Here is a 115055-nt window from a genome sequence, read left to right as displayed (position 1 = left end):
TTAGCAAATGGAAGGTTACGTCTTTGACATGGCGCATCTCCACATCCCTCCTTGGGTGCAGTGCAGGGGTAAGCTCATGGCGGGGCATAAATCACTGACATTCCCTAGCGTGATATTGCTATGCTTGCCAGCCTCTTGATTCGGTAGGCATGGGAGCCATACGTTCGTGAAGACAGAATCCAGTACCTTGGCCTTTTCCGCCTTCATGGCACTGCTGATTGGCTGTGCCGGTATTGTGGCCACCTTGGCCTCGAACTCCCAAGCCATCCTATTGGACGGCTTGTTCAATCTTATCTACTTTAGCGTAGCGCTGGTGACCATCAAGGTCAGCAAGCTGGCCAGTCGCCCAGATAGCGAGTCGTACCCCTTTGGTTACAGCTACTTCGAGTCGCTGGTTAATTTATGCAAAGGTTTGCTGATTTTGGGGGTATCCATCTTCGCGCTGGTAGATGCCGTGGCCGCTTTGCTGACGGGTGGGCGGGAGATTTCTGCAGGGCTTGCGGTAATGTATGCGCTGTTTGCGACCGCCGCTTGCTCGCTCACTGCCTGGGTCATGCAGCGTAGTCAACGCCATGTGAGTAGCCCCTTGGTGGCCGCCGACAAACTAAACTGGCTGGTCAATAGTGTGATTTCAGGAGCCGTACTGGCGGCTTTTTGCCTAGTGATGCTGTTTGATCGCCTCGGCTGGCGGGCTGTTCTTCCCTACATCGATTCGGTCTTGGTCATTGCGGTCGTCGTCCTCTGCCTGGGGGTCCCCGTGCGCATGGCATCGCAAGCGCTAAGAGAGCTGCTCAACAAAACTCCAGAAGAAGCCGTCGCCGAACCGGTGCGCCAAGCCGTTGCCCGTGGCCTTGCCGATATCGACACCCTGGAAGTGCGCGTGCGTATGGTGCGCCCCGGCCGCCTGCTCTACGTCATCGTCCATGTGGTGCTGCCCAAGGACCTCCCCGAAGCGACACTGGCGAAACAGGACGCGCTGCGTCAGCGCATCGACGAAGAAGTGCGCCGCGACTATTCGCCCGTGGTGTGCGACGTGGTCTTTACTGCCGACAACCGCTGGGCGGCGCCCTCTTGTGGGCTATTGGTAGAGAAACCTGCTAGCTAACCCCTAACACGTCAAGAGCGGCTCGAAGGCCGCTCTTGACGCTTACCGGTCGACCGGCTTTTCATCTTTTACCGGCCACACATCCTCATCCACCAGCTCTGGATTTTTGAGTATGGTGGGGTCGAACAGCGGTTCCTCGATGCCCTGTCGCCGCTGGCGTTCATAATCCTTCAACACCGAGACCGCAATCGGCGCCATCAGTAGAATGGCAAACAGGTTGGTCGTGGCCATCAGGCCCATGGCGAGGTCGGCAAAATCCCAGACCACGCTGAGTTCAGCGACAGAACCCAGCAGCACCATGGCGATGATAACGATCTTGAATACGCCCACCGCTTTTTTGGCGTGGCGGCGGAACAGGTATTCGATGTTTACCGAAGAGAAGGAGAAGTTGGCCAAAATCGAGGTAAAGGCAAAAAACAGTATGGCAATGGCAATAAAGATCTCACCAAAGCCTCCTAGATGATCCACCATGGCGTCTTGGGTGAGCTGGATGCCCTCGATGCTCTCCCCCGGCGACTCGGATAGCAGCCGTTCATAAACACCGGAAAGCAGAATCACCACCGCCGTGCAGCTACAAATCACGATGGTATCGACAAACACCCCAAAGGATTGCACTAACCCCTGGGCTGCTGGATGCTTCACAGTGGCCTGGGCCGCCGCATTGGGGGTCGAGCCCATACCGGCCTCGTTAGAAAAGAGGCCGCGCTTGATGCCGTTTTCCATGGCAGCCTTGATGGCGTAACCCGCCGCGCCACCGACCGCCGGGCCTAACCCAAAGGCACTCATCACGATCAACGACAGCATGTCGGGCACGGCGGAGAGGTTGGCAAACAGAATCCATAGCGCCACCAGCAGGTAGGCAATGGCCATGACCGGTACGATTTTCTCAGCCGTGCGTGCCACCGACTTTAACCCGCCATAGATCACGACACCTGCCAGTGCCGCAATAACCACGCCGGTCAGCCAGTTAGGAATGCCAAAGGCACCGCTCATGCCCTGGGCAATGGTGTTGGATTGCGCCGCATTGAATGCCAGTCCGTAGGCAATGATCAAGAACACCGCAAACAGCGACCCCAGCCAGCGCCAACCCAGACAGCGCTCGATATAGAACGCAGGGCCGCCGCGAAAGACCCCATCTTCGTTGCGGTGCTTGTACACCTGCGCCAACGTCGACTCGATAAACGAGGTCGCAAACCCCACCAGAGCCGTCACCCACATCCAAAAAATCGCTCCCGGCCCGCCAATCCATAGTGCCAGAGCGACACCCGCCAAATTACCGGTTCCGACCCGCGCCGCCATGGAGGTCGCGAATGCCTGAAAACCACTGATGCCATCTCCCGCTCCGCGCGCGGTAAAGGTCACGTGGGCCATGTGCCGAAACATGCGAAACTGCATCCCGCGCGTCATGATCGTGAACAGCAGGCCTGCTCCCAGTAGCAGGTATACCAGGATATAGCTCCAGATAAAGTTGCTGATGGGCATCATGACGGCATAAAGGCCGTCGCGAAGTGGCCCTAGCACCGTTTCTAATAATTCCATGGCCTTTCACTCCCTGTGGTTATATGAGCAACTGTCATCGTCACAAGTAGGAGTGTAGCTAGGTTATAGAGCAGCGCGTCATTTCAGCCCTTATTCACCTACCGTGACCACCCAATCAGGCCGAAACAGCGGCGGCGAAAACTCCTCTGGATAACCGCCCGGGTTGGCGATAACGCGGGTGCCATCGCACCACGTATCCACCGGCTCGTGAACGTGACCATGGATCCAGAGATCCATCTTGCCCATTAAGTGCGGCAAGTGGGAGGCAAAGGCTGGGGACAACGAATCGCCTAAGTACTGCTCTGGAATACAGCGATGTAAGGGCGCATGGTGTGTAATCACCACGCGGGGGCCATCAAAAGCTTGTTGGAGTTCATCTTGCAGCCACGTCAGTGCTTCCCGGTGCATGTATTGGCTGGCTTGAGGCGTGAACACTTGGCCGGGGGCCGTGGTAATGATGCGAAAATCAGGCATGTAACGCAGCGCTTTAGACTCGGTATCGGCAGGGTTGCGTGTGGGGTCATCGGCATAAAGCGCGAAATCCGTCCATAGCGTGGTGCCATAAAAGCGCACGCCTCTTAGGGTCACGCAGCGATTATCCAGCAGTTCGATATCATACCGAGCGGCTTCCAGCGCTAACTCTTGGCGCAGCAGCGGCATGCAGGTGCCATAGAACTCATGGTTGCCGGGCACGTAGAGAATCGGCAGGTCGGGAAACTGCTGGCGTGCCCACGCCAGCCCTTCTGCTCTTCGATGAATATCCCCTGCCAGCACCACCACATCCGCGTCGGCAGGGGGCAGCTCGCGGTGACCATCAAAATGCTCTAAATGAAGATCGGATAAGACTCTTAAACGCATAGAACGTCTCACGTGGTGCCTACATGGGCTTGGTATCGGGTCGTCAATCGTCAAGGCGAAAAATAAACTGACGGATGAACTCCACCACGACGGCTTCGGCCTCCCGGTGTGGCACATGACCGATGCCGGGCAACATTTCGCAGTGGGCGGGGCCTTGGGTGTAGCGGGCAATGCGTTCAGGCTGACGGTGAGAGCCGTATTCATCCTTCTCGCCATGCAGCACGAGCGTAGGGCACCGCACACGTTCAAGCGCAGGAGTGAGGGACCACGCCGCAAATTCGGGGCTTAGCCAAGTATCCGTCCAGGCATCGAACACCCAACGGGCTTTGTTGCCGTGGTACTTGACCAGCTTTGCGAACTGTTCCGGCGTCTGAAACGTCGCTTTTGCCTCTTCGATCCCTTGTCGCGTGCGATTTTCATTGAACGCTTGGGCGGCGATGGTGACGAGCCCCTGGCACTGCGAAAAATAATATCCGGCGCAGTGCACGGCCATACAGCCACCCACGCTATGGCCTAACGCAATAAAGCGAGTCACCTGTAGCGCATGACAGATGGCCGCAAAGTTGCCCCTCGCTTCATCGTCGATAAAACTGAGCGGCAATGGTGTTGAAGATGCATCGGAGCGGCCAAAGCCGAGCCGGTCATAGGCAATGACCCGTTGCCGCGTTGCTGCGCATAATGCTTCGGGGAAGTTGCGCCACAAATCCACGCATCCGAGAGAGTCGTGAAACAGTAGGATAGGAACCTCTGACCGTATGCGATCTGGTTCCCAAGTGCGCGTAAATAAACGACCGTTGGGGGTACTCACCCAACGGTCATAGTGATGAATAGCTGGCGTTAGCGTCATAGCATTGCTCTTGATATTGTCAGTGTGTCATGCGCCACTGCCAACATAGCATGCGATAACCCACTAGCGTTTCAAGAAGTTGCTTTTGACTAAGTGAACGACCTCATCCATGCGCCCGCTCAACACGGCTTTAGCGGAGTAGAGGGCGGTCGAGGCGACCTGCCCGGCCTCGACCTTGGGGGGCATCACCAGCTCCATGGGATTCACCACCACATCCAACAAGGCAGGCCCCGGCTGGGCGAGCCACTGGCTAATCGCGACGTCCAGCTCGTCTTCTTGCTCGACTCGGCGGCCCCATAATCCCATGGCAGCGGCAACCTCGCCAAAGTTGGGGTTTTCGAGCTCGGTGTAGGCATCGAGCATTCCCTCTACTTTTTGTTCTAACTCCACAAAGCTCAAGGAACTGTTGTTATACACCACGATTTTTAGCGGAATTTGCTGCTGTACCAGGGTCAATAAATCCCCCATCAGCATGGTTAACCCGCCATCCCCGCACATGGCAATGACTTGGCGGTGGGGATGCGCGAGCTGAATACCCAATGCCTGAGGATACGCATTGGCCATGGTGCCATGCTGCAAGCTCGCGAGGGTGCGGCGCTGCTGGGAGGCGTGAATATGGCGCAGCATCCATACGTTGACACTGCCAGTGTCTGCCGTAAACAGTGCGTTCTCTGCCGCGTGACGGTCAATCGCCAATGTCAGCTCTTGTGGGTGGATCACTTGGCTATCATGACTTCCATGGGCAGACTTTTCCAACGACTTGGCGTAGCGCTTGCGGCACTTCTCTAGCCAGTGACTGCGCGTATTTTCCTTGACGACTTGAACGAGCGCCTCGCAAGTATCCCGCGTACTGCCGACGATGCCCACGTCCACCGGATAGCGCTTGCCAATTTGTGCGGGATCTCGATCTACCTGAATGATCGTAGCGCGCTCCGGATAGAACTGAGTGAACGCAAAATTACAGCCGAGTAGCAGCAGCGTGTCGCACTCGGCCACTGCATGGTAGCCGCCTTCAAGTCCATAAACGCCCGTCATTCCCACGTGATAGGGATTGTCGTGCTCCATGAAATCTTTTGCCCGGGATGTCCAGGCAATCGGTGCTTGCAGCTTTTCGGCAAGTGCGATCACCTGCTCCCGCGCATCGTCGCAGCCAGCGCCTGCAAAAATAGTGATGTTGCCGCCTTTATTGAGCTGCTCGACGGCGGGCACTAGCGACTCTGCCGTCGGGCGTATCGAGTAGCTAAACCGGTGCGTGCGATAGCCCAGCTGATTCTCCGGGGTTTGTGTCATCACATCACCCGGCACGATAAGGACCGCAACGCCACCTCTGGCAAGCGCCGCTTGGGCGGCTAAAGCGGCCATGCGCCGCGCCTGCTCGGCGGAGACGACGGTTTCGCAAAACACGCTGTACTGCTTGAAAATAGCGCTTTGATCGACTTCCTGCGGGAACTGACTGCCCGTTTCGCCTAGCGCGATTTGCGAGGCGATAAGCACGACAGGTGAACCATTGCGATGCGCATCGAACAAGCCGTTCACGAAGTGCAGGCTACCAGGGCCACAGGAGCCTGCGCAGAGCGCTAGCTCCTGTGTCATATAGGCTTCGCCACCGGCGGCAAAACCACCGACTTCCTCGTGGCGAACGCCCACCCACTGGATATCACTTTGCCGTAGGGCGTCCGTAAAGTGGTTCAACGTATCGCCCACCACACCATAGCAGCGCTTGGCGCCGGCGCTTTGCAGGGTTTCGACGATGATCTCAGCAACGTTTGCGCTCATGTGCGACTCCTTTCGCGGGGGAAATGGCACGTCCACCACCAAGCCTAGACCGAGACGATGAGTTTTGCCGGGCGGTCAGAGAGTAGCGCACCATGCTGCGTCGCAGCATAAATGGGTCTACACTGAAAAGGGTGCCCTATAGGAGGACCCTGCGATGACCAACTCGAGCGTCATCACACCCGTGAGCGATGAGGTGCTAGCGTTTTGGCAATGTCAGGCGTATTGGCTGCGCGCCGCCAACGATGCCATCGCCGATTTTTACGGATAGCCAGCGCTTATGCGCCTGTATTTGCCTACTTAGACGAAAAGATAACCTGCAAAGCCGACACAGCGTGTCGGCTTTTTTATATTATGAAAACCTTTTCCATTCAATGATCTAACAAGCATCTTCGTATTGACGCCCCTTTTTGTAAGCTATTTCTTACGCGACATGGCAAATCACTTACATCTTTTGGACTAGAAACGCTCTGCAAAAGCGCCTAATATTCATATCACAGCTATCTTACTGCACTGCACAAAGCAAGCTGCGTATAACAAAAACGATTCCTCTACCTCTGCACCAGGAGTGTTCGCCATGAAGGATGCCATTACTCATAATGCGGCCATGGAAGTCGACGTCATGGAAGTCTGGGCAAAACGCGCGCAGCAGCAACGCGCCGCGTTCGACGCCCTCGCTGCCTATATGCGCCAGCAGTAAGGCACTGACTACGTCTTGGTCAGCGCCTTTGGCAAACGACCAAGACGTGGGGTGTCATGACTCCCAACCGCCCTCGTCAATGGGCTGCTGATCCAACTGCGCCAGATACGTCTCCTGCAAGATATACATACGTTTGACGTCACGGTATTGGCCGTTGATGAAGAATTCCTGTACCAAGTGGCCCTCTTCGATGAACCCGCTCTCCTCGTAGAGATGGATCGCTTTGACGTTCTGTACCGCTACGATCAAGTAGACCTTGTGCAGATTCAAAATCGTGAAGGAGTAGTGCAGCGCTTGGCGAATCAGTGAGCGTGCGAACCCTTTGCCCTGGTGCTCTGGGGTAATGATGATCTGAAACTCGGCGCTGCGGTGGATGTAGTCGATTTCGATCAGTTCCACCAAACCAATCGCGTTACCGGCGCTGTCTTCGGCTACGAAACGCCGTTCGGCGTTGTCGTGTATGTGCTTGTTGTACAGCTCTTCGAGTTCATCGAAAGATTCGTAAGGCTCCTCGAACCAGTACGACATGATGCTCTGGTTGTTATTGAGTTCATGGACGAAGCGCAAATCATTGCGCTCCAGGGCACGAAGGAACAAAGCGGGACTCATGGTCGACACTCTCTTAATTCATCAAACGAGACAATGCCATCACACGGGCAATGTGGCAGGTCAGTCATTTTAACGACGGGGTTGACGCAACTGGGTGTGTTAGCCCTCGTAGTGTAGCGTTTTATTAACGGCGCGTTGACGCCATCGAAGGCTCTCGCTGAAAGGAGAACAACGCCCCAAGGGGGTGCTCGCGACCTTCGATCAGTGCACGCAGCAGTTGGGCACCTATCATGCTATACGTGATGCCGTTACCGCCGTAGGCCATGGCGAAATGCACTCGGGGACCTAGCGACTCGTGAGGTCCGAAATAGGGCAAACCGTCGTCGGTTTCCGCGAACGTGCCACCCCAGCAAAACGTCGGATTGATCTCAAGGTCAGGCCACAGTGCTTCTACCTTGGCCGCCAGCGTTCGCGCTTTTTCCATCACCCGTGCGTCCCGACGCTCGGCAATGTCTTCATCGTCATCCTCTCCGCCGATCAATAACCGCCCTTCTTGCGTGGAACGCAGATAGAGATACGGTCGTGCGGACTCCCACACCAGCGTGTGTCCCAGCTTGCCCAATACCTCGCTAGGCAAGGGGTCGGTCACAAACGCATAGCTACTACGATTGGCAGCCACTGGCGCTGGCAACCACGTTTGGCTTTCGTACCCAGAAGCGATAATGACCTGTTGGCAACGCAGCGTAGCCCCATTACGAAGCCGAACGGTGACGCCGTCGTCATCAGTTATCAGCTGCTCCACCTGGGTGCGATCGAACACTTGGCTGCCCCGACGGACGACGTTTTCCAGTAAGTGATATGCCATGCGGTATGGGTCGATACGGGCGGCCAACGAGGACAGGATCGCCCCTGGCGCTGAAAAGCCGTAGTCAGCCTCAATCGCACGCTGTTCCAGCCAAGCGACATCGAAGCCGAAGCGCTTGCGCATCGCAAGCTCAGCCTTCAACGCGTCGACATCCGCTTCTTGGCTCGCGAAGTAGAGGCTCTTCTGGCGACTGAAAGCGACATTACCCAGCTCGGCAGCCAAGCGCTCTAGCGAGACAATCGCCTCGGCGCAGCTTCGATAGGCCATCACGGCATTGGCCTCACCGTACTGCTCGGCCAAATGCACCATATGGGTGTCGATTTCATACTGCAGTAGCGCCGTACTGGCCGCAGAGCTTCCCCACCCTACATCACGCCTCTCGAGCACTACGAAGCGATGGCCGTGGCGGCTTAGCTCATCGGCGATCAAAGCACCGGTAATACCGCCGCCAATAATCACTGTTTCCGCTTGCAAATCCTGGTTAAGCTGCGGAAAAGGGGTCAATAATCCATTTTTTACCGTCCAGAACGGATAACCACTTTTAAGATCCATCTTATTGCCTATGCTGGATTGCCATACGGTCAGACCGGGCAGATAAACGTTGGGTGTCGCACCCATTAACCATAGTGGATGATTGGCAGCGTGCCCTGTCTCTGCCTCAACCAGGAGTCGTTCCATGAAGATTGATTTAAGAAGCGATACGGTGACACGCCCTACCGCCGCCATGCGAGACGCCATGATGGCGGCCCCGCTGGGCGACGACGTATGGGGCGACGACCCGACGGTGAACGCCTTTCAAGCCACGCTGGCCGAGCGTGCGGGTAAAGAAGCGGCGCTGCTGTTCCCCAGCGGCACCCAGAGCAACCTGGTGGCTTTGATGGCCCACTGCGAGCGGGGTGATGAGTACATCGTCGGCCAGAACGCCCACACCTATCGCTACGAAGGGGGCGGTGCCGCGGTATTGGGCAGCATTCAACCCCAGCCGATCGAAAACGCACCAGACGGTAGCCTGCCCCTCGACAAAATCGCCGCCGCCGTCAAGGCCGATGACTTCCACTTTGCCCGTACTCGGCTCTTGGCGCTGGAGAACACCATAGGTGGCAAGGTACTGCCTGCCGAGTACGTGCAGCAGGCCACCGCGCTGGCCCGAGAACACGGCCTGGCTACCCACCTAGACGGTGCCCGGCTATTCAATGCCGCCGTGGCCACGGACACCTCTCTCAAACAGCTTTGTCAGCCTTTCGACAGCGTGTCGCTATGCTTCTCGAAGGGGTTAGGCACGCCCATGGGCTCGGCACTGGTGGGCTCTCAGGCATTGATCGACCGGGCTCGACGTTGGCGAAAGGTCGTGGGTGGCGGTATGCGCCAAGCAGGCCTCATCGCCGCCGCCTGCCAGCACGCCCTGGAACACCACGTGGCAGATTTGGCTCACGACCACCGTCGTGCGGCACGCTTGGCCGAAGGTTTGGCAGCCTTTTCCGCCATCGAGGTGACCTCCCAGGCCACCAATATGGTATTCGTGCGCATCGACCCAGCGCATGTCGCGCCGTTAGCTAAGTGGCTCAAGACGAATGGCGTGCTGATAGAACTTCTTTACGCTACGCGCATGGTCGTGCATCGAGACATTAGCGACGACGATATCGAACAAGTGCTGACCATCGTCCAGCGCTACTTCGATCAGGCGTAGCCGGAGGATGCGTTTCTTGCACGTTGCTTAAACACGTTGCTTAAAACAGTACCGAGTCGAACGCAAGGTGCACTGCGATGGCCGCCATCATCAGGCCGATCAGCCCATCGATGGTGCGCCATGCGCCGGGACGGGAGAGCCATGGCGATAGCGCCGCCCCGCCCCAGGCCAACAGGCTGAACCAGAGAATCGACGCTGTCGACGCCCCCGCGACGAACACGCCAGCACTCTCCTGCTGGGCACCAATAGCGGGAATCAGCAGCAGCGTATCGAGGTAGACCTGCGGGTTGAGCACCGTCACCGCTAGTGTCGCCAGCAGCACACTGCGCAGGCTGCGGGCTTTGACGCCGTTGACTTTCAAGCCTTCACGGCCGCTGACTGCACGCCATAGCGCTTGTGCCGCCAGCCAACTCAAGAACAGCACGCCCACCCAGCGCATGGCTTCCATGGCGCTCGGCATGGTGAGCAAAAATGCGCTGGCACCAAACATGCCGGCCGTCAGTAGCACGACATCCGCACTCATGCACAGCCCCGCCGACCACCAGTGGTATTCGCGGCGAACGGCCAGCCCCAGCACGTAAGCGTTCTGCGCCCCAATCGCCATGATGATGCCGCCACACACCACTAACCCCGTTAGGTAGCTTTCCCACATTGCCGTTCGCCTTATGCTTGAGTAAAGATGGCGCTATGGTAAGGGAGGGCTCATATAAACAAAAATCATCTTGCTAATGATGCATTAGTAAAATTCATACATACCGAGACTACGTGCTCATAACCGCCGCAGCCCCCACATGAAGTAGGCACCGCCCAGCAACGATGCTACTAAGCCTGCCGGAATCTCATAAGGGAACATGATCTGGCGGCCCACCCAGTCGGCCAATACCATCAACAACATACCGATCAAGGCAGCGCCTACTAAGTGCTGGCGGGCGCGGGAGAAGCCCAGTAGCCGAGCCATGTGCGGGGCTAATAAGCCAATGAAGGAGAGCGGCCCCACCACCAGGGTGGCGCAGGCGGTGAGCAGAGCGACCAGCAGCAGTAGCGCTAGGCGCGCATGGTTTAAGCCAATGCCCAGTGAACGCGCGGTAGCGGCGCCCATCGGCATGATGTCTAACCAGCGAGTGAACGGCAGCGATATCAGCGCTAGTGCCGCTGCGATTCCTCCCACGAGCAGCGCACTACCCACCTCCACGTAATAGGTAGAGCCTGCCAGCCAGGCGATGACTTGCTGTCCGCGCGGATCACCACCTGCCAGTAGCACACTGCGCACCGCATCGAACAGCGCGCTAATCGCCACACCGCTGAGCAGGAGCCGCTCCGGTACGAAACCACTTTTACGATTGAGCACTACCAATACTAGTAGCGTCGCCAGTGCCCCTAGCGTTCCTATCGCCACTAATAGTGCATGACTGGGGGCAGGGAGTAGATAAATACCCAAGATCAGCGCAATAGCACAGCCACCGCTAATACCCAACACTTCGGGGCTCGCCATGGGGTTGGCCGAAAGGCGTTGAAGAATGGTCCCCGCTATTGCCAGCATCAAACCGCTAGCCGCTGCCGCCATTACCCGCGGAAAGCGCCACTCAATCACCCCCCAATTCGTCGGGGCAATGATGCTCCAGCCGTTGGCCCCTTGCCCCACTAAATGGCCCACCACCATGGCCCCCACCAGCGTTAGCAGTAGCCCTGTGATTAAACGGTGGGGTGCAGCGTGACGCGTGATCACCACGCCAGATGCCTGGGGCGGACGGTCCCCCTGCAGCTTAAGGCGGGGAATCAACCACATGAGTAGTGGCGCGCCTAACGCTCCGGTCACGGCCCCGGTGGGAATTAGCGTCGCTACCATGCCGGAAAAGCGCTGCAGCAAGAGATCCGTGGTGGCCAGCAGCACAGCGCCTAATAACGTCGACCAGAGTAAGCGCGCGCGCAGCGTGCGCGCTCCCGCCATACGGACGATATTGGGAGCCGCTAACCCTATGAAGCCGATGATCCCGACCACGCTCACCACGCTACCGGTGAGGAAGACCGCCAGCCCTAACCCGGCAAAACGCAAATGCTTGAGCGAAATCCCCAGGCTTTTGGCGCTGGCGTCGTCAAGCTCTAACACGGCTAAAGGGCGAAGCAACAGCCACGCGGCCAAACCGCAAAGAGCCAGTCGTGGCGCCAGTGACGCCACGCCATCCCAGCCATTCTGCGCCAGAGAGCCTGCCCCCCAAATCAGCAGCCCCGCCAGGGTTTCATGATTGAACAACAGCAAGGCTGTAGAGAGCGCGCCCAGATACAGATTGACCACCAACCCCGCCAGCACCACCGCGATGGGCGCCAATCCACGCCGCCACGAGAGTGCAAACACCAGCCCCATAGCGGCAGCGCCACCTAGCAGCGCAATCCACTCACTGCCTATCGAAAGCATGCCGGGGGCCAATAGCGTCACCGCCATCAGCGCCAAGTTGGCGCCCGACGCCACGCCCAAGGTGGTGGGCGATGCCAGCGGGTTACGGAGCACCTGTTGCATCAGCACCCCAGCCAGCGCTAGACCGCCACCGGCTAATAGCGCAATGGTAAAGCGCGGCCACCAAGCGAAGTGCAGCAGCAGCTCATCGACGTTATCGAACGTGGGAGACAGCAGCGCCTGTGCGCTCTGCGCGATACCGCCCTGCTGCTGCAAGCTCAGCCACAGTAATACCATCAACGGCAAGCTCAGCAGTAAGCAGATAGGAGCGGGAGAACGGCGACGCATCAGGTGCATGACAATATCCCGTCAACGAGGACAGCGGAAGCACGGGCAGGCATTGTCATGGGCGTGACCTTGGCAATCGAGAAAGCAGAAAATAAATCAAAGGGCGAGATTCTAAATGATAAGTATTAACACTACAATCTTGTCCAACGCACAGACTCATGAGCCTCATTATGTTGAAAGCAGTGTCAAACTCTGCCGCCTTGCCCAACACATGGCGAGATACGCCCTTTCGCTACGGCCTGGTCAGCCGCTCGTTTCACTGGCTCACGGCGCTGTTGGTACTCACCCAGTTTTTCGTCGTGGCCATGTGGCGTGTGTTGGGCGAAACGAGCGTGACGTTAATGCTGTCACGGCTAGCGCCACACGGTGCGATCGGACTACTGCTAATGGTCATCACTTTAGGGCGATTACTTTGGTGGTATAGCCAGCGTCATCAGCGGCCGCAGCCACCGAAAACGCTACGTGGCCAACTGGCGCGCATCGTGCATGGGGCGTTTTATGCCCTGTTAATGCTGATTGCCAGCCTTGGCTTAATCAGACACTACGCTGGCGGCTGGCCACTCAAGGCGTATGGCTGGGAGCTGATTCCTGGTGCAGAGAACGATATTCCGGCGCTCATGCTCCCTGCCGACCTGCTGCACAGTCCGCTCTCTTGGCTACTGCTTCTGCTGGTGGCCGGGCATATCGTCATGGCCATTATAGGCGGCCGGTCACGGAAAAATTTCTAAATGATAACTATTAGCGATACAATATATCTTTCATTTGCTCGATGCCCGCTTGGTCAGGAGTGACGCATGTTTAACGTTCAGGGTGCCACCTTCGCCATCAACGGCAAGCCCCTTCTTCAACCGATTCACCACACCTTTGAAGAAGGCAAGGTGTATGGTCTGATTGGCCATAATGGCTCTGGAAAATCGACGCTGATCAAGCTGCTGGCCCAGCAGCAGCCCGTCAGTGAAGGCGACATTCATTTTGATGAACGCCCTTTGCAGGCGTGGGGGCATCGTGAGTTTGCCCGTCAAGTTGCCTACCTGCCCCAGCATCTACCCAGTGCCGAAAATCTCACCGGACGCGAGCTGGTGGCGTTTGGGCGTTACCCCTGGCACGGTCTACTGGGTCGCCATAATCAAAAAGACAAAGAGGCGATCGAGCGGGCGATTGCCCTCACCCACACGGAAGCCTTCGCTGACCGCTTAGTGGATACGCTCTCGGGCGGAGAGCGCCAGCGGGTATGGCTGGCCATGCTGATTGCCCAGGGCAGCCGCTTTCTACTGTTGGATGAGCCGCTCGCGGCGCTGGATATCGCCCACCAAATGGAAGTATTGGCGCTGATTCGTAAGCTCTGCGACGAGCTGAACCTGGGCGTGATCATCGTTCTTCACGACATTAACATGGCCTCGCGCTATTGCGATGAACTCATGGCGCTTCACAGTGGCCGCCTGCTGGCCCACGGCACGCCCGATGCCCTGATGCAAAATACCACGTTAGAAGCCATTTACGGCCTACCCATGCAGGTCATGCAGCACCCCAATGGCGGACACCGCATAGCCGTGGCGCAATGAACGCCACGGCTGGAAGAAGAGTCGTTCTCAATTAACTCTTCAACTGATAAGCATTATCGCTTATGCTGAGACTCTACTCACGTGCGCTTATCACGTCTTGGAGTTCGGTTATGCCTCTCGCTTTGCGCCAACCCGACACCGTCTTGCCACTGTCTCTCGCTGATTGCTATCAAGGGCCACTTGAGCATTTTACGCCGCCATTGATCGAAGGAGCGGTGCCACAGGGGGCTATCAAGGCGTCTCGCTGGCGCAATGCTGCGCTGCTCGAAGAGGACATGGCGCGCTACGCCAGCCGCTACCCGAATGGAGACAAGCGCGCCATCGCCTCGCTTTGGTCGAAATGGCACTTCAGCACCCTCACCGTTCCCACGCTGACCGCTCATCTGCTGCTGAATCGCGACCTACCCGTCGGGCTGGATGATCTCTATGTGATTCAAAATGAGGAAGGCTGTACTCAAGGGCTTTGGCTACCCCATGAAGGCGAGCGTTTTACTACGCTGGACACCGCTGCTCGCTTTGCCACGCTCATCGAGCAGCACTGGGCCCCGCTCATCGAGCGCCTCTCGGCCATTTCCGGGGCCGCACCACGGGTATTTTGGAGCAACGCAGGCGGCTACGTGGATTACTACGTCAATGCCCTGGCAGCACACCCGCTGGTCAACCAAGACGCCCTGGCCGCCACGCGTGCACTGCTGGAGTCGCGCACCCTCAACGGACAGCGCAACCCGTTGTATGAGCCAGTACGTACGTACCAACCCAGCGGCAGCGAAGAGGTCAAGCGGGTGCGCAAGCTCTGCTGCCTGCGCTACCTGCTCGATGAGTTTGACGTATGCGGTAATTGCCCGCTAGAAGGGTGCGACCGCCAAGCGCGTCGCAAAGGATAAGCCGCTCGTTACGAGCTGATCTGCGCCACCGCATCTTCACTGGCCTGTGCCCGCTGCTCTCCCGTCAGCTCACTCAGCTGCCCCTTGGACATTTCCAGTAAACGATCCGCATGGACGAAGTAGCTGTCGTCATGGCTAATGGCAAACACGGTTTTGCCCATCGCTTTCAAATGGGGTAACAGCTCGCGGTAAAACAGCCGCCTGAACTGCGGGTCTTGGTCGGCCGCCCACTCGTCCAGCAGCAGAATATCCCGCTCCTCGGCAATCGCCAGCAGCAGTGCCAAACGCTTGCGTTGCCCTTGCGAGAGCTGTGTATTCACCACGCGATCAGCCTGCCACTCCAGCTTCTGGTGCATTTGCAGCCGCTCGAGCCAGGTCGTGACCAGCGCTGGGTCGGCCACGCGGCCACTCGGCCCCATGGCTTGGTCGAACTGGTGGAAATCGGTAAAGACGCTGGCAAAGCGCGCCCGAAACGCCGCCCACTCTGGTGCGCCAAGCTCCTTGCCATCCACGCTGATTTGGCCACTTTGCGGGCGGTACAACCCTGACAGCAGGCGCGCCAGCGTCGACTTTCCGCTGCCGTTGCCGCCAATCAGAAACACCTGCTCGCCACGCGCCAGCGTAAGATTGAGCGGCCCCACCTGGAAGCCTTCACCCCCGGAGGATGGCGTGTAGCGATACACCACGTTGGTGAGCGTCAAGCGCTGCCAATCGTGGAAGCGGTCCTCCACCTCGAAACCCGGCTGGTACTCGGCCAACGCCAGGCTGGCCAGTTTATCGAACGCCACCTGGGCGCTGATCAGTGTAGGCCATGCCCCCACGGCCTGAATCAAGGGCGTGCGTAAAAACAGCAGGGTCAAAGCAAAAGTGGCCGCCACCGCAGGGCTTGCCCACCCCAGCACGTTGGCCATGAAAAACACCACGCCAATGGCGCCCAGCATCATGATGTTGGACCAGTTATTGGCGCTGAGGTGGTAGGTGTCTGCGCGAATAATATGATGACGGTACGCTTTGGCGTTCTCCGTGTAGGATTCATCAAAAAAGCGCCGTGCGCGGTCACGGTTAAGCGCCAGCTCTTTGCGGCCTTCTATCGCCGATTGATAATCCTTATACAGCCGATCCTCGCTTTCGCGCACCTGATGAAAGTGGCGATACACCTTCGACACCAGCACCCAGCCAACGCCCATGGTGAAGGCCATCCAGAGCACGGTAATCACCACCATCTGCGGTGAGAGCCACGCAAGGTACGCCACCGAGGCCAGCGTGAGTACCACGCCCTGCACCAGTTCCGGCAGGCGAACGAAACCGATGGTGATATTGCGAACATCGCTGGAAAGACTTGCCAGCAGGGTGGCGTTACCTAGCTGCTCTAACCGTTCGATATCGGTATCCAGAATCCGTTTCACCAGCCGGGAGCGCAGGTCGAAGACGAAATGGTGGCCCAACAAGGTGAGCGCTAGCTGTGTGCCCAGCGTGACCGTCAGCAGCAGCGCCAATAGCCCTAAAAATTGAGGCAGCGCAGAGAGGGCACTACCCGCTTCGATCAGCCGCTGGTTGATGAACGCAATCACCCCCACGCCCAGTCCGGCGCTCATCAGGCTCAGCGCCAGCGCGCCCAAAAACGGCCAGCGGTAATGGCGAAACACCACTCGCAATAATTCCATACCCCATCCCCTTTACGCACAGGCGGCGAATTGTGACGCACTTCTCTGCCAAGTCAAACAAAGAGACTGATTTTCATTTACGCAGCTTGGCTCACGCGCCTTTACTCATCGCGGCAGTGTTGCTTAACTGCCCTAGCCAACCACTGAGAGAACGCCATGGTGGATTACAAATTACTGAATGCCCTAGCCACCGTGGTGGAGTGCGGCGGCTTCGAGCGGGCAGGCGACATGATGGGCCTCTCGCAGTCGGCCATTTCACAGCGGATAAAGGCGCTGGAAGTCCGCTTGGGCCAGCCGGTGCTGGTGCGCCACCCCTCGCTTGCACCCACGCCCGCAGGCCAGCGGTTGCTTGCCCATTATCAGCAAGTGCAGCTGCTAGAACGGGACTTACACGAGGCGCTTCCGACCTTGGAAAAAGCCGCGCCGCGACTGCGCATCGCCATCAATGCCGACAGCGTCGTGACTTGGTGGGCCGATGCCGTGGCGGATATTTGTCAGTCGGAAGGGGTGCTGATGGACTTGGTCATCGAAGACCAGGACGTTGGACTGAAGCGACTGCGCGATGGCGACGTGGCAGCCTGCCTGTGCGCCACTCCCCAGCCCATCGCCGGCGCTCGCTGCCTGCACGTCGGTGACATGCACTATCAGCCGTTGGCATCGCCCTCCTACGTGGCACGCTATTTCCCGGACGGCCCAAGCCTGAATGCGTTTCAACACGCACCGGCCATCGTATTTGGCCCACACGACCAGCTACAGCATCAGTTTTTAGCGCAGTGGGGCTATCAGGGATATTTCCCCTACCATTTATGCCCCTCATCAGAGGGCTTCGTTCGGCTGGCAGCCGCCGGCATTGGCTATGGCATGATTCCCCAGCGGCAGGCCGCCGAGTCGCTACAGTCAGGTCAGTTGGTGAGCATTGCACCAGGGCATGGATTGACCGTCCCCCTATATTGGCACTTTTGGCGACACAGTGGGCAGTTGATACAACGGCTGACCGAAAGGCTGAGCCATCTCACGCTTTAGCATCATTCTCATCTACTTGGGGACAAACGCGTCTACAATCAAAATGTTTTTAGAACGTTGTCATGCTGTTTGATAGGACGGGGCGTCATTATCTCGCCTTTTCGTTAGCGATCAGGGTTGCCTGAGCGGAGTAACAACAAACATCAAGAAAGCGAACGCTATGGATGCTAACGGTTGTTTGAAGCGCCTATTTGCCACTTTTCTTACGCTCTTACTCATTGCAGGCAGTCAGGTCAACGCTGCTGATACGCTGTCGGCATCTCCCGAACACGACCGTTACTCGCTTAATGACGTGACCCGCTATTGGCATACCGATACCCCCCTGACGCTGCGTGATGTGCTAGCCCGCACGGACGATTTTCAACCCGTTACAAGTGAATCTGATTTGCACTTTGGCTATACGCAAGGCGACACTTGGCTAACCACGCGCTTGCATAATCCCTCCCCACGCCCTGCCACGTGGCTGGTCACGTTCGAATACCCTTTTTTGGATCACGTCACGCTCTATACGCTGAGGGCGCACTTTACCGACGTGCAGCAAAGCGGCAGTGCCCTGCCGCTATCAGAGCGCGCCCTCGCTCATCGTCAGGCCATTTTTCCTGTGACCTTAGCAGGCGACGAAACCGTCACGCTGTATAGTCAAGTCTCGGCTGCCGGTAGCAAGGTATTGAATTACAGCGTCATGACGCCCGAAGCGTTCTACGCCCAAAACGACCGCCACAATTTTTGGCTCGCCACGTACTTCGGCATGTTGCTTGCGTTGGGGCTGTATAACTTTTTGCTTTTCTTTGGCCTCAAAGAACGCGTCTTTCTCTACTACTCGCTGTTTGCCTTCGGCTTCACGTTGGCGATTTTGACCTTCAACGGTTTAGGGACGCTGATTTTCTGGAGCTTTCTTGGTGAGCAGACTGCCCGGCTCGTAGCCATTGGGTTTACGTTTGCTTCGGCTATGGCCACGCTGTTTACCCAAAGTTTTCTGAATACGTGGCGTTATAGCCCACGTTGGCACCGGACGCTCACGCGATTTCGCTTTGTGTGCTGGGGGGTGCTCATCACGGTATTCGTCATCCCTATCCAACCGGCGCTGATATTGATGGATATCGCAGGCTTTACGGCTGCCCTACTACTACTGGTTTGCGGACTCTATTGCTCATGGCGACGCGTCCCCAGTGCTCGCCTATTCGTTGTGGCATGGTCGATCTTTTTACTCGGCGCAGCCGTGTTTGCACTGCGTAATATGAGTATATTGCCCGCCAACTTCGTCACGCTCCACGGCATTCAGATTGGCTCCGCCATCGAAATGTTGCTACTCTCCTTTGCCTTGGCGGCACGTTTCAATAAATTGAAGAGGCAAAAAGAGCAAGCGCAAGCCGATACCGTGGCGATGCTGAAAAAACAAGAGGCCATTTTAGAAGCCAAAGTGGCGACTCGGACCGAAGCACTAGAGAAGCTCGCCAATTACGACATGCTGACAGGGCTACTCAACCGACACGGTTTAGTTCGGCATGCCGATGCTGCCCTGGCGCGTAGCCATACTCACGGGGAACCGCTCGCGCTCATCATGTGCGACTTGGATCGCTTCAAACCGATCAATGACCAGTATGGGCATGAGGCAGGGGATTTCGTGCTTCAGCAAGTAGCCAAACGGTTAGAACATATTGCACGCGAGGGAGATCACTGTGCTCGCTTTGGTGGCGACGAATTCATTTTGCTGCTGGAGAAAATTCAACACCCCAGCCTGCTGGAGGACATCTGCAGCCGCATCACTCAAGCCCTGAGCGACCCCATCAAACTACCCTGCGGAGCGATGGTCCATGTAGGCATCAGCATCGGCGTCAGTCTTAGCCATGCCGACAACGCCACTCTCGCCCAACTGCTCAAAGATGCCGATCGCCAGATGTATGCTGATAAATCAAAGCGCTGCTCTCCTTACCGGTACTTCTCAACAGGCTGTTGACCGACCGCCGCTTCACGCAAACGTTAACAGCAGCGTGCACGCAAAAGCCCCCGCTGCAAACGGCCAAAAACGACTACAGCGCTGTTCGGGTAGTTCCTCTTTCAATACGTTGAGAATCAAACCGCCTGCAACGAACGCATACACCAAGCTTGTGACGGCCTCAGCCACTTCGACCAGGACGCCCACGGCCCACCCGACAACGATCGCCGCTGCCAAGATCCAGCGACCCTGAGTGGCATAGAGCGTGCGGTGATGCGAGGCTAGACCGTAGTCATTCACTAAAAAGTGGAACCCCATCGCCAAAAAAAAGAAAAGCTCACTGGGCAACTGGGTATTGCGATAAACGAGCAAATAGCCAAACAGCGCGTTGTAAATGGCAAAGGCCACCACATGCACCCAGAAAACGCTTTTTTGATTCTCAACTCTCTTCGTGCCGGTCGACGCGATGGTTGGTTTCCGCGAGCGCCGCTTGACCCAGTGTTCCAATCCATAAAAATAAGCTAAACCGAGTAACGCCACGATATACGCGTTGTGCTCGAGTAAGCCAAGCACGCCATGATCAGAGATGGCTCGATGAGCGGCATTGAGCTCTGGAAATATGTGAATGAAGACATACCCGACCGAAAATCCGCCGGCAAACGAGAGCCAAGCGCTTCGTGGCAGGGTGTCCAATCGATGAAGTTTACCTGCGAATAAATGAATCGCTGCCAATGCCATGGCAAAGGCCAGCTGCAACACCTCCATACTTGACGCTCCTTGTCATTATCGCTTCCTTACGCACGACCGTTAATCAAACAGGCTCATGCGCTTCATGACGTTATCGCGCTTGATTCGCCAATGAAATAGCGCGCCCGCCACGTGCAGTGTGATCAATACGACCAGTGCCCAGCCCAAACGCTCGTGCCACATGAAGAGGGTGTCTGAGAGTGCTTCGTTCTTGCCTAGCAGTCCCGGCAAATGCCAGTGAAAGAACTCCACGGGAAAACCGCCCGTTGCCGTGGCGGCCCAGCCGATCAACGGCATCGCTACCAGCCCCGCGTAAAGCAAGTGATGAACGCTGGTACTGAGGACACGCTCGAAAACGTTCAAAGGCGGGTCATGGTCCGGCACCACGAAAGCGACCCGCGTGATGATGCGAAGCGTCATCAGCAGCAGAATCGCTACTCCCAGCGTCTTATGGCTGGTATAGAGCATGTTGGTCAGCGTATTCCCGACCAGCGCCAAGGTGCGTTCATAGCCCAAAAACCCCAGTGTCAGGCCGCTCGCCAGCGAGAGCAGCACCGCCAGTGCCACCAGCCAGTGCAGCACCCGGTGTGGATAGATGTAGTGATCTAACTCGTGCATTCAAGACTCCCTGCCCAGCCATGTCGTCACCGTCAGCATAGTGCAACGTCGACCCGTTAGAAAAATAATGATTAGCCAGCGGTTTACCTTATAACGCTTCGCTGGGAGCCGCTAGCTGTTCGCGGATCAATTCTCCAAGCCGACGAGCGGGCTCGGTAGGCCGATGAGGTGCCCGGTGGAGCGCCAGCTCGATCATCGGCAGTGCAGGCAACCCGCTGCTCTCATCCAGCGGGCGCAGCATAGGCGTGAGCATGCTGCGCGTGACCACCACTACCGCTAGTCCTGCCGTGACAATCGGCGCTAGCCCCGCCATGGATTGGCTCGTATAGGCCACTCGCCAATCTCGCCCGGCGGCTTGCAGCGCCTGCTCGGCCACTTCGCGAAATACATCCGCGCCTGGGGTGTAAAGCGCCAGTGGAATAGGGTCACTCATAGAGGGCTGTTGATGCACCCCCACCGCCCAGACCAGCGGCTCACGGCGAATCACATCGCCCCCGGGCGAGTGCCGCTGGCGCGTCACCAGCGCCAAATCCAGCGCCGAGGCTTTCACCTGTTCGACCAAATGCGCGCTGGTCCCACACTGAACCGTCAGCCCCACGGCCGGGTAGAGCTGATGAAAATACGCGAATACCGAAGGCAGCAGCGAGGCGTAATCCTCAGGAATGCCCAGCGTAAGATCGCCGGTAATCTGGCGGGCCTGCATATCGCTCCAGGCGTCATCATTGAGGGCGAGCAGTTTTCGCGCATGGGCTAGCAGACGCTCTCCTTCTGCGGTAAAGCGTAGTCGCCGCCCTTCTCGTTCATGCATGCTGACGGTGGACTGCGTATACGCCAGCCGTTTGGCCGCAGCAGTAACGCTGCCGGTATCTGCAATGGCCACCAGCGTTCTCAACAGCGTTAGGTCAAAGGTAGGCGCCCTCATATATCACCATTGTCGATGTTATCGATCAAAAAAGATCGTTATCTTGATGTGTTTGTGATGAGTATGCTGCGAGTCATGAAGGTATTTCAAGGCTCGCTGCCACCAGGGTGAGTCAACACACAAGGAGACGCGCGATGCAGACCCGTCACTCATCGATTTTGCAATCCCCGTCCTACAGTATCGGTGCGGCCCTGGTGGCCGTCACATTATGGAGCATGGCACCCCTGATGGCGGAGCTTGCCCGTGCCACCGCACCCCTTCAGCTAACCGCGCTGACACTGTTGGCAGGCGCACTGGCGACCCTCCCGCTGAGTCGCCGCGTGCCGATGGCCCGCTGCGCGCTGAGCTGGACGCTGGGCGTTTGGCTAGGTATTCCGCTGCTGATCGTAGGCGCCGTCAGTAGCTACTTCATTGGTATGCGTCTTGCTCCCGCCGCGGAGGCGGCGCTGATCACCTATACATGGCCTGTACTGTTCGTCTTGTTGAGCCAGTGGAGCCGCTGGGGCCGGTTGCATTGGGCCAGTGTGGCCGGGGCGCTGATTGCTTTTTCGGGCGCGGCTATATTGCTGCTGCCCCAAGCGCTCAACGGCGGCTTCGGTGGTGTGGCCTCGGGCTATGGGTTGGCCTTGCTTGCGGCGTGCTGCTGGGCACTCTACTCATGGCTGGGTCAAGCGGCTCCCATCGCATTGACGCCGCTACTACCGAGGTTGCTGCTAATAGCCTGCGCCTTCACCTGTCTTGGGAGTGTCTGGCTCGAGGGCGGCGTTGCGCTTCCTCGTGGTGAAGCGTTGGTGGCCGGTATCGCGTTGGGCTTGGGGCCCTACGGCATCGCCATGGTGGCGTGGGACAAAGCGCTGCGATTTGGTCAGGCTAGCCTCGTGGGGAGCTTGGCTTACGGCGTGCCCATTCTGGCAGCGCTCCTGCTGGTGCTGGCCGGTATGAGCGCATTTGACTGGCGGCTTCCCACCGCCGCACTTTTGGTGGTAGTGGGCTGCTTAAAGGCGGGCCGCTGAGGTGGGCATCATCATCTCGCTAAACAGTACGCTGGCCAGTAGCTCGGGCAACCAGGAGGGCGAAAAGGCCTCCTGTTCGGCGCTCTGCATCTGCGCGAGCGACCACCATGCAAAACGAGGCGCAGTGCCGCCGCCGTGGGCCAATAACCGCGTGCCTTGAAGGCTTCTGTGGGGGGGCGGCTGAGTGTCGGGGCAGCGCACCAGGAAAAAGCGCTCCTCGAAGGGCTGGCCTGCGCTATCGGTTTGTCGGCGCTGACGAAGTAATGGCCCCAAAGGACAGACAAGCCCGACATCTGCATAAAGCAGGCGTATCGCTGCAGCTGGATAATCATCATCGTGTGCTAATGCGCTGCCCAATGGCGTCCAATGGTCAAGCGACTCATCGCGTTTGAGCAGCAAATGCCCCTTTGGGTCAACGACCAGTAGCTGCACCTGCCGAGCGGCTTGCGTATCGAGTGTCATAAGCGGTCCATGCCTATCGATCTACGTGGATGAATAAAAAAGCAGCGGCCAGCACGTCTCATGCGGGCCGCTGCTTCTCAGCGTAGCCGATCATCGGCGATTTGTTTTAAGCCATTAGGCGCGATTGCTCGAGTCGCGTCATTGCCCTAGGTAGCGGGGCTTGGCTATCCCCGCCAACGCATCAAGAGGGAGGGTGAGCGTGGGTTGGCCCACCGCATAAGGCGCAATCTCATAGACGTTGTAGGTCACTTCCCAGCGATCCTCCAGCGGCGCAATGTTGCGACTCGGGCTAAGCGGCCAGTCAACGGCAAACTGCTCATCGAAGCCCGCCTCGGTGATCCAGCGCCGATGTGCCTCTGCCAACAGCGCATCGAAAGCAGCCGCTTGCCCCTCTAACAGCATCTCGTCGGGCTCGACGACACGATGTTCGCGCTCATCAATGACCATATAATCCGTCAGCGGCAGTCCATGAGCCTGACCTGCGTGGTACACATAGCTGTTCAGCTCGATCACTAGTAGATCGTGGTGACGCGCGTAGACCGACGCTTCCAACAATGCCTCGCTGGTCATGTTGCCTGGCGCAACACGATTATCTTCCGCCGCCATGGCCAAGAAACGATCGGCGTACTCGTCCCAGCTCTGTGCAGGCTGCGCCGCTTCCTCGTCGCTGATGGGCATGCCCAGAGTGAGCAAGCGTGTTCGCAAGGCGTCACTCAGTGTGGACGATTGAGGAAACGTCAGTGCCGAGACAGTCACCGTCGAGCACTGCTCGGCATGGCAACCTGACGCCACGTACTGTTTTTCCACGGCAAGCGAGGCCAGGGCAATCGGCTCGCGGGGAGATTTATCAGCGGCCAAACAGCCACCTAGTAATAGCGTTCCGACGAGTGATAGTCCTGCTCCTAGCGTTTTGAACGTGCGTAACATCATAACCTCCTTGTGGATCATGCGTCCTGATAAGGCGAGCGGGTCGTGGTAGAACGGCAGCGCCCCTGCAGTATGGCAGGGGCGCTGTTGTAAACACCGGCACGCGTGGGCGATTCTTAGGTGTCCGGCTGCATTTCGGTGGGCTCTGCTTCCACTTGCAGTTCGAACATCCCACTGCCGCTTGCACTGAAGCCACGAGCGCTCACCGTGTAAGTACCAGGCAGTAGCGCCTGCTCCAGGCGAGCATTGGTGCCACCGCCGCTGTCGTCATCAGTATAGGACACGCCTTCGCCATACAGCTCGAGGTACGTATCGAAATCGTTGGACGTCATGGTCAGCGTGACCAGCGAGCTCTCCTCTAGCGTGAGCTGGTAGGTCAACGCCTCACCGCTGTACCAGCCGTTGAGCGTTTCGTCTGGCGTGATCGCGCCGTCGTTACGCAGCTCGACGCCGTTCGGTAGTTCGCGGGGTTCGATGGCCAGGGTGAAAAGTCCACTGTCGGTGCCATAGGCCGTGCGCGCGGTTAGCTGGTAAGAGCCCGGCGCTAGGAAATCTGCAATGCGCGCATCCAAGTTACCGGCGCTGTCATCATCTTCGCGGAAGTAACCGTTGGGGCCTTCGAGTATCAAATAAGCGTCTACATCGCTGGAGCTCATATCGATTTGATACATGCCCGCTTCGTCGATTTCTAAGTCGTACGTTAGGTCTTGGCCACTGAACCAACCGCTTAGCGTCTCGTTGGGCACGACGGTACCGTCGTTACGTAGCTCACCGTCACCCGGCAGTTCGCGGGGGTCGGCCGCCAAGGTGAACAGGCCATTGCCGTCACCATAGGCTGAGCGTGCGGTCAGGGTGTACTCACCCGGGGCGAGAAAATCGGTAATGCGTGCGTTCAAATTACCGGCGCTGTCGTCATCTTCGCGATAGTAACCGTTGGGGCCTTCCAGCTCGAGATACGCATCGAAGTCATCTGCGCGCATCTCGATTTGGTACATGCCCGCCTCTTCGATGGTCAGCGTGATCTCGCGCTCCCTGCTATCGAGCCAACTGTCGACGGGGGTGCCCACGGTCATGCTATCCGCATCGCTCAGCTCGATGGTACGGCTGCTGACGTTGAACGGACCATAGCTATGAGCATCGGCACCGCTTACGACGACGATGTAATCGCCACCCTCTTCGATACGATGACGCACCGTCTCTGCGTTAGCCAATAGCTGGAGCTGATCGTCATATAGCGCTACCGTGCCTTGTAACGCACCGCTCAACGATACCTCGACCAGTGCCTCTTCCTCTAATGAAATGGCATAACGCGTAAAGCGGCTGCCATCTTTGCCATTGAGCTCGCTGGCGGAGGTGATTTCGCCCCGCGAGCGCTCACCCAAGGTGAGATAGTCCAGGCCTTGAAGGGCCGCAGGCATCGCTTCCTGTTCGGTAGTGATGTCTACGTCGGGCTCTTCTGACGAGGGGGTCACGCTGGGCAACGTTTGCGCGGCGAAGTAACCAACGGCAGCGCCGCCGACCGCCACAACCAAAAAGAGTCAGTGAAGAAGACTTAGCCATAGGGGCATCCTTGTTCATTGGCGAGGGTGGGTTGAGTGATAGTCAATATCAATGATGTTGATAAATTATAAGGTGTCTAACGAGTTAAAGTGAGCGTTTGATGAAAAATATGGCGGCGCTGACGCAGGGTCATTACTTCGATTCATTGGGGGATGCCTAACTTACTGAAACGCAAGGGTGTAGCGCGTATTGGTAAAAAGCGTAATTATGGGGGTAATTGCGCCGATCTTCTTAAAGCTTGCCGACCCCTGCATGGCAAGCTACTATCCATACGCCTATCGGCACCTCGTCGACGAATGCGGAGTCCGCTTTACGAACCACTGAGGTACTCCTATGGGAGCCCATAAACACCGACTACGAACGACCTGCTTGGCAGTCGCACTGCTTTTTTTGACGGCCAATCAAGCAGTTGCTCATCAAACCAATGCGCAAACTGAGTTACAAGAAGGGGTGGCTTCTTTCTATAGCGACCGCTTCCAAGGGGCCACCACCGCCAGTGGCGAACCCTTCGATCAACAAGCGCTGACTGCAGCGCACCCGAGTCTGCCCTTCGGTACCAAGGTGCTGGTCACCCGCCCCGATACCGGGCAAGAAGTCGAAGTCATGATCAATGATCGTGGCCCGTTCGTAAAAGGACGCGTGATCGACCTTTCTAAACGGGCAGCGCGAGCCCTCGGGATGATTCGCCGAGGTACGGCCCCCGTGATGATCACTCTGGTAGATTAACGGATAACACACCCGCAAGCGTGTGATACCCCTTAAACGATCAGCGCTGCCATGTAGCAGCCCTTGCTGAACAAAGCGGCCCGCTCGGGCCGCTTTTTTTATGTGTCTTGGTCACCTGACGAACTTGCAAGCTTGCTAATGGTCTCTACTCTGCAAGGAACACGACGCTTACTTCAATGCAGGAGGCAGCCATGCAATCTCGTTTTTACACGCTTACCGACTATCCCACCGGCTTACCCAAGCGCGAGTTGTTTTCGCTAGAGACTCAGGAGTTACCCGAGTTAGCGGATGGCGAAGTGCGCATTCGTAATCACTGGCTATCGGTCGACCCGTACATGCGAGGCCGAATGTCGGGCATACGCACCTATGTCGCCCCTTTCGAACTGGGCCAACCCATGGAGGGTGGAGCCATCGGTGAAGTCATCGCTTCGAAGCACGCTGACGTCAAGGTGGGCGATAAAGTTAGCCACATGGGGGGCTGGCGCGATATCGCACAAGTGTCGGGAGATGGCGTCACGGCGCTGCCCGATTCGAACGTGCCCGACCAAGCCTATCTAGGCGTATTGGGCATGCCCGGTATGACGGCGTGGACAGGCCTCAATCTGATTGCCGAATGCAAGCCAGGCGATAATGTCCTCGTCAGTGCTGCCAGTGGCGCCGTCGGCTCCCTGGCGGTACAGCTGGCCAAAGCAAAAGGCTGTCACGTGGTGGGTATCGCAGGCGCTGCTCACAAGCTTGCCTGGCTAGAGTCGCTGGGCGTCGAGCCGGTCAGCTACCGAGATCGCAGCGCTCAAGAGCTCAGCGATGCCATCAAGCTCGCCAGCCCGAATGGTATCGATGTTTATTACGAGAATGTGGGCGGTATCTGCCTCGAAGCGGCACTCAGCCAGCTCAACGAGGGTGCGCGCATTGCCGTCTGCGGCATGATCGATAGCTACAACGCCGAAACGCCTACGCCTGGGCCGAGCAACCTGTCGCAATTGGTGGTTCGCAAAGCCAAGATGCAGGGCTTCATCGTCGCCGATCACTGGTCCAGCTATCGCTACTTTTTGAACGAAGTGGCTCCTCAAGTAGCCGATGGCAAACTGGACTACAAAGAGACGATCAAAGAGGGATTGGAGAGCACCCCAGATGCCTTCTTGGCACTCTTCGAGGGCGGCAATACCGGTAAGATGCTGGTCAAGCTATCGGCCTGATCACCCCGCTTTCCAGCCCGTTACGCTAGGTTAAATCTGCTCCTCATCTCTTTTAACCTCGCCATGCCGCGCTATGTTGAATAGCGCGGAGTTTTTATGGGCATTGATTAGCCAGCAAATCATTAGACCAAAAGCGAATTGATTATTAAAATCACAGCCAATCAATGTGTGTTTTAACCCATCGGCGTTGCCGATGGGTTAGGGCACGTTGTGGAGCCGCCGCACACCTTGACCGGCAAGCGGCATCAACTCGTTGTTAACAGGGGTTTACCTCATGGATGAACACACACGTGCTCGCAGCAAATGGCCAGCGCTACTGCTGGGCTTGCTGCTGGCGTTAGCTGGCATCGCCCTGGCCGTGGGTGGCGTTAAGCTGCTCATGCTAGGCGGCAGCGCTTACTACGTCATCGCGGGGATCGCCGTGGCCGTCGCCGGACTGCTGCTTGCCCTGCGCAAAGGCGCAGCGCTTTGGCTGTACGCCCTCATTTTGTTCGCCACCCTGGCATGGGCGCTCTGGGAAGTCGGCCTAGACTGGTGGCAGTTGGTCCCCAGGGTCGCCATTCCATGCCTCATCGGCCTCATCATGCTTTTGCCATGGTGGCGCAAACCGCTCAACTCGCGCGGTGGCAGTCTCGCCCTTATGGCCAGCATTGGCGCCGCTATCATCGTCGCCATCGCCAGCCAGTTTAGCTACCCAGGCACCATCGAGGGCAGCATCGAGTCCGCCAATAACACCGAAGCCGTCAACCCGGCCCAGGTCGCGGGTGACGATTGGCCTGCCTACGGCGGTACTAATGCTGGTACCCACTATTCGTCACTCGACCAAATTACGCCCGAGAACGTTAGCGAGCTGGAAGAGGTGTGGCGCATTCAAACCGGCGATGAGCCTGGCCCCAATGCGCCGCCGGAAATCACCAACCAGAATACGCCGCTGAAAGTGAACGACAGTCTGTACATCTGCACGTCGCATAGCCGTGCCATGGCGCTGTCACCGGAAACCGGCGAAACTCTGTGGGAGTTCGATCCCAATATCAGCACCATGGGTGCCGACGACTTCTCCGGCTGGGCCCACATGACCTGCCGCGGCCTCGCCTATTACGATGCTGCAAACTACGCAGCCGAGCGCACCGAAAGCAGCCCGAACGATGACACTACGTCACCCGCCGACGATACCGCTTCGGCGCGCTCGCTGTTCGATGATGGCAGCCAGTTCGATCTGGATCTAGCCTTTCTGCTTTTCATCAGTGGTTTGGCCGATGATTCCTCGCTGGCATCCGACGATGACGCAGCCATGCTCAGCGCCACGGACGTGATGTGCCCGCGCAGGCTCTATTTGCCGACGGCCGATGCCCGTCTGATTGCGCTGAATGCCGATACCGGCGAGCGCTGCGAAAGCTTTGGCAACAACGGCGAGATCGATCTTACCAATAACATTGGTGAATTCGCCCCTGGCGGCTACTATTCCACCTCGCCGGCCACGGTGACGGAAGATTTGGTCATTTTGGGCGGTCATGTCACCGATAATAGCTCCATCGACGAGCCCTCCGGCGTGATTCGCGCTTTCGACGTGCACACAGGCGAGCTGGTGTGGAACTGGGACAGCGGCAACCCCGATAACACCGCCCCACTCGACGAGGGTGACACCTATACCCGCGGCTCTCCCAACGTGTGGGCCCCCATCAGCGTCGATGAAGAATTAGGGCTGGTGTATCTGCCCATGGGCAACGCCACGCCGGATCAGTACGGTGCCGATCGCTCTGAAAACGATGAAACGTATAGCGCAGGACTCGTAGCGCTGAATCTGGACGACGGCCAAGTGGCCTGGGTTTACCAATTCGTTCACCACGACCTGTGGGACATGGATACCCCGGCACAGCCGGTTCTGATCGACCTAGCAACGGCTAACGGCACCCAGCCCGCCGTGATTCAGCCCACCAAGCAGGGCAGCCTTTACGTCCTCAACCGGGAAACCGGCGAGCCGATCGTGCCGATCGACGAAGTGCCCGCGCCGCAGGGGGCCATCGACGGCGACTGGACCGCAGAGACACAGCCTCGCTCAGCGCTGAACCTGCTACCACCGCCGCTCACCGAACGGGATATGTGGGGCGCATCACCCTTCGATCAAATGATGTGCCGCATCCAGTTCCGCTCGCTGCGTTACGAAGGCCAGTACACGCCGCCCTCCTTGGAAGGCAGCATCGTATACCCCGGTAACGTCGGCGTGATGAACTGGGGTGGCGTTGCGGTCGATCCTGAGCGCCAGGCGCTGTTTACCGGTGCGAAGTACCTCGCGTTCGTATCGACACTGGTCCCCCGCGACCAAGTAGAAGAGGGCCAGGGCTCCGCCAGCGAGCAGGGCCTACAGCCCAACGAAGGCGCGCCCTATGCGGTAGAGCTAGGCCCGCTGCTTTCCGTACTGGGCTTACCCTGCCAAGCGCCCTCCTGGGGCGATGTGGCAGGTATCGACTTACAAGAGTCGGAAGTGGTGTGGAAACATCGCAACGGTACCACCCGCGACAGCATGCCCTTTGGCCTGCCGATTGGGTTGAACGTCGGCGTTCCCGCCTTGGGCGGCCCGCTGACCACCGCTGGCGGCGTCTCTTTCTTGAGTGGGACGCTGGATCAGTACTTGCGCGGCTACGACATCACCACGGGTGAAGAGCTTTATAAAGCGCGCCTACCCGCCGGGGGTCAGGCCACGCCGATGACCTTTACCGGCGCCGACGGTCGTCAGTACGTGGTGGTGACGGCGGGCGGTCACGGTACCTTTGGTACCAAGATGGGTGACTACGTGATTGGCTACGCGTTACCGCAGTAACCGCTCGCTCCACGGAGTCAGCTAGATAGACAAGGGGCGGCCATGGGCCGCCCTTTTCGTGTTATGGGGCTGTCTGAGCAACCCTAGGCGGGGGCGCTGTAAACCCTTCCATGGACGCTACTTTCGCCATCCATGGCGAAAGACCCCCGCTACGGGTTGCTCAGACATCAAGCTCTGCGGCAGTCTAAAGCGTCGTCAGTTTTAAAAACTCAGCTCTAGGCCACCGTAGACGCTGCGCCCTGGAGCAGGTTCGTAAAAGCGCCCAAAGGTGCCGTTCAAGCGCACGTTTGAGTAGTGCTCTTCATCCAGCAGGTTACGCAGGCCCACGTAAGCGCTTAGTCGCGTCTGTGGGCTCAGCTGCCAGCCGTCGCCTACCCGCAGGTTCACCAGCCAGTAGCTATCCACCGCCGTCTGGTTGGCGTTGTCGGCCACCAAATCGCCCACGTACTCGGTCTCCAGCGTGGCAAAGCGCTCGTCGAGGTTTTCCCACGTCAGTTGGTTGACCCAGGTTTGCTCCGGTAACCCAGGTATGCGGTTGCCATCGAAACGCTCAGAAGGCGTGGCAAACTCATCGAACTCGTAGCGCGCCAGGGTGAGCGCGCTGTCCAAGCGCCACTGGTCGGCCAGCTGCCAGCCCAGCGCCAGCTCGATCCCGTCACGGTTGGTATCCCCGGCGTTCTGGTAGAACGTGCGGCCGCCTTCGTCGTAGGGCACCAGCTCATCGCGCACGCGGACGGAGAAGAACGCCACATCGTAATCCAGCGCCAGCGGTGCGATGTAACCACGCAGCCCCACTTCACGGTTCCAGGCTTTTTGCGGTTCCACGCTAGGATTAAAGCCCCCCCCTGCCGGGTTGGCAAACTCAGAGAACGTGGGGGTCTCAAAGGCCGTGCCGGTGTTGATATACGCTTGGTGCTGCGGGCGGTAGCGGTAACTCAGCCCGGCAGAGCCGCTCCACTCGTTAAAGGTGCGCTGGCCGCTCTGGTCGCCGTCGGCGGCAAAATCGTCATCGACATCGAGATCCACCCGATCAAACCGCGCGCCCAACGACAGCGTCAGCGGCTCAGACAGCGCTATATCTCCCTGGGCAAACACGCCAGTGGAGGTCGCGGTTTGGGTTTCATCGGCGAGCGGCTCGCCCACCGCCCCTTGCGAATTCACAGCGTTACGGAAGCGCTCGTCTTTCTGACGCGCGGCATCCACCCCGACGATGTAATTCAGCGGCAGGCTGCCTAGCGTGACTTCATGGTGATACTCGGCGCTGGCCCCCATGTAATCGCGCTGATAACCCAAGCGGCTGCTGCCCACGAACGGCAGCTGCTGCTCGAAATCCCGTTGGGCGATGAAGCCTTTCAGATACAGCTCCCCATCTCCGGCCGCTAAATCCTCATACTGCAGCCCGATCAACTGCTGGTCGACGGTTTGACCGGCATCCAACGCCAGCGAGTTCGGTGCGGCTTGGTCGCGCCCTTCGGCAACCTCGCGGGCGTCAAGCGCGCCGGGGTCTTCCGAGCGAGGGTTATCCAGCAAGTTGATGATGGCGGTGAGTGCTCGATCACTGCCCAACTCACGGCGCAGCTTGGCATTGAGTAGATACTTCTCGGTAGAACTCTGCTCCCGGTAGCCATCCACGTTCAGCGCGGTGAGGCTGATATGGTGCGACCAATCCCCCTGTATGCCACCATTTTGCAGCGCCACTTTCTGATACCCATCGCTTCCAGCGCCTACACGCAGCCGCGTGCCAGGGTTGTCGCGCCCGTCAGCGGTGGTAATGTCGATCACCCCTCCCGCCGCGTTGCCATACAGCACGGACGACGGCCCACGAATCACCTCGATGCGCTCGGCGCTGTCCAGATCGATGGCGTCCAACTGGGCCTGCCCATCCGGCAACGTATAAGGGATGCCGTCCACCATGACCGTAATGCCCCGCACCCCAAACGGCGCACGGGCACCAAAGCCACGAATCGAGATACGTTGCCCCTGGGCAAAGTTATCGCGATTCTGCAGGAACACGCCCGGCACGCGATCGAGCGACTCATCCAGGCGCACCCGCTGCTGGCCTTGGGCAATGGCATCGCGATCGATGGTTGAAACAGCGGCCGGCGTGGCATAGAGCTCTCGCGACAACCGAGGCGCGTTGACTTCGACGGTGGGGAGCGCGGCCTGGGTCGCGGTTTGCGCCCATACGGGCGTTGTTAGAGCCGAGCTAATGAGCAGCAGCGAAGGGGTGAAGTAGCGATTCATGGCATCCTTTCCAAACGATATTCAAGTGAATAATCAGCGCTCTAGCGCTCTGTAGGGAACAATCAAACGGTAACGTAGTCATACAGCCAAGTGGCTCGTTCGCCAAGTGACTGGATTCGCTCTACACTGGCGCAAGGGTGATTTCACCTTCATCGTGTAAGCAAAGGAGGCTACATGGCATTTACCGCGACTGACCCGATCAAGATGATTTTTGCAGTGATCTTTCCCCCACTCGGGGTATTTTTCGAGGTCGGCTTTAAGGGACATTTCTGGCTCAACATCCTGCTGACGCTCTTTGGCTTCATTCCAGGCATCATCCACGCCTTCTACGTCATTCTTAAGCACTAGCCACTCGTGACGTATTGAGTTTAACAAACGCCGCCTTGCCTTGCGCAAAGCGGCGTTCTCTTTTAACCCTAGTTCTCTTTAACCCTAGCTGATACGGCTCGGTTACTTGCCGTGCAAACGGCGATGCAAAGCGTGAACCTGCTCGTCCAGGCCAGGTACCGGACCTTCTACCGTAAGCCCTGGCACTACTTCGTTGATCGATAGCGTTGCCACGGGCGGTGCGGCCACGCCCCACTCGGCGAGCCACTGACATAACTGTTCGGTCGAACTGACGTAAACAATGCGCCCCAGCCCCACCCAGCCATGGGCGGCCGCGCACATGGGGCAATGTTCACCCGAGGTATACACCGTCGCAGCCGCACGCGCTTCCGGCGTGAGATGATTCGCCGCCCAACGCGCTAGAGCAAATTCAGGGTGCTGCGTCGCGTCACCGCCAGCAATGCGGTTGCGGTCTTCCGCCAGTATCTCGCCTTGAGCGCTGACCAATACGCTGCCAAAAGGCTCGTCTCCCGCATCGAGCGCCTCTTCAGCTAGTTCCACGGCACGCTGCAAATAACGATACTCACGTTCGTAAATCATGGTGTACTCCTATCGTCAAAACGCGTATCAACCGTTTTCCGCCGCCTGACCGCCCGCTTCGTCAGGCGTTTCAGCGAGTGAATGCCCTTCACTTTTGGCAATCACAGAGGTACCCACCAAATCCCCCGTGACATTCAACGCCGTTGCCCCCATGCCGACCAACGCATCGATGGCAGTGAGTAGCGCCACGGTTTCAATGGGCAGCCCCACTTGCGCGAACACGGTGGCGATCATGATAATGCCCGCACCCGGCACCCCGGCGGTGCCCACCGTGACCAGCGTACCAATCAGTACGATTTGCACCATGCTCATGAAGTCGAGAGGAGCTCCCATGACGTTGGCGGCAAACACCGCTGAAATGGCAATACGGATGGCGGCACCGTCCATATTGAGCGTTGCCCCCAGCGGCAAGCTAAAGCCATAAATGCTTTTCGGAATGCCCAGCCGCTGTGCGGCGTTGATCGTGATGGGTAACGTACCGGAGCTACTTTGGGTTGCGAATGCAGTGGCCATCGGCGTGCGCGCCTCACCGAAAAAGGTGCGCAACCTCACACCGAACAGCAGCATGACCGCACAGTAAATCAATAGCTGCGCTCCGAGTGCGATATACAGCACCATTACCATATCGCCCAACGACAGCAGTGTTTCCATACCCTGCTGGCTCACCGTTTCGGCAACGATGGCAAAAACGCCAATGGGCACAAAATGCAGCACGCCCGACATCACTTTGAGCGTGACGGCATTCAGCCCCTCGATCACTTGGTAAAGCTGCTCACCCAGCGCATGCTGCTGCTCCGACTGACGCATTTTGAGCAGCGCAATACCAAACACCAGCGCGGTAAAGATGATGCCCAGCATATTGAGCTCGGCAAAGGCACCCACGATGTTGTTCGGCACGATGTTGAGCAGAGCATCGACCACGCCAGGGTTGTCGGGCACCGAAAAACTCGCGCTGTCGTTGAGCGTCATGCCGCTGCCCGGGCTAAATAGAGTGGCAACGGTCAGCCCCACCGTAATGGCCAGCGCAGAAGAGCCTAAGTAGTAGAGGAACACCTTACCGCCCACACGGCCGGCACTGCCTTCCCGTGATTGGTTCACCCCAACCATGAGGGTGAACAGCACGATGGGAACGATCAGAAACGTCAGTAGCCGGAGCAGTAAATCCCCCACGGGCGCTAGCCAAACGGTCACTTCGTCACCACCCACGATGCCCACCAGCACGCCCAGTATCAGCGCAATCGTCACACGGAGGATGAGCGATGCTTGAAGATAGCGCTTCCAGAGATATGTCATTGAATGTCCTGTCCAGATAAATCCGTGGAACCTACCATGCCATGAACCATCACTATGAATGGCTGACATAGAGAGCGATAGCGCGTGAGCATGTCACGTAGGTGAAATAGCTTAGCACGGCCCCTTTGACCACACGCACAGCCTCCTTCACGAACGCTGCCGATCTACTGAACTTGGAGCCTTAATGAACCGCATCAACCCCAACAAGTTACACCACAGCAAATGGACTGCCGTGACTCCCCGACATAAGGAGAAACACTTCATCGTGACGCAACTGCTCCGTGACGAGGAGGAAAATGTCGTTGACGTGGTGCTTGAAGCGGTGCACTCCCACCGAGAAAGCACGCTGCCCTGGCAAGCACTCAAAGATGCCAGCATTTGGAAGATGGGCTGGAAATGATTGACGCTCAGCGGTCATCGTAAAATAAACGCGAAAGGCTTTGACCTAACCCTGGAAGCATGACACTGTAGCGCCAGTGGTTAGCAAGCAGCATGGTTTCAGAAGCGTACGATCTTTTTCGGCTGCCTGATCTTGTATTCCTTGTTTCACCCGCTACTTCATCTGGGTCATACCAGGAACTTTACGACAGCGCATTCGCGCAAAAGGATCTACACAATGGCAACTGGCACAGTTAAATGGTTCAACGACACCAAAGGCTTCGGCTTCATCGCTCCTTCTGACGGTGGTGACGACCTGTTTGCACACTTCTCCGAAATTCAGGCCGACGGCTTCAAAACCCTGCAAGAAGGCGCTAACGTCTCCTTCGACGTTACCCAGGGCAAAAAAGGCCTTCAGGCGTCTAACATCAAGCAAATCTCCTAAGTTCTATCGCTTTCGATAGCACTGATAAGATTGCTAGAACCTTTGCCCTCTAGGTGAACGGTTCAACAAAAAGGCCCGCCTCGGCGGGCCTTTTTGCGTTTATACGTCAATCCCTCTCCCATACGGTGAGCTGGGCATCGATCGTGAGCGTCAGCTGATCTAAAGCAGCCGCTTTTTCGCGCCCCTCCGCACTGGCACGATACAAATGTGGCGTCATGGTCAGCAAATCGCGGATAACGTCTCCCCCTTCTAACGAAATAGCGTAGCAAATCTGCTCGGAAGCGCGGCGGGCAAACCCTTCCGGTACGTTGGTTTCTTTCTCACGAGTAGGTTTTAAGGTGGGGTAAATAATGTCCCGTAGCTCGCGCAGGTGCTGCGGCCCCGCGTCAACCTGAATCAGCTGCCCGCCCGTTTTAAGCACACGCGCAAACTCGCTATACACCGGAAAGCCAAACATGCACAGCACGCTATCCACGCTTGCCGACTGAATCGGCAATTGGGCATTACTGCCGACAACCCAGCGACAAATGGGTGCCTGTTTATCGTCCTGCTTCGCCGCCGACTGCACCGCCCACTTCGAGATATCCAGCCCCAATAGTGACAGCGCCTGCGACTCGGGAACGTTGTGGGCCAACTGGCGTAAGTAGTACCCCTCGCCACAGCCAGCATCCAGGCAGCAATACGTCTCTGCCTGTGTCTGATCGGCGTGGCTCACGACCGCCTGGCTCAGCGCCTCGGCAATGGGCGCATACTCACCCGCCGCCAAAAAACGCTGACGTGCCGCCACCATGGCTTTGCTGTCGCCGGGGTCGGTGGAACGCTTCTGCTGAACGGGCAGCAAATTCACGTACCCCTGTTTGGCCACATCGAAACTGTGGTTTGACGCACACCGCCAGGTGCCGCCTTCCAAATGGAGCGGTTCGCCGTCTAACGGGCAGGCCAGAGCCTGAAAAGGAGATCGATGGGTCACAAAGAAGTCTCGTTAGGGCGTTTGTTGGGCATGGCAGTGCGGGACACATCTTTAAATAGCGTGGACTGCCACTGACGCACCGCCAGCACCGAGGTGGTGCCAAAGCGCTGTTGCAGGGGCAGGTTGCTTTCTCGTTCGCACAGCGCGTGAAACTCATTGGCTAGGCGCTGCATGATCTGCTGCCATTCGGCGCTGCCCGCCTGGGAGAGCAGGCCATTGAGCACCATGAGCTTTTCGGTATCGCGATCGAACCGCGACTGAAAAAACTCGGTGGCGATGTGCTGCTGGAAAAATTGCTGAATCGGACCGCCGGGGCGCCAGCGAAAATTCGCCGCCACCCGTCGACGAATACGATTGTCTGGCAGCAGCTCGATGAGCTTCAACTGCTCGAGGGTCAGCAAATGGCGAATGCACTGCGCCTCGCTCAGCCGATATTGGTGGTGAATCTCTTCGAAGCGATAGCCGTTGATCACACATACCGCCACCAAAAACAGCTCACGGTCGTCGACGATGCGCTGCTCTTGCGCTTGGGTCAATTCCTGCACCCGCTGCTCATCGGCGTGCATGGCGCTGATCAATTCAGAAAATTCCAGATTGAGCCGGTCGCAAATTATTTCCAAGCGCTCTAAGGTAACGTGCTTATCTGCGAACAGCCGCTTCACCGACGCTTCGCTCAGTTCAAGCCACCGCGCCACATCGGCATAGGTGTAACCTTGGGCGCGCAGTTGGCGCTTCAACGTATCGATAAGCGCGCTGGTTTGGCTCACAGGGCCTCCGACACGTGGAAAAGTAGCGTATAACGATACCGGAAAGCCCCCATAACGCAACTTGAACGGTGAGTATTGCAACGCTCACCCCATTTGCCGACAGTGCCTACACTTTCGGCGATTAAGGCGACACACCATGCAACCTTTGCTGCGCATTGCAGGCGCTTGGCCCTACTTGATGGCCATTTTTCTCAACGCTTTCGTAGATCTCGGGCATAAAATCGTCATTCAGAATACGATTTTCAAAAGCTATGATGGCGCGACTCAAGTCGTGCTCACCGCCTTGGTGAACGCGCTGATTCTGCTGCCGTTCATTTTGCTATTCAGCCCGGCAGGCCATGTGGCCGACAGCACGCCCAAAGTACGCGTGCTCAGGCTCTCCGCCTGGGCGGCGGTAGCGGTATCGCTAGGCATCACGGCTGCCTATTACCAAGGCTGGTTTTGGCTTGCCTTTGCAATGACGCTGCTGCTGGCCATTCAGTCGGCGTTCTATTCGCCCGCCAAGTACGGCTTAGTGAAAGGACTGTTTGGTAAACCGAGGCTCGCCGAAGCCAACGGGCTCGTTCAGGCGGTGACCATTGGTGCCATTCTGGCCGGAACGGTGGCATTCACCGCCCTTTTCGAACACTGGGTGACGTCTAGCGTCCACACGCCAGGTGAGCTGTTACGCAATATTGCCCCGCTGGGCTGGCTGCTGGTGCTTAATAGCGGCCTGCAGGTCGTCGCTCTTTATCGGCTCAAGCCGGACGACGCGCAGCCGGCGGCTACCCCGCTCACCTGGGCCCGTTACCGTAGCGGCGCCGTGCTGAAAGAGAATTTAAGCATTCTTGCCCATCAGCCTGTGCTACGGCTCTCCATCATTGGCTTAGCGACGTTCTGGTCGGTCGGGCAAGTGCTGCTGGCCGCCTTCCCCGCTTATGCCAAAGAGGCGCTCAGCATCGAGAACACGCTGGTGCTACAAGCCATTCTCGCCGCCAGCGGTATCGGCATCGCCCTGGGCTCGCTGTTAGCCAGCAGGCTCTCCCGCAATCGCATCGAAACCGGCTTAATACCTCTGGGGGCCGTGGGCGTCGCGGTGGGATTGTGGTGTTTGCCGTTGTTCACGACGCCCACGAGCCAAGCGCTGAACTTCGTGTTCATTGGCATGATGGGCGGGCTGTTTATCGTGCCGCTCAACGCCTTGATTCAGTTTCATGCGGCAGACCACGAGCTAGGCACGGTACTCGCGGCCAATAACTGGATACAAAACCTCTCGATGCTGGGCTTTTTGGTGCTCACTGCACTATTTGCGCTGGCAGGCGTGGACAGCCATTACTTGCTGCTGTTGGTCGCTAGCGTGGCAATGGTGGGCGGTGGCTATACGATTTTCAAACTGCCCCAGAGCCTAGTGCGCTTCATGTTGAGCTTTTTGCTCACCCGTCGCTATAAAGTGGACGTTCACGGGCTCGAGAATCTGCCCGCCCAGGGTGGCGTGCTACTGCTGGGCAATCACATTAGCTGGGTAGACTGGGCCATGGTGCAAATTGCCAGCCCGCGCCCGGTACGCTTCGTCATGCTGAAAAGCATTTATCAGCGTTGGTACTTGCGTTGGTTTTTCAAAGCGCTGGGCTGCATTCCCATCGAGCGCGGCGCTGGGGCAGAGAACGCCCTGGCAGCCGTTGCCGAACAGCTCAACGCCGGTGAAGTGGTGTGTCTGTTTCCCGAAGGAGCGATCAGCCGCAACGGCCAGCTCGGCGAGCTGCGCCGTGGTTATGAGCGTGCTTGTCAACAGACCCACCCAGACGTGCGCATCGTGCCATTTTATCTGCGCGGCTTGTGGGGCAGCCAGTTCTCACGCTCGTCGAGCAAGCTCAAAGAGCTACGTAACGCGCCGCTGCACCGCTCGGTCGTCGTCGCTTTTGGCAAACCGCTGCCTAACAACACGCCTGCCGATGTGTTGAAGAGGCGCATTTTCGAGCAAGCCACCCGCTCCTGGCAGCATGCCATCGATGAGCTCCCCACACTGCCCAGCGCTTGGATTCGCAGCGTCAAGCGCCGTCCCAGGGCAGCGGCGTTGGCCGACACCTTGAGCCGCCCGCTCAACGCAGGCCAAGCGCTCACTGCAAGCCTGCTGCTCGCCAAGCGCTTTCGCCATCGCAGCGTCAATGAATCGACGCTTGGCCTACTGCTGCCTACCAGCACCGCCGGAGTGCTGGCCAATATGGCTACGTTGCTGGCGGGCAAAACGCTGGTGAACTTGAACTACACCACTAGCCAAGCCGCCCTGGCCTACGCGCTGCAGCAAGCCGATATACGTACCGTCGTGACCTCGCGGCGCTTCGTGGAAAAACTGAGCCAGCGGGGGCTGGCGGTCGACGTACTCCTGGAAGGCCAGCAGGTGCTCTACTTGGAAGACTTGCAGGCAGGCTTCTCCCGATTGGAACGCATCGGAACGTTTCTTGCCGTACGCCTGCTGCCCGCTTGGTTGTTACAAGCGCTGTTCTGCTATAGCCGGGATGCGGACGCCACGGCGGCTATTCTGTTCTCCAGCGGTAGTGAAGGACAGCCAAAAGGCGTCATGCTCAGCCACCGTAACTTGATGGCCAATATCAAACAGACCTCCGACGTGCTCAATACCCAGCACGACGATGTGGTGATGGCCTCACTGCCGCTCTTTCATGCGTTTGGCTTTACCGTCACCCAGTTACTCCCACTGATAGAGGGGCTGCCGCTCGTCAGTCATCCCGACCCTACCGATGTCTCGGGTGTTGCCAACGCGGTCGCCAAACACAGCGCCACCATCATGTTCGGTACGTCCAGCATGCTGCGACTGTTCAACCGCAGTTCGAAGGTCACGCCCGATAGGCTCAAGAGCCTGCGCGTGGTGGTCGCCGGGGCAGAAAAACTCGACGATCGCGTGCGTGAAGGGTTTGCGGAAAAATTCGGCAAAGCTATTTATGAAGGCTACGGCGCGACGGAAACCGCCCCCGTGGCGGCCGTCAATCTGCCCGACGCCGCAGGCGTTCACTACCAGCAGGTACAAAAAGGCAATAAGCCCGGCACCGTCGGTATGCCGCTCCCCGGCACCAGCATCAAGGTCGTCGATCCTAAGAGCTTCGAGGAGCTGCCCACCCTTGAGCCAGGCATGATCGTGATCAGCGGGCCACAGGTAATGCAGGGGTATCTCGACGACCCTCAGCGTACCGAGCAGGCACTCAAAACCGTCGACGGTCAACGCTGGTACGTCACTGGCGATAAAGGCTTCATCGATGAAGATGGCTTTTTGACGCTCATCGACCGCTACACGCGTTTTGCGAAAATCGGCGGCGAAATGGTGAGCCTCAGCGCCGTCGAAACCGCCGTCAAGGCGGTCATCGAGGAGCCTGACACGCCAATGATGGCCGTCAGCCTGCCCGATGCCAACAAAGGCGAACGGATCGTCCTACTGAGCGAAGCCGCGCTAGATGCCAAAACGCTCAAGAGTGCGCTCCGCCAGCAAGGCACGTCCGCGCTGATGATCCCCAGTGACTGGCTCACCGTGGAAGAGATACCTCGCTTGGGGTCAGGAAAAGCCGACTTTGCAGGCGCAAAACGGCTTGCCGAGACGCAACTGGCCTCTTAGGTCAGACAATCTCCCTAGTAACAGGGCAGCGGTCTAGCCGCTGCCCTCTCTGATGAACTTACTCCGCACTGCCGTCCGGCGAATCACTTGAGTCGTTTGACTCGCTGGTCTCTCCAGTCGCTCTCTTTTGCTGGCCGCTCGTTGGTGCGGCACGCTCCCCACGCGCGATATCATGATGGCTAATCACCACCACGTCGCGGGGCCACCAATCGGGGTGTTCGTCTCGTATGTAGGCCATCAGCTTCTCGCGGACGTTCATTTCCGCGGTCCAGCCTGCCATGGGGTCTGAGGTCATCAGATAACAGGTGACCGTTTGCGCGTGCTCGGTTTGGCCAGTGACATAGCAGAGCAGCTTGTGGTGCTCGATCACGCTATCTTCTTCCTTGGCGAATTCGAAAAACTTCTCGCGTACCTGGGAGATATCCGCACTGAGGTGCAGGGTTAACTCCATAAAGCGATACATTTTGGTGCTCTTGACCGAGAGGTTTTCGAACGGCTTGGAGGTAAAGTACGTAACGGGGACGATCAGCCGCCGCTCATCCCAGGAGCGCAGGCGAATGAAGGTATAAAAAATCCCTTCCACGTAGCACCACTGTCCTTCGAAGATCACCAAGTCGCCAATACGGATTGGTTTGGCCAACGAGAGCTGAAACGAGGACAAAATATTGCCCAACACCGCCTGACCCGCGATACCCACCAGTACCGCTAACACGCTGGCAGACGCCAGAATGGATAGGCCTAAAGACTCAAACAGCTGGATTTGCCCAAGTACATAAACCGACACCGACACGACGGTGATCAAAATAATCACCCGACGCAAAGCGTAAAGCGAGGTTAACAGGCGACGCTTGTCTCTAGGCTTGGTGTCATCGATCTCACCCACCAAGCGGCGCGTCATGCGCAGCATGATGGTATCCACTAATCGCAGCGCAATGGTGCCAGCACCCCAGGCCATGATCGCAATCAGCAGTACTCTAAACGTCGTGGTAGCCACGGCCGAAAACGACACCACATAATCGAGCAGCATCTGAGTGACCAGCGACATCACGATCAGCGCGACCGGCACGCCGATTTGATCGGCAAAAATGGTCGACACGCCAGAGGGCAACACACGCGCAATGAGCCCGACAAGGTAATAGGTGGCGACGCCAACGATACCAATGATGACCAGAAAGACAGGAATTGCCAGCCACTCCCAGACTTTCAGGACGCCAAACGAGGACTTGAAACGTTCTGGGATGTAGCTCTCCAGCATGGAGGGGCCGTACTCTTCATAAAGCGTCGGAATCGACGACACGCTCTCCGGCATGATCAGCCAAACGGGGTCCTCTTCGCCAACGCGATAGCGACCCAAACGCACATCGTAGGCTTGTCCGTCTACGCGTAACGCGGCTAGCTCGATGTTGCGCCTGGGTTGGCCTGCCTGCGGGTTCTGGCCGGAAGGGTCCTCGATGGCGGCGTCCTGGCGTCCGGGCAAGTTAGACGCGTTTAGCCACTCGCCGCGGCGTAAGACCTCGGCAAGTTGTTTAGCCAACTCAGCCCCACGCGTTGCTTGCTCGCTAGGATCGATATCCGCAAGATTGAGCAAATGCGCCGCATCGGCGTAATTTTCCTCTTCGGTGAAATTCAAAAAGCTGCGAATGCTCTCCCTCGGCGACATGCGCTTCGCCTCTTCGGGTACGTCATCCAACCCGGTGTTGATCGCATCCATGGTAAACCAACGGGAGTCTGCGCTCTCCTCGCCTTGTGACTGCGCCATGCTTACGCTGGTAAAGAGCAGCGTAACGGCCAGCACACACCACATTGGCCACGCGCTGTGATTTTTCATACTTGCCTTATTGAGTGAAAGTGAGCCAATAATCGTCCATCAACCCGCGGCTTGCGCCGCCCGCTCACGCCCTCTCGTGAGCTATCCGTGTCGATGTTGGACCAAAGTACAGACCACGTTTCTCCATCAGGCAAGCGCGCAGATTAATGTTCAGGCTGTCCGGGAAAGGGAACGAACTCGTGCTCATCTCCTGGCGGCAGCTTGAAACGGCCGTGCTCGAAGTCACCCTCGACCCACGCCTGCTTGGCGGCGTCCAGCTTTTCACGTGAGGAGGCAACAAAATTCCAAGAGATATAGCGCGGGCCATTGAGGGTTTCGCCCCCCAGAAGCATCAACCGCGCGCCCTGCTCGCCCGCCATCACGGTCATCGCATCACCCGGCCGAAACACCATCATACGTCCTGCCTCGAACGTCTCGCCTGCCACGACAATCGCGCCAGAGGTAACATAAAGCCCACGATCTTCATGATGATCAGGCAGCGGTAGCTTGGCACCAGGGGCCAACACTGCGTCGGCATAAAACATTTCCGAAAAGGTCTGCACGGGGGAGCGCTCGCCCCAGGCACTCCCCAAAATCAGACGCACTTCTTTGCCTTCGCCGCGAAGCAGTGGAAGCGTCTCTTCACCGTGATGAGCAAAGCTAGCGGGCTTATCCTCATAAGCCTCAGGCAGTGCTACCCAGGTTTGAATGCCAAACAAGGAGTGATCCCGTTTACGGGTAGCGGAACTCGTTCGCTCCGAGTGGGTGACGCCGTTACCCGCGACCATCCAATTCACTGCGCCCGGATGAATCATCTGGTTCGTACCCAAACTATCGCGGTGCTGAAACTCCCCCTGGTAAAGATAGGTGACCGTCGCTAGCCCAATGTGCGGGTGCGGCCGCACGTCAATGCCCTCTTCACGCAGGAATTCGGCCGGGCCCATTTGATCGAAGAAGATGAACGGCCCCACCATTTGTCTTTTCGGAGCAGGCAGCGCTCGACGCACCTCGAAACCGCCGATGTCGCGGGCTCGGGGAACGATCAGCGTCTCAATGTCCTCCAGTCGGCCAGCATCAGGACAGTTTGGCTCGATATCAGGCATCCAACTCATTATCCGGCTCTCCACCATGTTTGCGTTCTGCGTCATAAGGGTATAGCGGATACAGAGCGGCACTGCCTTGAATAAACGTGTTGTCTCTCTCCTCGTCACGTTAGGCAATACGCTCAACTTATGCACAGACGACGCCACTAAATGTCATGATACAAGGAGCGTAGAACCTTTTTTCTCCGTCAACGTCAAACGGCGACGGCTTTTCGGCGAGCACAAACAGGATACTTCCATGCTGATCAAAATTGCCAAACCGAGTGATCTACACGAATCCGACGTCACGCCTGAATCGATCTATCTCTCCCGGCGACGCTTCATGGGCGGCATGGCGGGCTTGGGTGCTGGGCTTGCGCTCTCAGGGCGTGTCCACGCCAGCGATGCGTATACCGACGTTCCCGAGGGCAATGCGCCGCCTTGGCTCCAAGAAAAAATCAGCGAGACCGAATGGCGCAGCGTCACGCCCACTGATCCGGACAAAGATCGCATTGCCCCCTTCGATGATGCCAGCGGTTACAACAACTTTTTCGAGTTCGGCACGGACAAACGGGATCCGGCCCGCCACGCGGGCAGCCTACAAACGCAGCCCTGGAGCGTGGTCGTCGACGGCGAAGTCAATAACGGCGGGCGCATAGCACTCGAAGACCTTGCCAAACCCTCCCAGTTCGAAGAGCGCATTTATCGCCTGCGCTGCGTCGAGGCCTGGTCGATGGTGATTCCCTGGCTGGGCATCCCGCTGGCGGACATCATCCGGCGTGCCGAGCCCACCAGTAACGCCAAGTACGTTCGCTTCGAAACCCTGGTCGACCCAGAGCAGATGCGCGGCCAGCGCTCCTCCTTCTCGATCATCGAATGGCCCTACGTGGAAGGCTTGCGCATGGACGAAGCCATGCATCCGCTGACGATCTTGGCGCTGGGCATGTATGGCCGCGAGCTTCCCAACCAGAACGGCGCGCCCCTGCGCTTGGTCGTGCCCTGGAAATACGGCTTCAAGAGCATCAAGTCGATCGTGCGTATTTCACTGGTGGAAGAGCAGCCGCTCAACTCCTGGCAGCAGATCGCTGCCGACGAGTACGGGTTCTACGCCAACGTCAACCCCGAGGTCGACCATCCCCGCTGGAGCCAAGCCACCGAGCGTCGACTGCCCAACAGCCTGTTCAACACCAACACCATCGACACGCTGATGTTCAATGGTTACGCCGACGAGGTAGCCGAACTCTACGCAGGTATGGACTTGAGGAAGCACTACTGATGGGCAGCCACACACGTCGCTCCCCCCATGGCCAGACGAAATGGTGGATATGGCGGGCGGGCGTTTTTTTAGCCGCGCTCGCGCCGCTGCTCTACTGGAGCTGGATGGTCGCCAACAACGCCGCTGGCCCCGAGCCAGGGCGCTATCTGCTGCTCAATATCGGCACCGGGGGGCTGTGGATGCTGCTGCTCACCCTTTGCCTGACGCCGCTCACAAAGCTCACCCGCTGGAAAGGCTTTGCACTGATCAGACGCCAGCTAGGCCTCTGGGCGCTTACCTACGCTACGCTGCACCTGCTCAGCTACGCCCTGTTCATTTTAGGCCTCGACTGGTCTCGGCTGGGAAGCGAGATCATCAAACGGCCCTATATCATCGTTGGCATGATCGCGCTGATCGGTCTCGCCGTGCTGGGCGCGACCTCTAACCGCTGGGCGATGAAGCGCCTCGGTAAACGCTGGAAGCCGCTGCACAAATGCTCTTACGGCATTTTGGGGCTGGTGCTGCTGCACTTTTTCTGGGTGGTACGCGCCGACATGCAGGAGTGGGCCATGTATGCCGCCCTCGCAGCGCTCATCATGGCAACGCGCCTGCCGCCGGTGGCTCGCACGCTGCCTAAGCTCCGCACCCGCTAGGACGGCCAAGACCGATAAGGACACTGCCCGATGAGGAGGACGTGTTCACGCTGCGTTCAGCTTACGCGATGTAGGCTAGGTGAGATCCAAGGATGATGGAAAGGAGTCAGTAGGATGGCAGGACGGTATGTGGACGCGAAACGCTGGAGCTGGGGATGGATGTCACTGTGCGTCGGCGGCATGGTGATGATGACACCAGCGGCCGACGCCGATGCGCCGTTACGCATCGAAGCGCTACAGCGCTGTGGCAACTTACTCACCCTGGACACGCAGGAATTCTGTCTCGATGTCAGCGGACTCAACGGCGCCGCGTACCGTGTAAAACTCGACGGCGAACCGCTGCCAGCCGATCACATCGAGCGGCAGGGTGACCTTTTACGCCTGCACATCGACGCGACGCAGGCCGAGAGCGGCCCGCTATGGATCGAACAGCAGGAGAGCGCCAGCAATCCGGTATGGCTGACGCTACGAGGCAGCCACGTAATCGCGGCCACGCAAGAGGACGTCGCCGATAACATGGACGGCATTAGCACCTATGTGAATCTGGTCAGCCTGATCATCGAAGAGAGCCACAACGGCGCCGAAGAGGCACGGCGCTTGGCGGATAAGTACGGTGCCGAGGTCGTGGGCATGATCCCCCCGTTGAACACCTACCAATTGCGTCTGCCCGCGAATGATCTGGATGAGAGGGATGCCCTGGTGCTGCGGCTCGGCAATGAGGTCAGCGTCGATGCAGTGGTCACCGAAGAGTCCGGCGCCGAGGAGAGCATCGAGCGCGAACCGAACGATACGCCCCCTGCCGCCGAAGACGATCGAGAGTGGGCCGCCAACCGCTTTCTCGATGCGGTGAACTTCTATCAACGGCGCATAGGGCGCGCGGGCGATGAGATCGACACCCAGCCCATTCGCATTGGGGTGATCGAGCGCAACGTCGATTTTGACGCCCCAGATTTCGCCGACTATCTGGGTGACTGCCGAGCGGACGCGCAGCGCACCTGCGTGTACGGCCGCGACGCCGACAAACCGGATGGCCACGGCACCACGGTCGCGGGGGTCTTCGCCGCCGCCTGGAACGAGGGCGGCAACAGTGGCTTTCTGCGCGGGCTAGATGACGTTGGCCCAGGATTTGACGTGATCGTCGACCGCAATTCGGATGCAGGCATTACCGCCAACGTCGCCGCTTCGGTGAATTTGGTCGAAGACGGTGCCCGAGTGATCAACTGGAGCTGGGGCATCCACCGCGTCGGCGCAATCGACATCAACGGCGATGAAGTCGACTCCCTAGTACGCTCCGGCATCGCCATGAGCGGCTACGAAGAGCTGCTCGAAGAGTTCTTCCTATGGCTACGCGAGGAGCACCCCGACGTGGTGGTGGTCAACTCAGCGGGGAACGCCTCGTCGTTTTCCAGCCGAGACGAATACCGCCTGCCCTCCTCGTTCGTCACCGACCAGCTCTTCGTGGTGGGCGGGCACGAGCGCAGCGAGCAAGACGTCCCGGTCAACGACCCCGGTTATGCAGTCAAACGCAACGCCTCCAATATCGATATGCGTGTGGATATTACCGCGGCCGCCTGCGTGCATGGCTCCACCGCCGTGGCGGGGGAAACGGGCGAGGCCCACTGCGGTACGTCTTATGCCACGCCGCTGGTCGGCGGCTTGCTGGCAGCGATGATGTCGATCGACCCCGCGCTCTCTCCGGCTCAGCTACGCATGCTGCTAAGGCGCAGCGCCATGACCATCGGCGAAGAGTACGACTTCGAACCCACCGATGCCGACGATCTCACCGCGCCGATTCTCCCCTCGGAACGCGCCAACGAGCTGAATCATCCCGATATTGGACGCTCTGCGCGGCTCGATATGTACAAAGCGCTCGACTTGACCGTGCAGAGCCTGAGCCGCGAACGCTAAGCGTGATACAAGTCAGCATCATGACGCAAAAGTCAAAGTGGCCCGCAGCTCGGCCTTCGCCTATTCTTAGAGCGTTTTCAAAGGGATGACGACGAATGGGACTTCAAGAGATCGCCATCGGCGGTATTTTCATAAGCCCGCTGCTGGTCTATGCGCTGATTGGCCTCATTGCCACCCTGGTCGTGCGCTCGCTGCTGCATCGGGTGGTGGGGCACGTCGCGCTTTGGTATGAGGCGTGGTTCGATATTTCGCTGTTTATCATCTTGACCGCCGCCACCACTTTTTTATTCGCGACGGTGCTCGCACATCCCTAATGGGCTGAGCCCATGTTTTTTACCTGATCGAGACACGCCTATGCGCCCATCGCTGAGAGTGCTGCTGACGCTACTGATCGTCGCCATCGCCATCGCCGCAGGGGCGTGGCTATGGCGCTACTATCTTTACACCCCCTGGACACGGGACGCCCGGATTCATGCGGACGTGATCACCATCGCCCCCGACGTCACCGGCTGGGTAAAGCGCCTGGACGTTGCCGATACCGACTATATTGCCCAGGGCGACACGCTGTTTACCATCGACGATACCCGCTACCAAGCCGCCGTCGATAGCGCCCAGGCGACCCTGGAGCATCGGCAAGCCACCCTGGAGCTCAACCGTGCCGAAGCAGGCCGTCGCAACCAGTTGAGCAACCGCCAGGCCATTAGCGCCGAGGCCCAGCAGATCGCCCAGATCAACTCGCGGATAGCCGAAGCCGATGTCAAACAGGCGCAGTCGGCGCTGGAGAGCGCGCAGCTCGATCTCGCCCGTACCCAGGTCGTCGCCCCTGTGAGAGGGCATGTACTCAACGTTCAACTCACCAGCGGCAACTTCGTCAATCGCGGTACGCCAGTGATGGCGCTCATCGCCGATGACTCCTACTACGTCATGGGCTATTTCGAAGAGACCAAAATGGCCTCCATCGAGGTGGGTGACCCGGTCGAAGTGGTGCTGATGAATGGCAATACCCACTTGAACGGACGCGTCGCGGGAATTGGCCGCGGCATTGCCGACAGCAACACGGCGCTCAATCAACAGCTGCTTCCCCAAGTACAGCCCACGTTTAGCTGGGTGCGACTAGCGCAGCGTATTCCTGTGCGCATCACCTTGGACGATGTTCCCGACGACACCCTGCTCAGCGTGGGCATGACCGCCACCGTGCGCGTACGTCCTGAACCGAGTGCTCAGGCCACTTCGCCGTAACCATGCCGCCCTTCTTACGCACCTATCTCACGCCCAGCGCCACGGCGGTAAAATTTGCCATTAAAACCACGCTGGCCATGATGCTGGCGCTTTATGTGGCGCTGGCCTTCGACGTGGAGCGCCCCTACTGGGCGTTGATTTCGGCAGCGTTTCTACAAATTTGCCCCATGAGCGGCATGGTGGTCGAGAAAGGCATTTGCCAGCTAGGGGGCACCGCGCTGGGCGCCCTGGTGGGTATCTTCATCATGGCGCTGTTTGCCCAGGCACGGCTGCCTGCCCTGCTGACGCTGACCTGTTGGATCATGCTGTGTACCTACGTCGGCTCGCTGTGGCGCAATAACTACACCTACGGCTGCCTCATGGCGGCCGTAACGGCCATGCTCATCGTGGTCATTTCCAGCGGCAGCACCCCGGCGGGCATTTTCGATATCGCCGTCGCGCGCATGACCGAGCTGGGGCTAGGCGCCCTGTGCGCCATGCTGGTCAGCGCGCTACTGTGGCCATCGCATGTGGGCACGCATTTAGCGACCCAAGCCGACACGGTGATCAACGAGGCCTTCACCCACGCGGCGTTGCGGTTAGATGCCAGCGACGACGTCACCGCCATGCAACACGCATTGCGCGGCAGTCTCACCCCGCTCACCGTGCTGGAAACCGACAGCCAAGCTGCCCGCTTTGAAGGCCCTGCTGGCCCAGGCCGGGTGCGCGCCACCCACGTACTCACCCGGCGCACGCTACGCTTTTTCGCCACGCTGCAGGCACTTCACCAACTGATGCTCGACCACGCAGACAGGCTAGCCCCCCACAGCATCGAACTCGCCCGCCGCATCGCCCAAGAGTTTCGCGATGCCGAGCACGTCAAGGGCGTGACCGAGGCCAGAGCGGCCCTGCAGACGCTGCGCACCCATGTACATACATGCGATGAGCCAACATCGGAAGCGCCGTTGGATCGTCGCGTTCGTTTGGGCCTGCGGGAGACGATTGGCCACGCCATGGTCATGCTGGATGCCCGCGAGGCCATTGCCCACCCGAGCCGCCATCGGCTGCGCTCCACCCCGCTGGCCTGGCACCGCGACCACCTCTCGGCAGGCATCAACGCCCTCCGCTCGGGGCTGCTGTTTGCCCTATTGGCCACGTTTTGGATCGTCACTGCCTGGCAAAGCGCCATGATCGCGATGATGCTGGGAACGCTGTTCTCTGCGTTTTTTGCCAGCCGCGACAACCCCATTGCCATCACCATGATGTTTTACAAAGGCATGCTGGCCGCGATTCCCAGCGCGTTTCTGTTTGGCCATGTGCTGCTGTCGCAAGTCAACGGCTTCCCGCTGCTGGCGCTGATTTTTGGTACCCCGCTATTTCTGGGGCTACTCGGCGCCACCCAGCCGGCCACCATGGGGTACTGCCTCGCGTTTACGATTTTCAATATTCTGCTGACCATGCCCGGTAACGGCATGGATTTCTCGTTCGATGCCTTTGCCAACCGGGCAGTCGCGGTCGTGATTGGCTTGACCAGCGTGGTCATGGCCTTTCGCTTGCTGCCGGGGCCCGGTGCCAAGCTGCGTAAACGGCGTCTGATCAACGCCATTACCCGCGACATTAACGACCTCAGAAAGCGCGCCACCCATCAAGCGGAAACGCGCTTTAGCGGCCATATGGCCGACCGCCTGCTGCACCTAGCCCAGCACGATGACCTGCTGCCAGAAGAGCAGCGCCACCTCTTCGTACTGGGGCTCACCGGGCTCGACGTGGGTACGGCCATCCTACGCCTGCGAGATCAATTAGATACCGCGCCGCACCCACACATTCGCGAGGCCCACGCGCATTTGCTGCGCACGCTTGCCAACGGTTTTGAAGCGGGTGCGAACGGGCGCCCTCCTCAGGGCATTCTCGACGCGGGGCAACAGCTGGATGATGCTCTCGCCCGCCACGACAACGTGACAGGCGATCGCCGCGTGCTGCTGAAAGGCTTGGTCGAGCGACTAGATCTGGCGTTGGAGCGGTTGGCGCGCCTCATGGCGGAACGAACGACATAACTCTTCGTGCTCATTGACGACGTCGCTCCACCCGAGGCGCATGCTGAGCCATTAACGCCTCTACCCAGTTCATGAACACGCGCAGCTTGGCACTCACGTGCCGATTCGGTGGAAAAGCGATATACATGGGCATCGGATCAATGTGCCAATCGTCAAACAAACGCACCAGGTCACCGCGAGACACATGCTCTCGGGCCATATAATCCGGGAGCCAAAGGACACCGAGCCCCGCCAAACCAGCGGCCAAACCCGCGTTCCCGTCATCAACCGAGATCACGTAGCTCCCTTGCACGGTGACACTCTCGTCATCACGCCTCAAGGTATTGAGAAACGCCATATTTGTCCGCTCCCACCTGAAATTCACCATGTAGTGGGGTGGGAGTGACAGCGCCTGCGGGTGCGCCGGATAACCACGCATTTCCAGATAACCAGGTGTGGCATAAACCCCCATCGTCAAATCCCCCACCCGACGTGCCACCAACGATAAGTCCGTCATCTCTCCGCCGCGAACGACGCAGTCCACGCCTTCTTCCAAAAGGTCCACTCTGCGATCACTCACCCCTAGATCGAGCTGAATCTCGGGATACCGAGCGTAGAAAGCGGGCAAGGCTGGAATCAAGATCATCCGAGCAAACGGACTGGGCACGTCGACCCTCAGTCGGCCGCGTGGCTGCAGCGACGCAGCAGAAAGGCTTGTTTCGGCATCGTCCAGGTCGGCCAGCAGCTTGATGACTCGCTCATAGTAAGCGGCCCCATCTGCGGTCACATTCACCTTGCGGGTGGTGCGATTCAACAGCTTAACGCGCAGCCGCCCCTCTAATTGCTGCACGAGCTGCGTCACGCTGGTCTTACTCAAGTGAAGTGTTTCCGCGGCCTTGGTGAAGCTGCCCGTTTCCACGACACGGGCGAATGCTTGCATAGCATTGAAACGATCCATGGCTGAATCAAACGCCTCGACATTGTTTGAAATATCCAAACAATGTTGAACAGAATTGGCCGTTTATCCACCCCCTGTCGCCGCCATAAAGTGATATCACCGTCAGTAACGAGTCATTTTTTAATTACGAATGGAGATAGTTACATGGCTAAGCGCGACGTCGTTTTCCCCAAGGGCCGCCAGGCGCTTTATGAGCAGAACGCCTATTCGGCGGCTGTCCGCACCGGTGATTTTTTATTCGTGTCGGGCCAGGTTGGCAGCCGTGAAGACGGCTCCCCCGAGCCAGACTTCGCTGCCCAGGTACAGCTCGCCTTCGACAATTTGCAGCGAGTTTTAACAGCGGCAGGCGCTAGCTTCGAGGATATCGTCGATGTGACGAGTTTCCACACCGACCCCGACACTCAGTTCGAGACGGTGATGGCCGCCAAAGCACGTGCGTTTCCAGAAAAGCCCTACCCCAACTGGACGGCGGTCGGGGTGACGTGGCTGGCGGGATTCGACTTTGAGATCAAGGTCATCGCTCGGCTCCCTGCATAACCGTTCGTCATACACTTCAGCGGCCACCTTCAGGCGATGCTTGCTTCGCTTTGGGTAAATCTTGGCGGCTGTCCTACACTGGGTAGGCACTACAGGACACCATTGCTTGGCAAGGAGGCTCAGCATCACTTCTGCCAGGTAGTGCCATTCGCTAGATCAGCATAAGGAGCATGCCGTGACAGCTACCCGTACGCATACCTATCAACGTGGGCTGCCCCTCTTTCATTCGGTGTTTTTGGTGGGGTGTCTGCCGCTGTTTCTAGGCGCCACGCTCAGCGACTACGCCTACGCCAATAGCTATCAAATCCAGTGGGCCACCTTCGCCGCTTGGCTAAATGCCGGTGGATTGGTGTTTGCGGGGCTCGCATTGCTTAGCGCCCTCATTAGTTTCTTCCGTGCCAGGTCGCGCAGCATCATTCTCCTGATCTATCCCGCACTATTGCTGCTCACGTGGGTGCTCGGCTTTGTGAACGCCCTGATCCACTCGCGAGACGCCTGGGGCATGATGCCGATTGCTTTTGCCCTCTCCATGGTGGTCACCATTTTTGCGGGCACCGCCGTTTGGATGGGATTTTCCCGTTTTGGCCACGGAGGTAAACCATGAAGCGCGCTCTACGACGTCCGCATTGTTATGCCGCGCCGCTCTGTTTGATGCTGGCAGCCGGTAGTGTCAGCGCCCAAGAGTTCACCCGCTACGGGCCAAACCCCACGCTACCCGAGCCTTCCCGCGGCCTGCTGCCCAGCATGAGCGTGCCCGAACCCGCCGAGTGGGGCGACACTCTCCCTAACGTGCCCGAGGGCTACACGATTACCGCGATAGCCACCGACTTGCAGATCCCCCGCCAAACCCTGGTGCTGCCCAATGGCGATATTTTGGTGGCAGAAGGCAGCGGTGGTAACGCCCCCTCTCTCAAGCCAAAGGATTTCGTGGCTGGGCTGATCAAATCACAAGGCACGACCTCCGTGCAGAGCGGTAACCGGCTGACACTGTTACACGATGGCGATGGCGACGGCCGCTATGAAGAGCAAACCACCTTTGCGGAAGATCTTAACGCTCCCTACGGCCTCGCGCTGATCGATGACACCCTCTATGTCGCCAACCAGGATGCCCTGGTACGCTTCGATTACGAAGAGGGCCAAACCCAGGCCAGCGGACCACCCGAGGTGGTTACCCAGCTCCCCGCCGAGATCAACCACCACTGGACCAAAGCGATGACCGCCAGTGCCGATGGGGAGTTTCTGTATGTAGGGATTGGCTCCAACAGCAACATCACCGAGCGCGGTATGGAGGCAGAGGTCAATCGCGCCGAAATTAGGCAGATCGACCCTGACACCGGCATGCACCGGCCCTATGCCACGGGGCTTCGCAACCCCACCGCCATGGCGATCCAGCCCGACACCGACCAGCTATGGACGGTGGTCAACGAGCGTGACGAGCTAGGCCCAGATCTCGTGCCTGATTACCTCACTACCGTTCAAGAAGGCGGCTTTTACGGCTGGCCCTACAGTTACTGGGGCCAGCATGTCGACCCCCGCGTGCAGCCTCGCAACCCGGAGAAAGTCGAAAGTGCCATCGCGCCGGATTATGCCCTAGGCTCCCACGTGGCACCGCTCGGCCTGGCTTTCTCGAACGCGTCCATGGGTGATGAGTTTGCCAACGGGGTGTTCATTGGCGAGCACGGTAGTTGGAACCGCGCCGACCCCGTTGGCTACAAAGTGGTGTTCGTACCCTTTAGTAATGGCCAGCCCAGCGGTGACCCCGTCGATTTCGTCTCGGGCTTTCTCACCGATGACGGCAGCACCCGTGGTCGCCCGGTGGGGGTGACCGTCGACCCCGACGGTGCACTGATCATTGCCGACGATCTCACTAACGCCATTTGGCGCGTGACCCCGGACGACGCGTCAATGAGGCGCGAGTGACCAGCCCGTGCGCTTGTTTAAAACCCCATCACGCGGCGGCGCACCGGCCTAATAGCCACCAGCGCCAGCACCACCAACGCTAACCACTCCAACCAGTGGGGCAGTAGCTCTTGCACTTGGCTGGCCTGCTCCACTGGGTTCCAACCGGCCAAGGCAACGGCCGCATCGAACAGCCAGCCGACTAGCACGGTCACGGTGAGCACGCAGACAAGGTAGACCGCCAACGCGGTATTACCCAACTCGCGGCGCAAAATGGCCAGCGTTGCCAAGCTGGTAATCGGCCCTGCCAGCAGGAACACCAGCGCCATTCCCGGCGAGATACCGGCTAACAGCAACCCAGCGGCCACCGGGGTAGCCGCCGCCGCACAGATATACAGCGGGACCCCTACCACGGCCATCAGCATGAGCGCCAACACACCGCCCGAAAACTGCGCCAGCGTATCCGGCGGCACCAGCGTCACCAACACACCCGCCAGCAACAGTCCGGCAAACATCCACGCGCTGATATCATCCAATAGGTCGCTAAAGGCATAGCGCAGCCCCGCTTTCAAGCCACCCGGCTCATCGGCGTTAGCGTGATGGTCATGGCAACCGCTCGAGGAGCAACAGCCAGCGGAAGCGACGGCGGGGCTGGCTTTTGCAGCATCGCGGGTAAAACCGACCAGCAGGCCCGTCACAATGGCCGTTACTAACGCGCCAGCCACACGGACCACCGCCATCAACGGGCCTAGCAGCACGCTGGTGAGCAATATGGAGTCCACACCTACGCCTGGGGTACTGATCAAAAACGAGGTCGTTGGCCCGCGTCCCGCGCCGCCCCGGTGCAGGGCAATCGCAGTGGGAATCGCCCCGCAGGAACACAGCGGCAGGGGCATGCCAATCACCGCCGCCCTCACGATGCTGCCCAGGCCGCGCCCGCCCATCCAGCGCTGTAGCAAGCTTTCTGGCAACCATGCCTTGATCATGCCGGCAATCACCAGCCCCAGCAGCAGCCACGGGGCCGCCGTCAGCGCAATTTGCAGCAGCTCGGTCATCAGCGTCATGTCATCACCTGCTTGTCCACTCGGGGAATAAGGACTAGCCTAAACCCTGTCATCGTTACAGGGTCAAGCCATGACACACGTCTACCGCATTGGCGAAGTGGCCGCCCGCACCGGCTGTTCACCGGAGAGCATTCGCCACTACGAGAAACTCGGCCTGCTGCCGCCCCCACAACGCGGTGAACAGGGCTACCGACACTACGACCAGGCGGCGCTCGAGCGCATCAGCTTCATTCGCCATGGCCGCAACCTGGGGCTAGACCTGCACAGCATTCAGGAGCTGTTAGCGCTCTCAGACCACCCTGACACCGACTGCAGCGCCGCCGATGACATTGCTAGCCGCCATCTCGCGCACCTGGAGGCGCGCATTGCCAAACTGCAGGCGCTAGCGGACGAGCTGCGCCAAGTGGTGCACCAGTGCCGGGGCGGCAAAGCCGCCGACTGCCAAATCATCCAAACGCTGTATGAGCACCAGCCCAGCTGCAGTGACACCCGCTGTGGCGACAGCCAATCTTTGCTCAAATGACGCGCGGCCATCCCCCAAAGGAACTGCCCATGATCGAAACGAAGGAAGAACTCGAGGCCATCAAAAAGACATGCCAAGCGATGGTGACCAAAAGTGCCGGACTCTCAGCGGGCACCGCCATCATCCCCGTACCGGGACTGGATATCGGCTCGGACGTGGCGATTCTGATGCGCATCATCCCCAAAATTAATAGCCAGTTTGGCCTGACACCGGAGCAAATCGACGGCCTGGATACCGAGAGCAAGCTGTTCGTCATGACCGCTATCTCCAACACCGGCAGCAAGATGGCGGGCAAATACATCACCCAGAACCTCATCGTCTCGCTACTTAGCAAAATGGGCGTTCGGGTGGCGGCAAAAGGCGCGTCCAAGTTCGTACCGCTGATCGGCAGTGCCGTGGCAGGCGGCATCAGCTTTACCGCCATGAAATACATGGGTAACAGCCACATCGACGACTGCTACCGCATCGCACTCGCTGCCCTAGAGCACCGCCAGCTCGAACGCGCGGTAGAGGACGACGCCGTGATCGAAACGGACGCGTACACACCCACCGACGGCCCCACTCGCCCTGATTCATAAGGCAGCGTCCGTCGGCAATGGTATGCTGGAGCGTCTTGTCATCTTATCTAGGAGAAAGGAATGCCCGCTTATATCGTTTTGACCCGTGAGCGCACCCACGACAGCGAAGAGATGCAGCGCTATAGCGAAAAAGCCAAAGCCGCCCGCGAAGGCCACGACCCGCAGCCGCTAGCGTTTTACGGCGATGTTGAAGTATTGGAAGGCAGCGACATGGAAGGTGCGGTGATTCTACGCTTCCCCGACATGGCCGCCGCCCGCGCCTGGTACCAAAGCCCCGCCTACCAAGAGGCCCGCAAGCACCGCTTCCAGGGCGCCGATTACCGTGTCTTCCTGGTGGATGGCCTGACAGAGGCATGAGACTCCCCAAACAAGCGCCACGCTGTTAAGGGCAGAAAAAGTGGCTAGGCTGACGCATGTAACGCTTCCATCAGCCTCAGGAGGACATCATGGACGCTCCGTCACCCGACACACTCTACCTGGATGCCGACGGTGCCACCGGCTATCCCAACGCCGCCTTACCGGTGCTGATTTACCGGCATGTCGTCGACACCAGCGACGCGGAGAAGCGAGCCGACGCATTCGAACGCCTGTTCCAACGCCACCACTGGCTGCCCGCTTGGCGCTATCACCTCTACGACTTCGATCACTTTCACTCAACGGCTCATGAGGCATTGGGTATCTTTCGCGGGCAAACCCTGGCACGCCTGGGGGGTCCTAACGGCCGCACATTGATGCTTTATCCTGGCGATGTGTTGGTACTACCTGCCGGTGTCGGCCACGCCAGTCTGACCGCCGACGATGATTTCTGCATGGTGGGTGCCTATCCCCCTAACCAGCAGCCCGAGATCGAGCTCGGTGACCCCGCACGACTCGGCGAAGCGCAAAACCGCGCAGCCCGCGTGGCGATTCCCGAGTTCAGCCCGGTCGGGGGGCCATTGAGCGATCTCTGGCAATCGGCGACGCCTTGATAAGACGGATTCGCCGCCTTACCGCCCCTTATCGGCTCACAAAATGAGCCGATAAGCCAACGTATTCGGCTCAGCCGGTCTTTCAGCCGCTGCTATCCGCCCAACAACAGCTCACGCTCGATGGGGATGAACTCGCTCGCGGCATTGATGAGCGAGGCGGCGGTGAGCTGGGGCACGCCGTAGACCTCGACACGTTTACCGTGCACCTCACGGATTTTCTGGGCTAACAGATCGAAGTCGCCATCGCCGGACACCAGCACCACCACATCCACCTTCTCGGCGTATTCGATGGCATCGAGAGTGATGCCGACGTCCCAATCGCCCTTGGCGGAGCCGTCCGCTCGCTGAATGAAGGGCTTGAGCCGAACATCAAACCCAATCGTGCGAAGAATAGTCTGGAACTCGCGCTGCTTGGCATCGCCCTTATCGATAGCGTAGCAGCGGGCGGCCACCATCTCCCGGTTCGCCGTCACCTTGGCCCGGAACCGGCGGTAATCAAAGTGTTTGCCGTAGGCCTCGCGCACGGTGTAATAGACGTTCTGGGTATCGACGAAGATGGCGACGCGGGTGGTCATGGAAAAGCCTCGGCAAGTAATAACACGCCAGCCTCATGAGGCTGGCGTTGGTAAGGGTGCATGGTACCGCGCCGTTATTTAGAATGCGCCCTCTGGGTAGGCACGAGGCGCGACACCACCCCGGCTGCCTTCGCCGTTGCTCGCCCAGCGGCTGCGCTCACATCGTCCAGTGATGAGGCGGTCAACTTCGCCAATGCGGCAACGTCGTCCAGTAATCCTATTAAACCGCCAATAGCCATGGGTGCTTCCTCCGTGAATAAGCATTGCAGACAGTAAAGCACACGATAGCTGGGGCGAGCGGACTCTTTTACGCCAAGGGCAGTGTCGTTTCTCTCCCCACATGACCTACCCTCACTGCGTCACTTCAAAGAGCGGCCCTCGAGGGAGCGCGCTATGGAGTGAGAGGTACTACCTTAAGGAAGCATTTTCAGGCAGCGTGATTTGCCCCGTTAGATAAGGCGCAACGCGGCCTTTAATCATCACGCGCTCACCTTCTACCACGCAGCTCAGCGCGCCTTGTCGTGCGCCACCCTGGCGGGCAGTCAGCGCTTGCTTACCCAAACGCGCTGCCCAGTAAGGTGCGAGCGACGTATGCGCCGAGCCGGTGACCGGGTCTTCTTCCACGCCGACCTTGGGGCCAAACCAGCGAGATACAACATCCACATCATCACCTTTCGCAGTAACAGCCACACCCCGCCCCGGTAATTGCTTAAGCCGCTGCATATCTGGTGCAAGGCGTTCAATCACACTCGCCTCCTCGACTACCACCACAATGTCATCCGAGATCAGCAGTTCCTCGATTTCGATACCGCCTAGGGCAGCGGCGACTTCCGCGTGCATGTCTAGCGGGGCGAGCGTTTTTGCGGGGAATTCCATCACCAGCATATCGCCTTCACGGCGAACGGTCAGTACACCGCTTCTGGTTTCAAAGGCCACCGCCTCGGCCACCACGCCCAAGGCATGGAACACCACCCAGGCCGCCGCTAAGGTGGCGTGGCCGCACAGATCCACCTCCACCGAAGGCGTAAACCAGCGCAGGTGATAGCCCGCTTCCGTGGGTACGAAAAATGCGGTTTCGGACAGGTTATTCTCCGCTGCAATGGCCTGCAGCAGCGCATCATCCAACCACGCCTCCAGCGGGCACACGGCGGCTGGGTTGCCTTCAAAGGGTTTTGAGGCGAAAGCATCTACTTGGTAGAGGTCGATTTTCATGGCAGTTACCGAAAAAGAGAGGCGAAAACGCTAGGTTAGTGCCGCTTTCTGGCGGAGGCATTGAGCTCAATCGCGCGTCGTCATGCGCTTAGCGCGTCTCCGCCTGGAAGCCATCACGGCCACTGCCGCGATGCAAAAGGCAACGACAACACCCGCCCATATAAAATGGGAATAGCCACTCAGCCGCTCGAACAGTGGCGCAAGGGCCTGACCAAACAGATAACCGAGCGTGACCCAGGCCAGCGCCCAGATCAGCGCCGACATAGCATTGAGCAGGATAAATCGCAGCCAAGGGTAATCGGTCGTACCGATCGTCACCGCACCGGCCATGCGTAACCCATAAAGAAAGCGCAAGGAGAACGCGAAAACGTCCGGGCGAGCATTGAACGTGGTCAGTACACGCGCACCCGCTGTGCTACCCTGAACCGAACGAACGATAGCGCTGTTGCGCCACCAGTGCCCGAGCAGGAAGAATACTTGATCCGCCAGGAAAGAACCCAGCGCCAGAGCGATGATCGCGGGCCAAAATCTAATCAAGTGCTGGTGAACCATGATGCCGCCCAGCATTGCGCTGGCTTCGCCCTCCAGGCTCGACCCCACGAATAGGCCGACGCTGCCATAAGACTCCACCAACTGCTCGACAGTCATTTGCGTTCATCCATAAAGTTACCCCGGAGCCGTGGGCGGCACGTAAACGCCATTTTTATCGCGATTCGGGATGATGCGGAGGGTTGAATAGGGCTTTTTAGCGGCAGGCAGCTTATTCAATCTGCGAGAGGCATTCAACAGCAACGCACGCAGCCCACACCCATCAGTGCAGCGAAACCAGCAACCCGTTATTATCCTGATAACTACTTTCCCTACTGGCATCATGCACACCACACCAACTCACTGGGCACGCTATGCATAACCTATGGATTCCCGTTGTCGCCATTTTCATCGTGGCGGGCCTGTTATTCGGTGGCCAAGCCCACTCCGAGGCACAGCGTGATGCGCACATCGCCGCAAGCATATCGGAACACCTCGGCAGCCAAACACAGGCCGACATCTCGCATTTAAAGCGCGTCAACAAGGGCTATGGGGTTTGCGGGGATTATACGCTGGCCAACGTTGAACATGGCCACTTTTACTACAACAGCGCCACCGAGCGCCTAGCGCTGGGCACCGATGCGCCGCTGCATCAAGATAACTGCGAAGGTTTCTGACTAACGCCTTGGAACCTATCGTTCCCAACAGGCAACCATAGCCCACCTTCACGGAGTAACGACTACTGCGCCCACCACCGGGAAGCTTGGAAAGGGAGCCTTTCTCCACCAGTTCTGCCAAATCCCGCGTGGCGGTGGCTTTGCTTACCTTGGCAAGCGACTGGTACTTGCGGGCATTGATCCCCTGCGCACATTCCTCGCCTGCGGTATCCGACAAACGGTTCAACACCTTAATTTGCCGCTCGTTCAGTACCGTAGTGGCACGGCGCTGCCAAAAGGTGGCCTTAACTAATACACGGTCGATTCTTAACAGAGCATACTCGAGCGCCTCTTTCAGCGTATCGAGGAACCACAACAACCAAGGCGTAATATCGAGGCTGCCTTTCTGAGTGCTTTCGAGGTAGTCGTAGTAAGCGCTTCGTCGCGCCATTATGGTCGCGCTCATCTATCTCACGATAACAAATGATAGGCTAGGGATGAGGGGTGGTGTTCAATTGAACAAGAGAGATTGAGCTTGAGCTATTTTCAGAGAAAGCTGTGGTTTGCCGATCAAAATGGTCAGCACCAACTGACGCAAGACGACCTGCTGATGCACAGTGGACCTATCGTAGTGCTTGGCGAGCCTGGCATGGGAAAGACTGAATTACTTAAGGAATTAAGTGCGAAAGGTGGTAACGCTTTCTGTCGGGCTCAGCAGCTGATTAATAAGCCGCGACCAGAGATTCTTCTCGGCGACAAGGAACGTCTAATTATCGACGCGCTCGATGAGGTTTCCGCCCAGTCAGACGGAGATGCAGTCAATCTAGTCCTGCGAAAGCTAGGTGAACTCGACTACCCCCCTTTCATTATCAGTTGCCGAGTAGCGGATTGGCGTGCTGCTATCTCAGCGCAGGCGATTGCCGATCAATATGACGATTTGCCACCACTGGAAGTGCACCTCACGCCACTCGACAAAGATGAACAGTACGAGCTACTCACCCAACTTTTAATTGGCGACGCGAAGCGTGCACGAACGCTGCTCGATCATTTCATGCAGTTCGGTCTCGATTTTCTTGGAAACCCACAGACGCTAAAGTTAATAGCCGCCCTACCTAAAGATCGGCTGTTGCCAGCAACCAGCGGCGCTCTTTTTGAGAACGCTATCGATACGCTCAGGAAAGAGCATAACCGTCTGAAAACTGAGTTACCCCATGATGTTGTTCTTGATGCGGCGGGCGCAGCATTTTCAGCTCTGATACTGACGAGCAATTCACGCATCACCGATCAACCGAGCGGAGTAATTGATCCCGCTGACAAGGCACTACCACTTGCAGAGGTTGAGGCATTTGATAACGGGCATGTGAAGTTGGCGGCAAACACAAAACTTTTCGCAACTGATCTAGACGGCCTGACCTACGCCCATCGCCGCATCGGTGAGTTTGTCGGCGCGCGCTGGCTAGCTACGCGGGCCGATACACGAGCGAAGCGTCAACGCCTTCTCGGGTTGTTCCGGTCGCACGGTCTAGTGCCCGCTTCACTGCGCGGCCTTCACGCCTGGCTGGCGCGCAATCAGCAACTAGCAGAGGCGGTGATCAACACCGATCCGATGGGAGTAGTCGAATATGGCGACGCGGAAGAACTAGCACCCGAGCAGGCACGGCGGCTATTTACAGCACTTGAACGGCTCTCTACCAATAATCCGCGATTCAGCGGCTGGCAGGAATACCGCGCGGCGGCGTTGGTAACGCCGCCTCTGATGGGTGAAGTTGCACGCGTAATTAGTAACTCTGGGGCCGAATTCGGACTAAGGGCATTCTTGTTGCAGCAACTCAAAGGTGCACCAACGGCTGAGAGCCAACGCACGTTATTACGCGAGCTCGTGCTTGATGAAGCCGAGCCCTACGGTATACGCCATGAAAGCGCTCAAGTACTGGTTGCACTTGGTGGCGAGAACTGGCCTATGCTTCTAGAAGAGTTGCGGCAACAAGTAAGGAAGGATGCACTTCGACTCGCGTACGAGTTGATTGATGATATCGGTGTGGAGGCCTTCAGCGATGAGCAGATTGTAGCAATCGTTTTCGCCCACGATGGGCTATCTGTATGCCAAATTGAGGCTGAAGAAGAGCGCAACACTGTACTAGGACTCTTTTACCCCCTTGCTAGAGAGGTTCCTGTAGCAAGGCTAGACGGCTTACTTGACCATTTTGCCGCTCAGGCCGAGATACTCCTACCCGAATATACTGATATCGAAGAAAACAGCTTGATTGACCTACAATATGCTTTGGTGCTCAGAAGGCTCAGGAGTGAACAACCCGTGGAGCCGCTGCGGCTTTGGCAATGGCTCGAACCGTTCTATAGGCCAGCCTCATATCAACGCGACCAAGGCAGGGAAATTGGAGAATGGCTAACTGAGAATCCGTCAGTACGCCTAGCAATCCAACGGCATGTCTTACTTAACAAAGCGGGCGACAAAAGTATATCGCAGAGAGCTTGGCCACTGCAGCTTGGGGTCATCAACCTGTATCCCACACAGGATGATATTATTAGCCTGCTACACACTCTTGATCCCAATGATCGCACCGACGAACGCTGGCGAGAGATTATTAAGCTTGGCCGAACATGGGGTGATGAGGGTAAGGCACTTCGTGAAGCGGCCAAGCTCTTCGCACATCACCGGTCCGACCTGCTCACCTGGATCGATAACTTAGCCGAGCGAAAGATTCCAAAATGGGAGCGCAAGCAAGAAGAAAATAGGCGACAGCACAGGGCAAAGCAGGCTGCCAAGTTCGCTGAGCACCGCCGCGACTTCTTTGCCAATATAGAGAAAGTCAAATCGGGACAATTTAGATGGATTCTCTCGCCAGCACAGGCATACCTCAAACGTTTTCATGACATTGACGACGGTGTGCCAGCACATGAGCGTGTTGCGGAGTGGCTGGGCGAGGAAATTTCAGCGGCAACGCGTATAGGATTCGAGTCGTTTCTCCAGGCCTACCCACCACGACCTAACGCGAAAACAATAGCACTGAGCTACGCCAAGAGTAAGCGCTGGCCGTCAGGCGACATTATCGTTGCGGCACTCGCTGAACGAGTAAGAATATTGTCGGAACCATTCAAAGGAGTTAGCAGTGAGCGGCTGGCTGCCGGCCTGTTCGAGTGCTGGCATACGGCTAACAGTGACCACGCTGGGCTAAAGGAACTCACGGCCAAAGTCGAATCCGAACTGAAGCAACGTGGTCGATGGGAACAGGTAGTGCGTCTCTACATCCAGCCGCAGTTGAAACTACAGGTTAATCATGTAGATCACCTTCAGGCGCTCATGCGTAGCGATGATGGTGATTTCGGAGCTGATCTCGCCGAAAACTGGTTAATCCATTACCCCGACATGTCAGTTGCGGCAGAGTCAGAAATGATCGACCGTTTACTACGTTCAAACCGCCGTGACGCGCTCCGGAAATTGGTCGTAAATCGACTAGAACGGGAAATGAACGACGAACGGAGACGGAATTGGCAAGCGATAGCGCTAATTGTAGATTTCGATGTGGCACGCGTAAGTCTGGGCAATGAGATAGAGCCAGAGTTGCTTTGGCATTTCCGAGACCGATCTGGACATGGTAGGCGTTACAATGGAACCGGCTCCTTCCTATCGATCAACCAGCTCGTCTGGTTGATCGATACTTTTCGTGAGCAGTGGCCCCAGACTAGCTGGCCAAACTCGGAGATGGTAGGCGATATAAACCCTTGGGATGCGTCGGAATATATCCGGACGCTAATTACTAGGCTGGGAAGCGATGTCTCTAATGAGGCCGTAACGGCACTCACAGCACTACGAGACGCTCACGAGGATAGTTATACATGGGCGTTGCGGACGGTTTCTGCCGAGCAATTGCAGAAACAGGCTGACAAAAGCTATACCCCACCGACACTCGACCAAATAAAGATGATACTGGACGACGGCCCACCAAACAGCGTTGCCGACTTGCGAGCGATCGTGGCCGAAGAGCTGCGAGAGCTAGGCAGGCGACTACGCGGTAGTTCGGAAGATGAGATCGACCTATACTGGACTGATGGAGGTCTCCCGCACACCGAGAATAAGTGCCGCGACAGGACCGTCTCCTTGCTACGCGGCCACCTCGCGCCCCTATCAATCTACACTGCTAATGAGGCTGACATGCCTCAAGATAAGCGCGCCGATATTGTCTTCCAGCATGATGCTTTGCTGTTGCCATTAGAGGCCAAACGTCAGCAGCATCGGGACTTGTGGAACGCAATTGATGGTCAGCTTGAAGCATTCTATACCGGCCACTGGCAAGCGGAAGGACAAGGCCTATTCCTAGTATTCTGGTTTGGCTCCGGCTACCAAGTTCCCGCACCTCCCGGAGGTGGAGCCAAACCGACCAGCGCTGACGATTTACAAAATAAGCTTGAACAGCACTCATCAGTGAAAGCGGGTCGGGTCGAAGTTATAGTGCTCGACTTATCGCGCTAACCCTCACCCTATTTTCAGCAATCGAACATCAAAATTAACACCAACTAGATATCGTCCTGCAACAAAAAAGCCTGCCGGTAACGGCAGGCTTTCGCAGGAAGCGTGTGATGCGTCGGTGTTAGGGATCACTCAACGGCCCTGCCCGGCGATCACTCCCGCGATCACTCCCACTCAATCGTAGCAGGCGGCTTACTACTCACATCATAGGTCACCCGCGATACCCCTTCCAACTCATTGATAATCCGGTTGGAAACCTTCTCCAGCAGCTCGTAGGGCAGGTGGGCCCAGCGGGCGGTCATGAAGTCGATGGTTTCGACGGCGCGGAGCGCGATGACCCATTCGTAGCGGCGGCCGTCGCCTACTACGCCTACCGATTTCACCGGCAGGAAGACGGCGAAGGCTTGGCTGGTTTTTTCGTACCAACCGGCGGCGCGCAGCTCTTCGATGTAGATGGCATCCGCGTCGCGCAGAATGTCGGCGTACTCTTTTTTCACTTCGCCGAGAATCCGCACGCCCAGGCCGGGGCCAGGGAACGGGTGACGGTAGACCATATCGTAGGGCAGACCGAGTTCGAGGCCGAGTTTGCGCACTTCGTCTTTGAACAGTTCGCGCAGCGGCTCGACCAGCTTGAGCTTCATGGTCTCCGGCAGGCCACCCACGTTGTGGTGGGATTTGATCACGTGCGCTTTGCCGGTTTTCGAGGCGGCGGATTCGATCACGTCCGGATAGATGGTGCCCTGGGCCAGGAAGTCGACGCCGTCGATTTTGCTGGCCTCTTCGTCGAACACGTCGATGAAGGTGTTGCCGATGATTTTGCGCTTGGCTTCCGGGTCGTTCTCGCCTTTCAGCTTATCGAGGAACAGCGCTTCGGCGTCGACACGGATCACCTTCACGCCCATGTGCTTGGCGAAGGTTTCCATGACTTGGTCGCCTTCGTTCTTGCGCAGCAGGCCATTATCGACGAACACGCAGGTGAGCTGGTCGCCAATCGCTTTGTGCAGCAGCGCGGCGACGACGGAAGAGTCTACGCCGCCGGAAAGGCCCAGCAGCACGTGGCGGTCGCCCACTTGCTCGCGTACGCGCTGTACTTGGTCTTCGATGATTTGCGCAGGGGTCCAAAGCTTTTCGGCTTGACAGATATCCAGCACGAAGTGCTCAAGAATCCGCTGGCCTTGCAGGGTGTGGGTCACTTCCGGGTGGAACTGTACGCCGTAGAACTGCTTCTCTTCCCAGGCCATGGCGGCAATCGGGCAGCTCGGGGTAGAGGCGGTCACGGTGAAGGTGTCGGGGGCTTTGGCGACTTTATCGCCGTGGCTCATCCACACGTCCAGCAGCGCGTTGCCGGTCTCGGCGTCGACGTGGTCTTTGATGTCTTTGAACAGCGCGCTTTCCGCGTCCAGGCGAATCTGGGCGTAGCCGAACTCACGCTGGTTAGAGCCTTCTACCTTGCCGCCCAGCTGCTCGGCCATGGTTTGCATGCCGTAGCAGATACCAAACACCGGCAGGCCCATCTCGAATACGCACTGCGGGGCGCGGGGGGAATCCAGCTCGGTGACGGATTCCGGGCCACCGGCCAGGATGATGCCGTTGGGGTTGTATTCGCGAATCTCTTCTTCGGTGATGTCGAAGGCGCGGATTTCAGAGAATACGCCGATTTCGCGAACCCGGCGGGCGATCAGCTGGGTGTACTGGGAGCCGAAGTCGAGAATCAGGATCTTATGGGCGTGAATGTCACTCATGGCGGAGCCTCTATAACGCGGAACGGGCCGCATTGGCTAAAAAGCAAGCGGCGGGGCTATGCCCGCCGCCGTGTAACTTAATGCGCTGGTTAGCTCACCCGGTAGTTGGGGGCTTCTTTGGTGATCTGCACGTCGTGAACGTGGGACTCGTTAAAGCCAGCGCCGGTGATTTGTACGAATTCCGGCTTGGTGCGCATTTCTTGAATATCGCGGCAGCCGGTATACCCCATGGAGGCGCGCAGGCCGCCCATCAGCTGGTGGACGATGGCGCCCATCATGCCTTTATAAGGCACGCGACCTTCGATGCCTTCCGGTACCAGTTTTTCGGCACCGGCATCTTTGTCTTGGAAGTAGCGGTCGGCGCTGCCTTGGTTCTGGGACATCGCGCCCATGGAACCCATGCCGCGGTAAGCTTTGTAGGTACGGCCTTGGTAAAGCTCGACTTCACCCGGCGCTTCTTCGGTACCGGCCAGCAGGCCACCTACCATCACCGCACTGGCGCCAGCGGCAATGGCTTTGGCCAGGTCGCCAGAGAAGCGCACGCCGCCATCGGCAATCAGCGGAATGTCGAATTCTTTCAGCGCTTCGGCCACGTTGGAAACGGCGGTGATTTGCGGTACGCCCACGCCTGCCACAATGCGGGTGGTGCAGATGGAGCCGGGGCCGATACCTACTTTCACGGCGTCTGCGCCTGCTTCCGCCAGGGCTTTAGCAGCGGCGGCGGTGGCGATGTTGCCGCCGATCACTTGAATCTGCGGGAAATGCTCTTTGATCCAGCGAACACGATCGATCACGCCTTGAGAGTGGCCGTGGGCGGTATCGACGATGATCACGTCAACGCCTGCTTCGGCCAGTGCCGCGACACGGTCCGGGGTTTCCGGACCGGTACCGACGGCGGCACCTACCAATAGGCGGCCATCGCTGTCTTTGGCGGCCATCGGGTAAGTGCGGGCTTTTTCGATGTCTTGGAAAGTCACTAGGCCGCGCAGGTGGAAGGCGTCATCGACAATCAGCATTTTCTCGATGCGGTGTTCGCGCATCTTGGCTTTACTGACTTCGAGTTCGGTGCCTTCCGGTACGGTGACCAGACGCTCACGGGGGGTCATGATATCGGCCACGCTGTCACCGTGGTTCGGCTGGAAGCGCATGTCACGCTCGGTGACGATGCCGACCAAGGTTTCGCCTTCCACCACCGGGAAGCCGGAGAAGCCGTATTCGCGGGCCATGGCCAGCAGGTCTTCCAGCTTGGCTTTGGGGCTCACGGTGACCGGGTCTTTGACGATGACGCTTTCGTGCTTCTTCACCTTACGCACTTCAGCAGCCTGTTGCGTCATGGTCATGTTCTTATGGATGATGCCAATGCCGCCTTCCTGCGCCATGGCAATGGCGAGACGCGCTTCGGTCACGGTGTCCATTGCAGCGGAAAGCAGGGGAATGTTCAGGAAGAGATTGCGGGTCAGGCGGGTTTTTAGGCTGACATCCTTGGGCAGAACGTCGGAGAAGCCAGGAACGAGAAGTACGTCATCGAACGTAAGCGCTTCTTGGGCCATACGTAGCATAGCGGCAACACCCATTGAGAAGTGGGAAGATGGGGCGTGGAAAGTTAATCGCCCATTATAACGTTTCGAGGGCCGCTCCAGCAACGCGGAGAGGCGGTTAGGCTTATACCAATTGCTAATGACGGTCAGCGTCAGCCGGGAATATGCGGTGAAGGGAAGCCTTATGAGCCGCGTTTGAGGTATCGTGACATCTACGAGAGAACCACCAAGGCCAACGATGGAACCAACGAGCACGGCACCCGCCCCCCAAGCGCTCTCCGTGAGCCAACTCAACCAGCGCGCCAAGCAAACCCTGGAGCGCGACGTGGGGGACGTGTGGGTAGAGGGCGAGCTTTCCAACGTCTCGCGTCCGGCCTCGGGGCATATCTACTTCACCCTGAAAGACGACCGGGCGCAGATTCGCTGCGCGCTGTTCCGTCAGCGGGCGCGCTTCGTGGCCGCGCCCATGCGCGATGGCGACCAGGTGAAGCTACGCGGACGCGTCTCGCTGTTCGAGCCACGGGGCGACTACCAGCTCATTGCCGAGGCGGTACAGGCCGCTGGCCTCGGCGAGCTGCTGGCGGCCTTCGAGCGTTTGAAAGCGCAGTTGGAAGGCGAAGGCGTGTTCGCCAATGCGCGCCCCCTGCCCTTGCCACCGCGCAAGATTTTGATTTTAAGCTCTGCTACCGGCGCGGCCATTCGCGATGTGCTGGCGGTGCTGGCCGCCCGCTGGCCGCTGGCGGACGTGACGCTAATTCCCGTACCGGTTCAGGGGGCCGATGCCGCCCCGGCGATGATCTCGGCACTCGGCCTGCTCAACCGGCAGGCGCGGTTAGACCCCGAGCTAGATGTGGTGCTGATCACCCGTGGCGGGGGCAGTCTGGAAGATCTCTGGGCGTTCAATAACGAGCACTTGGCGCGGGCGATTTTTCACTCCCGGCTGCCGGTGATGTCGGCGGTGGGCCATGAGGTGGATGTCACCCTGGCGGATTATGCCGCCGATAGGCGCGCGCCCACGCCTTCCGCTGCCGCCGAGCGTCTCGTACCCGACCAACACGCCTTGAAGCGCCAGCTCACCCAGGCAGAGCAGCGCTTACAGCGCGCCATGCAGGCCCGGTTAGAGCGAGATAGCCAGCGGCTAGACACCCTACGCGCCCGCCTTCGTCACCCCGGCGAACAGCTCGCCCGCCAGCGCCAGTACCTCACCGCGCTGCAGCAGCGGTTACACCGCGCCATACAACACACCCTCGCCCAGCAAAAGGCGCAAACGGCCCAACTTACTCGCCGCCTTGCCAGCCAAGATATGAAAAGGCTGCACCGCGCCGACAGCGAACGGGTAAGCAGCCTACAGCGCCGCTTGGCCAATGCGATGCAGCGCCTGCTGGAGACGCGTCAAGCACGCCTACATAGCGCCGCCCGAGAACTCAACGCCGTCAGTCCGCTGGCCGTACTCGGGCGCGGCTATGCCATCGCTCAAGATGCCCAAGGCCAAGTCGTCCGTCGCGCCGACGACACCCAGCCCGGCCAGCGCCTCACGCTGCGCCTGGGCGAAGGACGCCTCAGCGTCGACGTAAAACGGCGCTACAAGAAGTAGCGCCGTGAACCAGGGACGAGCCAACTCAGCCGTTACGGAAGCGGTGGCTTACGCGTCTCGGACGTTTGCGTGGCGGTATTCGCCCCCGGTGTAGTGGGGCTGCTAGCAGGATGGGTAGCCGTGTTCGTACCCGCGCCCTGCGTGTTGCCTGACGGCGTGCTCGACCCCGCTAATCCCGGCTCGTTATGCTGGGTGGGGTTATCCTCGTTCTGGTGCCCCTCGTGGCGTTGCTCATGGGCGTGCTGCTTCACGGATTCTGCCGTGTCGTGAATTGCCTGCTGCGCTTTGTCCACTTGCGCCTCGCCCATCTTGGTCGCTTGGTCCATGGCGTGATCACGATACTCACCCAGGGTTTCGTTCTCTTTGTGTGTCGTAGCGCTCAGGCTGGCCAGCGCCGCCCCCAGAGCAAACCCTAACGCTCCCACGACCAGTGGGTGCTCTTGAATGAAATCCGAAGAGCGGTCGCTGACATGATGAGCGCGCTCTTTCATGTGATCGATCCGCTGATGCGTGCCCTGCTGGGCGTGGGACATGGAATCGTGCATACGTCCTCCCATTTGGTGAGCTTTGTCGCTGAACTGCTGCGCGGCCCCTTTCGTGCTATGACCAATATGTCGGGCGCGCTCTTTGATGCCGTGGCCTGGTCCGTGTGAATCGCTTCGCGGGTCGTGCTGCCCGGCACTTGCACGCTGAGGCGACATCACTTCATCAGGAGGCGGCGGCGTGGCATGTACGTCAGTGGCATCGACGTGCGCAGAGCCACGCGAATGGGAGCGATGCGGTTGGCGCTGGCTAAGCATCAGCCAACCTAGGCCCGTGCCGGTAAGCAGCGTAGGCACGGGGTTCTGCTTAACGGTCGTGCCCAGGTTGTCAAAGAACTCATTGGCACCGCCGTGGCGCAGGTAATCATACGTGCTGTGCAGCCACTGTTCTGGCGAGAAGCGCTCTTCGATCTGATGCAGCGTGGCATCCAGCCGCTCGCGAGATTGATGAATCTCTTGCTCGATTTGGTCCGGATCGCGCTCTGTTTGGCGATGTGAACGTTCATCCTGGCTCATTTCACCTCCTCCTTGACGTGCTGCTGATGCTGCTTGGCCAGCGTTTTATCGCTGCGCAGGCTCTGCATGGTGCGGTTTGGCATGAGCCCCTGGGCGCGTACTTTTTTGAGCCCTGCCTTGAGCATCACCACGCCCATCAGCGTGACCACGGCGCCTACCACCACGGCGCCCAGCCAAGGGCGAGTGTCCGGTGGCAGTACCTCGTTCAACAACATCACAAGCGCCGCCAACAGCGTCAACAAGCCAGCGAAGAGCACCGCACCGGCCGTCGCCACGGCGCCTACGCCTGCCATGGCCTGGTGAGTCTTCTCTGACATTTCGGCCTTGGCGAGCGCCGCTTCGCCGCGCACCAGGGCAGAGACTTCGTTGAGTAACGTGGATAGCAGCGTGCCTATCGAACTGCTTTTATGGCTTTCCGATTCCATTCTTGCTCTCCCGCTTCCTGCATGAAAAATGGTATGGGTGTCTGATGAACACAGGGGTTCAAAGCGTTTGGTCGGGCGCCTTGGATTCGGTTGACACATCGGACGACGATGCCTTGGCGGGGGAGCTGCGCAGAAAACGCGTGACTAAAAAGCCTGCAGCAATCGCGCCACCAATGAACATGGCGGGCTCACGGCGGCCATACGCTTCCGCTGAACGACACAGCGCGTGGAGGTCTTTATCGCGTAGCCGCTGGGAAAACCGCTCGGTATGGTCGGCCAGCTTCCTGGCCTGCTCGGAACAAAAGGGTTGCTCTTGGCGGTCGAACTCGTCAGCAGCGCGCTGCAATACCGAGCCGAAGGTGTGAGTGTGCTGCGCGACACTATCGCGCTGTCGGTCGAACGCGCTCTCGGCCTGTTCGCGGGCGGCCTCTTTCAGCTCATCAGCGCTTTGCTGGCCTTTCTGCTTGAGCGTTTCGTGATCGTGATGGGGTCCTTGATCGTTCATGGTGACGTTCTCCGTGTCAGTGAAACTTCACCAGAACTATAGCGAGCCTGGGGCCCCTTTCCATGTCCATACCGCCGAATTAACCCAGCGCGACCCGGCCAGCAACAAAGGTTAAGTCAATAATGGTTAAAGCCATCTGGCTGGCTGCCCCCATAAAAAAAGACGCTGTTGAAAGCGCCTTTTTCAGTAACGGGATTGGGCTTATTTCTTATCCGACTCGTCATCGCTATCCGGGTTGACGTGGTGCGTATCGGGCATGGGGTTCGCATCGTCATGATGGTCGTCGCGCTGGTCTTTCTTTTGATCGTCTTTATCCGGAGACATAGTCCCTCCTACTCCTTGGTGGTCGAGCTTGGTGATCGAGAAAGTGGCTGTCTACATATGACTCTGGACAGGCCTCACTCACTATAGCCGCTGACACGTTGATTGCCATGCAGCACGGCAGGTCTCCCAAGGCTGATCCAGCACCCAAAAAAACATAAAAAGTCAATTAAAACATAGAATTAAAAAAACCATAGCCGCCATAACCGTGTAGATGAGCAGTTTAAATAGCTTTTATTAATTCTGGCTATACATCGCCGCTGCTGTCGCTGCGTCGTTTGCCCTTCTCTTCGCCGTTGGTCTACGTTGAAAGCTCCCCGTCGACAGCCAGCCACCCAGGAGACGGGCCGCCCTGTCGACAGTTCGAAGCGATTCGTGCACACAAAGGAGTGACCGCACATGAGCGAACAGCAGCAGCCCCCACAGCATCAGGACAAGCAGCCCGGCGACGAGTACGCCATGCGTCCGGAGCCGGAGTACATTCGCGAGAGCTATCGCGGCACCGACAAACTGCGCGATAAAGTGGCGATCATCACCGGCGGTGATAGCGGTATTGGCCGCGCCGTGGCCGTGCATTTTGCCCGTGAAGGGGCGGATAGCGTGATCGTGCACCTCAAAGAGACCAAAGATGCCGAAGAAACCAAGCGGCTCGTGGAGGCGGAAGGCCGCCGTTGCCTAGTGCTGAAAGGCGACGTGGCCGAGCCTAGCTTCTGCCGAGAGATCGTCGACCGTACCCAACAAGCGTTTGGCAAGATCAACATCGTGATCAATAACGCCGCCGAGCAGTACGACTGGGACGACATCACCGAGATCCCCGACGACCAACTGATGCGGACCTTTCAAACCAATATCTTCAGCCACTTCTACTTGACCAAAGCGGCGCTGCCCCACTTGAGCGAGGGCGATACGATCATTGCCACCTCGTCGATCAATGCCTTCAAAGGCAACGACACGCTGATAGACTACACCGCCACCAAAGGGGCCATTCAAGGCTTGGTGCGCTCTTTGGCGATGTCGCTGATGGAGCGTGGCATTCGTGTGAACGCCGTGGCCCCCGGTCCCATCTGGACGCCGCTGATACCCGTGAGCTTCGAGGACGATAAAGTGGCGGAATTTGGCAACCAAGTGCCGATGAAGCGCCCGGGCCAACCCAGCGAAATCGGCCCGGCGTACGTCTACTTGGCCAGCGAAGAGTCGTCGTATATGAGCGGCCAAACCATGCACTTGAACGGCGGCGTAATTCTCAATACCTGAGTAGCATTCCGGGGCGGCGTAGCCGCCCCGGCCACTCACCACTCACCTTTTTCCACTCACTTTCATCCCGCCAAATTTTTCACCAGCACCTTGGATTTACGAGCATGGTTGTAAGCTTCGCGCCTCAACGGCGGCAGGTCTTCTAGGCTTGCCGGGCGGAAGCCGCGCTCGACGAACCAGTGGGTCGTGTGGGTGGTGAGCACGAACATGTCGGACAGCCCCCGCTGGCGGGCGCGTCGTTCAAGGGCTTCGACCAGGCGCTCGCCGCGCTCGCCGCCCCGGTAGTTGCCGTGAACGGCCACACAGGCTAACTCACCCACGGTGGTGTCGGGGAAGACGTGCAGCGCCGCACAGCCGATCACCATACCGTCGCGTTCGATCACCATGTAATCGTCGATCTCGTGCTCCAGCCGCTCGCGGGAACGCGCGACCAGCATGCCACGCCGCTCTAACGGCTCCAGTAACTCGAGCAGACCTGCCACGTCGTTGAGGGTGGCGGGGCGAAGCTGCTCGTAGCGATGCTGGGTGATCATGGTGCCCACGCCGTCGCGGGTGAACAGCTCGCCCAGCAGCGCATCGTGGTTACGCCAGGAAAGTAGGTGGGTGCGCGCCACCCCTTCACGGGCGGCGGTGCAGGCGGCGTTTAAGTGCCGCGCCAGCTCGCTGCCGGGCACGGCCTGCTGCAAGCGCGGTTCGGCTTCGAAAGGCGAAAGCTGGCGCAGAAGCGCGCCCTGCTCGTCCTCCAAACCGTCCGACTCGCCCAGCAGAATCAGCTTGTCTGCCTTGAGCGCCACGGCGGCGTGCTGGGCCACTTCAGAGGCGTCCAGATCGAACACTTCTCCAGTGCTGGAGAACCCCAGCGGCGGTAGCAGCACCAGCGATCCTTTATCCAGCAGCCCTTCGATGGCGCTGGCGCGCACCCGGCGCACTTCGCCGCTATGGTCGAAGTCTACGCCTTCACGCACGCCCAGCGGCTTGGCGGTGACGAGGTTACCGGAAATCACGCTAAGCTCGACACCGTGCAGCGGCGTGCTGGGCAGGCCCAGCGAGAGCCGCGCTTCCAACCAGAGCCGCTGGTGAGCGGCCACCTGCTCCACATGAGCCATCACGGCGCGGTCGGCGACCCAGCGGCCATCGATGCGGGTAGGCTCGACACCGGCGGCCGTCAGCGCCTCGTGCACTTGGGGGCGAATGCCAAACACCACCACCAAGCGCACGCCCAAGGTGTGCAGCAGCGCCAAATCCTGAATGAGCTGCTCCCCTCGGCCAGACGCCATGGCTTCGCCTTCGATCAAGATGACAAAGGTTCGCCCCCGATGGGCATTGATGTACGGGGAGGCATTACGAAACCAATCTACGAAGGGGAAACGAGTGTCCAAGGGCCGCTCTCCGGCAGCAGGTGAATGAAAGTGACGCTAGTTACTTTAACAGAGCACCAAAAACAGCGGCACCTTCTATTGCAACGATCTGATAAGAAGATCATCTGCAAAGAAGGTGCCGCTGTAGGTCAAACAGTGTCGTCTTGGCGTGCCGAACGTTTAACCAAACATGCCTTTGAACATGAAGAAGAATAGAATGGCCAAGCCCGCGCCAGCCGGCAGCGTGATCAACCAGGACATGGCAATGGTGCCAATCACGCGCAGGTTCAACGCCGCCATCCCGCGCGCCAAGCCGACGCCGAGAATGGCCCCAACCAAGGTGTGGGTCGTCGAAATCGGCAGGCCGGTACCCGAGGCGAGCACGACCGTGGTGGCCGCTGCCAGCGTCGCCGCAAAACCGCGGCTCGGGGTCAGTTCGGTAATGCCGGTACCGACCGTGGCGATCACTTTATGGCCGTAGGTCACCAAACCCACGACGATACCGCCGCCCCCCAACACCAATACCCACCAGGGCACCAGCGCGGACGCTTCGATTTCACCACCGGTTTGCACCACGCTGATGACCGCTGCCAGCGGCCCCACGGCGTTGGCCACGTCGTTAGAGCCGTGGGCAAACGCCATGGCGCAGGCGGTAAAGATCATCAGCACGCCAAACGCGCGCTCAACGTTGGCGTAGCCAAAGTGGTCGTTGGCGCTCTTTTCGAACTTGATACGGCGAAGCATCAGCATGCCGATGCCCATGATGACCAAGCCGATCATGATCGATAGCAGCAGGCTCTGGTTGAAGGTGAGATCGAGCCCCACGTGGGAGAGACCTTTGGTCAAGGTCACCATGGCAACGATGAACCCTACCAAGAATACGTAGCCCGGCACGTAGCGCTTGGCGGCCGTGAACGGGTTATCGTTCTCGAAGATCAGGTGGTGCACCGATTTGAACAGCACGAAGCCGATGGTACCGGCCAGCAGCGGGGAAACGACCCAGCTGGCAGCAATCGTGGTCACCGCGCTCCAATCGACGGTAGACGCCCCCAGACCGGCGACCGCAAAGCCTACGATCGCACCGACGATGGAGTGCGTGGTGGAGACGGGCCAACCTTTCACCGAGGCCACCAGCAGCCACGTACCGGCGGCCAATAGCGCCGCCAACATGCCGTACACCAAGAGTTGCGGGTCTTCTTGCAGCAGTTCGGGGTCGATGATCCCTTTACGGATGGTGTTGGTCACCTCGCCACCCGCCAGCCATGCGCCCAGGAATTCGAAGATCACCGCAATGATGATCGCCTGTTTGATGGTGATCGCTTTCGACCCCACCGAGGTGCCCATGGCGTTGGCCACGTCGTTGGCCCCCACGCCCCAGGCCATGAAGAAGCCGAACAAACAGGCCAGAATGATAAAGATGTCACCGTGCTGAGCAATAATCTGCATGAGTATCCCTTAGCGTGCGGTCAAAATCTGCAGGCGGCTGCCCACGCGCTCTGCGCGGTCAGAGACTTCACCGACCCACTCGATGATCTTGTAGAGAAAGATCACGTCCACCGGCGGCAGTTGGCTCTCCAACTCGAACAGTTGACGACGGATCGCCACCTGCTGGCTGTCGGCCTGATGTTCTAGGGTGTGGAGTTCGCGGATCATGTTCTGCATGACGTCGGAAACGTTGCGACCAAAGCCGGACTCCAGCAGGTCTTTCAACTCTTCCAATGCTTGGCGCGCTTGGGCCACACACGCCACACTGGTACGCATGTAGTCACGCATCGGCTCGGCCAACACGTCGGGCACGCGCATTTTACGGCCCAGCATGATGCCGGTAATGTCGCGGACTTTGTTGGCGATCTTGTCCTGCACACTGATCAGATCGAGCAGGTCAGAGCGCGAAACGGGCAGGAACATGGTGTTGGGCAAGTTCAGCCGCAGCTCTGTCTTCAGGGTGTCGGCGTCGTGCTCTAAGCGCGTCACGTTCTCGCGCAGTTCTGCCGCCGTATCCCAATCACCGGTCAACGTGGCCTCGAAGAACGGGAGCAGTTGATCGGCACATTCATTGGCCTTGACGATGTGGGCCAGCAGCGGCTGGAATGGCGAGCGGCCAAACATCGCGGAAAAAGGGTTGGAGGTTACCATAAAGCCTTTAGCCTGTTTTCGGGGAGCCTGGAAATGGCGGGCGCCAGTATAAAGAGTGCGCCCGCCGCCGTCATGAAAAGTTCATAATGTCATCAAAAATTAACCGAAATGTCACAATATCGAGGTGGCGATTGTCATGAAAGAGTCAACCAAAACGCCAGCCCCTACGGAAGTGGAGCTCAAGCTGGCCCTGCCCAGCGGTCAGTCGGGTGCGCTGTGCCATCATCCGTTACTGGCCGCGACGTCACCGCACCAGCAGCAGCTCGCCAACACCTACTTCGATACCCCCACAGGCGACTTGGCCGCCGCACGGGTGGCGGTGCGCCTTCGCACCATTGATCAGCAAGTGCTGCAAACCGTTAAAACGGCCGGCCAGGGCGGTGGCGGACTCTCCAGCCGACAGGAGTGGGAGTGGCAAGTTCCCTCCGCCGCTCTCGACCAGGCGGCGCTGGCAGAGCTGCCTCCGTTTCAAGGGGCGCTTGGTGATTGCATCGCAGCGCTGCGCCCGACGCTCAGCACCGATTTCACCCGGAAAAGCTGGCAGTTAGTATGGCAAGACAGCGACATCGAACTGGTGCTGGACGAAGGAGAGATCGTCTGCGGCAGCGCGCGAGCGCCGATTCGTGAAGTGGAGCTGGAACTGAAAGCCGGTGCCCCGGCAGCGCTCTGGACGCTCGCCGTCGAGTTGGCGAGCCAAATAGCGCTGCGCCCCTCCGATACCAGCAAGGCAGCGCGGGGCAATGCCCTAGGCCACCAGCACTGGCCGCTGCCCACCGCCAAGCGCCCTGCCGAGTGGCTGCACCGCGCCACCGTCGCGCTGGACGCCTATCATGATAGCGGCGACGCTGCGCATCTAAACGCCGCACGGCAGGCGCTGGATACGTTGGCCCAGCACCCCCAGCTCGATAGTGCAGCGCGCAGCGAGGCAGAAGCACTGCCCAACGCGCTGAATGCCCAAGGCATGCCGTCGACGACCTACGGCGTTGCTGCGTTAAATCTGGCCCGTCGCTTGGCCCACGAAACCGCGCTACGCTAACCACACTGCCCGATTGATGAAGCCGACTTCAGGATGATGCAATGAGCTTTCCCCTTACGCCCGGTGCCGACGGACTTCGCGCCCGGCTGTTTCACATTATTTTCGAATCCGATACGCCGGGGGCCAAGGCGTTCGACATTGCGCTCATCGTCGCCATCCTGCTGAGCGTGACGGTGATCTTGCTGGGCAGTATCGAGATCTATGCCGAACGTTACGGGCAGCTCTTCTTCTACGTAGAGTGGGCCTTTACGCTACTGTTCAGCCTGGAGCTGCTGGTCCGTCTTTACTGTTTGGAGCGCCCGACGGTCTACCTCAAGAGCTTTTATGGCATCGTCGATGTCGTGGCCATCATTCCCACTTGGCTGGTGCTGCTGGTGCCGGGCGCCCATGGGCTGGTGATCGTGCGAATTCTGCGCGTGCTGCGGATTTTTCGCATTTTACGGCTGATGGAATTCGTCGGCGAAGGTCGCCTACTGCTGGATGCGCTCAAACGCAGTCTGCGCCAGATTCTGCTCTTTTTTAGCAGCATTCTCATGGTCGTCACGCTGTTTGCCGCGCTGATGTACACCATCGAATCGCCCGAGGCGGGCTTTACCAGCATTCCCATGTCGATCTACTGGGCCATCGTGAGCATGACCACGGTGGGCTATGGTGACATCGTGCCCGCCACCCCCCTAGGGAAAGCCATCACCGTCATCCTGATGCTGATTGGCTACTCGATCATCGCCGTGCCCACCGGCGTGTTCTCGGCCCAAGTCATTCGTTCGATTCGTGAAGACCGCTACTCGGAAGAGGCCTGTCCTGGCTGCGGCCACGACCGTCATGAAAAGCGCGCCCGCTACTGCCTACGCTGCGGCACTTGGCTGGATGAAGATAGCGAAGACCCACGCAAGAAAGCGCAGAAAAAAGAGGACGACACTGACGATGACACACCAAGCGAGTCGTAGCGCTCATGCGGAAACGGGGGCGCCAAGCGCCCCCGTCGTACGACACGTTTAGTATCCGTCTTGAAACGGGGTGATGTCGCCACGCCCTTCCCGCACGATTTTTGGCGGCAGTTCGCGCAGGTCGATCACGCTGGTGGGGTCGAGGTGGCAAGCACCGCCGTCGATAATCAAATCCAGATGAGCCCCATAGCGGTCGCGGATCTCCTCGGGGTCGCTCATCGGCAGCGCCTCACCCACAGGAATGAGCGTCACGCTCATCAGCGGCTCGCCCAGCGCGTCGAGCAGCGCGTGGGTAATCCGGTGGTCGGGCACCCGTACGCCGATGGAGCGGCGCTTGGGATGCAGCAACAGGCGAGGCACCTCGGTGGTGGCATCGAGAATGTAGGTGTAAGGGCCCGGGGTGTGGGCCTTTAGCAGCCTAAATACGGCGTTATCCACCTTGGCGTAAGTACCAATTTCAGACAGGTCCGAACACACCAGGGTAAAGTTGTGCTTGTCATCCAACGAGCGCAGCCATTTGATTTTCTCGATGGCTTTTTTTTCGCCTAGATGGCAACCCAGCGCATAGCCCGAGTCCGTGGGGTACGCCACCACGCCGCCTTTGCGAATGATCTCGGTGGCTTGATCGATCAGCCGCTTTTGCGGGTTTTCCGGATGTATCTGAAAGTATTGGCTCATCGATGACTCCTAGTCGGCAGAAGTGAGAGTGTTCTCTTCAGCGTAGCTGATTCAACCGCTTAGCACCCACGGGCCAGCATGCCACTGGGGGCATCGCGCAGATGAGCCAAGCGAGGATGCTGCCAAATCGGCGGCGCGGCGGTACGGGGTACCGGGCTCATGCTGCCGGGGGCGGCATGGCTGCCGGGAAAGTGGAAGTCGCTACCCAGTGAGGCGTATAGCTCGCGTTCGACGAGCTGGCGCGCAAGGTCGCGGGTGGTGTCCGGGTTTTGCTGTCCGCTCACTAGCTCCACCCCTTGGCCTCCGGCGTCCATGAAGCTATCCATTAGCAGACCGCGTTTGCGCCGAGTGAGCCCGTAGCGTAGCGGATGAGCCAGCACGGCCACCCCGCCAGACGCCACGACCCAACCCACCACTTCGCTGATCTCCGACCAGTGGGCTTTGACATCGCCCTTCTTTCCGCTGCCTAGATAACGTTTGAACGCGCCGGCCCAGTCGGCCACCACGCCTTCCGCCACCAGCGCCCGGGCAAAATCGGGCCGCCCGAGCGGGCGATCGCTGCCCGCCTGGGCGCGGGCTTTTTCCAGCGCATTGGGCAGCCCCATCTTTTCTAATCTTGCGGCGATCACGTCGGCACGCTGGATGCGCGCGTCGCGCTGGCGCTCCAACCCCTCGACCATCGGCCCCTGCAAGCCGCCTGGCAGCAGCGCGACCACATGGATACCGATGCCCTGCCAGCGAGTGGACAACTCGCACCCAGGCACTAGGCAGAGCCCCTGCTGCTGGGCGGCGATGCTCGCTTCCGCCACCCCCGCCATGGTGTCGTGGTCGGTCAAGGAGAGGTGGGTGACACCGCGTTCGGCACACAGCGCGACCAGCTCGGTAGGCGAGAGCGCACCATCGGAAGCGGTCGAGTGCATGTGCAAATCCACCGTGTAACGCTGGTCGGCATCGAAGGCGGCGGGCAGTGCCGTCGCAAGAGCATTAGGAAGTAGTGGCATTAGCATGACGCCGTGTGGCGAGTTTGTCAGAATAGGCGTGTACAACACGAACAGGCTCGCCATGGTGCGCGCTAACCGGGGTGCGGTCAATGTATTGACCTTGGCGACAACGTCGCCACGTCCCCTGCCTTCAAGGAGTTATCCCCATGCTTTATGCCATTATCAGCGAAGACGTTGCCAACAGCCTAGAACGCCGCCTGGCGGCTCGCCCTGACCACCTTGCGCGTCTGGAAGCACTGCGCGACGAGGGGCGGCTCATTTTGGCAGGCCCACATCCCGCCATCGATGCCGATAACCCCGGCGATGCAGGCTTTAGCGGCAGCTTGGTCGTGGCGGAATTCGACAGTTTAGAAGAGGCGCAGGCATGGGCAGACGCCGATCCTTACATCATCGCAGGGATCTATGCCAAGGTAATTGTTAAGCCATTCAAAAAAGTTTTGCCTTGACGCTTTGGGGCGAGTATGGAGGGTCCGCCCGCTTTTTCACAGAGCCTGTGGAAAACTCTGTGAAAACCCGGCGGACGCTTTTCTATAAGCCAGAGATAGCGCCCCGATGAACAAATTGATCATTTTTTAACCAACCATTCATTACCCACGGATGCCCGCGTGACACAACGCCCTGCTCAAGCTCCCACCCTGCCGCCACTGGCGGCATTGAGCGCCCCACAGCTCACTTGGAACGACACATCACCCCACTCGGACGCCTTCGACGACGTCTATTTTTCCCGTGAGGATGGCCGTGCCGAAACCGAGCACGTGTTTTTGGGAGCGAACCGGCTGCCAGAGCGCTTTGCGGCGTGGCAGGCATCGCGGGCGTTCGTGATCGGCGAAACGGGCTTTGGCACTGGCCTCAATATGCTCTGTGCGTGGGCCTGTTTCGAGCAGAACGCTCCAGCCGACGCGCGACTGCACCTGTTATCCACAGAAAAATTTCCGTTAAGCCGGGAAGCGTTGACGCGCGCGCTCAGCGCCTGGCCCTCGTTGGCGAGTTATTCACAGGTGCTATGTGCCCTCTGGCCTGACGCGGTCAGCGGTATTCACCGCTTACATTTAAGCGAGCGTGTCACCCTCGACCTTCACTTTGGCGACACCACCGAACGGCTCAACCTGCTGGACGGCCAAGTGGATGCCTGGTTTCTCGATGGCTTTGCACCGTCGAAAAACCCGGATATGTGGCAACCCGAATTGTTCGAGGCCATGGCCGCCCGGTCTCGCCCGGGGGCGACGTTTGCCACCTTTACTTGCGCGGGCATCGTCAAGCGCGGCCTGAAAGCGGCGGGCTTTCACTGGCAGAAAGTACCGGGGTTTGGCCGCAAGCGAGAGATGCTGGCTGGTGGCATTGAAACGCCCCCAACCGATGCGCGGCGCAGCGCAACGCCCTGGTTCATGTCCCCCAATCACCACGACGCGCACCATGTGGTGGTGATCGGCGCGGGCCTAGCGGGAAGCAGCGTGGCGGCGGCGTTGGCCAAGCGCGGCAAACGGGTGACGGTCATCGAGCGCGACGCACCAGGCGCAGGCGGCTCCGGCAACCGCCAGGGGGCGCTCTATGTGAAGCTGGCGGTAGATACCAACCTTCAGAGCCGGTTCTATTTAGCGGGGCTTCTGTATAGCCAGCGCCAGTTTGGTCAGCTGGCGGCGGCTCATCCACAGGAGCCGCCGCTTTGGCAGCCGTGCGGCGTCGTGCAGCTGGCGCTCAGCGATAAAGAGGCCTCGCGCCAACGCCGCTTCATGGCCCATCACCCGCTGCCCGCCTCCGTCGTGTCGGCACACACCGGCACCACACTCAGCGAGCTGGCGGGCGTGCCGGTCTCGGCCTCCCAGGGGCTCTACTACCCACAAGCGGGGTGGGCACGGCCAAAACGGCTTTGCGAGCAGTGGTTGCAACACCCCCGCATTACCGTGCAGCGGGGCGACGTCACCGGGCTGGCACAGACATCGGAACAGACACCGAGATGGCAGGTCGCGCTGGCCAACGGAGAGAGACTGCAGGCCGACCACGTGGTGATCGCCACGGCGTCGCTGGCCAATCGGTTTACCCAAACCGCCGAATTGCCGCTGCAGCAGGTTCGGGGCCAAGTCAGCGAGCTAACGCTGCCAGAAGGCACCCAGACGCCGGATAAAGTGGTGTGCGCGGGAGGCTACGTATCGCCGCCCGTCAAGAACGTACTGACCTTTGGTGCAAGCTTCGTTCCCAACGACGCGACGAGCCACGTCATCGACGAAGAGCACCAGCGCAATATCGACGAACTGCGCCAGGCGCTGCCAGCGTGGGTGGCCGCGCTTGAGGCCTCCGGCGTTTCATTACACCCAGAGTCGTTGGAAGGCCGGGCTGCGGTGCGGGCCGCCAGCCCCGATAAAACCCCATACGCGGGGCCGGTGCCCAACGCGGCGGCATGGCAGAGGGACTATGCCGTGCTGCGCAAGGATGCCTCGAAAGTGCCGTCCATCCCCGGTGAACACTACCCAGGGCTGTGGATATCCACCGCGCATGGCTCCCGAGGACTGGCCAGCGCGCCGCTATGTGCGGAAGTCATTGCATCGCGCCTTTGCGATGAGCCGCTACCCGTCGAGCAGCCGCTGGTGGACCATCTTCATCCGGGGCGGCGGCTGATCACCGCGCTGGTGCGGGCTCAGTAGTCGCCCTCCTCCTCGTCATCCGCTAACTCTCGCCCAAACGAGCGCCACTGGGCGAGAGTCATCACCTCAGTCATCTCGAGCTCTAAGTCGTGGGCAATGATCAGCTCGTGACGGTCAAGCTGCTGCTTGAGCTCGGCGACCCAGCCGCTCATGCCTTCGCCGGTATCGGTGGTGTCATACCCTTGGCGGGTGACGAAGGCTTCCAATAGCGCGGTGAGGGTGTCCGGCGGCAGCATGCGCGCCGGGACTTCGATGAAACGGCTCATTGACTCTGCTCCCAGGCGGCCAAGCGCTCGATGAACGTGGCTTCGTCGATCACCTCGACCCCCAGCTGTTCGGCTTTGGCGAGTTTGCTACCCGCTGCCTCACCCGCCACGAGGCAGGTCGTTTTCTTGGAGACACTGCCCGCCACTTTGGCGCCTAACGCTTGAAGCCGCGCTTTGCCTTCGTCGCGGGTCATGCTGTCCATCGTGCCGGTCAGCACCCAAGTCTGGCCCTCCAGCGGCGTGGGACCTTGCGTCACCTCGGCCTCTTGCCAGGTCACGCCCGCTTCGATCAACGCTTGCAGCGTCTCCAGGTTATGGGGCTGGCGGAAAAAGGTGTGGATATGCGCAGCCACCACGGGGCCCACGTCATTGACGGCCTCCAGCGCCGCCAGATCGGCCTCTTGTAACGCTTGCAGCGTACCGAAGTGGTTGGCCACATTGGCCGCCGTGGCCTCGCCCACCTCACGGATGCCCAGCGCGTAGATGAACCGCGCCAGCGTGGTCTGCTTGGCTTTTTCCAGTGCATTGACCAGGTTGGTGGCGGACTTTTCGCCCATGCGCGGCAGGCTCTTCAACGGATCGACGCCAAGGTGGAACAGATCGGCCGGGGTTTTCACCCACGCCTGATCCACCAGCTGTTCGATCAGCTTCTCACCCAGGCCGTCGATATCCAGCGCTTTACGGCTGGCGAAGTGTTTTAGCGCCTCTTTACGCTGGGCGGCGCAGTACAGCCCACCGGAGCAGCGCGCCACGGCTTCGCCTTCGATACGTTCGATATCCGAACCGCACACAGGGCAGTGATCTGGAAAAACGATCGCCCGGGCGTCCGCCGGGCGCTTCTCTTCATCCACGCGTACGACTTGAGGAATGACGTCGCCCGCGCGGCGAATCGCGACCGTGTCGCCAATCATCACGCCCAGGCGACTAATCTCATCGGCATTGTGCAGCGTGGCATTCGAGACCGTCACCCCGGCAACGGTGACCGGCTCCAACCGGGCGACCGGCGTAATGGCGCCGGTGCGTCCCACCTGAAACTCCACGTCGTTTAGGGTAGTGACCTCTTCCTGAGCGGGGAATTTGAACGCCACCGCCCAACGCGGCGCGCGGGCAACGAAGCCCAGCTCCCGCTGATGGCGCAGGTCGTCGACCTTGATCACCACGCCGTCGATGTCGTAGCCCAGCTGGTCGCGCTTAGCACCGAGCTGCTCGCAGTAGTCCGCGACGGCGTCGGGGCCTTGCAGGGTGGTGAGCTCTGTACTGGTGCGAAAACCCAAGGTGGATAAACGGGACATCAGCGCACTGTGGGTGGTGTCGCCCAAGTCGGGCTCCAAGCGGGCGGCTTGGTACGCGTGAAACTCCAACGGGCGGGTCGCCGTAATGCGCGGATCGAGCTGGCGCAGGCTACCGGCGGCGGCGTTACGCGGGTTGGCAAACACTTTACTGCCCTCCTCTCTGGCCCGCTCGTTGAGGGCTTCGAACCCGGCATGGCGCATGATCACTTCGCCGCGCACTTCCAGTAACTCAGGCACCTGCTGGCCCATGAGTTTGAGCGGTACCGAGCGCAGCGTGCGCAGGTTGGAGGTGATGCCCTCCCCGGTGCGGCCATCGCCCCGCGTCGCGCCGCTGACCAGTACGCCCTGCTCATACACCAGCGAGACCGCCGCACCATCCAACTTAGGTTCGCAGCTAAACGCGATCTCGCTGGCTTGGCACTCCAAACGCTCCGCAACGCGCTCGGCAAAGGCCGCGATGTCACCACGGCTAAAGGCGTTATCCAACGACAGCATGGGTATGGCGTGGGCGACTTCGGGGAAGCCATCTGCCGGGGCGGCACCGACTCGTTGAGTGGGCGAGTCGGGGGAGATCAGATCGGGGTGCTCGCTCTCTATCTGTTTCAAGCGCTGCAGTTTACGGTCATAGTCCGCATCGGTGAGCGTGGGTTCGTCCAGCACGTAATAACGGTGATTGGCATCATCGAGATCGGCGCGCAGCTGGCTGATCTCTTCCAACAGAGTGGGGTCAGGCTGACTCATTCAGAGATTCCGAAGACAGAGAAACGGGTATTCAGTAACAAAAACACCCGCCTTCCAGAAGAAGGCGGGTGTCAGCGTAGTGTGGCGGTTAACGCGCCTGCAGTTGGCGATGCAAACGGTGACGACGTTCGAATTCGTGCACCCGCTGACGGGCAAACTCGATGGTTTGTGCCGTCATCACGCTACGGTTTTCGTCTTTCAATTCACCGCCCATATGACGAACGACGACCATGGCGGTCTCGACCATCGCCTCGAAGGCGGCAGAGCTATCCACCGCGCCGGGTAGCGGCATTAGGAAGGTAATACCAGGAGTCACGAACTCATCCATCTCTTCGATGGGAAAGGTGCCGGGCTTGAGCACGTTAACCATCGAGAACTGCAGCTCGCTGTCCGGGCTTTCCGTTTCGAAACGGTGAAATACGCCCATGGTACGGCTATAGCGCAGCCCGCATGCCATGATGAGTTCGAGCAGCTTACCGCCATCGAACCCGTCCGGGTCACGGGAAAGAACGCTGATCACCACCATCTCGTCGGCATTGGCCAACGTCTCTTTGGCGTGCTCGCCGTTCACATCGTGACGTAGCGCTTTTTCCAAGGTGGGATGAGCGCGCACCACGTTATCTTGTGCAGCGTAAGTCGCTTCCAGCTCGTCATCGACGCCTTGGTAATGCTCATCGTAATGTCGTGCGCTGTGCTCGTACTCATCCCACACAGGCGCCGACTGTGGGGCCTCCTGTTGGGCGGCTGCTTCATAGGCAGCGGCCTCCCGGGCTTGAGCCTTCTCTTGTGCGATACGTGCTTTTTCCGCTTCAGCAGCCTGCTTGGCTTCGCGGCGCTGTTCGGCTTCTAGCGCTTTACGCTCGGCCTTCTGCTTGGCTAATGCTTCGGCGCGTTTGGCTTTCTCGGCCTTTTTGATCGCTCTCTCTTTACGGCGCTCGATGATGCGGCGTTTGAACGAGCGTCCAATACCTTCGAAATCGACCAAGCGGTACTCGTCGATTTCGTCGTCGTCCAGCTCACGGTCGCCAACGGTCTCATCACGCAGTTGCCGACGTTTGGGGGCATCAGCGGCGTGCTTGGCAAAAACGGCGTCCTCTGGCTCAGCGCGCAGTACCGGTTCAGGATCGGGAGTCGGTGTCGGCTCATCGTCCGCGGCTTCTTTCGCTGTGGGCGCTTCGGCCATCTTAGGCATGTCAGGCTGAGTGGCTGGCAGCTCATCGGCCGATGCCGTTACAGCGGGCTCTTCTTCGGCCGAAGCGCTCATGGCAGGTGCGCTGCTGGAGGCCTTGACGGGGTCAGGCGTTGCGGTTGCCTCAGGCGTTGGCTGAGTCGCCGCAGGCATTCGCTGGGTCGGCTCTGCATCGACAGCCACAGACGGTGCGGGTGCCGTTACCTCTGCGTCGTCTTTGGCAAACACACTCGGCTCGCGACGGAGCTCTGGTTTCACTTCTTGAGCTGCCGCGTGCCGTTCGGCAGGCCCGGGGGCAGCAGGCTCGGGACGAGACGTGGTTTTACTAGAGGGTTTACTGAACGAACGACGGAAATCCGACAGCACTTTGGAAGGGCCAGGGTGCTCTTGGCGTTTGAGTTTGGGCTTTTGTCCCAGCCCGCTATAGTCGGCGGGTTTGACGACCCGAGCACCGCCGTTGGGCAGCTCCCAATTGATCTCGGCTTCTTTCGCCTCGTCGTCTAACTCTTCCAACTTCGCGGTAGGCAAATCTTTTACCGCTTGGTCTAGCCGGGGCACACGACGCTGACGCTGGAGCCTACGCACGCCGTCAACAACGATCAGCGAAACCAGAGCCAGTCCTAGAATGATTAACCACTCTCTTAATTCCATGTCGAGCATTCCATGGGTCATCTAACCGGTTACTAAGCGCAGTGCTTACACTACGCCAGAATATGGGAACCTTCTTATAAAACGATATTTAGCACCAAGCATAGCGCGGTTACTACGAAAAGAGCCAACTTTTGCTGATTTTCACACGTTTGCGCCGCTATGAGCGTTTTTTAGGCGAATTTTTCGACCTTATCAACCAGCAAAAGTGCCCAGCGCGTTATTTCATCTCTTTAAACAGTGTTTGAACACACCCTGCAAGGGGAAGCCACTACCTGCTTCAATCACTCTATTTAAACGTTATGCTAGTGAATGTTATTCACTATCGCTAGTTTCTTATTAATCCTTTGCGCTTTCGACGGCAGGCTGGGCAGACTTAACGTAACAGTAACGCTTCCATGCGGGCGCCTACTCCCACCTCGAGCCGCCCAGGCTCATTGTCAGCAACCTACTGTTATTAAAAGACTTAATGCTCAACGACCTGATTGACGCTAGGTATTATCACACGCTCACCAGCAGCGCTCGGCACATGACACGAGCAAATAAGGAAACTCTTGGGAAGCCGCGCCCAATATCGTCTCGAACCATGCCCCTACTCGACCAGTTCTGCCGCTTCATCGATCCCCACGGACACCAGCCGTGAGACACCTGGCTCTTGCATGGTGACCCCCATCAGGCGCTCGGCGGCTTCCATGGCGATCTTGTTATGAGTGATGTAGATGAACTGCACGCTTTCCGACATCTCTTTAACGAGCTTGGCGTAGCGGCCCACGTTGGCGTCATCCAGTGGCGCATCGACTTCGTCCAGCATACAAAACGGGGCTGGATTGAGCTGGAAGATGGCAAACACCAGCGACAGCGCGGTCAGTGCTTTCTCGCCCCCTGACAGCAAGTGTATGGTGCTGTTCTTCTTGCCCGGCGGGCGAGCCATGATGGCCACGCCGGTTTCCAATAAATCGTCACCGGTGAGCGTCAACCACGCCGCCCCACCGCCAAATACGCGAGGAAAGAGGGTTTGCAACCCTTTGTTCACCTGATCGAACGTTTCCCGGAAACGCACGCGGGTTTCTTGGTCGATCCGTTTGATCGCCCGCTCCAGCGTGTCGAGCGCTTCGGAAAGCTCAGCATGCTGGGCTTCGAGGTAATTACGCCGCTCGGCCTGCTGGTCGTACTCCTCGATCGCGGCGAGGTTGATCGCCCCCAGTCGGCGGATCTTTTCCGAGGTGCTCTCCAAGCGCTCTTGCCACGCTGGCTCACTGGCATCGCTGGGCAGCGTAGCGGCGAGCGCGTCGGCATCGTGCCCCAGTTCCGCTAACTGCTCGTCTTGGGTGGCGGCTTTGAGCGCCAGCGCCTGCACCTCCATACGGCGCTGCTGTAGCTGTTCGCGGCTCTGCTCCAAATTGCGCTCGTGCTGCTGGCGGGCTAGTTCGTCGTTGCGCAGCTGCTCGGCCAAGGTTTGAGCCTGCTGGCGCGTCTCGTTGAGCCGCCGCTCCTGCTGTTCGCGCTGGTGCAGCAGCTCTTCGAGCTCTTCGGTTGCCAGCTCATCGGGCTCGACCAGCATTTCGCGAGACTCTTCCAACTCGGCAATACGCAGCGAGAGGCGCTCTTCGGTATCGCTTGAACGGGCTTGCTGAGCGCGCAGGCTTTCACGCTCGGCTTTTAAGCGCTCGCGCTCCAGTGCCAACGCCTGCTGACGCGCCTTGAGCGGGGCATGCTGCTGGTTGAGCTGCTCACGTTGCTCACGCTGACGTTGGCGCTGCTCGGCGCTGGTTTCTCGCGCTTGCGCGGCTTCCTCCAACTGCTCCATGGCCGTGTGCCAACGGGCGCGCTGCTCTTCTAAAGTAAGCGTTAACTCCGCCTCGTCCTCTTGCAGTTGCGATAACTCGTCGTTCAGCTCCGTCGCGCGGCTGGATAAATGCTCCAGGCGCTGGGCAAGCCGCTGCTCCTGCACCGCTAGCTGTTGGCGGGTAGCGGCATGGTCGCGCTCCTGCTCCGCCTGCTGCTCACGGGTCAGTTCCAACGTGTCGATCGTTTCACTAGCGACATCGCACTGCTCATCTAGCAAGACCAGCGCGGCTTCTGCTCGTTCGCGCTCGGTGGACAGCTCCTCGAAGCGACGACGAGTGACCAGTAGCGCATCGACGCCTTCGCCATTGGATTGCTGATGCAGCCAGCCACGCCCGCGCCATACGCCGTCTTGGCTGACCACACTCTCACCGGGAGCAAGCGTAGGCAGCAACGCTTCGGCCGCGTCAGCAGTACCGACGTAGTGAATACTCGCCAACCACTCCGTCAGCGCGCCCGCGCCTTTCACCAAATCGCTGAGGCGATGGCCTGCGCCCGCCGTGGCTGTGGAAGGCGGTGCTTGATCGATCAAGCACCACGCCGTCGCCAGCGCTTCGGGCAGCGCGTTTAGCTGATGAGCGGCTACCAGGCGGGCGTTGAGCCAGGGGGCGAGCAACCAGGAAATGACCCGTTCCCAGCCTTGGCTAACCGCGATGGCTTCACCCAAGCGGGGCGCATCGGCGAGGCCATGAGCGGCCAGCGTGTCGCTTAGCTGGGGGTCGTGATCGGCTAAGGCGGCATCCATTAGTGCCTGCAGTGAGGCGAGTTCGCCCTGCTGCTGGCTTAATGCAGCGCGCTGCGCATCGCGCTCGGCCACGGCGTGCTGATAGGCGCGTTTGGCATCGCTATAGCGCTGCTGCCACTGCTCACGCTCCACTTGGAAGGCGTCGGCACGTTGGTCGGCTTCTTCCAGGCGGGCTTGGTATTCGGCGTGCTCGTTTTGTAGCGCGGTCATATCGGCCAGCTCGTCGCGCTGCTGGCGGCGGCGTTGTCCCTCGGCCTGCAAACGGGCAATGCGCTGCTCTAAATCGCGCAGTTGATCTTGGCTACGGTCGGCGTCACGGCTGGCTTCGCGCCAACGGTTTTCGGCATCGGCCCACTGCTGTTCAGCGGCCTCTAACGCAGGCGTTGCGTCGGCCAGGGTTTGCTCGAGCATCTCGAGCTGCTCTTCCAGCGCTTCGTGCTCGGGCAGCAACTCTTCAAAGCGCTCGTCGATCACCGCGAGCCGCTCTTGGTCGCCCTCGCTGACCTGACGCTGCTCGTCGAGATCCCTACGGGCGGTGGCAATGTCGTTGGCCAGCTGTGCTTCGCGGCTGCGGCGGTGGGCTTGATCCTGCTCTAAGCGGGCAATGCGCGTGGTGGTTTCATAAAACTGCAGCTGGTGGCGGTCCAGCACGTCGGCCAGCTCATCATGCTGCTCGCGGGCTTGCTCCAGGCGGGTTTCGCACTGACGAACGCCAAACACGTCTTTCTCGACGGCAATTTCCAGCTCGCGCACGCGGCTCTCTTGGTGAGACTGCTCGGCCCGCAGGGTACGGCCGCGCAGCAGCGCCAGCTCGCCTTTCAAGCGATACTCCTGCTGCTTGAGTTCTTGGTAACGCTTGGCGGCTTCCGCTTGGCGCTTGAGACGTTCGAGCTGCTTGTCCAGCTCTTCGCGAATATCGTCCAGGCGCTCCAGGTTCTCTTGAGTACGTCGCATGCGGTTTTCGGTTTCCCGACGACGCTCTTTGTACTTGGAGATCCCCGCGGCTTCTTCGAGGGTGGCACGCAGGTCGTCCGGTCGCGCTTCGATCAACCGCGAGATCATCCCCTGGCCGATGATGGCGTAGGAGCGCGGACCCAGACCAGTGCCCATGAACAGGTCGGCGATATCCCGGCGACGACACTTCTGGCCGTTGAAGAAGTAGTTGGACTGGCCATCCCGGGTGACTAGGCGCTTGACGGCAATTTCAGCGTACTGGGCGTACAAACCGCCCATACCGCCCTCACGGTTATCGAACTTCAACTCGATGGACGCCTGTCCGACCGGCTTGCGCCCGGTAGAACCATTGAAAATGACGTCGGCCATCGACTCGCCACGCAGGGTTTTGGCAGAGGACTCCCCCATCACCCAGCGTACGGCGTCAATGATATTGGATTTACCACAGCCGTTGGGCCCAACGATGGCCGTCATGTTGCCATCGAAGGGCACGGTGACCGGATCGACAAAGGACTTGAACCCAACGAGACGTATAGAGGTTAAGCGCATTGCGACCCTTAGCAGCGGTAGCTTACGTGGTGGTTATTCAAAAACACGGTTGATAACGACATTGGCGGTATCGTCTTCGCGAATGGGGCCGACGCTGACGCTCTCCACGTCGCCAAACAGATCCCCAGGCTGCGGCGTGGCCTGCCCAGATTCCGAGACACGCACCACCAGGCGCGCTTCACGCACCTGGGAGATTTGCGCTTGCGGCGACATGGCAGCGGCGTCGTCCAGCACCACGGTCATCGGCAGCTCAGAGACCCGAGCGCGGGTCACCGCCAGCGGCGGCAGCTCGCCGTCGATGTCCCGCGCGGTAATGAACACCGTCGCATCGTCGCTGACACGGTCTGCCAGCGCCTCATCCAACGAGACGCTCACCCGCACGCCTTGGCCCTGAGTGGCGGCAGGTGACTCCGGTGCAACGCCCATGCGCCCTTGGGCCACACGGATACCATCACGTAGGGAAGCAGCCGTCTCTGGGTCTGAAATATTGGCAACGGCACGGCGCCAACGGTCGATGGCCGTTTCATAATCACCATTATCGAAGGCGTGAATGCCCAGAAGCCCCAACACGGTCGGCTGACGGGGGTCTAATTCAAGCGTTTCATCGACCAGCGCCTGTACCTCGGGCGTTAACTCCCGCTCGGCCATGAAGAAGCGGAGCTGCGCCAACTGAGCGAGCAGCGGCGGAATGCGCCCTTCGATGGCGATCAAGCGCTCCAGCGCATCGACCGCTTTGTCAGGCTGACCGGTATCCCGGTAGAGTGGAAACAGCGAACTCCACACGTTGGGATTGTGGGGCTGGCGCTCCGCTTCGGCTTCCATCCTCTCCAGGAACATCATCAGCGAGCCTTCCGGATCGTTTCTGACCTCCTGCTGGATAGCGTACAGCGTCAGGTCACCTTCCGCGCCGTTTTGCTGGTACCAAAACGTGCTCGCCCCGACCACGGCCACCATGACCAGCGGCACCACCAGCCGTCCAGCGCTCGCAGCTTTCAGCGGCCGCTTGGCCTGAGTGGCGGTGTCTTCCAGCAGGCTGCGCTCTAGCTCTAGGCGATCTTCATTAAAACGAGCGTCGTCGATGTCGCCACGCTCGCGTGCCGCTTCCAGGGACGCCATGCGCCGCTGGAAAATCGCCACGTTCTGCTCAGCAGACGTATCGTTGGCTTCAAAGTGATCTAGCTGGTCGCGCAGAACGCGGGCACCGCGCATGGGGGCAATCAGCAGCCATAGCGCAGGCAATAACAGTAGTGCAATCGCTATCCAGAGCGGTGTCATGAAGACCTCTCGCGGTTGATCAGAGCATCCAAGCGGGCGCGCTCTTCGGCGCTCAACGCTTTCGCAGACGCATTCCGTCGAGCACGCACCATCAGTACGACCACGAGCGTGCCGAGGACGAACAGACCGATGGGCAGCCCCCACAGCAGGTAGGTGCGGTTTTCCAGGCGCGGGTTGTAGAGGATGTACTCCCCAAAACGCTGCACCATGTGATTGATGATTTCGATATCGGACTGACCATCTTGAAGCAGCTGATAGACCCGCTCGCGCATGTCACCGGAGATCGGCGCATCCGAGTCGTCGATGGCCTGATTTTCACACAGCGGGCAGCGCATCGAAGACGTCAGATCGCGATAGCGCTGCTCCATGACCGGATCATCGAATTCGCGAATCTCGATGCCGGCCGCCACGACACTACTCGACAGTACCAGCAACATCACGGCGAACACCCAACGCATTAACGCCATTTTTCTACCTCCGGCAGGATGCGCTCACGAACGTCTTCAGGTGACACGTAGCCTTTATGGTGGTATCGGATCACGCCTGCGGCATCCACCAAAAACGTCTCAGGCGCGCCATAAACACCGAGGTCGAAACCCAGGCTGCCCTCGGGGTCGAACACGTTGACCTCGAACGGGTCACCGAACTCGCTCAAAAACTCTAGCCCCTTTTCACGGGTGTCCCGGTAGTTGATGCCCACCATACGAATGCCGTGATCGGCGAGCTCTAAAAGCTGGGGCATCTCCTGCTTACATGCAGGGCACCACTCACCCCAGACATTGACCAGCGTGACCTCCCCCATCATCAGCGTTTGATCCACTTGGCGATCAGCATCGCGTAGCGTGGTGGCTTCGAATACGGGAAACTCACGTGCCATCAGCGCAGAGTCACGCTGCGACGGATCGCGCCCCAACCCTTGGTACAGAAACAGCGCGATACCGAGAAAGCCAATCGGCAGGAGTAAAAGCAGCAGGCGTCGTGTCATACCATAGCCTCCTGAGACGACGAACGATCCGTCCGGGCGGGAGCTGTCTGGCGACTCGCGGCACGACGATAGCGTTTATCCACAACGGCTAGAACGCCGCCAAAGGCCATGAGGAGGCCACCCAGCCACAGCCAGCGCACGAACGGTTTGTACTGGACGCGCATGGCGTAGCTGCCATCGCCCAAGTCTTCGCCCATGGCGACATAGAGGTCGCGGAACAAACCAGGGCGCAGCGCAACTTGGGTCATGGGCATGCCGGTGGCGAGGTAAAGGCGCTTCTCGGGGCGCATCACGAAGCTGCGTCCCTCGTCCCCGCGCTGTACCTGAATGATCGAAGTATCGGCCAGGAAGTTGGGGCCACGACGGTTGGTGAGTTCCGTCATGGTGAACTGATAGCCCGCCACTTCCACGGTGGTGCCCGGCGACATGCGCACGTTGCGTTCGATGTTGTAGTTCGAGACCACGGCAACGCCTAGAATGGTCACCGCGATGCCCACGTGGCCCAGCACCATGCCCCAGTAAGAGAGCGAAAGCTTACGCAACCCCGCCAACATCGAGCTGGCGTGACGGGTCTTGTCGAAGAGGTCGCGCACCATGGGCAGCACGATCCATAGCGCCGACACGATTCCCAATGACACCCACAAATTCCATTCGCCGCCATAGATCAACGGCAGGATAATGCCTAACACGAGAGCCACAGCGGCGGCTAATCCCAGCTTACGCCATAGCTCACGGCCACTCATGCTTTTCCAGCGCGCCACTGGACCCAGCCCCATGAAGACACACATCACCACGGTGAGTGGTACGAATAGTGCATTGAAGTAAGGGGGACCTACGCTGATTTTACCCAGCCCCAAAGAGTCCAGAATCAGCGGGTATACGGTGCCCAGCAGCACCGTGACGGTCATGATGACCAGCAGGATGTTGTTGATCAGCAGCAGGGAGTCCCGCGAAAGCCAGTTGAACCCCACTTTATGGCTCACCCGCGGGGCGCGTAGGGCAAACACCAGCAGCGATAGCGTGACGGTGATCGCCAGCAGCATCAGGATGAAGAAGCCACGCGAGGGATCGTTGGCAAAGGCGTGAACCGACGTCAGTACCCCCGAGCGCACCAGGAAGGTGCCCATCAGCGATAGCGAGAACGTCGAGATCGCCAACAACACCGTCCAACTCTTGAACGAGCCGCGCTTTTCGGTCACCGCCAGCGAGTGCACCAGTGCCGTGCCGGTAAGCCAAGGCAGCAGCGAGGCGTTCTCTACTGGATCCCAGAACCACCAGCCGCCCCAACCCAGTTCGTAATAGGCCCACCAGCTACCTAGCGCGATCCCGACCGTCAAAAATGCCCAGGCCACGTTGGTCCAGGGCCGTGCCCAGCGGGTCCAGGCAGCGTCCAGGCGCCCGCCCAACAGCGCAGCGATGGCGAAGGCAAACACTACCGAGAAACCTACGTAACCCATATAGAGCATCGGCGGGTGCACGATCAGGCCAAAGTCCTGTAGCAGCGGATTCAAGTCGGCGCCATCTTGCGGCATGTTCGGCAGCAAGCGCTCGAAGGGGTTGGAGGTCATCAAAATGAAGAGCAAGAAGCCCACACACACCATGCCCATAATGCCCTGCACCCTGGCCACCATGTCGCGGGGCAAGTCGCCCGAGAAGACCGATGCCGCGAATCCCCAACCCGCCAGCATCAAGCTCCATAGCAGCACCGAGCCTTCATGGTTACCCCACACGGCGCTGAATTTGTAGTACCAGGGCAGCAGGGAGTTGGAGTTGTTAGCGACATTAGCCACGCTGAAATCGTCCAGCATGTAGCTGGCGGTCAAGCAGAGGTAGGCAATGGTTACAAACAGGAATTGGCCGATGGCCATGGGACGACCATAGGCCATCCACAGCGGGCGACGCGTGGCAGCCCCGGCAAGCGGCATCACCGCCTGAACCACCGCCATGAGTAGCGCGATGACCAGGGCAAAGTGGCCGATTTCAGGAATGATCTTAATCAACATGGGTGCTCCGAATTAGCATCAGGCTTTATCGCACAGCGTGCGTGCAGCCGTTAATAGTCGCTTCCTTCTGGGGAGCCTTCCTGCTCTAGGCGCTTGCCCACTTTGGCGGCTTTCGCTTGAAAGTCTGCCGGGGAGTAGCCTGCTTCTTCCAATGCCTGCGCCACTTCGGGCGGCATGTAGTTTTCATCGTGGCGTGCCAGCACCTTATCGGCGTAGAGTCGGCCATCGGCCTGCAGTTCGCCAACCACCACCACGCCCTGCCCTTCACGGAACAGGTCCGGCAGAATACCGCTGTAGTACACTTCTAGATCGTCCACGTAGTCGGTCACCACGAACTCGACGTCCAGACTTTCCGGGTCGCGGGAGACCGAGCCCTCTTTAACCATGCCGCCCGCGCGAATTTGGCGCTCCATGGGGGCATCGCCCTGAGCAATTTGTACCGGGCTGAAAAAGAGGTTGATGTTGGCGCGCAGCGCATACAGGGTGAGCCCCACCGCAATAGCGGTGAGCGACAGCAGTCCCAAGATGACAAACAGTTTCTGTTTACGTTTAGGCGTCATGGTGAACGTCCTTCTGAGCAGAGGTAACTGGCTCTTGCAAAGACTGCGCATACGATGACTGGCGCTGGGCGTTTTCTCGACGCACCCGGCGCTTGACCGCGTGAAGTAGCTGGCGGCGCTCCTGGCGGGCATGCCACACGATGACCAGCATCAATAGCGCAGTGACTCCCCAGGCAGCCCACACGTAAACCGCGTGACCGCCCATGGCAAAAAATTCGTTCAGCGAGGAAAAGGCCATTAGTTCGTCTCCTCGGCAAGCTCGCGCACCCAGCGCTTGTTGGCTTCACGACGCAGAATTTCGCTACGCGTGCGCATCAGCGTGAGCGCAATGAAAAAGCTGTAAAAGCCCAACACCATGATGAGCAGCGGCGCCCACATATCCATGGTCATGGCAGCGCGGCCGGTAATCGTAAAGGTGGCGGGCTGGTGCAGGGTGTACCACCAATCCACGGAGTATTTGATGATCGGAATATTGATGACACCGACCATCGCCAGCACCGACGCAGCACGAGAGCCGCTATCGCGGCTGCTAAAGGCGCCACGCAGCGCAATCACGCCCAGATAAAGAAACAGCAGTATCAGCATGGACGTAAGACGTGCGTCCCACATCCACCAGGTTCCCCAGGTCGGTACGCCCCATACTGCGCCCGAAAAAAGGGCCACGAATGTCATCGCGGCGCCCAGCGGCGCCATCACGGTAGCGGCCATATCCGCCACTTTGATTTTCCAGACCATGAACACAAGCCCAGAGACGGCCATGGAGACGAAAATGGACTGGGCTAGAAACGCGGCGGGAACGTGGACATAAATGATGCGAAAGCTATTACCCTGCTGATAATCCGCAGGCGCAAAGACGAGCCCCCAAACGGTGCCGACCAGCAGCAACAGCGTTGCCGCTACCCAAAAAAGCGGTTGCAGTTTGGCGCTAATGGCATAGAACCATTTGGGTGATCTTAGTTTGTTGATAAAGGCCCACATGGTGTTCCCGTCCTCTAACCGTTGATGCTGATGCGCAGCGATGCCGCAATGGCCCAGGGTGCCAGCATCAGTGCTAGCGCCAGCAGTGCCCCTAGAATCGCCAGATGAGCGGCCATTCCATCGCCAAAAATAGCGGCTTGTACGGCACCTGCGCCGAAAATCAGTACTGGAATATAGAGCGGCAGCACCAGCAGCGAGAGCAGCACACCGCCCCGCGCCAGCCCCACCGTCAATGCCGCCCCGATGGCGCCAATCAGACTCAAGCTGGCCGTACCGAGCGCCAACGACAGCGACAGCACGGCGTAGCTTCCTGCGGGAAGCGACAGCATGATGCCCAAGAGTGGCGCCATGAGCGCCAGTGGCAGCCCGGTCAGCAGCCAATGCACCGCCACTTTTGCCAACCCCAGCGCCGCCAGCGGCTGGGGAGCCAGTAGTAATTGCTCAAGGCTGCCATCGTCATAGTCACTGCGAAACAGGCTATCCAGCGAGAGCAGTGCGGCTAGCAGCGCAGCTACCCATAACAGCCCCGGCGCAATGCTTGCCAGCAGCGCTGGATCCGGTGAAATCCCAATGGGGAATAGGGTAATCACCAGTGCAAAGAACACCAGCGGATTGAGCACCTCGCCACGACGGCGCAGCATCAGGGTGAGGTCGCGCTTGAGCGTGGCCTTGATGGCCACCAGCAGACCGCCCTGGGGGGCATGCATGGCCACCTCGGGGGGGCTTAATGGAGCGTGTGAACGTTGCAACGCTGTCTCCTTCTTACCCCAGCTGAATACGCCTGAGCACGGGTGACTCGGCCAGCGCATGGTGCGTGGTCACCAACACACAGCCGCCAGACTGCGCATGGGCCACCAACTGCGCCTCCAGCGCCGCCACCCCTTGACGATCGATGGCAGTGAAAGGCTCGTCTAGCACCCACAGCGCACGCTGAGTGAGGGTCAAACGCGCCAGCGCCACACGCCGCTGTTGCCCGGCAGACAGCTGACCGGCAGGCACGTCCTCGAAACCGGTAAGTCCAACGGCTGCCAGCGCTGCCTCCCGTGCAGGCTCGCTGCCCACCACTCCGCTAAGCGCTTGATACCAAGCTAAATTCTCCAGCGGCGAGAGACCCGCCTTCACACCGGGGGCATGACCTAAATAGAGCAAATTGGCGAGAAAATGTTCACGGGCTTGGCGCATGGGCGCGCCATTCCAGAAAAGCTCGCCACGGTAATCGGTTAATTGCCCTGAGAGTATTTTTAGCAGCGTCGTTTTGCCGCTGCCGTTTGGGCCCTCGATGCGCACGATCTCACCCGATTGGATATCGAGATCGAGCCCTTCAAACAGCCAACGGTCGTCGCGTTCACAGGCCAATTGTCGGGCTTGCAGGCACAGGCTCAAAAGACACTCCAGGCGCATTGATTTTGGGTCGAACTCTACACGGAAAGGCCCTTCCCCGCCAGTCGGGCTCTGCGGTCTTGGGTCGCAGCGTGCCCCAAACCAATGCTTGCTTAAGCACCTCATGGAGGCGTCCTGCAAAAGACAGGACTAGCACTGTATGCAAAAACAGGCTTATACTGTAAACACTGTATGAATAGACACCACAGAATAAAACAACAGGTATCGCCTCAATCAAACGCCTCGACAACGGGCGCTGCATGGGAGAACACACTATGACGATCTGCCTACCCTCTAGGGTAACGTCTCAGGTTCCTTCTTACGTACCCTCTCAGACGCTGTCTCAACCGGTAGCGCCATCGACGCCTACCCCACTAGCGTCTCGCAGCGCCTCATCACATGCGCGCCAAGCGTGCACATCCCCTCGCGTCACACGTCGCAACACCTACGCCCTGCGTATTCGCGGCGACCGCATGCGCGACTGCAATCTCTTCGACGGCGATGTCATCATCATTCACCGTCACCAGCACGACGCCCATCAAGAGACCGCCGTTGCGACGATCAACCAGCGCGAAGTGACGCTTAAGCAGCTCTCCATTAGCCGCTTGGGCATCCATTTATGGCCGGAAGATGCAGCCATACCGGACCTATTCCTGCATAATTGTGACATTCAGGTGCTGGGCATGGTAATGGGCGTGGCCCAACACACCACGGAAACCCAGCATCACTAATTGGTCACCCACCCTGCCGGGAGCCCTCGTTGCGTTTTCGAGTCCCTGATTTAGCCCTTGGTATATGGCACACCGCCGACATCGACGTCGAGAAAAGCCAATTTTTGGCTTGGCTGTGCCATGCCCCCACCCCTGACGCTTTCGACACGCTGCTTCAAGCGGCCAAAGCTGCTCACCCAAACGCTAGCCATCACTGTACGGCCTTCATTGCTGGCCCTCCTGGCGAGCAAACCCATATTGGCTTTTCTGATGATGGCGAACCGGGCGGCACCGCCGGACGCCCCATGTTCCAGGCACTTCAGGGCAGCCAGATCGGCGAAATCGGCTGCGTGGTGATTCGCTACTTTGGCGGCACCAAGTTAGGCACTGGCGGGCTGGCCCGCGCCTATGCTCAGGCCGTCAAAGCCGGCTTGGAAACGCTGCCCACCCGGGAAGTCATCGAGCGGGACAGCTATCGGTTGAAGGTCAGCTTCGCCCACGAAGCGCAAGCGCGCGCATGGTGCGACGAGCAGGCGCTGCCCGTGCAGCAGGCAGACTACGATGGCGACGGCGTGCGCCTGACCATCGGCTGGCCGCGGGATGTCGAGTTGGATATCAGCGGCCTAGAAAACCGCCTCAAAACCGCCGTCGAACCGCGGCGGGCATGAAAAAACGCGGCTTACACGAGCCCTGCTCGATAAGCCACGTTTCAGATGGGCAGCGCTCTAACGGCCGCTTAGCCTAGGTACTTGATCATCACACCAGCGGCGACCGCCGAGCCGATCACCCCGGCCACGTTGGGCCCCATGGCGTGCATCAGCAGGAAGTTGTGCGGGTTCGCTTCCAGTCCGACTTTATTCGCCACGCGCGCGGCCATCGGCACGGCCGACACCCCTGCCGCCCCAATCAACGGGTTGATGGGCATTTTGCTAACCACGTTCATTAGCTTGGCCATCAACACCCCGGCAGCAGTCCCAATGCCGAAGGCCACGATTCCCAGCCCCAGAATCCCTAGGGTTTCGAACGCTAGGAAGCTATCGGCCATTAGCTTAGACCCCACCGACAGGCCGAGAATGATCGTCACGATATTGATCAGCGCATTTTGCGCCGTATCGGAAAGACGCTCCACTACGCCACACTCGCGCATCAGGTTACCGAAACAGAACATGCCCAGTAGTGGTGCTGCATCCGGCAGAAACAGCGCCACAGCAATCAACAGCATCAGCGGGAAGACCACTTTTTCGAGCTTGGAGACCGGACGCAGCTGCGTCATGGTGATCTTGCGCTCTTTTTCAGTGGTCAGAAGGCGCATGATCGGCGGTTGGATCAATGGCACCAGGGCCATGTAAGCATACGCCGCGACGGCAATCGCCCCTAGTAACTCAGGTGCCAGCACGCTGGAGACGTAGATCGACGTCGGGCCATCTGCCCCGCCGATAATACCAATCGCTGCCGCCTGATTGAGCGAGAAATCCATGATGCCCATGGAGGTCAGCAGCACCGCCCCAAACAGCGTGGCAAAGATACCGAACTGCGCCGCCGCCCCTAAAAACAGCGTACGCGGATTGGCCAGCAGCGGGCCGAAATCGGTCATCGCCCCTACGCCCATGAAGATCAGCAGCGGCGCGATACCAGAGCCAATGGCAACCTTGTAGAAGTTATACAGCATGCCGTCGCTGTAGCCGACGCTCACCGCAATATCTTTCGCGGCGCGCAGTTGATCCGGCGCCGCCGAATCGTGGGCAATCGCCTTGAGGGTGTCCCGCCAGCCCTCGACACCGGCCAAGGGGTCGAGTGTAGCTCCCAACGCGGTAGCCATTTGCTGAAGCACGGCGGGCTTGGCGACTTCGATCGCTTGATCCAGCGCCGAAATCGCAAGGCCCGCCTCGGGAATGTTGGCGAGAATGCCACCAAACCCAATCGGTACGAGCAGCAACGGCTCGAACTTCTTGTGAATCGCCAAGTAGAGCAACCCAAGCCCTACAAGGATCATCACCGCTTGGCCAAGCTCTAGGTTATAAAGCCCAGAGCCTTCCCATAAAGTGATTAGTTTATCCATTCCGAGAGGCCCTTAAAGCTCGATCAGCGCATCGCCAACGGCAACGCTATCGCCTTCATTGACGTTGACTTTCGATACCGTACCGGCGCTGCTGGCACGCACTTCGGTTTCCATCTTCATGGCTTCGAGAATGATCACGACGTCGCCTTCGGCCACTTGATCACCTGGACGCACGTTCACTTTGAAGATGTTACCCGCCAGCGGTGCGTCGATGCTGACACCGCTAGACGCAGGGGTGTCAGCCTCAGGCTGTGCGGCGGGCTGCTCCTCAATATTGCCGATCTCGCCACCCTCTGACACCTCGACCACGTACGCCTTGCCGTTGAGCTTCACGGTATAGGTTTCCGGGCCACCGCCAGCGCTCGGTGCGGCGGCAGGAGCGGCGTCTGCTTTGGCCGGTGTCGACGCTTGAGCGGCTTGGGGCGCAGGCTCGAAAGCATCTTTGTTGTCGCGGTTCTTGAGGAATTTCAAACCAATCTGCGGGAACAGCGCATAGGTCAGCACGTCATCCACTTCCCGCTCGCCCTCGGCAAGGCGAATGCCCTCGGCGCTAGCTTTCTCTTTCAGCTCGGCGGCAAGCTTGTCCATTTCCGGGGAGAGGTTGTCTGCCGGGCGGCAGGTAATTGGCTCGCCACCCTCCAGCACACGCTTTTGCAATTCGGCATTGAAGGGTGCCGGAGCAGCGCCGTACTCCCCTTTCAGCAGCGCCTGCACCTCTTTGGAGATCGACTTGTAGCGCTCGCCCATCATGACGTTCATGACCGCTTGGGTGCCCACGATTTGTGACGTAGGGGTCACCAGCGGAATGAACCCGAGGTCTTCACGAACGCGGGGGATTTCACTCAGTACGTCATCCAGCTTGTCGCCAGCGCCCTGCTCTTTCAACTGGCTCTCCATGTTGGTGAGCATGCCGCCGGGCACCTGGGCCACCAAAATGCGCGAATCGATACCGCGCAGCGAGCCTTCGAAGGCGGCGTATTTTTTACGCACTTCGCGAAAGTAGCCAGCGATGTCTTCCAGCAGCTCCAGGTCCAAGCCGGTGTCGCGGTCGGTATCTTTCAACATGGCCACCACGGACTCCGTCGGGCTGTGGCCGTAGGTCATCGACATGGAGGAGATGGCGGTATCGACGTTATCGACCCCTGCCTCGACCGCTTTCAAAATGGTCGAGGTCGATAAGCCGGTCGTCGCGTGACAGTGCAAGTGGACGGGAATGGAGAGCTCTTTTTTAAGACGCGTGACCAAGTCATACGCCGTGTACGGCGTGAGCAGCCCCGCCATATCCTTGATAGCCAGCGAATCTGCCCCCATTGCGGCAATGGTCTTGGCAAGATCTACCCAGCTATCCAGGGTATGTACCGGGCTCACCGTGTAAGAAATGGTACCCTGCGCATGGCCGCCCACCTGACGCACTGCCTTAATAGCGCGCTCTAAATTGCGCGGGTCGTTCATGGCATCAAATACGCGGAACACATCGACACCATTGGTCTTGGCGCGCTCAACAAACTTATCGACAACATCGTCAGCGTAGTGGCGGTAGCCCAGCAGGTTTTGGCCGCGCAGCAGCATCGCCTGGGGCGTGTTGGGCATCGCCTCTTTAAGGGCGCGAATACGCTCCCACGGGTCTTCCCCTAAGTAACGGATACACGCATCGAAGGTGGCACCGCCCCAGGTTTCCAGCGACCAGTACCCGACTTTATCCAACTTTTCGGCAATGGGCAGCATGTCGTCCAAGCGCAAGCGCGTGGCAAACAGGGATTGATGCGCATCGCGCAGCACCACATCGGTGATTCCCAGAGGACGTTTTATTTCATTCATGGTCATGGCTCACAGTTTGGCGTTATGAATTTGTAGTAAATTTAACAAAAAAAATGCATCAGGAGCGAAATGGACACGCTGGCACGTGCCGCTTACTGGCGGCGAGACGAACGATAACGATGCACCGCAGCACTAATCACCGCGACGACTTCGTCGTTTTGGCCGTGTTTGGCGGGTGTTTTTCCACTTTTTCGGTCCGCTGGCGCCGCCACAGGGGCAGGCTGATAACGGTCGATCAGCTTCGACATCAGCGTGACACTTATGACCAAAATAGTAAGAAAAACAAAAACAAAGCCCATACCCAGGCCCATTAGAGCAAGCCCCTCTTGGAGCAACTCCGACCCTTGCATAGCGTGCTCTCCTTATTTTACAGGGTTATTGGCACACCAAACGCCTCCAACGGCGCTTGGCGCAATAAGGGTAATACACTAACCTGCCACATCCAGGATAGAATGCAATCGCGCCATAGTGGAAGTCATGGTTGTTAATTTACTACATAAAGGTAAGATCGGTCTCGCACCGATGGAGGGCGTCATCGATGCGCTCACTCGAGACCTACTCACTCGGCAGGCCGGCTTTGACTGGTCGGTCACCGAGTTCGTCCGCGTCGTCGACACGCGCCTCCCCCCACGTGTGTTTTATAAACACTACCCCGAATTACAGCAACGCCCCGTCGCCACGCCCAGCGGCGTGCCGGTGCACCTGCAGTTGCTAGGCGCCGACCCACAGGCTTTGGCGGAGAATGCCCGCCAAGCGCTGGCGCTGGGCGCCATCAGTATCGATCTCAATTTTGGCTGCCCGGCCAAGCTCGTCAACCGCCACGATGGCGGCGCGTCGCTGTTGCGCCAGCCCGAGCGCGTCTACCGCGCCGTGAAAGCGGTGGCCGAGGCGTTAGACGGAGAGATACCGGTGACGGCAAAAATTCGCCTGGGGTTTGCCAATCGGCGCTTGGCGGTGGCGTGTGCGCAGGCCACCGAGTCGGGCGGCGCGGCGCGACTGGTCGTCCACGGGCGGACGCGAGACGAGGGATACCGCCCTCCCGCTCACTGGGAGTGGATCGGCAAAGTGCGCCGCCACGTTTCCATCCCCGTGGTGGCCAATGGCGATATCTGGACACTCGAGGATTACTGGAAAGCGCGCACGCTCTCGGGCTGCTGCGACGTCATGCTAGGACGCAGCGCCCTCGCCGACCCCTGGCTGGCCCCTCGCATTCGCCACTGGCAGCAAACCGGCGAACGCTTGGCGGACACCACTTGGACAATGCGCGCCAGCGTGCTGCAAGAGTACGCCGCGCTGCAGCGCCAACATCTTCCTGACCGCGTGGTGGTCTCCCTGGTGAAGCAGTGGCTTGCCCAGATGCGTCAGGGCAACGCCGAAGCCAACCAGCATTTTCAACGCTTGAAGCGCCTGACCGACTTGGACACACTTCTGGGCAGCCTTACCCCTAGCACGAGCGCGCTCAACGCCTGCGAACCCGCCTAAGGCCATCAAGGACCATCGCCAGCTTTCGCTACCCGACACTCTTCCCCTGGCGTTTTACGGGCCAAAAAAAAGCGCCCTTCCGCAAGGATGCGGGGGCGCTTTACACGATCGCAAGACTACCGCGCGAGCCACGATAGTCAGGCTAGAAAACAGAAAACCCGCTCTCCTATGAGAGCGGGTTTTGGAATCTGGCGCGCCCGGGAGGATTCGAACCTCCGACCACCTGATTCGTAGTCAGGTACTCTATCCAGCTGAGCTACGGGCGCTTTTCAGTCATTGTCGAACTCGTCAAACAATGAAAACACTGTAACATCAAACACTTACCTTTGCAACTTGGCGCGCCCGGGAGGATTCGAACCTCCGACCACCTGATTCGTAGTCAGGTACTCTATCCAGCTGAGCTACGGGCGCCTATCCAATTGCGATGTTACTAGATGCGGTTGGCGGAGAGAGAGGGATTCGAACCCTCGATAGGGCTATAAACCCTATACTCCCTTAGCAGGGGAGCGCCTTCAGCCACTCGGCCACCTCTCCTCAACAGCACGGCGCGAATGTTACCGATTATGATGACTGGTGTCCAGTCCTATTCCGATTTTTTTCGCGCCGACCTGATATTACCGCTTAAACGCCCTCTATTGAGCGTGACACAGGCGGCCATTTACTCTGCTTCGCTTTCGCTATTACGTTCACGCTGAATACGCTGGTAGATCTCTTCGCGGTGAACCGCGACATCTTTCGGTGCGTTTACACCAATGCGTACTTGATTACCTTTCACACCTAACACTGTGACGGTGATTTCATCACCAATCATCAGCGTTTCGCCAACGCGGCGGGTTAGGATGAGCATGGCTGATCTCCTTCTCAGACGTTTTATACAACGGGATGTGTCCGCCAGTGGCGTCACCATGCCATTATGCGACATGGTGACCCCTGCCACCAATGGCTTTGGCCCCTATGACACCTTAACCTCCCGTTGAAAGAAAGCTCACCACCACAGGGCAGCAAGTACTTTCAGCGTAGAAGGTTTAGGACACAATTGTTATTCAGATTCGATATCGGATTTATCAAGGCCAAATGCTTTGTGTAAGGCATTGACCGCAAGTTCCATATGTTTTTCGTCAATCACGACAGAAATCTTGATTTCGGACGTGGAGACCATACGGATATTGACGTTTTCATCGGCCAATACGCGGAACATTTTAGAGGCGACACCGGCATGAGAGCGCATACCAACGCCCACCAGAGAAACTTTGGCGATGTTGTCGTCGCCACGCAGTTCGCCGCCACCCAGGTCAGGAATAACGGTCTCTTCTAACAGCTTTTTGGTGGCCTTGTAGTCACCCTTCGCCACGGTAAAGGTGAAGTCGGTGTAGTCCCCCGCTGGCGCCACATTTTGAACGATCATATCGACTTCGATGTTGGCGTCGGCAATCGGACCCAAAATGCGCGATGCTACGCCCGGAACGTCTGGCGTGTTCAGTAGCGTCAGTTTGGCTTCGTTCTTGGTAAACGCGATACCGGAGATTAGCGGTTCTTCCATAGAATCCTCGTCTTGGTCAGAGTCAGCGACAATCAGGGTGCCCGGGCCGTCTTCGAAACTCGACAGTACCCGCAGCGGTACGTTGTACTTACCAGCGAATTCAACAGCACGAATTTGCAGTACTTTAGAGCCCAAACTGGCAAGCTCGAGCATCTCTTCGACGGTGATGCTCTCCAGGCGCTGCGCTTTGGAGCAGACGCGCGGGTCGGTGGTGTAGACACCGTCCACATCGGTATAGATTTGGCACTCATCAGCGCCCAGAGCCGCTGCCAGGGCCACGCCGGTGGTGTCCGAGCCGCCACGACCCAAGGTAGTAATGTTGCCGTCTTCGTCGACGCCTTGGAAACCGGCCACGACCACGACCTTACCTTCGTCCAGATCAGATTTCAGGTCGTCGGTTTCGATGCGCTGGATACGCGCTTTGGTGTAGGCGCTGTCGGTCAAGATCCCTACCTGTGCACCGGTGTGCGAGGTCGCCGGAACGCCAATTTGCTGTAACGCCATGGCCAGCAAGGAGATAGTGACTTGCTCACCGGTGGAGAGCAGCATGTCCATCTCACGCGGTGCGGGCTCTTCGTTCAGCGCATGGGCCATCTCGGTCAGGCGGTTCGTTTCGCCGCTCATCGCGGAAACGACGACCACGACCTGGTGTCCCTGGTCGCGAAAGCCTTTCACTTTTTCCGCCACGGCCTTGATACGGTCGACAGAGCCCACCGAGGTGCCGCCGAACTTCTGTACGTATAGTGCCATATGCCGTTTTTCCTTTACGTTCGGGAATGGAGGGTGAATATTATTGTTGCCAACTTTCCTAACTAGCAAAAAGGCCGGTAGCAAATAATGCCACCGGCCTCTCTATTTAGCGAAGCGTGTTTTCCAACCAAGCCGGGACACTGTTCAACGCGCCCGGTAGCGCCTCTGGCTGACTGCCGCCTGCCTGTGCCATGTCAGGGCGACCGCCCCCTTTACCGCCTACCTGGGAAGCCACATGGTTGACCAGCTCGCCCGCCTTGACCCGATCGGTCAAGTCGCCGGTCACCCCGGCAATCAGACTGACCTTGCCAGCCGCTTTGTCGGCCGTGCCTAGCAGGATGACGCCAGAGCCCAGCTTGTTCTTCAACTGATCCAGCACGCCGCGCAGGTCTTTACCGGAGACCCCTTCTAGTTCGGTGACCAGCAGCTTCACGCCGCCTACATCTTGCACTTGGCTGAGCATGTCACTGCCCGCCGCGCTCGCCAGCTTCGCTTTGAGCTGCTCGAGCTCTTTTTCCAGGCTGCGGTTGCGCTCCACCAGCGATTCGACACGGGCTTCCACCTGTTCAGGCTTGGTTTTCAGACGCTCGCCCAGGCGCTGCACGCGCGCTTCCTGTTCGCGGAAGTAGGCCAAGGCGTTTTCACCGGTGATCGCTTCGATACGGCGAACACCAGAAGCAATGCCCACTTCGCTGACGACGTGGCAGCAGCCAATGTCGCCACTGCGCTTGACATGGGTACCGCCGCAAAGCTCGATGGAGAAGTCATCGGCACCGATGGTCAATACGCGCACGTTATCAGCGTATTTGGCTTCGAACAGTGCTGCCGCGCCTTTGGCCTTGGCATCGGCGAGGCTCATCTGCTCGATTTTGGTCGGCGCGTTGGCCAAGATTTGCTCGTTGACGATGCGCTCGACCTCAGCAAGCTGCTCTGCGGTCATCGGTTCGAAGTGGCTAAAGTCAAAACGCAGACGCTCTGCGTTGACCAACGAGCCCTTCTGCTGCACGTGATCCCCCAACACCATTCGCAGTGCTTTGTGCAGCAGGTGGGTCGCGGAGTGGTTACGAATGGTCGCGCCACGCAGACTGGCATCGACTTCACCGCGCACGTTGGCGCCGACACTCAGACTCCCTTCGACCATTACCCCCTGGTGAAGGTGGTGGCCACTCTGCTTCTGGGTATCGTTCACCTGAAAACGACCACCATCGACGTGCAAGTAGCCAGTATCGCCCACCTGTCCGCCGGACTCCCCATAGAATGGCGTACGATCGAGCACTACGGTGCCTTTTTGACCGGCTTCCAAAGCCGCCAGCGCGTTGCCTTCGCTGTCTACGATGGCGGTTACGGTGGCTTGGTCTTCCAGCCGCTCGTAGCCGGTAAACTGGGTTTCGCCGTCCAGTTCGATAGAGACCGTGTAATCCGCGCCAAACTGGCTGGCGGCACGAGCGCGTTCGCGTTGAGCTTCGAGTTCACGCTGGAAACCGGCTTCATCCAGTGTCACCTCACGCTCTCGGCACACGTCAGCAGTCAAATCGAACGGGAAGCCGTAGGTGTCGTAGAGTTTGAACACGGTTTCGCCGGGCAGCACGTCACCTTGCAGCTCTTCGAGCGCCGCGTTCAGCAAGCCCATACCGTGATCCAGCGTCCGCGCAAACTGCTCTTCCTCTTTCAGCAGTACGCGGGCGATCTGCTCGCTGGCATCGCGCAGCTCGGGGTAGGCATCACCCATTTCGTCATCCAGAGCGCTCACCAACTTATGGAAGAACGGCTCGGACGCGCCCAGCTTGTGGCCATGACGAATCGCCCGACGAATGATCCGGCGCAGTACATAGCCACGACCTTCGTTGGAAGGTAGCACGCCATCGACGATCAAGAAGGCGCAGGAGCGAATGTGGTCGGCGATGACGCGTAGCGAGGGCGTGGTGGTATCGCCATGTCCCGTGGCGTCTGCTGCCGCCTTGAGCAAATTCTGGAACAGATCGATTTCGTAGTTGGAGTGCACGCCCTGCATGACAGCCGCTACACGCTCCAGCCCCATGCCGGTATCGATAGAGGGCTTCGGCAGTGGGTTGAGGGTGCCTTGGGCATCGCGCTCGAACTGCATGAAGACGAGGTTCCAGATCTCGATGTAGCGATCACCATCCTCTTCAGGACTTCCAGGCGGGCCACCCCACACCTCCGGGCCGTGATCGAAGAAAATCTCTGAGCTGGGGCCACAGGGACCGGTGTCGCCCATTTGCCAGAAGTTGTCCTCGTCCAGCTTGGAGAAACGCTCGGGGTCGATACCGATCTCATCTTTCCAGATGCGCTCGGCTTCGTCGTCGCTGATATGTACGGTGACCCAGAGTTTCTCTTTGGGTAACCCCAGGGTTTCGGTCAGGAATGTCCAGGCAAAGCGAATGGCGTCACGCTTGAAGTAATCACCAAAGCTGAAGTTGCCCAGCATCTCGAAGAAGGTGTGGTGGCGCGCAGTGTAACCTACGTTGTCCAAGTCATTGTGTTTGCCGCCGGCACGCACACAGCGCTGAGCAGAGGTGGCACGCACGTAGGGGCGAGGGTCACGACCCAAAAACACATCTTTGAAAGGCACCATGCCCGCATTGGTGAACAGCAGCGTCGGGTCGTTGCCCGGCACCAGCGAGCTAGACGGCACTGCCGTGTGGCCGTGCTCTTCAAAAAACGATAGGAAGGCCTGTCTGATCTCTGCGCTTTTCATAGGGTATCCGTAACAAGAAAGCGTGATGCCCCAGGGCGCTGTCGCCGCCACCCGCTGGGGTCGCAAAGGGTCCATTATAACGCAGTTGTCAAACGACTAAAGCCGCAGTTAGTGGCAGAACCTAAAACGAGCGGTTCCAAAGGGCGTATTATAGGCAGGAAAGCGCGTAGCGGATTTGCTCGAAGTCAAAGCCACGTGTCGCCAGAAAACGTTCGCGCTTGGCGCGCTCTTTGGGTGTATCGCCGGGGGAGTCGTAACGTCTTGCTAGGGTCTCTTTGGCCAGCTCGAACCAATCGACGGCTTCTCGCTCCTCGACGGCCGCTAGCGCAGCCGTCAGCGTTTCCTGATCGATACCTCGCTGACGAAGTTCGCCCTTGATGCGGATCACGCCCTGCCCACGGGCAATTCGCGAACGGACGAAGCTCTCGGCAAAGCGCGCATCCGATTGAAGCGACTGTTCGGCCAGCGCATCGAGGCAGGCCTCGATTTCAACGCCGTCGAAGGATTTTTGCTGAAGTTTACGCGCCAGCTCGACGCGCGAGTACTCGCGTCGAGCCAGCAGTTGAATAGCCACGTCCCGTGGCGAGGCATCTGCATTAGAGGGGAACATGGCACCCTCCTCTTTTCCACGCCAACGGGAATGGCCGTTTAGAGCAGATCGTCGTCGCCATCGGCGGCCACATCCGCGGCGGGCGCTTCTTCTTTCTTCGGCTCGGCCTTGGCGAGGAGCTGTTCACGGATTTGAGTCTCGATCTCGTTCATGATCTCGGGATGCTCTTCCAAGTACTGGGCCGCATTGGCTTTGCCTTGACCGATCTTGTTGCCTTTGTAGCTATACCAAGCGCCCGCTTTATCGACCAAGTTGCACTGCACGCCAAGATCGATGACCTCGCCGGCGTGGTAAATACCTTTGCCGTACAGGATTTGGAACTCGGCCTGACGGAACGGCGGCGCCACCTTGTTCTTCACTACTTTCACGCGGGTTTCGTTACCGGTGACTTCGTCTCCCGCCTTCACCGAACCGGTGCGGCGAATATCCAAGCGAACGCTGGAGTAGAACTTCAGCGCGTTACCGCCGGTCGTGGTCTCGGGGCTGCCGAACATCACGCCGATTTTCATACGAATCTGATTGATGAAGACCACCAAGCAGTTGGCGTTTTTGATGTTACCGGTGATTTTACGCAGCGCCTGGGACATCAAACGCGCCTGCAGACCGACGTGGGAGTCGCCCATTTCGCCTTCGATCTCGGCACGCGGGGTTAGCGCCGCCACGGAGTCGATGATGATCACATCGACACCGCCGGAGCGCACCAGCATGTCGGTAATCTCCAGCGCTTGCTCACCCGTGTCCGGCTGAGAGACCAGCAGGTCGTCCAGGTTGACGCCCAGTTTCTCGGCGTAGCTAGGGTCGAGCGCGTGCTCGGCATCCACGAAAGCACACACTTTGCCCTGCTTTTGCGCCTGGGCGATGACCGACAGCGTCAGGGTCGTTTTACCCGACGACTCTGGACCAAAGATAAATGAGGACATGAACGAATCGCCGATTTCGGTACAGGATTCTTGTCAGTCTCGCCCCTCTCCACCTTTTTTTCAAATTTCCGCCAACCTCAGGATTGTCGAAACTCAAAAAACGAACCAAAGTGTCTTTTATAATTTCGTGCATGCAGAAAAGTATTTTTCATGACTTTAATTCATCACGATGATAGGATGTACAAAAGTCAAAACTTACGGACACTTTTATGAAAATCGGGTACGCACGGGTATCGACAACTGATCAAGATTTATCGAGTCAGGTTGAAAGCCTTGAAGCCGCTGGCTGCGAGAGAATTTGGGAAGCGAAGCTTTCCGGAGTCTCCGATGAACATGAGTCCAAGTTGGGCGAGGCAATCAACTTTGTACGAGATGGCGATGTCTTGCTTGTGACACGACTAGACCGGCTTGGGAGGTCGTTAGCGAAGATCCTCAAGGTCATCGAAACAATCCACGAGAAGGGGGCAACGATCAAAACATTGGATGGAACTCTCGACACTTCTAATACCAGCCCCCTCGCAAAAGCAATGATCAATTTGTGCGGTACGTTTGCCCAGCTCGAACGGGATCTCATCCTTGATCGGACCAGCGAGGGCCGAGAACGAGCCAAGGCGAAAGGCACTCACATGGGTCGTCCGCCTGCTCTTAGCGAGAAAGAAATCAAGGATATTTACCGAAGGTTAGACAACGGAGAATCGATTGCCTCAATAGCCAGGCGCTACAAAGTGTCTCGACCCACGATCACCAGATACCGCGACAAAAGAACCAAGGACCAGATATGAGTCAGAAGAAAGCAGCTGAAAACATCGACCTCTTTGAAAGTTGGATAGCAAGGCAAACTAACGCTGATTTCAAAAATCTTGTGCGTCGTGGGCAACTCAATCGCCAGGAAGTTGCTCAGCAGGTCGGTTTTGCAAAGAGCGTTCTCCGACAAAATCCAGCTGTTAAGGCCCGTTTAGAACGACTCGAAAATGACCTTCGACCCATCGGAATTCTGCCCGAAAAAAAAGAGCAGCGATTTCAGGAAGAAAAAGAAAATAAACCTAAAAAATATGACGTTGAGGCCGGCCAACGCTCCAACGACAAGAGACGATTGCAAGAGCTAGAGGCTCAGTGCCTTGAGCTGAAAGCAAAGCTCAAGCGATATGAAGAACTATCGGAAGTGTTAACCGAGATGGGGATTGGACTTTGACGGAAGCGATGAAAAGAAAGGCTTTAACTCGGATCACCAAAGTTCGTTTCGCAAATAACGAACGCACTATATTCGGCGGTGTACTGCTCAAAGATGCAATCAATCTAAAGTCTGCCAAGGTTATTGTGCAGGTCGATATTCCAACCCAATCGTTACCTGTCGAGGCTGCGGTGGGACAAGTGTGGGAGATATCTGGCCCATGCGACGAAGAGATTATCGAAAACAACGGCTATAAGATCCGGCAAGCAGTCTGGCGCAACCCCATTTCTTGTGAATTGAAGATGCCAGCCACCTATGAAAGCTTGATTCAGTTTTTGGCTTTTGACCCAGATTTCAGAGGCATTGGCAGTGTCAAAGCACGCAAACTCGTTCAAGCGATGGGAAATGATATCGTCCGGCTTGCCACAATTGGTGACCGAGAAGCCTTCAGAAACCATCTGACCGATGACTCTATCGACGCCTTGATCGAGGGCTTTCAAAAGTACAAAAACCTTCGACACGCACAATTTTTAAGCAACCACGGCATTCCACTGTCAGTTCAACGTAGGCTTTTCAAAGCACACGGTGAAAGTGCTGTCGATCAAATAAAGTGTAACCCGTACTCTCTGCTGACTTTCGGCCTGACTTTCGAACAAACAGAGAAGATCGCAACGAGCCAGTTTGGACTTAGTAAAAATGACGACAGACGCTTTGCAGCTGCAACAGAGCAAGCTTTGATCAAGCACTGCGGACGCGGACATACTTTTGCAACGTCCTCCGACTTAAAACGGCGTGTCGGAAAGATACTTTCTACTTCAAATGATGGCGTGATCGCCCGTGCCCTGGAATCAGGAAAGAATGCAAAGTTTATCACTTATGATTCGAAGAGTGGTCGATACCACTCGACTGCACTCCACATAATGGAGCGCGTTGTAGCTAAGCGTTTGCGCAAAATTGGATCAGCGAAATCAAACTTATCAGATAAAGAGTATGACCTTATTACAAAATCAGCGATGGCCCTGCCCTTTCCTATCACTGAGCGGCAGTCAGACGCAGTGGAAATGTCTCTATCGCATGGACTGAGCTGTGTTATCGGTGGTGCAGGCACCGGCAAAACGACAGTTCTCAGAACAACTATCGAATGCTATCGCGCATTGGACTACAACATATATGCGATGGCTCTGTCTGGTCGAGCCGCGACGCGCCTACGAGAGAGCATTGGCATTGAAACCATGACAATCGCACGGTTCCTTCGCAATGTTGGAGTTGACGATAAGCCGACTTTACTCGTCATCGATGAGGCGTCAATGCTCGATCTCCCGACGCTTTACCAGATCATTATTAAAACGACAGCATCGATCAGATTGCTTCTGGTCGGAGACCCTGATCAATTACCACCGATTGGTGCTGGGCTGCCGCTTCGAGACATTATCAGCTCCCGAGCCTGCCCTGTCGTTGAATTGGATATTGTTCAGCGTCAAGACGAAAAAACGGGCATACCCGCTTACTCACTGACTATACGCAACGGAGAACTACCGCCTGAGATGACAGTCGGGAGGATACACTTTCATGAAGTCTCCAGCCGCGAAGAGATCATAGAAGCCTGTACTGAACTTTTGGCTCACTCACCGCGTGACAGCAAAGTTGTTGCTCCAACGAAGGAACTCACCAAACTCATAAATGAGTCGTGCCAAGCAGCCGTAAATCCAGACGGCACCCAACTGAAGCCTGAGATTTGGGGTGACTTTTGGGGTACAGAATTTCGGGTTGGTGATCCAATCATGTGCCTGAAGAATGACTATGAGAACGACCTACAGAATGGAAGCTTGGGCAGGCTATTGTCCGCAGATCAGGAAGCTGAAGACCATCTGGGTATACTCAAGATGGACGACAAAACAGAAGCTCTGATTCTTACAAAGGCATTGCTAGATAACATTCGACTTGGCTATGCGATGACACTACATAAAACCCAAGGGTCCCAAGTTCCAAAAGTGATTATCGCCTTGGACAATTCACCCCTTATCGACCGATCTTGGATCTACACGGCCATCACACGCGCTGAGCAAGAGGTGCACATAATTGGCTCACGGTCAGTTATGAAGTCTGCTGTCGTAAGAGAGAGCGCTCATCACAGTCGAATGTCATACCTGGTAGAACTCCTCACTGAGCAGAGCGCACACGCTCAACCAAAATCAGAGAAGGCCGAATGCGCCGGATAGTTATTCCCACACTGTCAAGCTAGTTGGAGTGTCAACGGCTGTTAGACTCTGAACGATGTGGGGCGTGACGAGGTTCCGATGAAGTACTCCGATGAGCGCCGGGAAGCCATCCTCAAGAAGCTGCTCCCGCCG

General features: G+C 58.6%; 103 protein-coding genes, 3 tRNA genes and 1 pseudogene (1 of these 107 running past the window's edge). 43 read left to right on the top strand and 64 right to left on the bottom strand.

All coding sequences use genetic code 11. The features are described 5' to 3' along the window. Positions 1–37 carry the 5' end (the start) of a GNAT family N-acetyltransferase gene (locus tag MHM85_RS03130; RefSeq protein WP_153842202.1) on the bottom strand. 518 nt of this gene lie to the left of the window's left edge, so the window shows 37 of its 555 coding nt (coding positions 1–37); the start codon lies at positions 35–37; the stop codon falls past the left edge of the window. Positions 38–166: 129 nt separating this feature from the next. On the opposite strand from MHM85_RS03130, the gene MHM85_RS03125 reads away from it, so the two are divergent. Beyond that, the gene (locus MHM85_RS03125) at positions 167–1105 is read left to right on the top strand and encodes a cation diffusion facilitator family transporter (RefSeq protein ID WP_139525223.1); all 939 of its coding nucleotides are present in this window, start codon (positions 167–169) and stop codon (positions 1103–1105) included. Between the two features lie 42 nt (positions 1106–1147). Here MHM85_RS03125 and MHM85_RS03120 read toward each other — a convergent pair whose 3' ends face one another. The 4 genes from MHM85_RS03120 to MHM85_RS03105 form a co-directional block, all read right to left on the bottom strand. After that, positions 1148–2644 carry an alanine/glycine:cation symporter family protein gene (locus MHM85_RS03120; protein ID WP_139525222.1) on the bottom strand — a complete coding sequence of 499 codons (1497 nt, stop codon included), beginning with the start codon at positions 2642–2644 and terminating at the stop codon, positions 1148–1150. A 90-nt stretch (positions 2645–2734) separates the two neighbouring features. Then, positions 2735–3502, bottom strand: a complete 768-nt coding sequence (locus MHM85_RS03115) for a metallophosphoesterase (RefSeq protein ID WP_054641358.1) — start codon at positions 3500–3502, stop codon at positions 2735–2737. Positions 3503–3545: 43 nt separating this feature from the next. After that, complete coding sequence (locus tag MHM85_RS03110; RefSeq protein ID WP_139525221.1) at positions 3546–4349, bottom strand: alpha/beta hydrolase; 804 nt, start codon at positions 4347–4349, stop codon at positions 3546–3548. Positions 4350–4412: 63 nt separating this feature from the next. Further along, entirely contained in the window at positions 4413–6125 is a 1713-nt protein-coding gene (locus MHM85_RS03105) for a thiamine pyrophosphate-dependent enzyme (protein ID WP_139525220.1), read from the bottom strand. A 574-nt stretch (positions 6126–6699) separates the two neighbouring features. Here MHM85_RS03105 and MHM85_RS18350 point away from each other — a divergent pair. Beyond that, complete coding sequence (locus tag MHM85_RS18350; RefSeq protein WP_255303821.1) at positions 6700–6822, top strand: hypothetical protein; 123 nt, start codon at positions 6700–6702, stop codon at positions 6820–6822. Positions 6823–6876: 54 nt separating this feature from the next. Here the strand turns inward: MHM85_RS18350 and speG are convergent, their stop codons facing one another. Together speG and MHM85_RS03095 are read right to left on the bottom strand one after the other, a co-directional pair. Next, positions 6877–7431, bottom strand: coding sequence for a spermidine N1-acetyltransferase (speG, locus tag MHM85_RS03100; protein WP_139525219.1), 555 nt, complete (start codon positions 7429–7431; stop codon positions 6877–6879). Positions 7432–7555: 124 nt separating this feature from the next. Next, positions 7556–8914 (bottom strand): FAD-dependent oxidoreductase, encoded by a 1359-nt coding sequence (locus MHM85_RS03095; RefSeq protein ID WP_239284604.1) that lies wholly within the window; start codon positions 8912–8914, stop codon positions 7556–7558. Between MHM85_RS03095 and ltaE the strand changes: the two genes are divergently transcribed. After that, the gene (gene ltaE, locus MHM85_RS03090; protein WP_139525218.1) at positions 8913–9923 is read left to right on the top strand and encodes a low-specificity L-threonine aldolase; all 1011 of its coding nucleotides are present in this window, start codon (positions 8913–8915) and stop codon (positions 9921–9923) included. The two genes, MHM85_RS03095 and ltaE, sit on opposite strands and share 2 nt — an antisense overlap. Before the next feature lie 40 nt (positions 9924–9963). Here ltaE and MHM85_RS03085 read toward each other — a convergent pair whose 3' ends face one another. Then, positions 9964–10575, bottom strand: coding sequence for a LysE family transporter (locus MHM85_RS03085; protein WP_054645171.1), 612 nt, complete (start codon positions 10573–10575; stop codon positions 9964–9966). Positions 10576–10692: 117 nt separating this feature from the next. Further along, positions 10693–12672: a Fe(3+)-hydroxamate ABC transporter permease FhuB gene (fhuB, locus tag MHM85_RS03080; protein WP_139525217.1), complete on the bottom strand. Its 1980-nt coding sequence runs from the start codon at positions 12670–12672 to the stop codon at positions 10693–10695. A 161-nt stretch (positions 12673–12833) separates the two neighbouring features. Here fhuB and MHM85_RS03075 point away from each other — a divergent pair, with 161 nt between their 5' ends. From MHM85_RS03075 to fhuF, 3 genes are all read left to right on the top strand, one after another. Beyond that, complete coding sequence (locus MHM85_RS03075; protein ID WP_139525216.1) at positions 12834–13391, top strand: cytochrome b/b6 domain-containing protein; 558 nt, start codon at positions 12834–12836, stop codon at positions 13389–13391. A gap of 66 nt (positions 13392–13457) precedes the next feature. Then, positions 13458–14225 carry an ATP-binding cassette domain-containing protein gene (locus tag MHM85_RS03070; RefSeq protein ID WP_139525215.1) on the top strand — a complete coding sequence of 256 codons (768 nt, stop codon included), beginning with the start codon at positions 13458–13460 and terminating at the stop codon, positions 14223–14225. 110 nt (positions 14226–14335) lie between these two features. Then, positions 14336–15109: a siderophore-iron reductase FhuF gene (fhuF, locus tag MHM85_RS03065; protein ID WP_139525214.1), complete on the top strand. Its 774-nt coding sequence runs from the start codon at positions 14336–14338 to the stop codon at positions 15107–15109. Positions 15110–15117: 8 nt separating this feature from the next. Here fhuF and MHM85_RS03060 read toward each other — a convergent pair whose 3' ends face one another. Further along, on the bottom strand, positions 15118–16773 hold the full coding sequence (locus MHM85_RS03060; RefSeq protein ID WP_239284602.1) for a multidrug ABC transporter permease/ATP-binding protein: 1656 nt from the start codon (positions 16771–16773) through the stop codon (positions 15118–15120). Positions 16774–16929: 156 nt separating this feature from the next. On the opposite strand from MHM85_RS03060, the gene MHM85_RS03055 reads away from it, so the two are divergent. Continuing rightward, positions 16930–17796 (top strand): LysR family transcriptional regulator ArgP, encoded by an 867-nt coding sequence (locus MHM85_RS03055; protein ID WP_139525212.1) that lies wholly within the window; start codon positions 16930–16932, stop codon positions 17794–17796. Between the two features lie 160 nt (positions 17797–17956). Next, the gene (locus MHM85_RS03050) at positions 17957–19753 is read left to right on the top strand and encodes a diguanylate cyclase (protein ID WP_139525211.1); all 1797 of its coding nucleotides are present in this window, start codon (positions 17957–17959) and stop codon (positions 19751–19753) included. A 12-nt stretch (positions 19754–19765) separates the two neighbouring features. Here MHM85_RS03050 and MHM85_RS03045 read toward each other — a convergent pair whose 3' ends face one another. From MHM85_RS03045 to MHM85_RS03035, 3 genes are all read right to left on the bottom strand, one after another. Next, a complete protein-coding gene (locus MHM85_RS03045; RefSeq protein WP_139525210.1) occupies positions 19766–20497 on the bottom strand; it encodes a hypothetical protein in 732 nt (243 codons plus the stop codon). A gap of 42 nt (positions 20498–20539) precedes the next feature. Beyond that, positions 20540–21097 carry a cytochrome b gene (locus tag MHM85_RS03040; RefSeq protein WP_139525209.1) on the bottom strand — a complete coding sequence of 186 codons (558 nt, stop codon included), beginning with the start codon at positions 21095–21097 and terminating at the stop codon, positions 20540–20542. 88 nt (positions 21098–21185) lie between these two features. Beyond that, positions 21186–22019, bottom strand: coding sequence for a LysR substrate-binding domain-containing protein (locus MHM85_RS03035; RefSeq protein WP_239284589.1), 834 nt, complete (start codon positions 22017–22019; stop codon positions 21186–21188). Positions 22020–22153: 134 nt separating this feature from the next. Between MHM85_RS03035 and MHM85_RS03030 the strand changes: the two genes are divergently transcribed. Further along, on the top strand, positions 22154–23032 hold the full coding sequence (locus MHM85_RS03030) for a DMT family transporter (RefSeq protein WP_139525207.1): 879 nt from the start codon (positions 22154–22156) through the stop codon (positions 23030–23032). Here MHM85_RS03030 and MHM85_RS03025 read toward each other — a convergent pair. From MHM85_RS03025 to MHM85_RS03015, 3 genes are all read right to left on the bottom strand, one after another. Beyond that, the gene (locus MHM85_RS03025; RefSeq protein ID WP_139525206.1) at positions 23015–23494 is read right to left on the bottom strand and encodes an NUDIX domain-containing protein; all 480 of its coding nucleotides are present in this window, start codon (positions 23492–23494) and stop codon (positions 23015–23017) included. The genes MHM85_RS03030 and MHM85_RS03025 overlap by 18 nt on opposite strands. A gap of 138 nt (positions 23495–23632) precedes the next feature. Beyond that, on the bottom strand, positions 23633–24421 hold the full coding sequence (locus MHM85_RS03020) for an RsiV family protein (protein ID WP_139525662.1): 789 nt from the start codon (positions 24419–24421) through the stop codon (positions 23633–23635). A gap of 116 nt (positions 24422–24537) precedes the next feature. Beyond that, positions 24538–25953, bottom strand: a complete 1416-nt coding sequence (locus tag MHM85_RS03015) for a hypothetical protein (RefSeq protein WP_239284571.1) — start codon at positions 25951–25953, stop codon at positions 24538–24540. Positions 25954–26314: 361 nt separating this feature from the next. Here MHM85_RS03015 and MHM85_RS03010 point away from each other — a divergent pair, with 361 nt between their 5' ends. The 3 genes from MHM85_RS03010 to MHM85_RS03000 all read left to right on the top strand — a co-directional run bounded on the left by MHM85_RS03010 (position 26315) and on the right by MHM85_RS03000 (position 30721). Further along, positions 26315–26707, top strand: a complete 393-nt coding sequence (locus MHM85_RS03010; RefSeq protein WP_044629795.1) for a septal ring lytic transglycosylase RlpA family protein — start codon at positions 26315–26317, stop codon at positions 26705–26707. Between the two features lie 191 nt (positions 26708–26898). Next, positions 26899–27903 carry an NADP-dependent oxidoreductase gene (locus MHM85_RS03005; protein WP_139525204.1) on the top strand — a complete coding sequence of 335 codons (1005 nt, stop codon included), beginning with the start codon at positions 26899–26901 and terminating at the stop codon, positions 27901–27903. A 274-nt stretch (positions 27904–28177) separates the two neighbouring features. Further along, positions 28178–30721: a glucose/quinate/shikimate family membrane-bound PQQ-dependent dehydrogenase gene (locus MHM85_RS03000; protein WP_139525203.1), complete on the top strand. Its 2544-nt coding sequence runs from the start codon at positions 28178–28180 to the stop codon at positions 30719–30721. Between the two features lie 201 nt (positions 30722–30922). Here MHM85_RS03000 and MHM85_RS02995 read toward each other — a convergent pair whose 3' ends face one another. Further along, positions 30923–32965, bottom strand: a complete 2043-nt coding sequence (locus MHM85_RS02995; protein ID WP_239284569.1) for a TonB-dependent receptor — start codon at positions 32963–32965, stop codon at positions 30923–30925. A gap of 174 nt (positions 32966–33139) precedes the next feature. On the opposite strand from MHM85_RS02995, the gene MHM85_RS02990 reads away from it, so the two are divergent. Next, positions 33140–33313, top strand: coding sequence for a YqaE/Pmp3 family membrane protein (locus MHM85_RS02990; RefSeq protein ID WP_044629799.1), 174 nt, complete (start codon positions 33140–33142; stop codon positions 33311–33313). 102 nt (positions 33314–33415) lie between these two features. On the opposite strand, the gene MHM85_RS02985 is transcribed toward MHM85_RS02990, so the two are convergent. Further along, on the bottom strand, positions 33416–33892 hold the full coding sequence (locus MHM85_RS02985; RefSeq protein ID WP_239284558.1) for a nucleoside deaminase: 477 nt from the start codon (positions 33890–33892) through the stop codon (positions 33416–33418). 27 nt (positions 33893–33919) lie between these two features. After that, positions 33920–35185, bottom strand: coding sequence for a dicarboxylate/amino acid:cation symporter (locus MHM85_RS02980; protein WP_139525200.1), 1266 nt, complete (start codon positions 35183–35185; stop codon positions 33920–33922). A 184-nt stretch (positions 35186–35369) separates the two neighbouring features. On the opposite strand from MHM85_RS02980, the gene MHM85_RS02975 reads away from it, so the two are divergent. Then, the gene (locus MHM85_RS02975; protein WP_054641275.1) at positions 35370–35585 is read left to right on the top strand and encodes a TIGR02450 family Trp-rich protein; all 216 of its coding nucleotides are present in this window, start codon (positions 35370–35372) and stop codon (positions 35583–35585) included. 216 nt (positions 35586–35801) lie between these two features. Beyond that, on the top strand, positions 35802–36008 hold the full coding sequence (locus MHM85_RS02970; protein WP_054641274.1) for a cold-shock protein: 207 nt from the start codon (positions 35802–35804) through the stop codon (positions 36006–36008). 106 nt (positions 36009–36114) lie between these two features. On the opposite strand, the gene MHM85_RS02965 is transcribed toward MHM85_RS02970, so the two are convergent. Together MHM85_RS02965 and MHM85_RS02960 are read right to left on the bottom strand one after the other, a co-directional pair. After that, entirely contained in the window at positions 36115–36978 is an 864-nt protein-coding gene (locus tag MHM85_RS02965; RefSeq protein ID WP_139525199.1) for a putative RNA methyltransferase, read from the bottom strand. Beyond that, the gene (locus MHM85_RS02960) at positions 36975–37745 is read right to left on the bottom strand and encodes a helix-turn-helix transcriptional regulator (protein WP_139525198.1); all 771 of its coding nucleotides are present in this window, start codon (positions 37743–37745) and stop codon (positions 36975–36977) included. Before MHM85_RS02960 ends, MHM85_RS02965 begins: the two co-directional genes overlap by 4 nt. A 136-nt stretch (positions 37746–37881) precedes the next feature. Between MHM85_RS02960 and MHM85_RS02955 the strand changes: the two genes are divergently transcribed. Then, a complete protein-coding gene (locus tag MHM85_RS02955) occupies positions 37882–41346 on the top strand; it encodes an acyl-[ACP]--phospholipid O-acyltransferase (RefSeq protein WP_139525197.1) in 3465 nt (1154 codons plus the stop codon). 58 nt (positions 41347–41404) lie between these two features. Here MHM85_RS02955 and MHM85_RS02950 read toward each other — a convergent pair whose 3' ends face one another. Together MHM85_RS02950 and MHM85_RS02945 are read right to left on the bottom strand one after the other, a co-directional pair. Further along, positions 41405–43174 carry a mechanosensitive ion channel family protein gene (locus MHM85_RS02950; RefSeq protein ID WP_139525196.1) on the bottom strand — a complete coding sequence of 590 codons (1770 nt, stop codon included), beginning with the start codon at positions 43172–43174 and terminating at the stop codon, positions 41405–41407. Positions 43175–43317: 143 nt separating this feature from the next. Continuing rightward, the gene (locus tag MHM85_RS02945) at positions 43318–44265 is read right to left on the bottom strand and encodes a pirin family protein (protein WP_139525195.1); all 948 of its coding nucleotides are present in this window, start codon (positions 44263–44265) and stop codon (positions 43318–43320) included. Positions 44266–44494: 229 nt separating this feature from the next. On the opposite strand from MHM85_RS02945, the gene msrP reads away from it, so the two are divergent. From msrP to MHM85_RS02915, 6 genes are all read left to right on the top strand, one after another. Beyond that, entirely contained in the window at positions 44495–45511 is a 1017-nt protein-coding gene (gene msrP, locus MHM85_RS02940; RefSeq protein WP_054641270.1) for a protein-methionine-sulfoxide reductase catalytic subunit MsrP, read from the top strand. Then, positions 45511–46143: a protein-methionine-sulfoxide reductase heme-binding subunit MsrQ gene (gene msrQ, locus MHM85_RS02935; protein WP_139525194.1), complete on the top strand. Its 633-nt coding sequence runs from the start codon at positions 45511–45513 to the stop codon at positions 46141–46143. The genes msrP and msrQ overlap by 1 nt, the downstream gene beginning before the upstream one ends. 114 nt (positions 46144–46257) lie before the next feature. After that, entirely contained in the window at positions 46258–48051 is a 1794-nt protein-coding gene (locus tag MHM85_RS02930) for a S8/S53 family peptidase (protein ID WP_218013954.1), read from the top strand. Positions 48052–48146: 95 nt separating this feature from the next. Beyond that, positions 48147–48365 carry a DUF1656 domain-containing protein gene (locus MHM85_RS02925; protein WP_139525193.1) on the top strand — a complete coding sequence of 73 codons (219 nt, stop codon included), beginning with the start codon at positions 48147–48149 and terminating at the stop codon, positions 48363–48365. 40 nt (positions 48366–48405) lie between these two features. Beyond that, the gene (locus tag MHM85_RS02920; protein ID WP_139525192.1) at positions 48406–49290 is read left to right on the top strand and encodes an HlyD family secretion protein; all 885 of its coding nucleotides are present in this window, start codon (positions 48406–48408) and stop codon (positions 49288–49290) included. 2 nt (positions 49291–49292) lie between these two features. Continuing rightward, the gene (locus MHM85_RS02915; RefSeq protein ID WP_139525191.1) at positions 49293–51323 is read left to right on the top strand and encodes an FUSC family protein; all 2031 of its coding nucleotides are present in this window, start codon (positions 49293–49295) and stop codon (positions 51321–51323) included. A gap of 10 nt (positions 51324–51333) precedes the next feature. Here the strand turns inward: MHM85_RS02915 and MHM85_RS02910 are convergent, their stop codons facing one another. Beyond that, a complete protein-coding gene (locus tag MHM85_RS02910) occupies positions 51334–52260 on the bottom strand; it encodes a LysR family transcriptional regulator (RefSeq protein ID WP_139525190.1) in 927 nt (308 codons plus the stop codon). 144 nt (positions 52261–52404) lie between these two features. On the opposite strand from MHM85_RS02910, the gene MHM85_RS02905 reads away from it, so the two are divergent. From MHM85_RS02905 to MHM85_RS02895, 3 genes are all read left to right on the top strand, one after another. After that, on the top strand, positions 52405–52797 hold the full coding sequence (locus MHM85_RS02905; RefSeq protein WP_054641267.1) for a RidA family protein: 393 nt from the start codon (positions 52405–52407) through the stop codon (positions 52795–52797). Positions 52798–52972: 175 nt separating this feature from the next. Beyond that, positions 52973–53401 carry a hypothetical protein gene (locus MHM85_RS02900; RefSeq protein ID WP_139525189.1) on the top strand — a complete coding sequence of 143 codons (429 nt, stop codon included), beginning with the start codon at positions 52973–52975 and terminating at the stop codon, positions 53399–53401. Then, positions 53398–54717 (top strand): sorbosone dehydrogenase family protein, encoded by a 1320-nt coding sequence (locus MHM85_RS02895; protein WP_239284556.1) that lies wholly within the window; start codon positions 53398–53400, stop codon positions 54715–54717. Before MHM85_RS02900 ends, MHM85_RS02895 begins: the two co-directional genes overlap by 4 nt. A 17-nt stretch (positions 54718–54734) precedes the next feature. Here the strand turns inward: MHM85_RS02895 and MHM85_RS02890 are convergent, their stop codons facing one another. Beyond that, the gene (locus tag MHM85_RS02890; RefSeq protein ID WP_219862991.1) at positions 54735–55760 is read right to left on the bottom strand and encodes an SO_0444 family Cu/Zn efflux transporter; all 1026 of its coding nucleotides are present in this window, start codon (positions 55758–55760) and stop codon (positions 54735–54737) included. A gap of 70 nt (positions 55761–55830) precedes the next feature. Here MHM85_RS02890 and MHM85_RS02885 point away from each other — a divergent pair, with 70 nt between their 5' ends. From MHM85_RS02885 to MHM85_RS02870, 4 genes are all read left to right on the top strand, one after another. Then, complete coding sequence (locus MHM85_RS02885; protein ID WP_054641266.1) at positions 55831–56283, top strand: helix-turn-helix domain-containing protein; 453 nt, start codon at positions 55831–55833, stop codon at positions 56281–56283. 29 nt (positions 56284–56312) lie between these two features. Then, a complete protein-coding gene (locus MHM85_RS02880; RefSeq protein WP_231125512.1) occupies positions 56313–56861 on the top strand; it encodes a hypothetical protein in 549 nt (182 codons plus the stop codon). A 60-nt stretch (positions 56862–56921) separates the two neighbouring features. Then, positions 56922–57218, top strand: a complete 297-nt coding sequence (locus MHM85_RS02875) for a DUF1330 domain-containing protein (protein WP_139525186.1) — start codon at positions 56922–56924, stop codon at positions 57216–57218. An 89-nt stretch (positions 57219–57307) separates the two neighbouring features. After that, entirely contained in the window at positions 57308–57829 is a 522-nt protein-coding gene (locus MHM85_RS02870) for a cupin (protein ID WP_139525185.1), read from the top strand. Between the two features lie 92 nt (positions 57830–57921). Here the strand turns inward: MHM85_RS02870 and MHM85_RS02865 are convergent, their stop codons facing one another. From MHM85_RS02865 to MHM85_RS02850, 4 genes are all read right to left on the bottom strand, one after another. Further along, the gene (locus MHM85_RS02865) at positions 57922–58404 is read right to left on the bottom strand and encodes an NYN domain-containing protein (RefSeq protein WP_239284554.1); all 483 of its coding nucleotides are present in this window, start codon (positions 58402–58404) and stop codon (positions 57922–57924) included. A 74-nt stretch (positions 58405–58478) separates the two neighbouring features. Next, positions 58479–58643 carry a DUF808 family protein gene (locus MHM85_RS02860; RefSeq protein ID WP_219862987.1) on the bottom strand — a complete coding sequence of 55 codons (165 nt, stop codon included), beginning with the start codon at positions 58641–58643 and terminating at the stop codon, positions 58479–58481. A gap of 169 nt (positions 58644–58812) precedes the next feature. Beyond that, entirely contained in the window at positions 58813–59616 is an 804-nt protein-coding gene (locus MHM85_RS02855; protein WP_219862985.1) for a PhzF family phenazine biosynthesis protein, read from the bottom strand. Between the two features lie 66 nt (positions 59617–59682). Then, positions 59683–60264 (bottom strand): DedA family protein, encoded by a 582-nt coding sequence (locus MHM85_RS02850; protein WP_139525182.1) that lies wholly within the window; start codon positions 60262–60264, stop codon positions 59683–59685. A gap of 254 nt (positions 60265–60518) precedes the next feature. On the opposite strand from MHM85_RS02850, the gene MHM85_RS02845 reads away from it, so the two are divergent. Together MHM85_RS02845 and MHM85_RS02840 are read left to right on the top strand one after the other, a co-directional pair. Further along, complete coding sequence (locus MHM85_RS02845; protein ID WP_219862983.1) at positions 60519–60821, top strand: hypothetical protein; 303 nt, start codon at positions 60519–60521, stop codon at positions 60819–60821. A 514-nt stretch (positions 60822–61335) separates the two neighbouring features. After that, on the top strand, positions 61336–65289 hold the full coding sequence (locus MHM85_RS02840; protein WP_219862981.1) for a hypothetical protein: 3954 nt from the start codon (positions 61336–61338) through the stop codon (positions 65287–65289). A 161-nt stretch (positions 65290–65450) separates the two neighbouring features. On the opposite strand, the gene guaA is transcribed toward MHM85_RS02840, so the two are convergent. Both guaA and guaB read right to left on the bottom strand, forming a co-directional pair. After that, a complete protein-coding gene (gene guaA, locus MHM85_RS02835; protein ID WP_219862979.1) occupies positions 65451–67028 on the bottom strand; it encodes a glutamine-hydrolyzing GMP synthase in 1578 nt (525 codons plus the stop codon). A gap of 89 nt (positions 67029–67117) precedes the next feature. Continuing rightward, entirely contained in the window at positions 67118–68587 is a 1470-nt protein-coding gene (gene guaB / locus MHM85_RS02830; protein WP_139525174.1) for an IMP dehydrogenase, read from the bottom strand. A gap of 217 nt (positions 68588–68804) precedes the next feature. Here guaB and xseA point away from each other — a divergent pair, with 217 nt between their 5' ends. Further along, positions 68805–70160: an exodeoxyribonuclease VII large subunit gene (gene xseA, locus MHM85_RS02825; protein WP_139525173.1), complete on the top strand. Its 1356-nt coding sequence runs from the start codon at positions 68805–68807 to the stop codon at positions 70158–70160. Positions 70161–70192: 32 nt separating this feature from the next. Here the strand turns inward: xseA and MHM85_RS02820 are convergent, their stop codons facing one another. The 4 genes from MHM85_RS02820 to MHM85_RS18345 all read right to left on the bottom strand — a co-directional run bounded on the left by MHM85_RS02820 (position 70193) and on the right by MHM85_RS18345 (position 72472). Further along, on the bottom strand, positions 70193–71218 hold the full coding sequence (locus MHM85_RS02820) for a DUF3618 domain-containing protein (RefSeq protein ID WP_139525172.1): 1026 nt from the start codon (positions 71216–71218) through the stop codon (positions 70193–70195). Then, complete coding sequence (locus tag MHM85_RS02815; RefSeq protein WP_139525171.1) at positions 71215–71643, bottom strand: phage holin family protein; 429 nt, start codon at positions 71641–71643, stop codon at positions 71215–71217. Before MHM85_RS02815 ends, MHM85_RS02820 begins: the two co-directional genes overlap by 4 nt. Positions 71644–71701: 58 nt before the next feature. Further along, positions 71702–72148 carry a hypothetical protein gene (locus tag MHM85_RS02810; RefSeq protein WP_139525170.1) on the bottom strand — a complete coding sequence of 149 codons (447 nt, stop codon included), beginning with the start codon at positions 72146–72148 and terminating at the stop codon, positions 71702–71704. Between the two features lie 201 nt (positions 72149–72349). After that, positions 72350–72472 carry a hypothetical protein gene (locus MHM85_RS18345; RefSeq protein WP_255303816.1) on the bottom strand — a complete coding sequence of 41 codons (123 nt, stop codon included), beginning with the start codon at positions 72470–72472 and terminating at the stop codon, positions 72350–72352. A 396-nt stretch (positions 72473–72868) separates the two neighbouring features. Between MHM85_RS18345 and MHM85_RS02805 the strand changes: the two genes are divergently transcribed. Further along, positions 72869–73723 (top strand): SDR family oxidoreductase, encoded by an 855-nt coding sequence (locus MHM85_RS02805; RefSeq protein ID WP_239284552.1) that lies wholly within the window; start codon positions 72869–72871, stop codon positions 73721–73723. 62 nt (positions 73724–73785) lie between these two features. Here MHM85_RS02805 and argA read toward each other — a convergent pair whose 3' ends face one another. The 3 genes from argA to MHM85_RS02790 form a co-directional block, all read right to left on the bottom strand. Beyond that, the gene (argA, locus tag MHM85_RS02800) at positions 73786–75102 is read right to left on the bottom strand and encodes an amino-acid N-acetyltransferase (protein ID WP_239284541.1); all 1317 of its coding nucleotides are present in this window, start codon (positions 75100–75102) and stop codon (positions 73786–73788) included. 159 nt (positions 75103–75261) lie between these two features. Beyond that, the gene (locus MHM85_RS02795) at positions 75262–76527 is read right to left on the bottom strand and encodes an inorganic phosphate transporter (RefSeq protein WP_153842170.1); all 1266 of its coding nucleotides are present in this window, start codon (positions 76525–76527) and stop codon (positions 75262–75264) included. A 9-nt stretch (positions 76528–76536) separates the two neighbouring features. Continuing rightward, positions 76537–77217 carry a TIGR00153 family protein gene (locus MHM85_RS02790; RefSeq protein ID WP_139525166.1) on the bottom strand — a complete coding sequence of 227 codons (681 nt, stop codon included), beginning with the start codon at positions 77215–77217 and terminating at the stop codon, positions 76537–76539. Positions 77218–77353: 136 nt separating this feature from the next. Between MHM85_RS02790 and MHM85_RS02785 the strand changes: the two genes are divergently transcribed. Then, positions 77354–78253: a CYTH domain-containing protein gene (locus tag MHM85_RS02785; RefSeq protein ID WP_219862976.1), complete on the top strand. Its 900-nt coding sequence runs from the start codon at positions 77354–77356 to the stop codon at positions 78251–78253. 41 nt (positions 78254–78294) lie between these two features. After that, entirely contained in the window at positions 78295–79200 is a 906-nt protein-coding gene (locus MHM85_RS02780; RefSeq protein ID WP_139525164.1) for an ion transporter, read from the top strand. 48 nt (positions 79201–79248) lie between these two features. Here the strand turns inward: MHM85_RS02780 and MHM85_RS02775 are convergent, their stop codons facing one another. Then, positions 79249–79878 (bottom strand): L-threonylcarbamoyladenylate synthase, encoded by a 630-nt coding sequence (locus MHM85_RS02775; RefSeq protein ID WP_219862974.1) that lies wholly within the window; start codon positions 79876–79878, stop codon positions 79249–79251. 59 nt (positions 79879–79937) lie between these two features. Next, entirely contained in the window at positions 79938–80879 is a 942-nt protein-coding gene (locus MHM85_RS02770) for a PHP domain-containing protein (RefSeq protein ID WP_219862972.1), read from the bottom strand. Positions 80880–81025: 146 nt separating this feature from the next. On the opposite strand from MHM85_RS02770, the gene MHM85_RS02765 reads away from it, so the two are divergent. Together MHM85_RS02765 and mnmC are read left to right on the top strand one after the other, a co-directional pair. Next, on the top strand, positions 81026–81325 hold the full coding sequence (locus MHM85_RS02765) for a YciI family protein (RefSeq protein WP_219862970.1): 300 nt from the start codon (positions 81026–81028) through the stop codon (positions 81323–81325). Between the two features lie 159 nt (positions 81326–81484). Beyond that, a complete protein-coding gene (mnmC, locus tag MHM85_RS02760; protein ID WP_219862968.1) occupies positions 81485–83518 on the top strand; it encodes a bifunctional tRNA (5-methylaminomethyl-2-thiouridine)(34)-methyltransferase MnmD/FAD-dependent 5-carboxymethylaminomethyl-2-thiouridine(34) oxidoreductase MnmC in 2034 nt (677 codons plus the stop codon). On the opposite strand, the gene MHM85_RS02755 is transcribed toward mnmC, so the two are convergent. From MHM85_RS02755 to ccmA, 13 genes are all read right to left on the bottom strand, one after another. Continuing rightward, a complete protein-coding gene (locus MHM85_RS02755) occupies positions 83512–83784 on the bottom strand; it encodes a YheU family protein (protein WP_139525159.1) in 273 nt (90 codons plus the stop codon). The two genes, mnmC and MHM85_RS02755, sit on opposite strands and share 7 nt — an antisense overlap. Continuing rightward, positions 83781–85817 carry an NAD-dependent DNA ligase LigA gene (gene ligA / locus MHM85_RS02750; RefSeq protein ID WP_219862966.1) on the bottom strand — a complete coding sequence of 679 codons (2037 nt, stop codon included), beginning with the start codon at positions 85815–85817 and terminating at the stop codon, positions 83781–83783. Before ligA ends, MHM85_RS02755 begins: the two co-directional genes overlap by 4 nt. Positions 85818–85905: 88 nt before the next feature. Continuing rightward, on the bottom strand, positions 85906–87657 hold the full coding sequence (zipA, locus tag MHM85_RS02745) for a cell division protein ZipA (RefSeq protein ID WP_219862964.1): 1752 nt from the start codon (positions 87655–87657) through the stop codon (positions 85906–85908). Between the two features lie 589 nt (positions 87658–88246). Next, on the bottom strand, positions 88247–91747 hold the full coding sequence (gene smc / locus MHM85_RS02740) for a chromosome segregation protein SMC (protein ID WP_239284531.1): 3501 nt from the start codon (positions 91745–91747) through the stop codon (positions 88247–88249). Positions 91748–91780: 33 nt separating this feature from the next. Continuing rightward, complete coding sequence (gene ccmI, locus MHM85_RS02735) at positions 91781–93022, bottom strand: c-type cytochrome biogenesis protein CcmI (RefSeq protein ID WP_139525155.1); 1242 nt, start codon at positions 93020–93022, stop codon at positions 91781–91783. Next, positions 93019–93489: a cytochrome c-type biogenesis protein gene (locus MHM85_RS02730; protein WP_139525154.1), complete on the bottom strand. Its 471-nt coding sequence runs from the start codon at positions 93487–93489 to the stop codon at positions 93019–93021. Before MHM85_RS02730 ends, ccmI begins: the two co-directional genes overlap by 4 nt. Further along, the gene (locus MHM85_RS02725; protein WP_139525153.1) at positions 93480–94007 is read right to left on the bottom strand and encodes a DsbE family thiol:disulfide interchange protein; all 528 of its coding nucleotides are present in this window, start codon (positions 94005–94007) and stop codon (positions 93480–93482) included. Before MHM85_RS02725 ends, MHM85_RS02730 begins: the two co-directional genes overlap by 10 nt. Then, entirely contained in the window at positions 94004–96010 is a 2007-nt protein-coding gene (locus tag MHM85_RS02720; protein WP_139525152.1) for a heme lyase CcmF/NrfE family subunit, read from the bottom strand. Before MHM85_RS02720 ends, MHM85_RS02725 begins: the two co-directional genes overlap by 4 nt. 50 nt (positions 96011–96060) lie before the next feature. After that, the gene (gene ccmE / locus MHM85_RS02715) at positions 96061–96570 is read right to left on the bottom strand and encodes a cytochrome c maturation protein CcmE (protein ID WP_139525151.1); all 510 of its coding nucleotides are present in this window, start codon (positions 96568–96570) and stop codon (positions 96061–96063) included. After that, positions 96560–96808, bottom strand: a complete 249-nt coding sequence (gene ccmD, locus MHM85_RS02710) for a heme exporter protein CcmD (protein ID WP_139525150.1) — start codon at positions 96806–96808, stop codon at positions 96560–96562. Before ccmD ends, ccmE begins: the two co-directional genes overlap by 11 nt. Beyond that, a complete protein-coding gene (locus MHM85_RS02705; protein WP_139525149.1) occupies positions 96808–97548 on the bottom strand; it encodes a heme ABC transporter permease in 741 nt (246 codons plus the stop codon). Before MHM85_RS02705 ends, ccmD begins: the two co-directional genes overlap by 1 nt. A gap of 14 nt (positions 97549–97562) precedes the next feature. Next, positions 97563–98255, bottom strand: a complete 693-nt coding sequence (gene ccmB / locus MHM85_RS02700) for a heme exporter protein CcmB (RefSeq protein ID WP_176558205.1) — start codon at positions 98253–98255, stop codon at positions 97563–97565. 55 nt (positions 98256–98310) lie between these two features. Continuing rightward, entirely contained in the window at positions 98311–98931 is a 621-nt protein-coding gene (gene ccmA, locus MHM85_RS02695; RefSeq protein WP_139525147.1) for a cytochrome c biogenesis heme-transporting ATPase CcmA, read from the bottom strand. A 272-nt stretch (positions 98932–99203) separates the two neighbouring features. Between ccmA and MHM85_RS02690 the strand changes: the two genes are divergently transcribed. Beyond that, positions 99204–99659 (top strand): S24 family peptidase, encoded by a 456-nt coding sequence (locus tag MHM85_RS02690; protein ID WP_239284519.1) that lies wholly within the window; start codon positions 99204–99206, stop codon positions 99657–99659. A gap of 29 nt (positions 99660–99688) precedes the next feature. Then, positions 99689–100306 carry a YigZ family protein gene (locus MHM85_RS02685; protein WP_139525146.1) on the top strand — a complete coding sequence of 206 codons (618 nt, stop codon included), beginning with the start codon at positions 99689–99691 and terminating at the stop codon, positions 100304–100306. Between the two features lie 68 nt (positions 100307–100374). Here MHM85_RS02685 and MHM85_RS02680 read toward each other — a convergent pair whose 3' ends face one another. From MHM85_RS02680 to MHM85_RS02670, 3 genes are all read right to left on the bottom strand, one after another. Continuing rightward, on the bottom strand, positions 100375–101697 hold the full coding sequence (locus MHM85_RS02680) for a sodium ion-translocating decarboxylase subunit beta (RefSeq protein ID WP_139525145.1): 1323 nt from the start codon (positions 101695–101697) through the stop codon (positions 100375–100377). A 12-nt stretch (positions 101698–101709) separates the two neighbouring features. Further along, the gene (gene oadA, locus MHM85_RS02675) at positions 101710–103515 is read right to left on the bottom strand and encodes a sodium-extruding oxaloacetate decarboxylase subunit alpha (protein ID WP_139525144.1); all 1806 of its coding nucleotides are present in this window, start codon (positions 103513–103515) and stop codon (positions 101710–101712) included. A gap of 92 nt (positions 103516–103607) precedes the next feature. Then, positions 103608–103865 (bottom strand): OadG family transporter subunit, encoded by a 258-nt coding sequence (locus tag MHM85_RS02670; protein ID WP_139525143.1) that lies wholly within the window; start codon positions 103863–103865, stop codon positions 103608–103610. A 127-nt stretch (positions 103866–103992) separates the two neighbouring features. On the opposite strand from MHM85_RS02670, the gene MHM85_RS02665 reads away from it, so the two are divergent. Further along, positions 103993–104997, top strand: coding sequence for a tRNA-dihydrouridine synthase family protein (locus MHM85_RS02665; RefSeq protein ID WP_239284517.1), 1005 nt, complete (start codon positions 103993–103995; stop codon positions 104995–104997). 189 nt (positions 104998–105186) lie between these two features. On the opposite strand, the gene MHM85_RS02660 is transcribed toward MHM85_RS02665, so the two are convergent. The 8 genes and pseudogenes from MHM85_RS02660 to recA form a co-directional block, all read right to left on the bottom strand. Further along, a tRNA-Arg gene (locus MHM85_RS02660) sits at positions 105187–105263 on the bottom strand. A 68-nt stretch (positions 105264–105331) separates the two neighbouring features. After that, positions 105332–105408, bottom strand: a tRNA-Arg gene (locus MHM85_RS02655). Between the two features lie 30 nt (positions 105409–105438). Then, positions 105439–105531, bottom strand: a tRNA-Ser gene (locus MHM85_RS02650). Positions 105532–105655: 124 nt separating this feature from the next. Further along, positions 105656–105844 (bottom strand): carbon storage regulator CsrA, encoded by a 189-nt coding sequence (gene csrA / locus MHM85_RS02645; RefSeq protein ID WP_039180068.1) that lies wholly within the window; start codon positions 105842–105844, stop codon positions 105656–105658. Between the two features lie 192 nt (positions 105845–106036). Further along, positions 106037–107287, bottom strand: a complete 1251-nt coding sequence (locus MHM85_RS02640) for an aspartate kinase (protein ID WP_139525142.1) — start codon at positions 107285–107287, stop codon at positions 106037–106039. 106 nt (positions 107288–107393) lie between these two features. Continuing rightward, complete coding sequence (gene alaS, locus MHM85_RS02635; protein WP_139525141.1) at positions 107394–110003, bottom strand: alanine--tRNA ligase; 2610 nt, start codon at positions 110001–110003, stop codon at positions 107394–107396. A 148-nt stretch (positions 110004–110151) separates the two neighbouring features. Then, entirely contained in the window at positions 110152–110613 is a 462-nt protein-coding gene (locus MHM85_RS02630) for a regulatory protein RecX (RefSeq protein ID WP_139525140.1), read from the bottom strand. A gap of 38 nt (positions 110614–110651) precedes the next feature. After that, positions 110652–111521 (bottom strand): annotated as a pseudogene (recA, locus tag MHM85_RS02625) (recombinase RecA); the annotation flags it as partial. A gap of 221 nt (positions 111522–111742) precedes the next feature. Between recA and MHM85_RS02620 the strand changes: the two are divergent. The 3 genes from MHM85_RS02620 to MHM85_RS02610 are packed head-to-tail and all read left to right on the top strand — an operon-like array spanning position 111743 to position 114923. Then, positions 111743–112315 (top strand): recombinase family protein, encoded by a 573-nt coding sequence (locus tag MHM85_RS02620; protein ID WP_044630006.1) that lies wholly within the window; start codon positions 111743–111745, stop codon positions 112313–112315. Continuing rightward, a complete protein-coding gene (locus tag MHM85_RS02615; RefSeq protein ID WP_239284514.1) occupies positions 112312–112725 on the top strand; it encodes a VPA1267 family protein in 414 nt (137 codons plus the stop codon). The genes MHM85_RS02620 and MHM85_RS02615 overlap by 4 nt, the downstream gene beginning before the upstream one ends. After that, a complete protein-coding gene (locus MHM85_RS02610; protein WP_239284512.1) occupies positions 112722–114923 on the top strand; it encodes an AAA family ATPase in 2202 nt (733 codons plus the stop codon). The genes MHM85_RS02615 and MHM85_RS02610 overlap by 4 nt, the downstream gene beginning before the upstream one ends. Positions 114924–115055 lie beyond the last annotated feature (132 nt).

Source organism: Halomonas sp. McD50-4, assembly GCF_022348135.1.
Taxonomy (GTDB): domain Bacteria; phylum Pseudomonadota; class Gammaproteobacteria; order Pseudomonadales; family Halomonadaceae; genus Vreelandella; species Vreelandella piezotolerans.
Note: the sequence above shows the minus strand (reverse complement) of the source record. Positions and strands in the feature narration are given on the sequence as shown.

Coding starts and splice junctions, on each gene's coding strand:
- MHM85_RS03120 (WP_139525222.1), bottom strand. CDS start 2,644: ATGGAATTATTAGAAACGGTGCTAGGGCCACTTCGCGACGGCCTTTAT.
- MHM85_RS03115 (WP_054641358.1), bottom strand. CDS start 3,502: ATGCGTTTAAGAGTCTTATCCGATCTTCATTTAGAGCATTTTGATGGT.
- MHM85_RS03110 (WP_139525221.1), bottom strand. CDS start 4,349: ATGACGCTAACGCCAGCTATTCATCACTATGACCGTTGGGTGAGTACC.
- MHM85_RS03105 (WP_139525220.1), bottom strand. CDS start 6,125: ATGAGCGCAAACGTTGCTGAGATCATCGTCGAAACCCTGCAAAGCGCC.
- MHM85_RS18350 (WP_255303821.1), top strand. CDS start 6,700: ATGAAGGATGCCATTACTCATAATGCGGCCATGGAAGTCGACGTCATG.
- speG (WP_139525219.1), bottom strand. CDS start 7,431: ATGAGTCCCGCTTTGTTCCTTCGTGCCCTGGAGCGCAATGATTTGCGC.
- ltaE (WP_139525218.1), top strand. CDS start 8,913: ATGAAGATTGATTTAAGAAGCGATACGGTGACACGCCCTACCGCCGCC.
- MHM85_RS03095 (WP_239284604.1), bottom strand. CDS start 8,914: ATGGAACGACTCCTGGTTGAGGCAGAGACAGGGCACGCTGCCAATCAT.
- MHM85_RS03085 (WP_054645171.1), bottom strand. CDS start 10,575: ATGTGGGAAAGCTACCTAACGGGGTTAGTGGTGTGTGGCGGCATCATC.
- fhuB (WP_139525217.1), bottom strand. CDS start 12,672: ATGCACCTGATGCGTCGCCGTTCTCCCGCTCCTATCTGCTTACTGCTG.
- MHM85_RS03075 (WP_139525216.1), top strand. CDS start 12,834: ATGTTGAAAGCAGTGTCAAACTCTGCCGCCTTGCCCAACACATGGCGA.
- MHM85_RS03070 (WP_139525215.1), top strand. CDS start 13,458: ATGTTTAACGTTCAGGGTGCCACCTTCGCCATCAACGGCAAGCCCCTT.
- fhuF (WP_139525214.1), top strand. CDS start 14,336: ATGCCTCTCGCTTTGCGCCAACCCGACACCGTCTTGCCACTGTCTCTC.
- MHM85_RS03060 (WP_239284602.1), bottom strand. CDS start 16,773: ATGGAATTATTGCGAGTGGTGTTTCGCCATTACCGCTGGCCGTTTTTG.
- MHM85_RS03055 (WP_139525212.1), top strand. CDS start 16,930: ATGGTGGATTACAAATTACTGAATGCCCTAGCCACCGTGGTGGAGTGC.
- MHM85_RS03050 (WP_139525211.1), top strand. CDS start 17,957: ATGGATGCTAACGGTTGTTTGAAGCGCCTATTTGCCACTTTTCTTACG.
- MHM85_RS03045 (WP_139525210.1), bottom strand. CDS start 20,497: ATGGAGGTGTTGCAGCTGGCCTTTGCCATGGCATTGGCAGCGATTCAT.
- MHM85_RS03040 (WP_139525209.1), bottom strand. CDS start 21,097: ATGCACGAGTTAGATCACTACATCTATCCACACCGGGTGCTGCACTGG.
- MHM85_RS03035 (WP_239284589.1), bottom strand. CDS start 22,019: ATGAGGGCGCCTACCTTTGACCTAACGCTGTTGAGAACGCTGGTGGCC.
- MHM85_RS03030 (WP_139525207.1), top strand. CDS start 22,154: ATGCAGACCCGTCACTCATCGATTTTGCAATCCCCGTCCTACAGTATC.
- MHM85_RS03025 (WP_139525206.1), bottom strand. CDS start 23,494: ATGACACTCGATACGCAAGCCGCTCGGCAGGTGCAGCTACTGGTCGTT.
- MHM85_RS03020 (WP_139525662.1), bottom strand. CDS start 24,421: ATGTTACGCACGTTCAAAACGCTAGGAGCAGGACTATCACTCGTCGGA.
- MHM85_RS03010 (WP_044629795.1), top strand. CDS start 26,315: ATGGGAGCCCATAAACACCGACTACGAACGACCTGCTTGGCAGTCGCA.
- MHM85_RS03005 (WP_139525204.1), top strand. CDS start 26,899: ATGCAATCTCGTTTTTACACGCTTACCGACTATCCCACCGGCTTACCC.
- MHM85_RS03000 (WP_139525203.1), top strand. CDS start 28,178: ATGGATGAACACACACGTGCTCGCAGCAAATGGCCAGCGCTACTGCTG.
- MHM85_RS02995 (WP_239284569.1), bottom strand. CDS start 32,965: ATGAATCGCTACTTCACCCCTTCGCTGCTGCTCATTAGCTCGGCTCTA.
- MHM85_RS02990 (WP_044629799.1), top strand. CDS start 33,140: ATGGCATTTACCGCGACTGACCCGATCAAGATGATTTTTGCAGTGATC.
- MHM85_RS02985 (WP_239284558.1), bottom strand. CDS start 33,892: ATGATTTACGAACGTGAGTATCGTTATTTGCAGCGTGCCGTGGAACTA.
- MHM85_RS02980 (WP_139525200.1), bottom strand. CDS start 35,185: ATGACATATCTCTGGAAGCGCTATCTTCAAGCATCGCTCATCCTCCGT.
- MHM85_RS02975 (WP_054641275.1), top strand. CDS start 35,370: ATGAACCGCATCAACCCCAACAAGTTACACCACAGCAAATGGACTGCC.
- MHM85_RS02970 (WP_054641274.1), top strand. CDS start 35,802: ATGGCAACTGGCACAGTTAAATGGTTCAACGACACCAAAGGCTTCGGC.
- MHM85_RS02955 (WP_139525197.1), top strand. CDS start 37,882: ATGCAACCTTTGCTGCGCATTGCAGGCGCTTGGCCCTACTTGATGGCC.
- MHM85_RS02950 (WP_139525196.1), bottom strand. CDS start 43,174: ATGAAAAATCACAGCGCGTGGCCAATGTGGTGTGTGCTGGCCGTTACG.
- MHM85_RS02945 (WP_139525195.1), bottom strand. CDS start 44,265: ATGAGTTGGATGCCTGATATCGAGCCAAACTGTCCTGATGCTGGCCGA.
- msrP (WP_054641270.1), top strand. CDS start 44,495: ATGCTGATCAAAATTGCCAAACCGAGTGATCTACACGAATCCGACGTC.
- msrQ (WP_139525194.1), top strand. CDS start 45,511: ATGGGCAGCCACACACGTCGCTCCCCCCATGGCCAGACGAAATGGTGG.
- MHM85_RS02930 (WP_218013954.1), top strand. CDS start 46,258: ATGGCAGGACGGTATGTGGACGCGAAACGCTGGAGCTGGGGATGGATG.
- MHM85_RS02925 (WP_139525193.1), top strand. CDS start 48,147: ATGGGACTTCAAGAGATCGCCATCGGCGGTATTTTCATAAGCCCGCTG.
- MHM85_RS02920 (WP_139525192.1), top strand. CDS start 48,406: ATGCGCCCATCGCTGAGAGTGCTGCTGACGCTACTGATCGTCGCCATC.
- MHM85_RS02915 (WP_139525191.1), top strand. CDS start 49,293: ATGCCGCCCTTCTTACGCACCTATCTCACGCCCAGCGCCACGGCGGTA.
- MHM85_RS02910 (WP_139525190.1), bottom strand. CDS start 52,260: ATGGATCGTTTCAATGCTATGCAAGCATTCGCCCGTGTCGTGGAAACG.
- MHM85_RS02905 (WP_054641267.1), top strand. CDS start 52,405: ATGGCTAAGCGCGACGTCGTTTTCCCCAAGGGCCGCCAGGCGCTTTAT.
- MHM85_RS02895 (WP_239284556.1), top strand. CDS start 53,398: ATGAAGCGCGCTCTACGACGTCCGCATTGTTATGCCGCGCCGCTCTGT.
- MHM85_RS02890 (WP_219862991.1), bottom strand. CDS start 55,760: ATGACGCTGATGACCGAGCTGCTGCAAATTGCGCTGACGGCGGCCCCG.
- MHM85_RS02885 (WP_054641266.1), top strand. CDS start 55,831: ATGACACACGTCTACCGCATTGGCGAAGTGGCCGCCCGCACCGGCTGT.
- MHM85_RS02880 (WP_231125512.1), top strand. CDS start 56,313: ATGATCGAAACGAAGGAAGAACTCGAGGCCATCAAAAAGACATGCCAA.
- MHM85_RS02875 (WP_139525186.1), top strand. CDS start 56,922: ATGCCCGCTTATATCGTTTTGACCCGTGAGCGCACCCACGACAGCGAA.
- MHM85_RS02870 (WP_139525185.1), top strand. CDS start 57,308: ATGGACGCTCCGTCACCCGACACACTCTACCTGGATGCCGACGGTGCC.
- MHM85_RS02865 (WP_239284554.1), bottom strand. CDS start 58,404: ATGACCACCCGCGTCGCCATCTTCGTCGATACCCAGAACGTCTATTAC.
- MHM85_RS02860 (WP_219862987.1), bottom strand. CDS start 58,643: ATGGCTATTGGCGGTTTAATAGGATTACTGGACGACGTTGCCGCATTG.
- MHM85_RS02855 (WP_219862985.1), bottom strand. CDS start 59,616: ATGAAAATCGACCTCTACCAAGTAGATGCTTTCGCCTCAAAACCCTTT.
- MHM85_RS02850 (WP_139525182.1), bottom strand. CDS start 60,264: ATGACTGTCGAGCAGTTGGTGGAGTCTTATGGCAGCGTCGGCCTATTC.
- MHM85_RS02845 (WP_219862983.1), top strand. CDS start 60,519: ATGCATAACCTATGGATTCCCGTTGTCGCCATTTTCATCGTGGCGGGC.
- guaA (WP_219862979.1), bottom strand. CDS start 67,028: ATGAGTGACATTCACGCCCATAAGATCCTGATTCTCGACTTCGGCTCC.
- guaB (WP_139525174.1), bottom strand. CDS start 68,587: ATGCTACGTATGGCCCAAGAAGCGCTTACGTTCGATGACGTACTTCTC.
- xseA (WP_139525173.1), top strand. CDS start 68,805: ATGGAACCAACGAGCACGGCACCCGCCCCCCAAGCGCTCTCCGTGAGC.
- MHM85_RS02820 (WP_139525172.1), bottom strand. CDS start 71,218: ATGAGCCAGGATGAACGTTCACATCGCCAAACAGAGCGCGATCCGGAC.
- MHM85_RS02815 (WP_139525171.1), bottom strand. CDS start 71,643: ATGGAATCGGAAAGCCATAAAAGCAGTTCGATAGGCACGCTGCTATCC.
- MHM85_RS02810 (WP_139525170.1), bottom strand. CDS start 72,148: ATGAACGATCAAGGACCCCATCACGATCACGAAACGCTCAAGCAGAAA.
- MHM85_RS18345 (WP_255303816.1), bottom strand. CDS start 72,472: ATGTCTCCGGATAAAGACGATCAAAAGAAAGACCAGCGCGACGACCAT.
- MHM85_RS02805 (WP_239284552.1), top strand. CDS start 72,869: ATGAGCGAACAGCAGCAGCCCCCACAGCATCAGGACAAGCAGCCCGGC.
- MHM85_RS02795 (WP_153842170.1), bottom strand. CDS start 76,527: ATGCAGATTATTGCTCAGCACGGTGACATCTTTATCATTCTGGCCTGT.
- MHM85_RS02790 (WP_139525166.1), bottom strand. CDS start 77,217: ATGGTAACCTCCAACCCTTTTTCCGCGATGTTTGGCCGCTCGCCATTC.
- MHM85_RS02785 (WP_219862976.1), top strand. CDS start 77,354: ATGAAAGAGTCAACCAAAACGCCAGCCCCTACGGAAGTGGAGCTCAAG.
- MHM85_RS02780 (WP_139525164.1), top strand. CDS start 78,295: ATGAGCTTTCCCCTTACGCCCGGTGCCGACGGACTTCGCGCCCGGCTG.
- MHM85_RS02775 (WP_219862974.1), bottom strand. CDS start 79,878: ATGAGCCAATACTTTCAGATACATCCGGAAAACCCGCAAAAGCGGCTG.
- MHM85_RS02770 (WP_219862972.1), bottom strand. CDS start 80,879: ATGCCACTACTTCCTAATGCTCTTGCGACGGCACTGCCCGCCGCCTTC.
- MHM85_RS02765 (WP_219862970.1), top strand. CDS start 81,026: ATGCTTTATGCCATTATCAGCGAAGACGTTGCCAACAGCCTAGAACGC.
- MHM85_RS02755 (WP_139525159.1), bottom strand. CDS start 83,784: ATGAGCCGTTTCATCGAAGTCCCGGCGCGCATGCTGCCGCCGGACACC.
- ligA (WP_219862966.1), bottom strand. CDS start 85,817: ATGAGTCAGCCTGACCCCACTCTGTTGGAAGAGATCAGCCAGCTGCGC.
- zipA (WP_219862964.1), bottom strand. CDS start 87,657: ATGGAATTAAGAGAGTGGTTAATCATTCTAGGACTGGCTCTGGTTTCG.
- smc (WP_239284531.1), bottom strand. CDS start 91,747: ATGCGCTTAACCTCTATACGTCTCGTTGGGTTCAAGTCCTTTGTCGAT.
- ccmI (WP_139525155.1), bottom strand. CDS start 93,022: ATGACACCGCTCTGGATAGCGATTGCACTACTGTTATTGCCTGCGCTA.
- MHM85_RS02730 (WP_139525154.1), bottom strand. CDS start 93,489: ATGGCGTTAATGCGTTGGGTGTTCGCCGTGATGTTGCTGGTACTGTCG.
- MHM85_RS02725 (WP_139525153.1), bottom strand. CDS start 94,007: ATGACACGACGCCTGCTGCTTTTACTCCTGCCGATTGGCTTTCTCGGT.
- MHM85_RS02720 (WP_139525152.1), bottom strand. CDS start 96,010: ATGTTGATTAAGATCATTCCTGAAATCGGCCACTTTGCCCTGGTCATC.
- ccmE (WP_139525151.1), bottom strand. CDS start 96,570: ATGACGCCTAAACGTAAACAGAAACTGTTTGTCATCTTGGGACTGCTG.
- ccmD (WP_139525150.1), bottom strand. CDS start 96,808: ATGGCCTTTTCCTCGCTGAACGAATTTTTTGCCATGGGCGGTCACGCG.
- MHM85_RS02705 (WP_139525149.1), bottom strand. CDS start 97,548: ATGTGGGCCTTTATCAACAAACTAAGATCACCCAAATGGTTCTATGCC.
- ccmB (WP_176558205.1), bottom strand. CDS start 98,255: ATGCATGCCCCCCAGGGCGGTCTGCTGGTGGCCATCAAGGCCACGCTC.
- MHM85_RS02690 (WP_239284519.1), top strand. CDS start 99,204: ATGACGATCTGCCTACCCTCTAGGGTAACGTCTCAGGTTCCTTCTTAC.
- MHM85_RS02680 (WP_139525145.1), bottom strand. CDS start 101,697: ATGGATAAACTAATCACTTTATGGGAAGGCTCTGGGCTTTATAACCTA.
- oadA (WP_139525144.1), bottom strand. CDS start 103,515: ATGAATGAAATAAAACGTCCTCTGGGAATCACCGATGTGGTGCTGCGC.
- MHM85_RS02670 (WP_139525143.1), bottom strand. CDS start 103,865: ATGCAAGGGTCGGAGTTGCTCCAAGAGGGGCTTGCTCTAATGGGCCTG.
- MHM85_RS02665 (WP_239284517.1), top strand. CDS start 103,993: ATGGTTGTTAATTTACTACATAAAGGTAAGATCGGTCTCGCACCGATG.
- csrA (WP_039180068.1), bottom strand. CDS start 105,844: ATGCTCATCCTAACCCGCCGCGTTGGCGAAACGCTGATGATTGGTGAT.
- MHM85_RS02640 (WP_139525142.1), bottom strand. CDS start 107,287: ATGGCACTATACGTACAGAAGTTCGGCGGCACCTCGGTGGGCTCTGTC.
- alaS (WP_139525141.1), bottom strand. CDS start 110,003: ATGAAAAGCGCAGAGATCAGACAGGCCTTCCTATCGTTTTTTGAAGAG.
- MHM85_RS02630 (WP_139525140.1), bottom strand. CDS start 110,613: ATGTTCCCCTCTAATGCAGATGCCTCGCCACGGGACGTGGCTATTCAA.
- MHM85_RS02620 (WP_044630006.1), top strand. CDS start 111,743: ATGAAAATCGGGTACGCACGGGTATCGACAACTGATCAAGATTTATCG.
- MHM85_RS02615 (WP_239284514.1), top strand. CDS start 112,312: ATGAGTCAGAAGAAAGCAGCTGAAAACATCGACCTCTTTGAAAGTTGG.